This is a genomic window from Novilysobacter antarcticus (assembly GCF_019802285.1).
GTDB lineage: Bacteria > Pseudomonadota > Gammaproteobacteria > Xanthomonadales > Xanthomonadaceae > Novilysobacter > Novilysobacter antarcticus.
This window is the reverse complement of record NZ_JAIEUJ010000003.1, coordinates 283,232-395,205: the sequence shown is the minus strand read 5'-3', so window position 1 is coordinate 395,205 and position 111,974 is coordinate 283,232. Positions and strand designations below refer to the sequence as shown.

The window sequence follows — 111,974 nt, the reverse complement described above, 5'->3', positions numbered from 1 at the left end:
CCGAACGCCGGAGCAAGGTGGCGCCTGCCGGGTGTCCCGCTCACCAAGCGAATATCGTGGAGCGACTGAGCGGGACACCCGGCAGGCGCCGGCGCGTAGCGCACCCCGTTCGGTCAGCCTGAGCTCAACTCTTTTCCCTTCGCGTCCGCGTCCGCCGCCGTCTCAGCGATGAACGCACGCACCTGGGTTTCCAGCACCGGCAGCGGCACCGAACCCAGCGCCAGCACCATGTCGTGGAAGGCCTTGATGTCGAACCTGTCGCCCAGCTCCTTCTCGGCCTCCGCGCGCAGGCGCACGATCGCCAACTCGCCCAGCTTGTAGCTCAGCGCCTGGCCCGGCCAGGAAATGTAGCGGTCCACCTCGGTTGTGACCTCGTGCTCGCTCAACGCGGTGCGGTCGCGCAGGTAGGCCAGAGCCTGGTCGCGCGTCCAGCCCTGCGCATGCAGACCGGTATCGATCACCAGCCGCGCCGCCCGCCACATCTCGTAGGTCAGGCGCCCGAAGTGCTCGTAGGGCGTCTCGTAGATGCCCATCTCTTCGCCAAGCTTCTCCACGTACAGGCCCCAGCCCTCGCCGAAGGCCGAGATGTAGGTCTTGCGACGAAAATCCGGCAGCGCGTCCTGCTCGACCGCCAGCGCACCCTGCATCGCGTGTCCGGGCGCCGCCTCGTGCAGGGTCAGCGCCGGCAGGTTGTACAGCGCGCGCGAGGGCAGGTCGTAGGTGTTGACCCAGTAGGTACCGTTGCCGCCGCGGCCACTGGTCCAGTACGGCGCGATATCGTCGGGCACCGGCACGATGGTGAAGCGCCCGCGCGGCAGAGTGCCGATGAAGTTGCCCAGCTGCGCATCGATCCGTTTGGCGATCCATGCCGCACGCCACAGCAGTTCCTCGGGAGTCTTGGCGTAGAACTGCGGGTCGGTGCGCAGGAACTGCAGGAACTGGGCGAAACTGCCTTGGAACCCCACCTGCTTGATGATCGCGTCCATCTCGCCCTGGATGCGATCCACCTCATCCAGGCCGACCTGGTGGATCTGCGCGGGACTCAGGTCCAGGGTCGTGTACTCGCGGATCTGCTGGCGATAGAACGCCTCGCCGTCGGGCATTTCCGATGCGCCCAGGGTGCTGCGCGCGCCGGGTACGTACTCGTCGTGGAAGAAGGTAAGCAGGGTCTTGTAGGCGGGAATCACCTGCTGGCTGATCGCTTCCCGGGCTGCCGTGCGGAGCGCTGCCTGTTCGCTGGCAGGGATGGAAGCAGGGAGTTTGCGCAGCGGGTCATAGAACGTCGATTTCTCCGGGTCGGTGAGATCGGCGACCGCGGCGATCGATACGTCGCGTCCGTCCAGTACCGCCCGCGGCACGGTGAAGCCGCGCTCCAGGCCTGCGCGCATGTTGGTGATCTGCTGGTCGAAATGGCGCGGCACATCAGCCAGCCGTTCGATGTAACGGCGATAGTCGTCGGCCGTGTGCATCGGCCGGCGGGTCATGAAGCCCAGGTTGGACCAGAACGAGGAGTCCGAGTTGAACGGCATCTCGTAGTTGCGGAAGCGGACCTGTGCGGCGAGGTTCTCCACCTGCGGCCGGTAGATCGCCAGGTTGATCCGGTTCTCCGCCGACAGCGCGGCCGGGTCGATGCTGTCCAGCTCTGCCAGCACGGCTTCCCAGTACGCCAGACGCGTGGATTGGCTCGCCGCGTCAACGGACGGCAGCCGGCCCGGTGCGGACTGGCTGTCGCCGTCCTCGTCGGAGCCGCCGCCGGTCTGCTCCTGACGCCACTTCCACTCGCGCTCGTAGATGGCCTGGAAGCGCTTGTCGGTGGTCGATGCCGTGGCGACCGGCGCTTGCCTGGCCGCGGCGGTCGTGCTCGTGGCGGCGATGGACGGCACGCCGGCCAGTGCGAGATGCGCGGTGAACAGCGCGGGCAGCAGGATCAGGGAGAGAGGCTTCACGGCATCCACGGGTGGAAAGATCAAACCCGATCTTCGCACCGTGGATCCGGCGATCCTACCGGCCGAAAGTACCGGTGCCCGGTTGCCAGTGACTCAGCCAGCAAAGGCTGAGGTTACGACTGCGGTGAGCGCAGCTTCTCCAGCACGCCGTCCAGCGAGTCCAGGTCGCTGTAGTGGATCACCAGCTTGCCCTTGCCACCGCGCCCGTGGAGGACGTTGACGCGGGTATTGAGCGATTCCGACAGCTCGCGCTCCAGGCTCACAATGTCGGCCTGTGGACGCGGTTTCACCGGTCGCGCGCGTTTGCCGGCCGGAACCCGGCCCAGCGCGAACTGTTGCGCGCGGTGCTCGACCTCGCGCACCGACCAGCCGTGCTCGGCGGCATCGCTTGCCAGCTTGCTGGCCAGATCCGGTGCCAAGGTCAGCAACGCACGGGCATGACCCATCTCCAAGCGGCGCGCCTCGACCAGCGCGCGGATCGCCGGTGGCAGTTCGAGCAGACGCAGCAGGTTGGATACCGCCGCACGCGACCGCCCGACCGCGCCGGCCGCCTGGGCATGGGTGAGGTCGAACTCGTCGATCAGCCGTTGCAGCGCGGACGCCTCTTCCAGCGGATTGAGGTCTTCTCGCTGAATGTTCTCGATCAGCGCCATCGCGATGACGGTGCGGTCGTCGACGGATCGCACGACCACCGGAATCTCGGTCAGCCCCGCGCGCTGGGAGGCACGCCAGCGGCGCTCACCGGCGATGATCTCCCAGGTCTTGCCACCGTGTTCGCGCGATTCGCGCACCACGATCGGCTGGATCACCCCCTGCGCGCGGATCGACTCGGCCAGCTCGTCGAGCTTCTCGTCATCCCAGTGCTTGCGCGGCTGGTATTTGCCCGGGGCCAGGGAATCCACCGGCAGGTGGCGCAGGGTGTCGCTGCTGGTTGCCTCCAGCTCGGGGACATCCGCCTTGGGGCCCAGCAGCGCTTCCAGACCGCGGCCCAACCCGCGTTTCTTGGCGGCCGCCCTGGTGGCCGGCGGGCTGGCGGTGTCACCCTTTGCAGCACTCATGTGGTCGTCTCCGGATTGGGGGGCATGGCGGCGGTCTGCGCGCGGCTGGCGGCCTGGTCACGTTCGCGTTGGCGGCGCAGGATTTCGCCTGCCAGTCCCAGGTAGGCGATCCCGCCGCGGCTGTTGCGGTCGTAGCCGACGATACTCTGGCCGTGGCTGGGCGCCTCGGCCAAGCGTACGTTGCGCGGGACGATGGTGCGGAACACGCGGTCGCCGAAGTGCTCGATCAGTTCGGCCGATACCGCGTTGGCCAGGTTGTTGCGCACGTCGAACATGGTCCGCAGCACGCCTTCGATCTCCAGCCGCGGATTGAGGTTGGCGCGGATCGCCTCGATCGTGTCCATCAGCGCGCTGATGCCTTCCAGGGCGTAGTACTCGCACTGCATCGGCACGATCACCGAGTCGGCAGCGGTCAGCGCATTCAAGGTCAGCAGCGACAGCGCCGGCGGGCAGTCGATCAGGATGAAATCGTAGTTGGCCGCTATTGGCGCGAGCACCAGCTTGAGCTGCTGCTCGCGGGCCTCGGCCGACATCAGCCGCAGCTCCGCCGCGGTCAGGTCGATGTTGCCGGGAACCAGGTCGTAGTCCTCCTGGGTGCGCACGATCACGCTGGCGATGTCGTCCTCGTCCAGCAGGACCTCGCAGATCGAACTGTCCAGCTCGCGCTTGTTGATGCCGCTGCCGGTGGTCGCGTTGCCCTGAGGGTCCAGATCCACCAGCAGGATTTTCTTTGGCGTGCGGGCGAGTGCAGCGGCCAGATTGACGGCCGTGGTGGTCTTGCCAACCCCTCCTTTCTGGTTGGCGACGGCGATGATACGGGCGATGCGGCTCGTCCCCTGGGTCACGGTTGCGGAATTCCCGGTTGCGAAGGTTGCTGCGAAAGACGGCGCGGCGCGCTGTCCGACAGGAGATTATGCCCGCCATGGCGGGCGGCTGCCGAACCGCGCGACTGTGACCGACGTAACGGTTCTCGCGCTGGAAGCGGGCGCCGGCGGCCAGCGCCGGATCCGGTCTCGCTCACCGGCGAGCGTTATGGATCAATGCTTTGCACAGGCTCTGCGCGCTGGACGACCACCAGTTGCCGCTCCGCATCCAGTCCCGGTACACGCAAGGCGTGGGATTGCGCGAGCGTCCAGCCCGGCGGCAGTTCCGCGATTTCGGCATCCGGGTAGATGCCCTTCATCGCCAGCAGTTGGCCGCCGGGTTTCAACAGATGCCCGCCCAACTGGAGGATCAGAGGCAACGTCGCCAGCGCGCGGGCGGTGATCGCGTCATACGCGCCGGGGCGATCAAACGCCTCGATCCGTGACTCCACCACCTCCACGTCGGCCAGGGCCAGCTTGCGCACTACTTCTCGCATGAACCGGACCTTCTTGCCGTTGCTCTCGACCAGAGTCACCCGCAGGCCGGGCTTGGCGATGGCCAGTGGAATGCCCGGCAGTCCGGCACCGGTTCCCAGGTCGGCGAGAGTACCGCCAGCGCCGGCGATCGCATCGACGTGTGGATGCATGGTCAGCGAATCGAGCAGGTGTTTGTCGACCATGTCCAGCGGCTCACGCACCGCGGTCAGGTTGTAGGCGCGGTTCCAGCGCAGCAGCAGCTGCAGATACTCCAGCAGTGGCGCGGCGATCGCGGGGTCGAGACCAAGGCTGGCCAGTCCGGCATCGAGTCGTTCGCGGGCGGCGGTGGGGATGGGGGTCGTCATGGACGGGGATTATGGCCGCTGCGATGCGGCCGGACATCCACGCACCCGGATCGTGTCAGTTGCGCGTTCGCTCCGGGCGCCAGGCGATCGCGCCGACATAGCCCGGCTGCGGCTTCAGTTCGCGCACCGACCACTGCGCTCGATCCCCCAGCGCAGCGTCGCAGTTCACCAGGTGAATCCCCGAGTCACTGATCTCGAACTCGAATTTGTCCAGGCCGAACGCCAGTCCCCGGCCGTGCGCTTTGAGCACTGATTCCTTCGCACACCACAGGCGCAGGAAGCCCGATTCGCGGTGCGCGGGGGGCAGGCTCGCCAGCACATCCGCTTCGGCCGCGGTAAAGAAGCGCCGCGCCAGTTCCATCGCCCGCGGCCGTGGCCGGACCCATTCAAGGTCAATGCCCAGGCGGACGTCCTGGCCCAGAGCGACCAGGAGGCCGTCTCCGCTGTGGCTCCAGTTGCAGTCCCACCGCGCAAACGCGCCTCTCAGGTGCGGTCGGCCGTACTCGTCGCGTCGCAGTGACAGTTGCTCGGGTGGGCAGTTCAGCCGCTCGCCCAGCCAGCGTCGGGCGACGAGCTCGGCGGCCTCGCCGCGCGGCAATGGCAGCCAGCTCCAGCAGGGCGGATTGGACTCGGACTCGGGCATGGCGATATTGGTGGGAATGGCATCGCTCAGCGTAAGCTAAGCATTGGGGAGCGGCACTGCCGCACTATTGAGCTTATGTCCGCTGTCTTCGAAAACACTGCCAAGGATGTCGCTGCCGGCGACCGGTCGCCTCTGGCTCTGGGCCCGCCCGGACGGACGATTGTCTTCGATGCGCACGGTGCCGTGCCGCTGTCCCGGTTTCTCGACGAGGTTCGCGGTGTTGCCGCCGGGCTGCCTGCGGCCGCGCACGTGCTCAACCTGTGCGAAGACCGTTACCGCTTCCTGGTCGCGTTCTGTGCGGCCGCCGTGCGCGGGCAGACAACGCTGCTACCGGCCTCGCGGGCCGAGGCAACCGTGGCCCAGGTGAGCGTCCAATATCCCGACAGTTACTGCATCGTCGAGCTGGATGCCAAGAAAGGCCCTGGTGAGAGCTACTACGTGCTGCCCGAGGTGTTGCCCCGGCGCGAGGGCGACACCCCGCTGATCGATGCGGACGCACTGGTCGCCATCGGCTTCACCTCCGGCAGTACCGGCCAGCCATCGGCCACGCCCAAGCGGTGGCGTGCCTTTCGTGCGGGGACCGGCCAGAACCTGGCGGCCCTGGCCGGGTTGTTGGGCGCCGGCGACAGCAACTTCACCACCCCGGTACTGGCGACGGTGCCCTCGCAACACATGTACGGGATGGAGATGTCGGTTCTGCTGCCGTTGCTTGGCCCGGTGGCGATACACGGCAGCCGTCCGTTCTTTCCCGCCGACATTGCCCGCGCGGCAAACGATGCCGCCACGCCGCCGCTGCTGGTGACCAGCCCCGTGCACCTGCGCGCGCTGCTGCAGTCGGGCGTGGCCATGCCGCCGCTGGCAGGTATCGTCTGCTCAACGGCTCCGTTGCCATCCGAACTGGCGGCCGAAGCGGAGCAGCGCTACCACTGCCACGTTCGCGAGCTCTTCGGATCCACGGAAACCTGTGTGATCGCCCGGCGCCGCACCGCGGTGGAGTCGGCGTGGACCCCGTTGCCCGGCGTCGGCCTGACGCCGCAGCCCGACGGTACGCGGGTTACCGCCGCCCACCTGGATCATCCGGTGGTGCTGGCGGACGTGGTCGAACTCCAAGCCGACGGCCGCTTCATCCTGCGTGGCCGCCACGCCGATCTGCTGGAAATCGCCGGTAAGCGTGCATCGCTGGGCGACCTGACCCGGATACTCCTGGGGGTGCCTGGGGTGGAGGACGGGGTGGTCGTGCAACTGGACGCAGAGAAGGGAGGCGTCCGCCGGATTGCCGCGGTCGTGGTTGCGCCGGGCATGGACGAGGCGTCACTGATGCAGCTGCTACGCGGCCGCTGCGACCCGGTATTCCTGCCGCGCCGGGTGCGCTTTGTTGCCCAATTGCCGCGCAACGCGACCGGAAAGATTCCCCGACAGATCCTGTTGGATACTCTGTCGGCGTAGGAAAACCGCTACGTCGTCATCACGCTCGCCTGTACAGACTGCAAGCGCCCCCACTCAGGGGAGCACTTACAAACCTCTGATGGATCCAAGGAGAACTACGTATGGGCATTATTATCTGGTTGATTATGGGCGGCATCATTGGCTGGATCGCCAGCATGATCATGAAGACCGACGGGCAGCAGGGCATCATCCTGAATGTGGTGGTCGGCATCATTGGTGCGTTTATCGGTGGCTGGCTTGCCGGCATGCTCGGCATTGCAGGCGGCAGCATCAACGACGCCGGCATCAGTATCCCGAGCATCCTGGTTTCGCTGGTCGGCGCGATCGTGCTGCTGGCAATCGTCAACCTGTTCCGTCGCGGTCGTCCGCGCTGAGCCGTGTTGAAATGATTCTGGTGCAGTGATGCGCCGAAATCGAAATGGTCCGGCATTGCCGGACCATTTTTTTTGCCTGCGGGTTCGGTCTGCGCTTCGCTGCCGTCAGGCAAGCTGGACCCACGCGGGGGTGTGATCACTCGGCCGCTCCCAGGTCCTGGGCTCGCGATCGATCCCCGCATCCACGCACCGCGTCTTGAGCGCATCGGATATCAGGGTCAGATCGATGCGCAGGCCCATGTCACGCCGAAACGCCGCCTGACGGTAGTCCCACCAGCTGAAGATCCCGCCTTCCTCGTGGTGCAGGCGGAACGCATCGTGCAGGCCCAGGTCGAGCAGGCCTTGCAACGCAGCGCGCTCCGCGGTGGAGGTCAATATGTGCTGGTCGTTCCACACTTCGGGGTCGTGGACGTCGCGATCATCCGGGGCGATATTGAAATCGCCCAGGACCACCAGCTCGGGATGGGTTTGCAGTTCCGACGCGATCCAGGCGTGTGCCGCTTCCAGCCAGCGCAGTTTGTAGGCGTATTTGTCGGTGCCGATGTCCTGGCCGTTGACCACGTAGAGATTGATGATGCGCACACCGTCTACCGTCGCGGCGATCACGCGCTGCTGCTCGTCGACGAATCCGGGAATGCCGATCTGGACGTCGGTGGCGGGTGATCTGGAAACGATCGCCACCCCGTTGTAGGTTTTCTGGCCGCTGAAGACGCTGCGATAACCCAACTTGGCGAGCGCCGTATCGGGAAACCGGTCGTCTTCGAGTTTGGTTTCCTGCAGGCCCACCACGGCGGGGGCGAACGACTCCAACCATTGTTGAAGGTGCGGGAGACGGACGTTCAGGGAGTTGACGTTCCAGCTGGCAATTTTCATGCGCCCAGTCTAGCCGGGAGCCGGTGGGGTCTCATCAAAACCCGGCGCGTCCCGTATCGGACCGCTGGCGCCTGCTGCGGGTTTGCGACAACGGGTTCACTCAGTCCGAATCGGAATCGACCGGATCGGCGACATCGAGCATTTCTTCCATTCGGGCCAGCGTGTCATCGTCCTTGATCACCCGCTTCAGCCACACGTGCAGCGGCATCTCGCCCCAGCGCGCGGCCTTGTCGGCCAGGTAGGCGACCGGGCTGTGCGGCTCGGTGCGACGGAAGAACTCGGCGACGCGGCGCAACTGGGCGATGGCTTCCTTGCGCGAGGCCACGGCCTCGTTGCCGATCACCGCGGCGCGTGGCGCGGTCTTTCCGGTCGCAGGCAGCTCCGCATCGACGTCGTCCAGCTCGGGATCCTCGTCTTCCACCAGTACGCCGGCCTCGCGGGCGAAGCGCTGCGTGGTGGACTGCAGATGCTCGAGCTGGTCGCGCAGGGCGGTGAAACTGGGGCCGTCGTGGCCCAGGCATTCATCGATGGCGCGCTCCAGCTCGGCCAACGCGGTCAGACAGTCCGGTGCGAGTTCGGCCAGACGGACGTAGAACTCGTGCGGGGTGTTGCGACGCGCCGATTCCAGTGTCTCAGGCGATGGCCGGTCGTCGTCATCACTGCGCGGCAGGCGCGCGGATTCGAAGTCCGCCAGGCTGAACCGGCCTTGCGGCGCGTGGGTCAGCGGCAGGTCGCGCAGCCATTGGCCGGAGTGGGTGATCAGCCAGCCCAGGTTGCCGATGCGCTGTTCCAGATCGTCGTCTTCGATCTGCGGGTGGACGTCATCCCAGTAGCGGTCGCACAGTCCGGCGACCAGTCGGTAGCCGCGGGCGAGGCCGGCGAATCCGTGGTTGCGCGTCTGTGCCTCCGACCACCACACCGCCAGCCGCAGATCCTTGCTGCGCTCTCGCAGCAACTTGGCGCACATGCGTTCCACCGCGGCCCAGTCGGCGACCTTGAGGTCGGTGATCCACTCGCCCTGTTCCAGCGATGGATCATCGGCGCGGCGGGCTTCCTGGATGGCGTCGTATTCCAGCGAGAACGAGAGGTCCTCGCCAACGGGATCCGCGCCTGGGATCGGCGCGAGCAGTTCTTCCGGGTCGAACATGTGCAGTCCATTGCGTAGCGGTGACGCGGCGATGGTACCCCGATCGCCGGTGCGCGCGCCCCACCCGGGTCGGGGCGCGCGTTGCTCAGCGGGCGACGTGCGGGGCTTTCAGCGTGTCCTCGAACAGCTCCAGAATCCGCCGGTACTCGTCATACCAGCTGTCGGCATGGACAAAGCCGTGGCGCTCGAGCGGGTAGGACGCCAGCTCCCACTTGTCCTTGCGCAGCTCGATCAGGCGCTGGGTGAGCATCACCGAGTCCTTGTAGAAGACGTTGTTGTCGATCATCCCGTGGGCGATCAGCAAGTGGTCCTGCAGGCCGTCGGCAAACTCGATCGGGGACGACGCCAGGTAGGCCTCCGGATCGACCTCGGGGGTGTTGAGGATGTTGGAGGTGTATTCGTGGTTGTACTGCGACCAGTCGGTGACCGGCCGCAGGGCTGCGCCGGCCTTGAACGCTCCGGGCTTCTTGAACAGCGCCATGAAGGTCATGAAGCCGCCGTAGCTGCCGCCGTAGATACCGGCGCGGTCGACATCGGCCTGCTTGTTGGCGCCCAGCCAGGCCAGGCCATCCAGATAGTCCTGAAGCTCCGGGGTGCCCATCCGGCGGTAGATGGCGGTGCGCCAGTCGCGGCCGTAGCCCTCGGAGCCGCGATAGTCCAGATCCAGCACGACGTAGCCGCGCTGGACCAGCAGGTTGTGAAACATCTGCTCGCGGAAATACACCGGGTAGCGGTCATGCACGTTCTGCAGGTAGCCGGCGCCGTGGACGAACATCACCACAGGGTATTTGCGGCCGGGTTCCATGCTGGCGGGGCCGTAGTACTTGCCCCAGATCGGGCCGGCGCCGTCGCTGGACGGGATCTGCACCATCTCCGGCTGGATCCATTGACGCGCCTTGAACTCCGGCGTGCGGGTGTCGGTCAGCGCCGTTGCTTCTCCGCCGCTGGCATCCACCACCGCCAGCTGGGGTGGCAGGTAGCTGGCCGAATAGCGCACCAGCACCTTCCCGCCATCCGGCGAGAGGGCGAAGTTCTCGACACCGTCCAGGGCGGTGATCTCGCGCACGTTGCCGCTGCGATCAACCGCGCAGACCTCGTAGTCACCGGGACGCTGGCGGTTGCAGATGAAGTAGAAGGTCGTGCCGTCCGCGCCCAACACCGGCGCGGACACCTCCCATTGGCCTGAGGTCAGCGCGCGCGGCGCGGCGTTGCCGTCGGCCAGGTACAGGTGGGAATACCCTCTTTGCTCCGACAACAGCCACAGCGCTCCGTCAGGCGTCCAGCCAAAATCGTTGAAGCCCCAGTTGATCCAGGCGTCGTCGTGCAGGTGGTGGCGCACGCTCAGCGCCGCCGACTCGACCCGCCCGCGGGTCGGGGTGATCGTGGCGATCCAGCGGTCCTTGTTGTCCACCGCGCGCAGCAGCACCGCGGCGGTGCTGCCGTCATCGCGCCAGTGGATGGCCGGACGCCGCCCGCCCTCCGATTCCACCCGCACGTCGCGGTTGCCGTCCAGCGGTTTCAATTTCGCCTTCGCGCGCAGGTCCGCCAGCGGGTCCTTGGCAATGCCTGGCAGGGCACCCATGGAGAGCTCGGCAGAGGTCCCGCCGGCGACGTCCACCAGCCACAGCCGTTGGCCCTGCGGCGCCTTGCGGCCCACCCGGGTGCGAACCTCCTCGAATTCCTCGTAGCCCGACTCGGTCACGTACTTGGGCATCTTGCCGGCCTGGCCGTTCTCGCTGCTCTTGGGTTCGGTGACCGCCAGCAGCCAGCGCGCGTCGGGCGACAGTGCGGTGTCGACGATGCGCAGGTCATCGCCCAAGTAGGTTGCGATCGGGGCGCGGGTGGGATCGGCGGCCTGCCAGGCGAGGTTCTGCTCGCGGGCGGCCTCGCGCTTGGCGCGGTCGTCGGCCAGCGTCTCGATCAGGCGCAACTGGCGATCACGCAGGTCATCCGGGGTCGGTGCGGCGGCGGGGTCCTTCTCGGCCTTGAGTACGGCGGCTTGGCTGGTGCCTTGGCCGGCACGCCACTGGTACCAGTCATTGCCGGCGCGGAACACCAGATTGCCGTCGCGGCTCCACTGTGGCCGTGACTCGGCCTCCTCGCTGCGAGTCACCTGGGTCAGCGCGCCGCTGCGCAGGTCGCGCACGAAGATGTCGCCGTTGCGCACGAACGCCGCGCGGGTGCGGCGCGCGTCAAAGACCGGGTCGGCTGCGTCCAGCTGGGCGCGGCCGGTCGCGTCGACCATGGTCGGCGCTCCGCCGCTGGTGGCCACCTGCCAGGTGTCGCGGATGAGCTCGCCTTCGCGCTTGAGGTTGTACTGCACGCTGCGGCCATCCCAGGTCCACCACGCCTGCTCGACCTGCGGCCCGATCCAGTCGGGGTCGGCCATGGCCTGATCCAGTGAGATCGGCGTTCCGTTGCCCGCGGCTGGCTGGGCGGCTGCGGTGGAGGACAGGAAGCCCAGAGCAAGCGCGAGGGCAAAGGAGGAAAGTCGCATGAGCGGGACCGGCAGGTGGGAGTGTGGGAACAGCCGGGCCAGCGTACCGGCGGTGTTGGCCGCTCGCACGGGTCTTCGGTCATGCCCGCAGCGGGTATGCGGCTGCGCGCGCGTGACTGGTGTGTAGGTTGCAGGTCGGCTTGTCGGTATGCTTGAGCAATCGCCCGCCCTGGTGCGCTTTTTTGTCGCCGCCCATGCACGCCTATGTCTACAAGAGCCTCCGCAAGGAGGGCGCCTATGTATTTCTCGCCACCCGTGACGACTTCGAGCGCGTCTCCGAGTCCGTCCACCAGGCGTTGCAGCCGTTTGCCTTCGTCCTGGAAGTGACGCTTGACGGTACACGCCAGCTGGCCCGCGGGAACGCCGATGAAGTGCGGAACGATCTGGCCACGCGCGGCTTCCACGTGCAGATGCCGCCACCGGTCAGTCTGGATCCGCTGACCTCGGACTGGGGCACCGATGCCTGAGTCACGGTCTCCGCGTGCGTGGATCGTCCTGGCTGCGGCCGGACTTGTCCTGATTGGCATCGCCGGGCTGGGCGGCTGGCTGGCCGCCTTGGGCGGTCTGCTCGCCCAGCCCGTGTTGGCCTTGGCCGCGCGCCGGCAACGAAACCCGGCGCCTCTGGTGCCCGCCCAGATGCGGATTGAACTCGGGCCGCTGCTGGCCCTTTGGGCCTTGGCCATCGGCGGGGCCGCGCTGGTGGTGGCGTGGCCGCTGTCGGCACTGCTCGTAAGCGGTTCGCTGCCGGCTGCGTTGGCGCTGAGTGCCGTGGCAGGTGGCGCCCTGATTGTGCTGTGGCGCTTCTGGCCTGTGTGGCAAGGCCTGGAGCGCGACGGTGGCGCGCTGGGCGACCACCATCGCGCGCTGGAAGGCCTGGAGCCGGGGGCTTGGCGCGGTCTCGGAATCGCCTTCGGCGTCGGTGCCATTGCCGCGTTGATCGTGGCATTGGCGTGGCCGGGCTGGCTTGCGGCTGGCCAGCGCTGGATCGTGGCGGTCGTGCTGGCGCTGGCGTCGGGAGCGCTGCACGGCTGGCTGCAGCGGGTCGCGCCGGCCAAGGCGCTGCAGTACCTGGACGACATCGACGAGCCCGCGCTCGCCGATGGTGCGACCGCCCCAGCCACCCGTGAGGCCAGCCCGCCGGAAGACGCCCCAACTGCGCTTGATGACGCGGTTGCGAGCTCGCCTCCGGAAACCACTGCGGTGGACGGCGATCCGGAACCCGCCGAGGTCATTCTCGCCAACGTGCCGCCGGCCAAAGTCACCGATCCACAACTGGTGCCGCAGCTGTACGAGGCGGCGCGCAGTGGCCGGGTCGAGCGTGCGCTCGAGCTGATTTCCCAAGGCGCTGATCCGCACGCACTGCCTCCCGCAGAGGATCGTGACCAGCGCAGCCTGGCAGTGCTGGCGGCGGTGTTGCCGGACCTGCGACTGCTGCGCGCCCTGATCGCCGCCGGCGTCACGCTGAACCACATGCATGCCGGCCTGACGCCGCTGCTGGCCGCGACCCGCGACAGCTGGCACGGCCGACCCGACGCGGTCACCACCTTGCTGGCGAACGGGGCGGATCCGCGTGCCCGGGATGCTGAGGGCAACACCCCGTTGCACTTTGCCGCGCGCAGCTCCGACCCCGGCGTGGCGGCACTGCTGCGCGATGCGGCGGCCGAGCTGGATGCGCTCAATCACGACGGCTTCTCGCCGCTGGGCGTGGCCTGCATCGCCGGCAACTGGCGGCTGGCCCGCTTCCTGCTTGAGCGCGGCGCCAATCCGGATCCCGATGGCGGCCAGCCCGCGCTGCTCGCGGCCGCCGGGGGCGAGGAAGACGACGCCGCCGGTGTGGAGCTGTTGCTCAAGCTGAAGGCCAGGGTGCATGCGGTGAATGCGGCCGGTCGCACCGCCCTGCACGAGGGCGCGCGCGCCGGCCATGCCAGCATCGTCGCCGCGCTCATCAAGGCCGGCGCGGATCCTTCGGCGACCGATAGCCACGGCAGCAACGCCCTTCACGAAGCCGCGCGCGGTGGCCACACCGCGGTGCTGGAACAGTTGCTGGACGCCGCGGATCCGGCTGCCGCAGCCGCCGCGGACGGGCAGGGCTGCAACGTGTTGATGATCGCCTGCATGGCACCGCAGACCCCACCGGAACTGGTGCAGCGACTGTTGGAGCTGGGGATTGACCCGGACGCGTGCGATGAATCCGGGCGACGGGCGATCGATCGCGCAGCGGAAACCGGTCGCTGGTCACTGGTGGCGGTGTTTGATCCCGCCTACGCCGTGCCCTCGCAGGTGGGCGGCGCCGATGATGCGGGCCCTGCCGACCTCGCCCCCATCACCCTGGTGCGCGAAGGCCTGGAGGAAGGGCGCGAGCACGCCCTGGATACGGTGGCGGCGCTGCTCGGCCCGCGCCAACTGGGCGCGCTTTTCCATGACGGGGACGGCGCCTTGCCGCCGCGCCAGATTGAGTGGTTGCTGGCGCGCGGCGCGGATCCGGAAGTCCGTGATGGCACCGGCACGACACCCATGTTCAGCCTGCTGGGCAGCGGTCCCTCGGCGCACGCCTCACTGCAGGTGATGCTGCAGCGCGGCGTGTCGCCGGCCGGCGCCGGCGGGCTCGCCCGCTTCCTTGCCGCCTGCATGACGCGCGCTCAGCCCGATGCGTCGCTGGAGGACCTGGCGTTGGAGCTGCTGGACCGCGGCGCAGACCCGTTTGGTCCCGCTCCCGGCGGCGACCCTGCGCTGGCGCTGACGGTGCGGCTGGGCTGGTCTCAGCTATTTACCCGCCTGGTGCATGCAGGCGTGGGCCTGGATGACCGCGACAGTCGCGGCATGAGCGCCCTCCACCTTGCGGCCGCCCTGGGGCGCGAGGCGATGCTGAAGCAACTGGTCGCGCATGGCGCCGCGCCGGGCTTGCTTGCTGCTGACGGCCAGACGCCGCTGGGCGTTGCGCTGGCATCCGGCCGCCGCGACCTCGCTGACTGGCTGGACTGGCGCGGCTGGCCTTTGCCCCGCCGCCCGTTGCTGGCGGCCGATCTACCGTCCGCGGCAATGGTCGGCGACGCGGATGCGGTCCGGCGGCTGCTCGATCTTGGCTTGCCGGTGGATGCCGTCGACAGTCAGGGCTGCAGTGCGTTGCTGCGTGCGGCGGGCAGCGGCCATCGCGCCGTGGTTGACCTGTTGCTCGCGCGTGGTGCCAACGTCGGTCTCGCCGCGGGCTCGGGTGCCACCCCGTTGTCGGCCGCCGCGAGCATGCGCCATCTGGACATCGTCGATCGCCTGATCGAGGCCGGGGCTGATGTCGAGCAACGCCTGCCGGGCGGCCTGACGGTATTGATGATCGCCTGCGCGCTGGGCTTCCCGGAGCTGGCCGCGCGGCTGTTGTCGGCCGGCGCCGACCCGGACGCCGCCGATGAGTCCGGGCGCACCGGCCTCCATTGCGCGGCAATGTTCGGCTTTGGCACGCGCGACCGCACCCGTCTGGTCACCTTGCTGGACACCCTGCTGCTGGCGAGCGACGAGGGTGCGCTGGAAGCAAACTCCCAGGGCCCGTCACCGTTGCTCCTGCTGCTTGGCGCGGCCGCGGATCAGGGCGTACAGGCCGATGAGGAAGTGCTGATTGCCGGACTGGAACACCTGATCGACAACGGCGCCAGCCTGGAATCCCAGGACGCGCGCGGTTTTGGCCCCTTGCACCTCGCCGCATTGCACGGGCTGCTGGGCGTGGTGAAGTGGCTGCTGCGCGCAGGGGCGGATCCCGACCAGCGCGACTCCCTGAATCGCAGCCCGCGCGAGATTGCAGTCATGCGCGGGTTCGTGGATATCGCCGCGCAGTTCACTGCGGCTCATCCCGTCGGCGACGTATCCATGGCCCGGTTCCTGCGCGAGAAGCGGTAACCCGCCCCCACGCGCGTTTTGCCGCGCGGCTCAGCGAGCCTCCGGCGAGCGCGGGGAACCGGCGATCCCGCCCAGTACGCCTTCGCCCAGGTCGGCATCAAACAGCTGCTCCAGCTCCCGACGGGCGAGGGTGGACGCCTGGAGCACTGCGTCGGGATCGTCGTGGACGCGGTACTGGGCTTCCAGCAGGCGCTCGTCGTGGGCCAGGAAACGCAGGGCGTGATCATGGGCCACGTCAGGCGGGACCCCTAGGGCGATCAGCACCTCTTCGCCCAGCTTGAGGCTGGAATGCAGCATCTCGCGCAGGCTGTATGCGCCCAGATCGCGCAGCTGCCAGGCGTGGCGGCGGTCGCGGGCCCGCGCGCACACCTTCGCCTCCGGATACAGGCGACGGATCACCCGCACCGTCTTCAGACTGCCCTCCGGATCGTCGATGGCGATCACGAACACCTTCACGTGCTTGGCGCCGGCTGATCGCAACAACTCCGGCTTGGCCGGATCGCCGTAGAAGAGCGGATTGCCGAACCGCCGCATGAAGTCGACCTGGTCGGCACTGTGTTCGATGGCGATGAAAGGCACCTTCTGCGCGACCAGCATGCGGGCCACGATCTGGCCGAAGCGGCCGAACCCGGCGATCAGCACCTGCGGATGGCCGTCGGGCGGCGGCGTTTCTTTCGGAGCCTCAGGTCGTGCCACCGGTTGACCGCGAAGGATCCGCGCGACGGCGATCATCAGCACCGGCGTCAGTGCCATGGACACGCCAACCGCGGCCACCAGTCGATCGCGCATGACCGCATCCAGCAGGCCGGCCTTGACCGCCTCGGCAAACACCACGAAGGCGAATTCCCCGCCCACCGCCAGCACGCTGGCCAATTGCAGCGCATCCCGCCGCGACAGCTTGCCCGGCCTTATGCCGACCAACACCAGGATCGCGAACTTGACCACCATCAACGCGAGCACCATCAGCTCGATCAACACCGGCTCGGCGACAACGAGCTTGAGATCCACACTCATGCCCACGGCCATGAAGAACAGGCCGAGCAGCAGGCCCTTGAACGGCTCGATCTGCGCTTCCAGCTCGTGACGGAACTCCGAGTCGGCCAGCAGCACCCCGGCCAGGAAGGCGCCCAGACCCGCCGAGAGCCCTGCGCTCTGCATCAGCAGGGCCGATCCGAGCACCACCAGCAGCGCCGCACCGGTGAACACTTCCGGCATCAGCGAACGCGCCACGAAGCGGAACAGGTGGCGCAACAGGAACCGCCCGCCCAGCACCAGCGCTGCCATGGCAAACGCCGCCTTGGCAATTGCGTCCCAGCCCAGCCCGCCTTCGGCCACCAGGTTTGCCTTCCCCAGCAGCGGGATCGCCGCCAGCAGCGGGATTGCAGTGAGATCCTGGAACAGCAGGATCGCGAACGCCAGCCGACCATGCTCGCTGCCCAGCGCCTTGCGCTCCGAAAGCAACTGCAAGCCGACCGCCGTGGAGGAGAGCGCCAGACCCAGTCCAACCACCAGCGCCGTCTTCCAGCCAAACCCGGCGAAGGTGGCCAGCACACCCATCACCACCCCGGTGATCAGCATCTGCGCGCCACCAACCCCAAACACCGGCCGGCGCATCACCTTCAGCCGCGACGGCGAAAGCTCCAGTCCGATCACGAACAGCATCATGACCACACCGATCTCGGAGGCCGCGAGCACCGGCTCCGCATCGCGGATGACGCGCAGCCCGAACGGCCCCAGCACTACGCCGGCGGCCAAGTAGCCAAGCACCGCGCCCAACCCGAACCGGCGGAACACCGGCACCGCGATCACCGCGGCGAGCAGGAACACCACCGCAAGTTCTAGTCCGCCGCCGCTCATCTCATACCTCTTCAGTGAAGGGGTTGATTATGGAGCAGCTGTGGGAGGAGTGATCGAGTGGTTGGATGGTCACGGTCACGGTCACGGTGACGGCGAACGACGAGCGTCATACGTCGGAGCGTTCCTGGCGCGGGCGCCACAGAAAGCACGCAAGGCCTTCAGTCAATCAGAATATTCTGGCCCTCTTTAAAACGTCCGATTGTTACTAGTCAGCTTGGGGTTGTGACCATAGCCAGAACGTGGCCCCATACTGACTTCCCTCGTAACAAAAAAACAAGTCGCCTTATTTAAACCTTCGCCGCGAGCTGAATTGAGCAGGGCTGTACCACCAGCCGCTGCGTGGGCAAGGGTCTCCAGCGGCCACAGGATTGACGCGTGCGGTTTGACCGCTCAGGAGGTCAAGAGCAGGCCATTCGTCACCGTTTCACCAGGCACGCGCTCTACAAGTGCCCACTTGATTGGCTCTCGGCCAACGTTTTGCATGGAAGCTTTGTCGTAGTCTATATTCGCTTTGTCGGCAGCTTCGTTTGCAATGAAGAACTCAGCAACGCTGTCGCCCGAATTTTCTTGGCAGCCGGCGTCGCCCGAAATACGACATAATTTGGAGGCGTTGTCACATTTAGGCTGGATGTGTCACAAAAACCGCCCAGAGTCCGAAGTTCCCTCAGCTTCGTGGACTATTGGTCATGTGACCACAACCAGAATGTAGCGCCGTAATCGCTTCCCCCAGCCTCAGGAAAGATGTCGCCTTTATTGAAGGATTGTCGTGAATCCTTTCGGGCTGGTGTAAACCAATAACCTGATCTTGGGCACGGTTGACCAGCAGGCACACGCCTTTGTGTTGATATCACAGCGGTATCATCGACTTCCTGATCAGATTCGAACTCGCCGTTAACCATCTCGACGAAGTACCATTTGCAGGCCCTTCCGACGAAAGCTTCTCGCGCCACGGCACTGGGAGCGAGCTCGGCATCTGGAACACCTTCAATGATGAGATAGTCATCCGGAATGATCCCTCGGTTTTCGGGAAGCATCGCGAACTCCAGAAGAGCCTGTTGGTTGCCCCAAAGCCCATCGCGACCGACTGCGTCAAGCGCTCTGAGTCCAAACTCATTAAACGTATAAGTCTCACATAGTTCACCATATCCGCCTCCGGTCCACCGAAACTGCAGTGCTCCGTACGGATCATCTTGAGGGACGTACACTCCGGTACGCGGTGGAATTCTATTTGTTTCTCCCGCCACATCAGTCCTCACCCGAAATATTGGGAGCCTAGGGAAAAGTGCCTTATTTTCGTTCCACGTAACCCAGAAAGTGAAATCGTCGTTAGTAGGGGGGCGCCGCATTACATCGTCGATCTCCGCGGCATAGCGAATCACTTGCTCAAGTCGATCTTTAAACGCATCCTCTTCTTCGCGAGTGGCCCAAATCATAGACAGTTCGCCCAGCATTCTAGCGCAATTATTAGCGCCGGTTATAGAATAACTTTCGTAGGCTCGCTGCGCTATGTCGCGTATTGTGGACTCGCGAAAATCAATCAAAGCGGGAAATCCGTAACTATCCCAGTTTGCTGCTGTATCACGTGCGCCCCAGCGGCTGCTGACGAGGAGGGTATCTCGACCTTGCTCTTTAGCAGTGTCAAGTAGCAGGTCAGTTCCGTTGATCAAGGAGTCGATCAGCGGCTTTAGCCCTTTGAGGTAGTTGAGCGACGCGAAATGATAGAGTAGTGTTGCTTGGCGCTTCTGCCAAAGGGATAACTCAAATGACACAGGGATACTCATTGGTCAGTGCTTCGCATTGGTAGTTTGGCCGGGCAGGGATGGGAGTCCGAGTTTGGCATCATTTAACTGCGCATCAAAATCAGTGCTGCCCCATCCGGTGTCTAGCGGGCCGGTAATACGCGGATCATTTATTTTCTCACGGATTCCAGTATATTCCGCTTGCTGCGTATTGGATAGCTTATTGTACTGATCGCGATTGATAGGGTTTTGCAACTGTATCGGTCTGCTATCTTTGCCACCGCGCATTTTATAGTAGCGAGTGGAATCCCATTGACCGGACTTCGGGCTGAGGATAATTTGTTCCCATCCGCCCTCCAGGTAGCGGTCAGGCAGACCGCTTTTCATTTGTGCGGAAGTTGGGCCCCGCCAGACCTTTATGGTTTCACCCGCAGGAATATCTTTGACAACAAACTGGCCGTTGCCATTCCAGTCAGGCCACACGGCCAGGTGTTTGCGCCAAACAGCTTTCGGATCAGGGGACGCCATTATTGTCTTCCAGACACTCTCACTGATCCAGCAATCGCCCATCGCTCCGTTCGATGGCGAGACTACTCGGTACAGCCTGGCTGGTCCTCTGATCTCCGCTGAGATTAAACCTTTGGAAAAACTCTCGATATTTTTATCTGTAAGAGGGGGGTAGCCTTGCTTCACCTTTCGATCGATGATCGCGCGTTCCTTTTTTGCAGTGAGTGGTAGGTTTCTTGTCGGGCTTCCTTGGCTTAACCACTTCGGCGGCGGGTATGTATTGCGCATCAACGTTACCGCGCGTGCTTCTGGGAGATTTCCACGGAAGTGAATATTCCCGACATTTACAACACCTCGCCGTTGAACCAGATCCTCGATTTCCAGCCGGCGTATTACCTGATCCATTACGTCTTCAATGGGCTTGAGCGCCTTTGCAAGATATTCGTTTGCCATTTTCCGGATACTGTTAACCATCACGATGGTGTCGCGTGCACTCCTGCCCACTAAAGGAAACTTCGTCACCTTACCTAGAAGGCTATTCATGAGTGTGATGCCGCGGTCGAACGCTTTAAGCAACTGCCCGACGTTGAGCTGCCGGCGTATTATTCGTGCTTGCTTTGCGAGCTCATGAAAGACCCAGTCCCACTTCAGGCCTTTCCAGTACTTCTGCACCTGACGCTTGCGTAGGAGAGTGATGACCCAAGTCATCGCGTCATCCACAGCCTTGATCACGTGATTACCGCCCGCACGTCGCACGAACAGAAAGAAAATCTTGAACACACCTTTGAGAAGGGATCCCAGCGTGGGGAACAGACCGATTAACGTCAGTCCCAGCGCGACCCATGCCCAAGTGTTGGTTTTGTCCTCGTTTATTTGCCTGCAGTTGGCTACGATGTCGCGGACATCGCACACTTGATCCACGCCGGGAATCATCGAGATCGCGGTATCCAATGCGATCTGGCCGGCGCTTCGATCTTGATTGAAGTCGCCTTGAATTGTTTCCCATAGCCAAACAAAGACATTTTGTGTTCCATCCACGAGCTGGTCGTACTGCTCGGTAAGGAACGCCAGTGCTTCTCTTAATTGTTGGAGCGTCACTGGCCCGGATTGATTCGGAAATGTTGGATCAGGGGTGCTCATTTTGGCACCCCGGTAGCATCGTCTGCGGCAATGAGTTGTTCGAGGGGAGGAAACGGCTTGTCAGCTTCGCCAGGACGTGGCTTGAAGAGCACTTTAGCCACAGCTTTATTTTCAATCCCATCGTGGCGAGCCTTGCCACCCTCATCAAGCGTTCCATCCAGGATTTGGCCATCTTTGAAGTGGATCTCATATTCGGCGCCGACAATGCTCTCGCCAGTTTCGGGGTCGAGATAGTGGAGCCCGATCCATGAGAGGATTTCGTGGGATCCAGGAAGAACGATCCTTGTTGGCGGACTGTTTTTGCTTCCCGTCCACTCCTTCCTCGCCGCCTTGAACTCAATCGTCCCCGGCGCACCCAACTCGATATCCCCGCCTTCGAGCTTCAAGTACGCGCCGGCCGCAGTGGCCAGCACATGTTTGCTCGGCGAGGCGATCTCCACATCCGACTGGGTACTGGTGAGTGTCACGCTGGTCTTTGCTGCCGCGGTCGCGACGTTCTGGTGCGCCCGCGCGCTCACATCGCCCTGCGCGGCGTGAAGCGCAATGCCGATACTCGTCTGCGGCTTGCTGCCGGGGGCAGGGGTGCCATGGCTGTAGAGGCTGATTCCCTCAGCGACTGCCACGACGGTCTCGCCCTGGCTCAGCCAGTTCAGATCGTTCCCGGCGGTCATGGTGGTGTCGGTGCCGGACACCCAGACCTGGTCGGCCGGCGTGGTGGCGACGATCCCGTCGGGGCTGCTGGCGGCCAGTAACGGGGCGTTCCAGCCCGGGGCTTCGCCGTCGCCGCCGCTCACGCCGTCGCCGGCGGGGGCGCCGGTCAGGGTGCCGGTCAGGATCTCCTGCACCTGGTTCAGCGCCTCCTGTGCGGGCAGGGAGTCGGCTTCGTCTGGCAGGTCGGCGCTTTGTGCCTTGGCCGTGTCGGACAGACTCTGGATCAGCTCGGCGCCGCTGGTCAGCTGGCTGCGCAGGCCCTCGGCGGCCATTTGCTGGCGACCGGGTTCGGTGCTCAGTAGCAGCCCCGCGCCGGCGCGCAAAGCGCCGCTGGCCTGGGTCGACAGCTCCACGCCGAAGCCGCGCTGGTTGCCGCGAACGTTGTCCTGACCACCCTTGAGGTGGCCGAGCGTCAGCGTGGTGTCCTGCTGGGTGGTCGATACCTGTGCACGCCCCTCGCCGGGCGTGTCGTCCAGCCGCAGCTGTTGGTAGCCGCCGCTGCCGGTCTGGCTGTCAGCCAGTGCCTGACTCTTGAACCCGGTGAACACGGCTTGGTGTTCGTTGCCGTCGAACCACGCCGGCGCGTTGCCGGTGGCCCCCGCGTTGCCGCCGCTGACCTGGTTGTGCGGTGCGTCGGGCTGACCCTGGCCGTTGAACAGGCTGCCTACGACGACCGGGCGGTCGATGTCGCCTTCCATGAACGCGACGACGACTTCCTGGCCCTTGCGCGGCAGCAGAACGCCGCCCCAGTTGTCGCCGGCCCACGGCGTGGCGACGCGCACCCAAGTCCATGCGGCATCAGTGCCTGGCGCGTTGTCATCGCCACCCGGGTGGGCCTGGCGGGAGCTGGCGTTGCCGCCGCGTTGCCACGGGAACTGCACCTTGACCCGGTGATCTCGATCGGTCTGCAGCGGCGCGCCGTCGGTGACGACGATCGCGGTCTGGGTGCCGTGCACGGTCGGTTTGGGATGCAGGCGCAGGCCATGACCGTCCACGGTACGCGGCCGGTAGGGCAGGTCGCCGGGGATCGCGGTGAGGCTGTTGCGGTAGAAATCGGTGTGGGCGCTGGTCACGAGCGGGTCCCCGTGCTCCGGAGCGGCCAACGTGGGCGGCAACGGAAGCGCGCCGACATCAATCGCGCCGAGGGTCTGGTCCAGCACCTCAAATACGTCCGCGCCGAGATTGTTGCGGGCGGCGTGCTCGACGCGCAGGCAGGTGAATGACTGGCCGTCGGTTTCGGGATGCTGGCTCAGCGCGAACTGTGTGCCCGGTGCCTGACGGCGCCAGGTGCCAACGGCTTGGATGGCGCGGCCGGTGACGTCCCTCGCTTCCATCTGCCGTTTTGCCCGCAGCGCGGCGTGCGCCTCGTCGACGACGCCGTACGGACCGCTGGTGTCGCTGTCTTCTGCTCTGACGTCGCTGCCGGCCAGCACGGTCTCGGCCGAGGCCGGGCGCAGCGTGCGGCTGCGATAGTCCCAGCTGGCGCGGCTGATCGAAGCGGTCTGCCAGCGGCGGGTGCTGGCCCACTGCTGGATGCTGTCGGTGCGCTCGGTGGCATCGGCGCGATGGAAGCGCACCGTCCCGGCGTCGGCAAACGCCTCCACGCGGTCACCCAGCACCAGCGTGTGGCTGCCAAGCGTATCGCCGCCGGTGTCGCCCGCATGCTCGAACCAGTAGGCGATGCCTTCCTCGGCCAGCAGCCGCTGGAGGAACTGGAAATCGCTCTCGTGATACTGCGTGGTCAGGCTGCGGGTGCGATACACGGCCCGGTCCGCGAGCTCCCAACGCCAGGCGGGTACGAGGGCGCCAGCCTGGGCGTAATCGGCAAAGATGTCCTCGGCGATCTCGAGCACGCTCATGTCATGGAAGACATAGCTGTCGACCCGCTGGCGCAGGAAGGCCAGCCAGGGTTCGATCACGAGGCGATAGCGCGCGATGCCGCCGTTGCTGCCGATGCGCTCACAGGCGGTGAGGTGACCGTGGAAAGGACGGCGCTCGGAGGCGGACTCGGCGGTCAGAAGCTCAAGCAAGACCGGCTGGCCGAGCAGCTCATCCAGTGGCAGGTGGGCGTCGACCGACAGCGCATCGAGTTGCAGACGGAACCCGCCGTCATCGACCGATTCCACGCCATGCAGCGCTTCGGCGACCAGCGCGTCCGGACCCAGCCCGGTATGCAGGTGCAGCAGACGATCGAACTGTTTCGGCCCGGCAACAAGCGCGGTGAGCAAGGTGGCGCGAGCATCCATGGCGGTCGTGTCTCCCTGGCGGCCGTCCTGGCCTGCCCCGCGCCGATCATAACGCCTCAGTGCGGACAGGGGCAGGGGTCGCGGGAATCCGCCATCCACGCGGTGCATCCGCAGACGCTGCGACCTTCGTAGACTGCCGTCCGCCACGACAGAGCTTGTCGCGCGGGTTCAGACACAATCGACCGGGGCGTCGCATGCCTCCACAGGGAGCGTCATTGATGGGTACCGCACTCGTACTGTTCCGCCGCGACCTCCGACTGGAGGACAACCCGGCGTGGAGCACGGCCTGCGCTGAGAACGCTCGGGTGCTTGCGCTCTATGTCCACGCGCCTGAAGAAGAGGGGCAATGGGCACCGGGTGCAGCCAGTCGCTGGTGGCTGCATCGGTCGCTGTCCTGTCTGGATTCGCGCCTGCGGGCCGCCGGCGGCCGCCTGCACGTTGGGCGGGGCGACACCTTGGCTTTCGTGCGCGAGGTCATCGAGCAGGCCGGGGCGACCGCGGTCCACTGGAATCGGCTTTACGAGCCGGCCAGCATTGCCCGCGATACGCACCTCAAGGCCGCGCTGCGCGAGCAGGGCGTAGAGGTTTACAGCCACAGTGGTGCCCTGTGGTCCGAGCCTTGGCAGGTGGAGACAAAGCAGGGTGGCCCGTACAAGGTGTTCACGCCGTACTGGCGCAACCTGCGGCCGCGCTTGACCCCCGCGCCACCGTTGCCGGCGCCCGCCGTTGCTGGATTTGCCGAGGCCGGAAACAGTGTGCCGGTGGACGCGTTGGAGCTCATGCCGCGCATCGACTGGGCCGGCGGCTTGGCGGACGCCTGGCAGCCGGGAGAGGTCGGTGCCCACGAAATGCTGGAAATCTTCGCCGACGATGCGGTGAATGACTACGTCCGATTGCGGGATTTGCCCGCCCGCCACGGCACATCCCGGCTGTCGCCGCACCTGCATTTCGGCGAGATCTCGCCGCGCCAGATCCACCATGAGCTTGACCGCCGTGCCGGTGCCAGCAGCGCGCGCCGGCAGCCCGACATCGAGCCCTATCTACGACAGCTGGGTTGGCGTGAATTCGCCCACCACCTGCTTTTCCACTTTCCGCACACGCCAACCGAAAGCTTCAATCCGCGGTTTGCCCGCTTCCGCTGGGCCGATGCTGATCCGGTCGTGTTGGAGCGCTGGCAACGCGGTCGTACAGGCATTCCACTGGTGGACGCGGGGATGCGCGAGCTGTGGCACACCGGCTGGATGCACAACCGCGTGCGCATGATCGTTGCCAGTTTCCTGACCAAGAACCTGCGCCAGCACTGGCTGCACGGCGCGCGCTGGTTCTGGGACACGCTGGTGGATGCCGATCTGGCCAACAACACGCTGGGCTGGCAGTGGGTCGCCGGCACTGGCGCGGACGCGGCGCCGTATTTCCGGGTGTTCAACCCGGTCACCCAGTCGAAGAAGTTCGACCCGGACGGCACCTACCTGCGGCGGTGGCTGCCTGAGCTCGCCGGCGCGGAGGGCGGTTTGCTGCATGAGCCGTGGAAGGATTCGAGCCTGCTGCGTCGCAGCGGCTATCCGGCGCCGATGGTCGATCTTGCCACGTCGCGGCAGAAGGCCCTGGACGCTTACGCTCGGCGCGGCTGAATCCAAATCGCGGCCGGGCGCGTATGCACAGCATAAATGCCGACCGCAGTGTGCGGTCTGCGGCACGCTTGCTTACGGCGGGAACGTATGATAGCTCCAGACAACGCACTCGCACAGGTGGTGCCCCTCGGGGCAAGACGATCCGTGAGCCAGGCTCCCGTCGATGCTGCACCCGATCCCCGCTACTGGGCATTGCAGATGTCGGCGGTGGCGTCGCAGCGCGACCGCGTGAGCTTCATGCGCATCTACGATTTTTTCGCGCCGCGGCTGCGGCGCTACCTGCGAAACCTCGGTGTGGCCGACCACCTGGCCGAAGAGCTGGTGCAGGACGCGTTGCTTACGCTTTGGCGGAAGGCCGCGCAGTTTGATCCGGCGCGGGCGAGCCTGAGCACCTGGTTGTTCCGCATCTCGCGCAATCTCTACATCGACCATGTGCGGCGTGAACCGCACTGGACGCCGGTCCAGGAAGGTCTGGACCGCATGGACCTGCTCGAGTCGGACCGCCGTGACTCGCAACCCGAGTCCTACACCGACCACGACACGCTCAACCAGGCCATCGACCGGCTGCCGCCGGTGCAGGCCAAGCTGGTGCGCATGTCCTATTTGGAAGCCAAGAGCCATGGGGAAATATCACGTGAGTTGGACATGCCGCTGGGAACAGTGAAATCGTCGCTGCGACGCGCGTTCGCGAAACTCCAGGTCAGCATGGGGAGCCTGGCATGAGGCCGAATCACCATCTCGACGACGCGACTGTGCTCAGCTATTCCGCCGGCGCATTGCCGACCGCCATGAACGTGGTGGCATCAGCGCACCTGGAGCACTGCCCGCATTGTCGCGAGCGCTTGCATGTGGCCGAGCAGATTGGCGGGACTTTGATGCAGCAGCAACGCGGCGACGCGCCGGGCCAGGACGAGCGGAACGCCATGCTTGCGTTGCTGGACCAGGAGCCTGACGCCGCCCCGGCGCCGACAGCGTCGGCAATCATTGCCGATGCGGTTGAACCGCCGGATCGCGATCGCCTGCCGACGGCGCTGCACCCGTGGTTTGGACCCTCCATGCGTGCGCTGAAATGGCGGCGCGTGGCGCCAGGCGTGCAACGCATCCGCGCCGGCGGCGTGGCGGGCGGTGAGCTGATGTTGCTGCGCATTGCGCCGGGCAGCCGCTTGCCACTGCACAGCCATGGGGGAACGGAATTGACCATGATTCTGGATGGCGCCTATGACGACGTGCTGGGGCATTTCGGACCCGGTGATGTTGCCGACCTGGATGGTCAGACCCTGCATCAGCCGGTGACAGCGCCTGGGGTGCCCTGCGTGTGCGTTGCGGCCACCGACGCACCGCTGGTGTTCTCCGGCTGGTTCGCCCGCCGATTGCAGCCCCTGTTCGGCTTTTAAACGCCGGCGCGCGACGTCTGTCGCTGCATCCATAACGCCGGTCGGCCCGTATCGTCTACTGAACACCAACCGGCTGTACCCGATGATCACGCTCCCATCGCCGCCTTCAGCGGCGCCCGCCTCCGTTCGGGACACCGCTTCTGCGCAGCGGGACACCGGCAACCGACGTGCCGCGCGCAGCATCCTGCGCTGGTTCGACTCGGGTGTGGATGCGGCCGCGGATGGGGGCGTCGGACCCGGTAATGGCGCGTTGGACCGGATTGACTGGCTGCGCGCAGCGCCATTCATCGCCATGCATCTGGCCTGTGTCGCGATCCTCTGGGTCGGAGTGTCGCCGGTGGCTCTGGGAGTGGCCGCGGCGCTTTACGTACTGCGGATGTTTGCGATCACGGCGTTCTACCACCGCTACTTTTCCCATCGCACCTTCCGCGCGCCGCGTCCGGTCCAGTTTGTGTTTGCCCTGATCGGCGCCTCCTGCGTGCAGCGCGGGCCGTTGTGGTGGGCGGCCCACCACCGCACCCACCACCGGCACACCGATACCGGCCAGGACCCCCACTCGCCCAACGTGCACGGCTTCTGGTGGAGCCACGTCGGCTGGTTCCTGACCCCGCGCAACTTCCGCACCGACCTGGCGCGGGTGCCGGATCTGGCGAAATTTCCCGAGCTGCGCTGGCTGGACCGCTTCGATGTCGCGGTGCCGATCGCACTGGCGGCGTGCCTGTACGCGTTGGGGACCGGCTTGCAGGCCTTCGCTCCGCAATGGGGCACCAGCGGCGGGCAGATGCTGGTGTGGGGATTTTTCGTTTCCACAACCGTCCTGTTCCACGCCACGGTGACGATCAATTCACTGGCGCACCGCTTCGGCTCGCGCCGTTTCGACACCCGCGACGACAGCCGCAACAACCTGTGGCTGGCCTTGCTCACCTTCGGCGAGGGCTGGCACAACAACCACCATTTTTTTCCCGGATCCAGCCGACAGGGATTCCGTTGGTGGGAGGTCGACCTGACCTGGTACGGCCTCAAGATGATGGCCCTGTTCGGCCTGGTCAGCGGCTTGAAGCCGGTACCCGCATGGGTGTTGGAAAAGGCGAGGCACTGAGCCATGCGCATCGCGGTCGTGGGTTCGGGAATCGCAGGTATGGCCTCGGCGTGGATGCTCTCGCGTCACCATGAGGTGGTGTTGTTTGAAGCCGATGACCGGCTCGGTGGACACACCCATACCCACGATGTCGAGCAGGCCGGCCGGCGCTACCGCATCGACAGCGGTTTCATCGTGCACAACCCGGAGCACTACCCGCTGCTGACCCGGCTGTTCGAGCAGCTCGGCGTCGCCTCCCAGCCGACCACGATGAGCTTCGCCGTGCACAACGAGGCGACGGGGCTGGAGTACAACGCCACCACGCTGGACACGTTGTTCTGCCAGCGGCGCAACCTGCTTTCGCCGCGGTTCCTGGGGATGGTCCGCGACCTGGCCCGGTTCTATCGCGAGGCGCCGGCACTGCTGGAAACCGCGGAGCCGGGTCCAACACTGGGCGACTATCTGGCCGGACGGGGCTACGGTGTAGCATTCCGCGACGAGCATCTTGTCCCCATGGCATCGGCGCTCTGGTCATCCCCGGCCGCGCAGATCCTCGGATTCCCGGCGCGGTACCTGGTCCAGTTCATGGCCAACCACCAGATGCTGCAGGTCAGCGGCCGGCCACAATGGCGCGTGGTGCGCGGGGGCTCGGCGACCTACGTGGACGCATTGCGGGCCCAGTGGGATGTGCTCGAGCGCCTGAACTGCCCCGTGCTCTCGGTGCGTCGCCATCGGCACGGGGCGACCGTGGAAAGTCTGGTCGGCAGCGAGGAGTTCGATCAGGTCGTTCTGGCCTGCCACAGCGATCAGGCCCTGGCATTGCTGGCCGATGCCGACGAGCGTGAGCGCGACATCCTCGCCGCGATGCCTTACCAGGCCAATGAGGCTGTCCTGCACACCGACGCGCGCCTGCTTCCGCGCCGCCGCAAGGCCTGGGCCGCGTGGAATGCGTGGTTGCCGCGCGACCCCACCCAGGCTTGCACCGTCAGTTACTGCATGAACCTGCTCCAGCGCATCGAGTCGCCGAAACCGTTCGTGGTCACGCTCAACCGCAGCGACGCGATCGACCCGGACCAAGTGCTGGCACGGATGCGCTACCACCATCCGGTCTACAGTCACCGCTCGGTGGCGGCGCAGTCGCGCAAGCCCGAGATCCAGGGTCGGCGCAACACCTGGTTCGCCGGTGCGTACTGGGGCTGGGGCTTCCACGAAGACGGCATGCGCAGCGCGCTGGAGGTTGCCACGGGCATGGGCGTGCGTTGGCCGCTCAGTCCGCTGGCGCCGGCACGCTTGACCGCCCGCGACGTGGCGCTTGTGACATGAGTGCCATCGACGGCGCTTCTCCGGACGCCAACGTCGGGCTGCCGCTGGCGAGCGCGGTCTATGAAGGCGTGGTCCGCCATCGTCGCCATGCACCTCATCCGCATGCCTTCAATTACCGGATGGCCCAGTTGTATCTGGATCTGGACGAGATCGATCGGGTGTTCGCCCGGCGCTGGCTGTGGTCTGTTGCGGGTCGCAACCTGGCCGAATTCCGGCGCAGCGACTATCTGGGTCCTGCCGGCCTGTCGCTGGTCGAGGCGGTCCGCCAGCGCGTGGCCGCAGCCACCGGGCAGCGTCCCGAGGGACCGATCCGGCTGCTGACCCACCTTCGCTACGCCGGGCTGGTGTTCAACCCGGTCAGTTTTTATTACTGCTACGCCCCCGACGGGGCCACCCTGACAGCGGTACTGGCGGAGATCACCAACACACCATGGAAGGAACGCCATGCCTACGTGTTGCCGGTCCACACTGCGGATTCGCACGGTCGGGCGTTGCACTGGGAGTTCGCCAAGACCTTCCACGTCTCCCCGTTCATGCCCATGGACTGCCGCTACGACTGGCGCTTCACCCCGCCCGCCGAGGATCTGCGCGTGCACATGCAGGTCAGCCATGCGGGACGGCCGACCTTTGACGCGACCCTCGCTCTGGAGCGTCGGCCGCTCACCAGCGCGTCTCTGGCTAGGGTCCTGTGGCGGTTTCCGCTGATGACCGCGCAGGTGGTGGGCGCGATCCATTGGCAGGCGCTGCGCCTGTGGCTGAAGCGCAATCCGGTCCACGACCACCCTTCCATCCCATGAAGCACGCGAGTCGCCCATGAGCCAGATCGCCAACGCCATCTCCCCTCCGTCCCGTGTCGGCGCACTGGACAGGCTGCTGCGCGCGCAGTTGCTGCGCCGACTGGAAGGGCTGCAGCACGGCCGGCTGGTGCTGGTGGAAGGTGCCAGCGAGCTGATATTTGGCGCTTCCCCCGCCGGTGCGGGCGCCCTTCAGGCGCGTGTGGAGGTGCTGGATCCGGCGTTCTATCGCGCCGTCGCGGCCAACGGCAGTGTCGGTGCCGGCGAGGCCTGGATGGACGGGCTGTGGCGCAGTGATGACCTGGTTGCGCTGGTCCAGCTGCTGGTCCGCAACCGCGACATGGTCGATGGGATGGAGGGCGGACTGGCCCGGCTGGGCGGCATGGCCATGCGCGGCTGGCATGCGCTGCGCCGCAATACCCGCGGCGGCAGCCGGCGCAACATCGCCGCGCACTACGATCTGGGCAACGACTTCTTCGGACTGTTCCTTTCGTCGGACCTGATGTACTCCTCGGCCTTGTGGGCGGGCGCCGGCGACACGCTTGAGATCGCTTCGTACCGGAAACTGGAGCGCATCTGCCAGCAGCTCGAGCTCCGCGCCGGCGACCGTGTAGTTGAGATCGGCACGGGCTGGGGCGGCTTTGCGCTGCACGCCGCCCGGCATTACGGCTGCCACGTCACCACCACCACCATCTCGCGCGAGCAGCACGCGTTGGCCAGCCGGCGGGTCGCCGAGGCCGGACTGTCCGACCGGGTCACGCTGCTGCTGGAGGACTATCGCGACCTCAGCGGCCACTACGACAAGCTGGTGTCCATCGAGATGGTCGAGGCGATCGGCGCGCCATATCTGGATACCTACTTCGCCAAGCTCGGCAGCCTGCTCAAACCCGACGGTCTGGCGCTGGTCCAGGCGATCACCATTGAGGACCACCGCTACGAGCAGGCGCTCAAGTCGGTCGACTTCATCAAGCGCTTCGTGTTCCCCGGCAGCTTCATTCCCTCCATCAATGCGCTGCTGGGCGCCAAGACCCGGGCCACTGATATGGCTCTGGTCGAGCTGCACGACTTTGGCCATTCCTATGCGCTGACCCTGCAAGCCTGGCGTGAGCGCTTCATGGCGCAACTGCCGCAGGTCCGCGCCCAGGGGTTCGACGAGCGCTTCATCCGGCTGTGGGAGTTTTATCTGGCGTACTGCGAAGGCGGCTTCCGAGAGCGCTCCATCGGCGTCGCCCATCTCCTGCTCGCCCGCCCGGGCTATCGCCGGGCGACGCCGGGGCCGGACGAGGCCGCCGGCGTGGCACGCGGGCCAGCAACATGACTGCGTGGGCGCAGCTTGGGATGATCTGGCTGCTGGCCGCGCTGGTGATGACGCTGGGCTGGCGGTGGCAACGCGCGCGAAGCAATGCCGGCATCGTCGACGTGTTGTGGGCGGCGGGCGTGGGCGGCAGTGCGGTGGTGCTGGCGATCACCGGCGACGGCGCGGTCGCAACCCGGGTCGCGTTGGCGGTGCTGGGAGGTGTGTGGGGCGGTCGGCTCGCACTGCATCTGTGGGGCCGGGTTCGCAGCGAGCCCGAGGATGGCCGTTACCGGTACCTGCGCGAGCACTGGAACGGGAGCCAGCTCAAGTTCTTCGCCTTCTTTCAGGCCCAGGCGCTATTGATCGTCCTGTTTGCCTTGCCGTTTGTCGCCGTCGCCGGCAACCCGCGGATGTCGCTGCCCTGGCTCGTCGCAGGGGGCGTGATCTGGATGGTGAGTGTGCTGGGCGAATCCATCGCCGACCGCCAGCTGGACCGCTTCCGCAAGGATCCCGCCAACGCGGGCAAGACCTGTCGTGACGGTCTGTGGCGGTACTCGCGGCATCCCAACTACTTCTTCGAGTGGGTGCACTGGTTCGCCTATGTGTGTCTCGCGGTGGGCTCGCCGATCAGCTGGCTGGCGTGGGCCGGGCCGGCGGTGATGTATGTGTTCCTGCGCTGGATCAGCGGCGTGCCCTACACCGAGAAACAGGCCCTGCGCAGTCGTGGCGAGGACTACCGCAACTACCAGCGCACCACCTCGGTACTTATTCCCTGGTTTCCAAAAAAGGACACAGCATGAACGCCACGACCTCCGAGCTGCCCATGGACCGTCCGGCGCCCGGCCTGCTGGGGCAGGCCGAGCTGGGTCGCATTCCCGACAGCGTGTTGCGCCTGGGTATCCGCCGCCTGTGCGCGCAGCGGTTGCGGGAGGAGCGGGCTGGCGGTGTCGCGGACCAGGCCGCGCGCTACGCCAAACGCATTGCCATGCTTCGGCACAGTCCGGTCGCCATCCATACCGACGCCGCCAACGCCCAGCACTACGAGCTGCCGCCGGCATTCTTCGAGCGCTGTCTGGGCAAGCGGCTGAAGTACTCCAGCGGCTATTACCCGCGCGGCGTCGAATCCCTGGACCAGGCCGAGGAGGCGATGCTTGCGCTGACCTGCGAGCGCGCCGAGCTGGCCGACGGCCAGGACATCCTCGAGCTGGGCTGTGGTTGGGGATCGCTGACGCTGTGGATGGCCGAGCGCTACCCGGCCGCACGCATCGTCGCCGTCTCCAACTCGCACCAGCAGCGCGAGCACATCCTCGCGCGCTGCCGCGAGCGTGGCCTCGCCAACGTGCAGGTGCGCACCTGCGATGTGAACCTGCTCGAGCTGGATGGCGCGGCCTTCGACCGTTGCGTGACCATCGAGATGTTCGAGCACATGCGCAACTACGAGACCCTGCTGGGCCGCATCGGCGACTGGCTCCGACCGGGTGGAAAATTGTTTGTGCACATCTTCGCCCACCAGCATCTGATGTACCCCTTCGAGACGCAGGGCGATGACAACTGGATGGGCCGGCATTTCTTCACCGGCGGGCTGATGCCGGCCTCCGACACGCTGCTGTGGTTCCAGTCCGACTTGCGCATCGAGCAGCGTTGGCATCTGGACGGAACCCATTACCAGCGCACCGCCAATCATTGGCTGGCCAACCAGGATGCGCAGCGCGATGCCGTGATGCGCGTGCTCAGCCAGGCCTACGGCGAGCAGGGCGCCGCGCTGTGGTTCCAGCGCTGGCGGATGTTCTGGATGTCCTGCGCGGAGCTGTTTGGTTTCGATGATGGCCAGCAATGGCTGGTCGCCCATTACCGCTTTGTGCGTCCGTGAATGCGCTAAGCCTTTTCTGCTGGAGAACTCCATGGGCACGTCCCGCAACCTGTTGCTCGCCTGCGGCCTGATGCTGGCCGGACATCCCGCCCACGCCGGCGACCTGCCGGCAATCACGCCCGTGCCGCACGTCGACCTGCCCCGGTTCATGGGCGACTGGTACGTCATCGCCACCATTCCCAGCTGGTTCGAGAAGGACGCGTGGAACCCGGTGGAGACGTACCGGCTCGATCCGGAGGGCCGCATTGCGACCACATTCCGCTACCGTAAGGGCGGCTTCGACGGCCCGCGCAAGCAAATCGACTCGACCGGCTTCGTCACCCCGGGGACCGGCAATGCGGTGTGGGGCGTGCAGCTGGTATGGCCGATCAAGGCGCAATACCTGATCGCCTACCTCAACGAGGATTACAGCCAGACCATCATCGCCCGCGACAAGCGCGACTATGTCTGGGTCATGGCCAGAACCCCCACCATCGCGCCGGCCGACTACGACGCACTGCTGCAGCGGGTGCAGGACCTGCGCTACCCGATCGAGCGGGTGCAAAAGGTGCCGCAGGACGGAACTCCCTGAACCATGCACGCGGCGCGACGGCGCACCATTGTCGTCGCCTTGCGATGCACCGCCTTGACCCGCATTACTGCACTGTTGCCTCGTTTCCAGGAGACCCGCATGAGCCAGTACCGCAAAGATCCCGACGCCATCAAGCAGCTGACGCCCGAGCAGTTCCGCGTCACCCAGCAATCGGGCACCGAAGCGCCCGGCAGCGGCGAGTACCTCCACCTGAGCGAGCCCGGCATCTACGTCGACATCGTGTCCGGCGAGCCGCTGTTCGCCTCGGCGGACAAGTTTGATGCGGCCTGCGGCTGGCCGAGCTTCACCAAGCCGATCGAACCCGCCCACGTCAGCGAGTTTCGCGACACCAGCCACGGCATGGTGCGGGTCGAGGTGCGCTCCACCCACGGCGACAGCCATCTGGGTCACGTGTTCCCAGACGGGCCACCTGATCGGGGCGGGCTGCGGTATTGCATCAACTCGGCCTCGCTGCGCTTCATTCCGCGCGACCAGATGCAGGCGCAGGGCTATGGCGAGTACCTCGACCAGGTGGAGGACGGGCAATGACCACGGAGCGTGCGGTGCTCGCCGGCGGCTGCTTCTGGGGCATGCAGGACCTGATTCGCCGCCAGGAGGGAGTGGTGTCCACACGCGTCGGCTACACCGGCGGCGAGGTGCCCAACGCCACCTATCGCAACCACGGCAACCACGCCGAGGCGATCGAGATCGTGTTCGATCCGGCCCGGACCAGCTACCGCAAACTGCTGGAGTTCTTCTTCCAGATCCACGACCCCTCGACGGTGGACCGGCAGGGCAACGACCGCGGCGCGTCCTACCGCTCGGCGATCTTCACCACTTCCGAGGAGCAGCGCCGCGTCGCGCTGGACACCATCGCCGACGTCGACGCCTCGGGCCTGTGGCCGGGCAAGGTAGTGACTGAAGTCGTGCCGGCCGGTGATTTCTGGGAGGCCGAGCCCGAGCACCAGGACTACCTGCAGCGCTACCCGCAGGGGTACACCTGCCATTTCGTGCGGCCGGACTGGACGCTGCCCCGACGCGCGAACGCGGGAAGCGACGCCGGACCCGCGCGGCAGACTTGAAAGCTGGCGCGACGGACCTACGTTGGTAATGGGGGCCGGTTCCCGCCCCCACGCAGACCAAGGAGACAGTCATGAGCAAGATCGTGCGTAATCCGCAATGGTCCGGCGATGGCAGCAGCCAGGACCCGTTGCGCCAGCTGGTTGATCGAATCTTCGACGGAGCCTTTTCCTCGGCAACCTCCACCGACGAATCATCGGTGGTCACCAGCCGCTGGACCCCGCGGGTGGATATCAAGGAAGAGGCGGACCGCTTCGTCCTCTACGCCGATATTCCCGGGGTCGACCCGACTGAAATCGAAGTCCAGATGGACAAGGGAATGTTGACGATCAAGGGCGAGCGGCGCAGCGAGGAAGTCCGGGAAAGCGAGAACTTCTCACGGGTTGAGCGTCGCTACGGCGCATTCCACCGGCGCTTTGCATTGCCCGACAGTGCCGATCCCGATGCGATTTCCGCGCATGGAGAGAACGGCGTGCTGGAAATCAGCATTCCCAAGCGGCCTGAAACCACGCCGCGTCGAATCCAGGTGGGTGCGCGTAAAACCGGTGACGCCTGATCGGGTGACCGGCGGCGGTGGTCCTGTCCGATCGCCGCCGCTTTTTTCATTGAGTGGCACTCACTTCGGCGTTATTGCCGCGGTCGGTCGCAAACGCTGTCCACCGCATCGTCCTCGGCACTGACGCAGAGGTCGAACCCGGTCAGCCCGGCGATCTGCCGGCTCTCACCGCGGGCGACTGTAAACCGCTCGATCGGGTCGGATTCACACTTACCTGACCGTGCCTGGTCCGGACCGGAGGTCGGCGCGCAACCGTGCGCAAGCACTGTGTAGTGGCACGCTCCGCTGGCGCTGCGCAGGCATTCGAAACGGGCGACTCCGGCCCGGGTGGTGGTCTGGCTGTAGAGCGTATCGGTGCCGTCCACGGTGGTTCGGGTGACGTAACTGCTGCCGCCGATGTCGCAGCCGAACAGCGACAGAACGAAATAGATCAGGGCCAGGAACTTCATAAATCACCTCGTGCAAGCGTGAACGGGTCGGCCGGATGCCGGATTATCCGCAGCGGTCGGTAGGACTGTTCGGCGGTGATCACATGTGCCGGAACAGCGTCATGAACGGTGCGCTGACGGCCAGGGTTTCCGGCCGCGTCTTCAGGCGCACGGTGCCGCGGCCGCTGTCGTCGCGGACGACGCCGGCGATGGCGCGCAGGTTGACGATGGTGGAGCGGTGGATCTGTTTGAAGGTGGTCGGGTCGAGCACCGTGAGCAGCTCCTTGATCGGGGTGCGCAGCAGCGCCTCGCCCTCGGCGGTCATCACGGTGGTGTACTTGTTGTCGGCACGGAAGTAGGCGACATCGTCGACCAGGATCAGGCGTGTCTCGCGGCCGGCGCTGGCGGTGATCCAGGTCAGCGGTTCGGGGGCGTCGACGGCGCGACCGACCGGCGCCAGCCGTTCGAGCAGGGCGGACAGCGCGGCGGCGTCGTTGCTGCCGTTGCGTGCCTGCAGGCGCTGCACGGTCGCCGACAGCCGCTCGGCGGTGATCGGTTTGAGCAGGTAGCCGACCGCTCCGCGTTCGAAGGCATCGATGGCGTACTCGTCGTAGGCGGTGACGAACACGATCTGGCTTGCCGGACTGACTTGGGCGGCGGCAGCGGCGACTTCCAGTCCGGTCAGGCCGGGCATGCGGATGTCGAGGAAGGCGACGTCCGGCCGGTGTTCGGCCAGCGCCTCCAGCGCGCTCGCACCGTCCTCGCATTCGGCAAGGATGTGCAGTTCCGGCCAGGCCTGCGCCAGGCACTCGACCAGGGCCTGGCGCAACAGCGTTTCGTCCTCGGCGACGATGCAGGTGGTGATGGGCTCAGCCATGGTGCGCTACCTCTTCGAAGGTGGCCGGCACGGTGATCGTCGCCGCCACGCCAGCGGGGAAGTTGGCGACCACCGCCAGCGCCGCGTCGCTGCCATAGACCAGGCGCAGGCGCTCGCGCACGTTCTTCAGGCCGATCCCGGTGCCACTGGTTCTGGTATTGAAGCCGTCGCCGTCGTCGGCCACGGTGACGGCGACGACGCCATCGCTGCAGCGCGCGCGGATCCACACCGAGCCGCCGCCGGTGCGCGGCTCCAGTCCGTGCTTGATGGCGTTCTCGACCAGTGTCTGCAACATCATCGGCGGCAGTCTCGTGGCCCGCAGATTCTCTGGCAGGTCGACCTGCACCGACAGACGCGGTCCCATGCGGATCTTCAGGATCTCCAGGTAGGCCAGCGCGCGCTCCAGTTCCTCGCCCAGGGTGGACAGCTCGTTGTCGGTGCTGGGGAGCGAGTGGCGCAGGTACTGGATCAGGTGACCGAGCATTTCGTCGGCACGCGCCGGGTCGCTGCGGGTGAGCAACTGCGCGCTGGCCAGCGTGTTGTAGAGGAAGTGCGGCTCGACCTGGGCGTGAAGCAGGCTCAGCTTGGCGACGGTGAGCTCCTTCTCGGTGGCCGTCTGCGCTGCGTCGGCGCGTTCATTGCGTCGGCGCTCGGCGACCCGGCGGGTGATCGCCCGGGCAATCGCCTCCGCGTTCTCGAAGTTGGTCGCGTCGTCAAACAGGAACCAGTCGCTCCAGGCGAGGGTCTCGGGCTCGCAGATCAGGGTGACGCTGCCGGTGTCGCCGCCGGGGGTGACCGTGGCCAGGATCTGGTTGCGCGGTGCGCCGAACCACAGCATGGGGTTCCAGCGACCCAGCGGCCGGTCGAGATACGCCTCGGGTCGCGCGGCGGTCGCGCGGATCTGCAGGCTGTCGCGAGCGCTCTCGACGGCAACGATGCGCGGCAGTTCCCGGATGGCGGCATCGACCAGATCGAACGCCTCGCCGGCCTCGAACGGAATCTCGACCTGGCGACGGTGCCGGTTGCCCAGGGTCGTCCGGTCGATGCGGTCGGTGATCAGTCGCACCCGGCCGACGTGGGAGAGCGCCCCGATCACCACCAGCGCCATGACGATCATGCCGGCGACCGTGATCGGCCATTCCAGCCGTCCGATCAGCGGCAGTTCCGACCACAGCCCCGCGAACAGCAGGGTGGCCAGCAGCCACGCCAGAGCGATACGGATGACGAAGAACAGGCCCTTGATCACAGAGGTTCCGACGGCGTGGGGATTTCCGTGGAGCATAGTGACCCTGCCGGTGCAGGGGACACGCGCTGCGACCAAACCGCGATTGTCGTGACGGAACGACCGGATCGGTCGATGAAGCGAGGCGCCGCCGACGCGTTTCCGGCGCGGGCTTCCGCAGGAGCGCAGTACCCGGTCGGCCTATCCGGCCGGCGTTGGAGCGCTCCTGCCGGAGCGCATCTCAGCGCACCACCACCGTGGTCGCCTTGTTGGCCACGATGTAATGCTGCAGGTCCTCGACCTCGCGCAGCTTGCCGATCGCGCGCTGGGCGAACTTGCGGGTGGTGATCCGTACATGGCAATTCAGGAACGGTACGTCCGGATCCTTGCCCTTTGAGGAATACACCACGCGGCCATCGCGGTCCCAGCCCAGCACCAGGCGCTGCTGCTGGTTGCTGGTCTGGTAGATCCAGCCTTTCTGGATATCGCTTTCCGCCATTGCCATGTGTGGGTCTCGATCATCAAGGTCGCGTCGGCGAATGCCTCGCGTGCAGCAACCATGATGACAGCGCGCCTGTAACGGTTCCAACCTTGGGGGCGACAACGCAAACGATGGCATTCTCGACGCATCGCCGAGCTTTGCAGTCGGCCTGCGCTTTTCACAAGTCACAAGAGCCTCTCCATGACGACCCCGGCCGCCCAGCTGAACGAGCAACTGCTACGGATGCGTGCCGGCCACGCCGCCGATCCGATGCCGCCGTGGCCGGTACGCGCCGCTCGCCTGCGCACCTTGCAGTCGATGTTGACCGAACAGCGCGACGCATTTGCCAGCGCCATCTCTGCCGATTTCGGCCAGCGCCCGGCGCAGGAGACCGATCTGCTGGAGTTGTTCCCCAGCCTGTCGGGGATCCGCCACGCCCTGCGTCATGGGAGGCGCTGGATGCGGCCGCGCAAGCGCCTGGCCGGTCTGGCGTTCCTGCCCGCGCGTACTGAGTTGCGCCCGACGCCGCTGGGCGTGGTCGGCATCATCGTGCCGTGGAACTACCCGCTGTATCTCGCGATTGGTCCGCTGGTGGACGCGCTGGCCGCGGGCAACCGCGTGATGCTGAAAATGAGCGAGTTCACGCCGCGGTTTTCCGCTCTCCTGGCCGAGCAGGTGGGTCGCTACTTCCAGCCCGACGAGGTTGCAGTCGTCACCGGCGGCGTTGAGGTCGCCGAGGCGTTTTCCGCGCTGCCGTTCGACCACCTGCTGTTTACCGGATCGACCGCGGTCGGCCGCCACGTGATGCGCGCGGCCGCCGCCAACCTGACCCCGGTGACCCTGGAGCTGGGCGGCAAGTCGCCGGCGATCATCGGTCCGGGTGCCCGCTTCGAGGAAGCGGTCGAGCGCATCGTGTTCGGCAAGATGGTCAATGCAGGGCAGACCTGCATCGCGCCCGATTACGTCCTGTTGCCACGCGCCCGCGTCAACGAGTTCATCGGCGTGGCCTGCTCGGTGGTGGCGCGGATGTACCCCGATCTGGAGCGTGCTACCCAGTACGCCAGCATCATTTCCGACCGCCAGTACCAACGCCTGACCGGGTTGCGTGACGGGGCACTGGCGGCGGGCGCACGCGAACACCCCTTGGATGGCACGGCAGCCGATCCGGCGCGCCGGCTGTTGCCGCCGGTCTTGCTCAGCGGCGTCAGCGACGCGATGGAGGTGATGCGCGAGGAGATCTTCGGCCCGCTGCTGCCGCTGGTGCCCTACGACAGCTTCCAGGAGGCGATTGCCTACGTGGCCGCGCGGCCGCATCCGTTGGCGCTGTATGTGTTCGACGAGGATTCGAAGCGCATTGATGCGGTGCTGGCGGGGACCCAGGCCGGCGGTGTTACGGTCAACGACACCCTGTTCCACATCGCCCAGCACGGTCTGCCGTTCGGGGGCGTCGGACCGTCCGGCATGGGCAGCTACCACGGCGAGGCCGGGTTCCAGCGCTTCTCGCACATGAAATCGATCTTCCGCCAGGCCCGTTTCAACGGAGTTGGCTTGCTCAATCCGCCGTACGGCGGGCGTTTCCGCCGGATGCTCGAGCTGCTGCTCAAGCGCGGTTGAGACGGCATCAAGGTGCGTCCCGCGGTCTGCGTGCTGCCGCGCAGCGCTTGATTGTCGGCGCTGACGCCGCCATAGATTGGGCAACATCGTTACGGAGTCATCCATGAAAACCGTCCTCATCACCGGCGCCAATCGTGGCATCGGACTTGCTCTCGCCCGCCATTTCAGCGCCCGTGGCGACAAGGTGATCGCCGCCTGCCGCAAGTCCAGTGACGCCTTGGAAACGACCGGGGCCCAGGTGGAAGCGGGTGTGGACGTCACCGACGACGCGGCTCTGGCAGGTCTGGCACAGCGTCTCGGCGACACGCGTCTGGATGTGCTCGTGCTCAACGCCGGGATCATGACCCGCGAGGCGTTCGGCGAGATCCACGCCGACGGCTGGGAGGATATGCGCCGCCAGTTCGAGGTCAACGCGATGGGCCCGCTGCGGGTCGCGCAGGCGCTGTCGGGCCACCTGGCGGACGACGCGAAGATCGGCATCATCACCAGCCGGATGGGGTCGATGGGCGACAACGGGTCAGGCGGCCGCTACGGCTACCGCGCCTCCAAGGCGGCGGTCAACGCGATCGGCAAGTCGCTGGCCGTGGACATGGCGCCGCGCGGCGTGGCCGTGTTCCTGCTGCACCCGGGCTTTGTCGCCACCGACATGGTGGGTGGCAACGGCGAGGTCAGCCCGGAGCATGCCGCCGCTCAGCTGGTCGAGCGACTCGACAGCCTGAGCCTGGCCCAGACCGGCACGTTCTGGCACGCCAACGGGACCGAGCTGCCCTGGTAGCACTCCCGCATCGGCCCGGCGGCACGGTTACCTGGCTTTTGGTGCGAAGCGGAACGTGCCACTGATCGGCCGCGTGTCCCCCTGCTCATCGGCAAACACACCATCGAACTTGCCGTCCACTGCGACCACCTTGGCGCGGCTGAGACCCTCTTCCGTCTCCACCGACTTGATGGTCAACGTGCCGGACTGGGAGGTGAACTCGCCAGCGAGCCCGGTGTCCTTGTCGAGGGGGATGGTCACCGCCGCAGTGTCGGCGCCGGAGACCTCGTCGGCGAGCCGATACTTGCCCGGCTCCGCGGTGCCGGCGGCAATTGCCACGGTGAGCAGGCCAAAACTGGCGAGCGCCTGCTCGCGCTGGGCCGCGGGATCGGCCTCCTTGCCGGCCGCTTTCGCCGCCGCCGTATTCACCCAGCCGGTGGCCATCCGGAAACTCAGCGGCGCATCCGCGTGACCGGGCAGCAAGCCCGCGGATGCGGTGGCGTCCAGATTCCAGTTTTGGCTGGCCAGGGTGAGCCCGTTGCTGTTGGCGGCCTTGCTGCCTGAGCTCGTCTGGGACGTATCGGCATCTGCGCCGCAGCCGGCCAGGCCCACCACGATCGCGAGCGCGGCAGGCAGTATCAGCTGGGAGACCTTCCTGAAACGGGGGGGCGTGGATGCAGACATCACGTAACTCCTTCGGCAATTGGATCGGTGTGGTTGGGAAGGGCAGCGAACCGCCCGTTGCAGACCTGATGACACGAGCTTTGCCGCAGGTTCCGGACATCCGTCGACGTGCAACCCCGGAATGACGGATCGCGTCCGCGGCGTGGAATACTGGGGCCAGCGCGCTGGCGTGGCCTCGACCCTGCCCGCACCCGTTCCTGTGTACGGTGCGCGTTGTCAGGATGACCGCCAATGTCGGCGGCATCTCCACAGAGGGTCTTTCCAACGTGCCAGACGCCCCGCTGCTGCTTCTCCGCAACGCCGACGTGCATGCCCCCACCCATCTGGGCCGGCAGGACCTGCTGATCGGCGGTGGCAGGATCCTCGCCATGCAGCCTTCCGCTGACGCCGGCCCGTCGCCGTCCGCCCATGTCACCACGATAGACCTGCAGGGCCGCCGCGTGCTGCCCGGTCTCATCGATGGCCACGCCCATATCACCGGCGGAGGCGGAGAAGCAGGCGCCCACACCCGGGTCCCGCCGGTGCCGCTGTCGCGCTTTACCCGGGCCGGCATCACCACGGTGGTCGGTCTGCTGGGCACCGACGACACCACCCGCTCCACCCGCGAGCTGGTGGCCACCGCCAATGGCCTGCGCAACGAGGGCCTGAACGCCTACGCCTATACCGGCGGCTACCATCTGCCGTTGGCGACGGTGACAGGGAGCGTGCGCGATGATCTGGCGTTCATCGATTGCCTGATCGGCGTCGGCGAGCTGGCGATCTGCGACCACCGCTCCAGCCAGCCCACCCGTGACGAGTTGCTGCGGGTTGCTGCCGACGCGCATGTCGGCGGGCTGCTGACCGGCAAGGCCGGCATCCTCCACCTGCACCTGGGCGATGGATCGCGCGGACTGGCGCAGGTGCGCGAGGCGCTGGACGCCAGCGAGATTCCTGCGCGCGTGTTCAACCCGACCCACGTCAACCGTCGCCGCGCGCTCTTCGAAGAGGCCGTCGAGCTTGCGCGGCGGGGCTGCACGATCGACATCACCGCGTTCCCGGTCGCCGCCGACGAGGACGCGTGGGCGGCCGAAGAGGCGCTGCTGCGCTACCTGGCCAGCGGCGCACCTGCCGAGCGGGTCACCGTCAGTTCCGATGGCGGCGGTTGCCTGCCGGTGTTCGACACTCAGGGCCGCGTGCTGAGCATGGGTATCGGCGCGCCCGACTCGCTGCACAAAACGCTCAAGATGCTGCTGGCGCGCGGCGAGGCGCTGGAGCGCGTGCTGCCGGCGTTCACCAGCAACCCGGCGCGCCTGCTGCGTTTGGAGAACAAGGGGCGGGTCGCGCAGGGCGCGGACGCGGATCTGTTGATATTGAATGAGGACGACGATGTGAGTGACGTACTGATTTCCGGACGCTGGTTTGTCCGCGACGGCCAAGCGGTCATCCGCGGCACCTTCGAGGGTGCGCGCTGATGTGCCCCAGTCCCGTGCCCGATGGCGCCGACCGCGGCTGGATCATCCCGATTGGCGGCGGCGAGGAGAAGGAAAGCAATCCGCAGATACTGAAGCGATTCGTCGACCTGTGCGGTGGCGATGAGGCCGACATTGTCGTGCTGCCGACCGCCAGTCGCCTGGTGGAAACGGGCGAGCGCTACGAGGCGTTGTTCTCCGAGCTGGGCGCGGCGCGGGTGACCACGATCGACTTTGACACCCGCCGCGATTGCAACGAGCCGTCACGGCTGGAACGCATTGCCCAGGCCAGTGGCATCTTCATGACCGGCGGCAACCAGTTGCGCCTGTCGACGATCGTGGGCGGCACGCCGGTGGCCAAACTCATCCGCCTGCGCAATGCAGAGGGGGTGCATGTCGCCGGTACCAGCGCGGGTGCGAGCTTCATCAGCGAGCACATGATCGCCTTCGGCGAGGAGGGCCCCACTGCCATCGCGGGGGGTGTTCGCCTGGCGCCGGGGCTGGGCCTGACCAACCGGTTCGTTATTGACCAGCACTTTCGTGAGCGGGACCGGATGGGCCGCTTGATGACAGCGTTGGCCTACAACCCGTTTGCCGTCGGCCTGGGCCTGGACGAGGACACCGCGGCCTTCATCGGCCCCGACAACGTGCTCGAGGTGGAGGGCAGCGGCGGCATCACGGTGCTGGATGCCAGCGACATCAGCTTCACCTCGATGGATGTGGTGGACGAGGGGCAGCCGGTCTCCATGCTGGGCCTGGTCCTGCACCAGCTCGTCGCGGGTAACACCTTCCACCTCAGTACCCGCCAGGCCTCGGCCGGCCGGTTGGCTCGCCAGAAGAGGTAACACCATGCGGATCCGCAATCGTTCGGTTTTTCTCGGTCCGTCGCTGTACGCGCACTTCCCGGTCATTCGACTGGAGCTCGATCTGGGCGTGCTGGAGGCATGGCCGACGGTCCGGCTCGGCGCCGGCTTCATCGACGGTCTGGTGGCGGCGCTGCCGGGACTGGACGAGCACGGCTGCTCCTACCGGGAACCCGGGGGCTTTGTCCGCCGCCTGCGGGAGGGCGAGGGGACATGGCTGGGCCATGTGCTCGAGCATGTCGCGATCGAATTGCAGAACGTTGCTGGTGCCGATGTGACCTTCGGCAAGACCCGCGGAACCGGCGAGCCGGGCGTGTATTCGGTGGTGTACGAGTACTCGCAAAAGGATGAAGGTCTGGAAGCCGGCGAGCTGGCAATGCGCCTGCTGACCTCGCTGCTGCCGGCCCAGCTGCAGCCCGCGGGCATCCTGCCCGAGGGCTGGGAGTGGGCGTCGGCGCGCGACGAATTCATCCGCTTTGCCCAGCGCCGGGCGCTGGGCCCGTCCACCAGCGCACTCGCGGCCGCTGCCGAGGCGCGCGACATCCCATGGCTGCGCCTGAACGATCATTCGCTGGTCCAACTTGGCTACGGCAAGTACCAGCAGCGCATCCAGGCGACCGTGACCGGCAAGACCTCGCACATCGCAGTCGAGCTGGCCGGGGACAAGGACGAGACCAACCAGATCCTCGGCGCGCTTGGCCTGCCGGTGCCTCGCCAGGAGCTGGTCCAGACCGAGGAGATGGCGCTCCGTGCCGCCCGTCGCATCGGCTATCCGGTCGTGACCAAGCCCTACAACGGCAACCACGGCCGCGGCATCTCGATTCGCTTGATGAACGACGACGAGGTACTTGCAGGCTTCCATCTGGCCCAGGCCGTCTCGCGCTCGGTGATCGTGGAGACCTTTGTCCCCGGCGACGACCACCGCCTGCTCGTGATCAACGGCGAGCTGGTGGCCGCGACCCGGCGCACGCCCGGCCACGTGATCGGCGACGGGCACCATGACATCGCGCAACTGGTGGAAATCGTCAACGCGGACCCGCGTCGTGGCGTCGGTCACGAGAAGGTGCTCACCCGGCTTGAGCTGGACGCGCAGGCGCTGACGATGCTGGAGCGCGTGGGCTACACCTCCGCTTCGGTGCCGGCCGCCGGCGAAGTGGTGTACCTGCGCTCCACGGGCAACCTGTCCACCGGCGGCACCGCCACCGATGTCACCGACATCATCCATCCAGACAACCGCGACATGGCGGTGCGTGCCGTGCAGGCGATCGGACTGGACGTGGGCGGGGTGGACTTCCTCACCGAGAACATCGCCGAGAGCTACAAGAGCGATGGCGGCGGCATCTGCGAGGTCAACGCCGCGCCGGGATTCCGCATGCACGTCGCGCCCAGCGAAGGAATGGCCCGCGATGTCGCCGGCCCGGTGGTGGACATGCTGTTTCCACCCGGTTCGCCGTCGCGGGTGCCGATCGCGGCGGTCACGGGCACCAACGGCAAGACCACCACCGCGCGGATGCTCGCCCACATCACCAAGATGGCGGGTTATACCCCGGGGCTGACCACCACCGATGGCGTCTACATCGACGGCCAGCGCACCGTGGAAGGCGACATGACCGGCCCGGTGTCCACCCGCATGGTGCTGGCCGATCCGCACATTGACATGGCGGTGCTGGAGGTCGCCCGCGGCGGTTTGCTGCGGGCCGGAATGGGCGTGCCGTATGTGGACGTCGGCGCGGTGCTCAACGTCGCCGCCGACCATCTGGGCATGAAGGGCATCGACACCCTGGAACAGCTGGCCGAGGTCAAGCGCATAGTGGCCGAGGTCGCGCGCGATTGTGCTGTGCTCAACGCCGATGATCCGATGGTGCTGAAGATGGCCGCCTACACCGACGCCGCCACGATCTGCTACGTCACCACCAACCCGCAGCATCCGCTGGTGCGCGAACACATCCGCGCCGGTGGTCGGGCGTGCGCGCTGGAGGCCGGCATCAACGGCCAGATGATCACCCTGTACGACAAGGGCAGCCACATCCCACTGCTGTGGACGCACCTGGTGCCGGCGACGCTGGAAGGGCGGGCGATGCACAACGTGCAGAACGCGATGTTCGCCGCCGCGATGGCGTTCTCGATGGGTATCAAGCTGGATGCCATCCGTCAGGGCCTGCGCACCTTCGACACCACGTTCTACCAGGCGCCGGGGCGGATGAACGTGTTCGCCGAGCATCCCTTCAAGGTGATTTTCGACTACGCGCACAACGCGCACGCGGTCGGTGCCATGGCCGACCTGGCCCAGCGCATGGAAGTGGTCGGTCGGCGCATCGTGGTGATCGCCGGCCCGGGCGACCGCCGCGACGAGGACCTGCGCGCGATCGCCGACGCGGTTGCCGGCCGCTTCGACCACTACATCTGCCGCCGTGACGACAACCTGCGCGGCCGTGATGGCGACGAGGTCCCACGCATCCTCGCCAAGGCGCTGTTGGCCCAGGGCGTGGACGAGGCGCAGGTCAGCATCATCAACGAGGAGCAGGCCGCGATCGACGCCGCGCTGCGCATGGGCGAGCCCGGCGATCTGGTGCTGATCTTCGCCGATGCGCTGGTGCGCTCGTGGAAGCAGGTGATCAAGTTCCAGCCCGAAGGTGAGACGTCGGCGCCGCCCAGGTTCGAGGTGCCGATGACGGCTGAAACCGCCGATGAATCCACGCCCACCTCGCTGGCCGACTACGAGGATCTGGTGCGCGATGAGCGCGGCGTGCGCCTGCCACGCGAGGAGAACGACTGAACGCCGTCCTGGCGGTGCCGGTCGACGAGCTGTTCGACAGCTCGCGTCGCCTGACCGGGCCAAACCTGTACTTCGCCGGCTGCGGCGCGGTGCTGGAGGTGTTCGAAACCTCCTCCGCGGTGTGCGCGGCCTGGGCCGAAGATGTGCGCAGCATGCGCGCCCGCCTCGGCTGGCCCGATACGGAGGTGGTCATCCATATCCACCAGACCGGCGCCGTGCTGGCGTTGGCTGCCCCCCAGGACATGCTCTACACCGCCACCGAGCTCAACGAGTGGGCGTGGCAGCGGGTCGCCCCCAACGTCGCGCGCTGCGCGCTGCCCCATGCCCCCGGCCATCCCGCGAGTTGGGACGACGAGCTCGCCGGGCACACGCTGATGCGCCTCGCCGCAGACGAATCCAATCCGCGTGCGACGGCCCTGATGCAGGCGGCCAGCACTCGCGGACTGCCGGCGTTCCTCGATGACGACGGCCTGACGCTGGGCGCGGGCGAGGCTGGTCGGACCTGGGCATTGGATGCGCTGCCAGCCGATGTGGCCTGGGCTGATCTGCACGACATTCCCACCGTCCTGGTGACCGGCTCCAATGGCAAGACCACCAGCGTGCGCCTGCTCGCGGCGCTGTTCGCGCAGGCCGGGAGGGTAGCGGGCTTCAACTGCACCGACGGCGTGTTTGTCGGCGACCAGTGCGTCGCCCAGGGCGACTACTCCGGCCCGAACGGCGCCCGGCGCGTGCTGCGCGATACCCGCGTGCAGGCAGCGATTCTGGAGACCGCGCGCGGAGGCATCCTTCGCCGGGGTCTGGCCGTGCACCATGCCGACGCCGCGCTGGTCACCAATGTCAGCGCCGACCATTTCGGGGAATACGGCGTGCACGACCTGTCCGATCTGGCCGACGCGAAGCTGGTCGTCGCCCGGGCCGTGCACGCCGATGGCGTGTTGGTGCTCAATGCCGACGATCCATTGCTGGTGGAGAAGTCCGCATCGCTGGCGTGTCCGCTCGCGTGGTTCTCGCTGGACGATCGAAACCCGGTGCTGGTGGCGCATCGCCAGCGTGACGGCGCGACCTGTGGCGTGGATGCCGGTGTCCTCACACTCAGTGTCGACGGCCAGCGGCACCGCCTCGGTGAGGTCGCCGGGATGCCGCTGACCCTGGAAGGCAGCGCGCGTTACAACATTGCCAATCTGGCCGGGGCGGCGCTGCTGGCGGCCACCCAGGGGCTGCCAGCGCGGGCGATTGCATCCGTGTTGATGCAGTTCGGTGGCGCGCGCGAGGATAATCCCGGCCGTCTGGAGCGCTGGCGCATCCGCGGCGCCGAGATCCTGCTCGACTACGCCCACAACCCGGAGGGCCTGGCCGGACTGCTGGCGGTCGCCGCGCGGGTCCGCGAGCGTCGCGGCGCTCGCCTGGGCCTGCTGCTCGGGCAGGCGGGCAACCGCGACAACGAGGCCATCCGCGACCTGGCGCGCACTGCTGCGGTGGCGGTGCCCGATCTGGTCGTGCTGAAAGATCTGGACGGCTACATCCGTGGCCGCCGCGCCGGCGAGGTGCCGGAGATCCTTCGCGAGCAGTTGCTGCTGCAGGGCCTGCCCGAGGCGAGCCTGCAGACGATCCTGCCCGAGGTCGAGGCGGCGCAGGCCATCCTCGCATGGTCGCGGCCGGGCGACGTCCTGGTACTGCCGGTGCACAACCTCAGCGCCCGGGCGCAACTGATCGCGTGGTTGCAAAGCAACGGCGGCGTTTCCGGCTAACCGGATCGGCGGGCGGCTACCAGCTGTCTTCCAGCATGCGCGGCTTGCACGCCAGGTAGCCGCCGAACGCCAGCACCACCAGCGCCCCGGTCAGGAAGACGAACGGCCACAGCCAACCGCCGCTGATCTCGTTGAACACCCCGAACAGCAGCGGGCCGGCACAGCTCAATGCATAGCCAAGGCCCTGGGTGAAACCGGACAGGGCGGTCGAGCCGGCGGGCGTTCGCGTGCGCTGGTTGATCAGCGTGAGCGCCAGCGGGAAGGTGCTCGGTCCCAGCCCGAGCAGTGCGACCCACAACAGGGTGAATGTCATCGGCGCCAGCAGCAGGCCGGCGAACGCGGTCGCGTGGATCACGCAGCACGCGAGCACCACCGGGAAGGGGTTGCGCATGCGAACCGCCACCACCGGCATCACGAAACTGCTGAGCAGGCCAAGCGCCGAATACACCCCGACCATCGTTCCGCCCAGCAGGGCGCTGCCGCCCGCGTCGGTCAGGATTCTGGGCAGCCAGGTGAACATGGAGTAGGTCACCAGCGACGTCATGCCGAACATCAGCGCCATGCCCCAGGCGACTGGCGATCGCCGCGCCCGTCCCGACGGCGGTGGCGCCGCGAACTCCGGCGCCTCATCGCCCTTGGCCACCGATCGGGCGTGGATCGCGGCCAGCGCGCGGGCCTGGGCGGAGCGGCCGTAGCGTTCCTGGTACAACACGATCGCCCAGGGCAGCGCAGCGGCTACCGCGACCAGCGACCATGCTCCCAGCGATACCCGCCAGCCCACCGCGTTCGCCACCGGAACCGCGGCCAGCGCGGGCAGGATCGTGCCCAATTGCAGCAAGGTGATGTACATCGCGCTGATGCCGCCCACGCGGTCGCCGAAGTAGCGCTTGACCAGCGGCGGCAGCACCACGTTGCCGATGCCCATGCCCGACAACGCGATCGCCGAGGTCAGCAGCAGTTGCGCCGTGTTGTCGGCGAATCCGCGCCCGAGCAGACCGATGGCGGCCAGCAGCATCGCCAGCAGAGCAGTGCGCTCCAGCCCCAGTCGATGGGCGATGGCCGGGGTGGCGACGCCGAACACCGAAAACGCCGCGGTCGGCACGATGCCGAACACGCCGGTCATGGTCGGACCGAAGTCGAACGTGTCGCCCAACCGATCCAGCAGCGGCGTCAGCGAGGTGACCGCGGTGCGCAGGTTGAATGCGGACAAGGCGATGGCGACCAGCACCAGGCCGCGGCCACGCCATAGCGGCAGACGCGTGCCCTCGGCGCCGTGGGGTGGGCGCGATGCCGTATCTGGTGGGGAAGAAGGGGCCATCTGCGCCTGCATTGCTGGAGGCGGTCACGTCCTCGCGAGCCGCATTATAGGGGAGCCCGTTCGGCCTCAGCGTGGGTGTTGTCTAGCGTGCGCTTTCCCGAACCCGCCATGGCTTCTATGCTCGGCGCCCCGATGCCGCTTGCTGCAGGACGAGTCGCTGGATGAAAGACCAGGTTCAAGCACCCGCCTCGGAGAGCCTGTTCGCGCCGCCCTATCGCGCGCTCACCGTTGGGTCGGTGGCACTCATCGTGTTGTACGCGTTCGAGGCGCTGGCGGTGGCCACGGCAATGCCGGTGGTCGCCCAGGCGCTCGACGGGCTGTCGTTGTATGCCATGGCGTTTGGCAGCACCCTTGCCGCCGCGGTGGTGGGCATGGTGGCAAGTGGGCCGTGGGCCGATCGCCGCGGGCCCCGGGCGCCGCTGCAGCACGGCATCGCCTGGTTCGCGCTCGGTCTGGTCGTGGCGGGGCTGGCACCGACCATGGGGGTGCTCCTGGTCGGCCGCGTGGTGCAGGGCTTTGGCGGCGGGCTGATGTCGGTCGCGCTGTATGTGGTGGTCGGGCGAGCCTATCCGCCGGAATTGCGCGCCCGGATCTTTGCCGCGTTCGCAGCTGCCTGGGTGCTGCCGGCGATTGTCGGGCCTGCGCTCAGTGGCCTGATCGTGGAATTCCTTGGCTGGCGCTGGGTGTTCCTCCTGGTGCCCTTCGTGGCCGCATTGGCCGCGGCGATGGTGCTGCCGCCCCTGCGTCGCATCGGGCCGCTGCCTGATAACGCGGCCGCGCCGGGCCCCAACAACCGGCAGCGCATCGTCCTTGCCGGCGGCGCGGCAGGCAGTGCCCTGTTGCTCAGCTATGCCGGCCAGCAGCGCGGCTGGGTCGCCGCGGCCCTGATGGCGATATCGCTGGCCGGGCTGTTGGTCAGCATGTTGAAGCTGTTGCCGACCGGTACCCTGCGCGCGGCCCGCGGCCTGCCGACGGTGATCGCGCTGCGCGGCATCGCCTCGGCGGCGTTCTTCGGCACCGAGGTGTTCCTGCCGTTGCTGCTCACCCGAGAACGCGGCCTCTCGCCGACCTTTGCCGGGATGGCGCTGACGGTCGGTGCCCTCGGCTGGTCACTGGGTTCGTGGAATCGCGGCCGGATGCGCACGCCGACGCCTGAGCGGGTGCTGCAGGCAGGCATGGCCCTGATGCTGGCCGGGGTGCTCGGGGTTTCCGCGGCGGTGCTGCCCTGGGTGCCGCTCGCGGTGGGAGTCGTCGGTTGGATCGTCGCCGGGGTGGGGATGGGCACGGTGTTCCCGAGTCTGTCGATTCTCACCCTGGAGCTGTCACCGCCGGAGCGGCAGGGCGCCAACGCCTCGGCGCTGCAGCTGTGCGATGCCCTGTTCACCGCGACCATGCTCGCCGTGGGCGGCTCGCTTTTCGCGATGCTGCTGGAGCGCTCCACGCTGGCCGCCTATCTGGCGGGGTTCGCCATCACCGTCAGCTTGGCCGTTCTCGGACTGGCGCTGGCATCGCGGGTGCGACCGACGGCATGACGACCTCTGCACGGGCCAGCGTGGCACGATGCCCGGGACGCCCTTTGCCCGGAACACGACGATGACTGCCCACGACCCGGAATTCGATCCCGACGACAACTTCGCCAACAGCCTGGAGCCGGGCGCCGGCGTTGACCTGGAGTCGGCGGACACCCGCGAGGCACTGGTCTGGCAGTTGTTGCTGCTGATCAACCCCGGCGACGAGGAGTCGGCCTTGCAGCAGTTCTCCGGCTACCGCGAGGCGCTGGAAGCCGCCGGTCCCGATGAGGTCGAACCGCAGTGGCTGCTGAAGGACCTGATCGACTGGAAGTCGGGTTTCTTCGTGGATGACGATGACGCGGTGTCGTTCATCGACATCATCACCGAGCTGGCGGCGCGCTGGAACGTGGTGATCGACTGGGGCGTGGAGGATGCCAGCGACGAGGATTTCCTGGCCGAGGCCGAGGTGCCCTCGCTGATGGCGGTCGCCACCGACCGCCTGCGCGAATACGGCTACAGCCTGTGGACGTGGAACACCGCCACCGGGCCGAGTGGAGAGGAGGGTGTGCATGCGGGCTGGATGACCCTGTCCAGCGACGACGAGGCGTTGCAGGAAGTCGCCCAGGCGCTGGAGATCGAAGTCCGCCCGGCCAGCGATCCGTTCTGATTACGGCTCGTCGCGTCGGTCCCCGTACCACATCTCCAGTTCGTCCCTGGAGTGCAACATGCGCCGACCCCGCCACAGGAAGCGTCCCAACAGACGCAACTGGTAGCCCAACGAATGGGTGCGCAGCTTGCGCGCCGAGGTCATCACCACCTCGTGCAGGATCACCAGCCGGCCGTGGCGGGCAAGGGCACGGCCCATGGCCACGTCCTCGCCGGCGTAATAACGCTCATCAAAGCCGCCGATCGCCTGGAACGCGTCCCGCGTGCAGAACAGGCTGCATCCCGGCGTCACTCCCACCAGTCGGAAAACGTGGATCATCAGCCACTGGCCGAAACGCTCGTGCAGGCGGGTGGGTCCGATCAGCTTGACCCCGGCGCCACCACCGGACGCGCCCTCGCGCAGGGCGCGCAGCGCGGCCGCCAGATAGGCGGGGTTGATCAGCGTGTCGGCATCGATGAAAAACAGCCAGTTGCCCTGTGCTGCATGTCCGCCGCTGTTGCGGGACGCGGCGATCTGACGGTGCTGCATGTGCACGACGTGTGCGCCGTGTTGGCCGGCGATGCTCGCCGTGTCATCCGTGGAGGCGTCATCGACCACGATGATCTCGTAGTCGGCCTGCACCTCGCTGGCGCTGGCATGGATTGCTTCCAGGCAAGCCGCGATCAGGCGTTGTTCGTTGTGTGCCGGGACAATAAAGGACACCGTGGATTTGAGAGCCATCAAGCGATGGTGGCATGGCGGCGCTCACGTGCCTGCGAACATGACCCATCGTCCCAGCGGGGGGGGCGGACTGACCAGGATCCGGGCCTTCAAAACGGGTTTCTGTTAAGGTTGGCGATCGAATCTGGCGGTCCACGCTGCAACTTCGCCCATCGTGGCGCTATCGGGCCGTCTCTTGAGCGTTGACCGTTCAGGGTGTGATCCCTGTTCTGACGCCCGCGGCACCGGCATCGCCCGTGCGGATCGATGCCCCGTGACATCCCCGGGCCCGCGCTCCCGTCCCGCAACCCCGTTGCCACTACCGGAGAAGTCCTTGGCAGTTCCTGCGTTCGAGTTCCACCAACTGCAATCCTCCACTGTCTTGCTGCTGTTGCTGGCCTTCTACGGCGGAACCTTCCTGATCTCCACGCGCATCGGGCGGCGCAACGAAAACGTCGACGGCTACATGACGTCCAGCAGCCAGGTCGGCTTCGGCGTGTCCGCCGCCAGCATGACCGCGACCTGGATCTGGGCCGCGTCCTTCTACGCCGCGGCGACCTCGGGCTACAAGTACGGCATCTCCGGCCCGATCCATTACGGCCTGTGGGGCGCCCTGATGATCCTTTTCATTTACCCCTTCGGGCGCCGCTTCCGCGAACTGGCGCCCGACGCCCACACCCTGGCGGAGATCATGCACGCCCGCCACGGCCGTTCCAGCCAGCTGATCCTGGCCGGCTCGAACATCGTCGGTAGCGTGATCAGCCTGATGGCGAACTTCACCGCGGCAGGCGCGCTGGTGGCGATGCTCTCGCCACTGGATTTCGTCCACGGCGTGCTGATCGCCGGTATTGGCACCCTGTCCTATACGTTGTGGTCGGGCTTCCGCGCATCGCTGCTGACCGACGTGGTCCAGGTGGCGGCGATGATGGGCTCTGCGGCACTGATCATCCCGCTGGTGTTCTTCAGCGCGGGTGGGACCGAGATCTTCACCCAGGGTTGGGACCGGATCAGCGCCGAGCAGTCCACGTTCTTCTCACGCCAGGCCTTCCTGGAGCAGGGCGCGCCGTACTTCGTTGCGGTGCTGGCCTACGCCATCGGCAACCAGACCATCGCCCAGCGCCTGTTCGCGGTGCGCGAGGACCTGATCAAGCCGACCTTCCTGGCGGCCACGGTCAGCTACGGCGCCACGGTGATCGGGCTGGGGATGATCGGGGTGTTCGCGCTGATGATCGGCATGAGTCCGGCCGATGGCGACCACAACAACCTGATCCCGCAGATGGCCTCGACCTACCTGTCGCCGTTCGTGGTCGGCATCTTCTTCATCATGGTGATCGGCTCGCTGTCGTCGACGGCCGACTCGGACCTGTCCGCGTTGTCCTCGATCATGATGACCGACATCTACGGGAAGAACCTGGCGCGCGGCAAGGTCCGCCCCTCGACCATGCTCTGGGTCGGCCGCATCACGATGATCGTGGCGACCACCGCCGGGCTGATTTTCGCCAGCTTCCGCATCGACATCCTCGACCTGCTGGTGTTCGTCGGCGCGCTGTGGGGCTCGATCGTGTTCCCGGTGATTGCCAGCGTGTACTGGAACAAGGTCACCAATCGCGCCTTTACGGTCGCGGTCGCGGTGTCGCTGGTGTTCTTCATCGTTGCGCGCTTCCAGCTGGTCCCGATCGAAGGGGCGCTGGCAGTCCTGCTGGAGGTCTTTGCCGCGGTAGGCGCCGGCGTGGTGCTGGGGCTGATGGCGTTCGGCTTCTTCGGCAGGCGCACCGGACTGGCGGTGGGCGTGGTAGCCGCGCTGGTACTGGTGGTGCCGATGCTGGGCTTCCTGCGTGACTATCCGGTCCTGCTCGCCTCGCTCAACGCCTACGGTGTCAGCACGCTGGTCTGCTCGGCGCTGAGCGTCGGCAACCACAAACCCTTCGACTTCAACCTGATTGCCAAGCGGGTGACCAACTTCCAGGACGAGGAGCCCGATGCGGCGGCGATCGCGCCCGCGTCGGAGCGCTGAGGAGATAAGCAATGCGTGACTTGCTGATGACTGTGTATGTACTGATCTGGCCCGCCATCGTGCTGTTGATGATGGTGATCATGGGCGTCGGGCTGTACCGGGACACGCGCGCCGCCAAACGCAGCGGAGACGAGCTGGTCTAAACCCACGCCGCGGCGACCAGCGGTTGGTTACGATCAACCGGTCGCAACCCGCCACCGGAACGCCGCGTGTCCCCGATCATCGCCGTCCAGCAGCTCACCAAGACCTACGCCTCTGGATTTCAGGCGCTCAAGGGGATCAACCTGGAGATACGGCGAGGCGAGATCTTCGCCCTGCTGGGCCCCAACGGTGCCGGCAAGACCACTTTGATCAGCATCGTCTGCGGCATCGTCAATGCCAGCAGCGGCAGCGTGATCGCCGACGGCCACGATATCGTGCGCGACTACCGCGCCGCGCGCGGCAAGATCGGTCTGGTCCCGCAGGAGTTGTCGACGGACGCGTTTGAGACCGTCTGGGCGACGGTGCGCTTCAGCCGCGGGCTGTTCGGCAAGCCGCCCAACCCAGCGCACCTGGAGAAGGTACTGCGCCAGCTGTCGCTGTGGGACAAGCGCAACAGCAAGATCCTCGCCCTGTCGGGTGGCATGAAGCGACGCGTACTGATCGCCAAGGCCCTCGCGCACGAGCCCTCGATCCTGTTCCTGGACGAGCCCACGGCTGGGGTGGACGTCGAGTTGCGCCACGACATGTGGGAAATGGTCCGTGGTCTGCGCGAGCAGGGCGTGACCATCATCCTGACCACGCATTACATCGAGGAAGCCGAGCAGATGGCTGACCGCATCGGCGTCATCAACCGCGGCGAGCTGGTGCTGGTGGAGGACAAGCACGCGCTGATGCGCAAACTCGGCAAGAAGCAGCTGACGCTGGTCCTGCAGGAGCCGCTGGCGAGTCTGCCGGCGGCGCTGGCCGGACTGCCGCTGGAGTTGAGCGGCGATGGCAGCGCACTGGTGTACACCTTCGATGCGCAGGGCGAGGCGACCGGCATCGCGCCACTGCTGCGCCAACTCAACACCCTGGGCATCGACTTCAAGGATCTGCACTCCAGCCAGAGTTCGCTGGAAGACATCTTCGTCAGCCTCGTGCATTCCGACACGGCCCGTCAGCGGCAGTCCCGCGCATGAACATCCATGCGATTCGCGCGATCTACCGTTTCGAGATGGCGCGTACCTTCCGCACCCTCGCCGAAAGCATCATCTCACCGGTGCTGTCGACCTCGCTGTACTTCGCCGTGTTCGGCGCGGCGATTGGCTCGCGCATGGGCGACATAGACGGCGTGGGCTACGGCGCCTTCATCATTCCCGGGCTGATCATGCTGTCGCTGCTCAACGAGAGCATCTCCAACGCATCCTTCGGCATCTACATGCCCAAATGGTCGGGCACGATCTACGAGCTGCTGTCCGCGCCGGTGTCGGCGGTGGAGGTGGTGATCGGCTATGTCGGCGCGGCGACCACCAAGTCGGTACTGGTCGGCTTCCTGATCCTCGCCACCGCGCGCCTGTTCGTGCCTTATCAAATCGCCCACCCGGTCTGGATGCTGTGCTTCCTGCTGCTGACGGCGGTGAGCTTCAGCCTGTTCGGCTTCATCATCGGTCTGTGGGCGGACGACTTCCAGAAGCTGCAGGTGATCCCGATGATGGTGATCACCCCGCTGACCTTCCTGGGCGGTGCGTTCTACTCGATCAGCATGCTGCCGCCGGTGTGGCAGAAGATCACCCTGTTCAACCCGGTGGTGTACCTGATCAGCGGGTTCCGCTGGAGCTTCTACGGCGTGTCGGACGTCAACATCGGCGTCAGTGTGGCCGCGATCGGAACGTTCCTGGTGCTGTGCCTGCTGGCGGTGTGGTGGATATTCCGCACTGGTTGGAAGCTGAAGGCATGATACTGGCGACGATCGATGCCAGCCCGGTGCTGGGCGCCCTGTGTGGGGGCCTGATCGCTGCGGCGGCGACCGCGTTGGGCACGCTGCCTGCGTGGTTCTCGCGCGGCATCGGCGAGCGCTTCCAGGACGCGCTGCTGGGCTTCGGTGCCGGCGTGATGCTCGCCGCGAGCGCTTTCTCGCTGGTCCTGCCGGGCCTGCAGGCGGCTGCGGAGACCGGTCTGGGCCCATGGAGGTCCGGGTCCCTCGTGGGCGCCGCGATCCTGGCAGGCGCATTGGCGATCATGCTGATGGAGCGCCTGGTCCCGCACGAGCATTTCATCAAGGGACCGGAAGGTCCGTCACCGGCGCGCCTGAAACGCGCCTGGTTGTTCGTCTTCGCGATCTGCCTGCACAACCTGCCCGAGGGCCTCGCCATCGGCGCCGCGTTCGCCTCCGGCAACGCGCACGGCGTACTGCTGACCACCGGCATCGCGATCCAGGATCTGCCGGAGGGATTGGTGGTGGCCATCGCGCTGATGGCGGTCGGCTATGACCGCACCCGCGCCGTGCTGGTGGGCGCCGGCTCGGGCCTGATCGAACCGGTCGGCGCCGTGTTGGGCGCCAGCGTGCTGGTCGCGGCACCACTGCTGCTGCCGGTGGGTCTGGGTTTCGCCGCCGGGGCGATGCTGTTCGTGGTCAGTCACGAGATCATTCCCGAGTCACACCGCCAAGGGCACGAGCAGCACGCGACCTCCGGATTGATGGTCGGCTTCGTGCTGATGATGTTGCTGGACACGGCGTTGGGCTGAGCTGGCGCCAGGTCCGCCCGGTCAAGGCCGCGTGATGCATCCATGCCGGCCCCGCACCCGTAACAAGGGACATGGTGGCGATTGCCGTCGCCATTTCCCCCACCGGACCGGAGTTTCCCCATGAACACCAAGATGCTGCTCCCCCTCGCCCTGACCACCGCCATTGCGGCCACGGTGTCGATGTCGGCGTGCGCGCAGAAGACCGACGCCGATGCCAGCGTCCCAAGCGCAATGACCAGCGACACCGCAGCGTCGGATCGGATGTCCGCCGGCAGCATGTCCGCCGAATCCCTGCCCGCCGACACCATGGGCGATGCCGTGACCACCGGCGACATCGTCGCTACCGCCAGCCAGTCGCCCGACCACAGCACGCTGGTCGCCGCCGTCAAGGCCGCCGACCTGGTCGGCACGCTGCAAGGCGCCGGTCCCTTCACCGTGTTCGCGCCGACCAACGCCGCGTTCGACAAGCTGCCCGAAGGCACTGTGGACACGCTCCTGAAGCCCGAGAATAAGGCCGACCTCAGCGGCATCCTCACCTTCCACGTGGTGCCTGGATCCGTGGATGCGGCTGCGCTGACCGAACTGATCAGCGCCGGTGGTGGCAAGGCGGAACTGACCACCGTCAATGGCGAGACGCTGACCGCGCAGATCGACAACGGCGGCGTGAAACTCACTGACGCCAAGGGCAACAGCGCAATGGTCACCACGGCCGACCTGATGGCGAGCAATGGCGTGATCCACGTGATCGACGCTGTCCTGCTGCCGTAAACACAGCGATATCTGCTTTGCCGCGACCGTACTCGTCTTCGGTCGCGGCATTCAGGGGACGGTCCCGGCCGTCCCCTTTCTGTGTGTGGAGTCCGCGTACCCGCGGTGCGGGACTGTTATTCGCCGTCAGTGCCGGTCACAGTATCCAGAAAGTAGGGCTCCACGGTGCCGCTGAACTTCATGGTCATCGCGTTGCCGCGGCGATCCAGCGACTTGCCCACCGGCAGCCGCACCCAGCCTTCGCTGACGCAGTACTCCTCCACGTTGGTCTTCTCCTCGCCATTGAAGCGGATGCCGATGCCGCGCTCGAACATCGATTCGTCGAAGTACGGGCTGCGCGGATTGGTGGCGAGGCGGTCGGGCGGGGTGTTTGGGTCGGTCATGGCAAGCGCTCTTTGCGTCTGGAAGTGAAGTGGCGCGCGCGGGCGCCGGTGGACAGGATAATCGTCACGGCGCCTGTGCGGCAGCATGCGTCTTTCCGCCAGGCCTGCGGTTCTGGAAAGCGACTGCGCTCCTGAACGCCGGGTCGGTCCGGAGCACGAACTTGTTGCAATCGCGGCCGGCTGGCAGTACGGTGCGCTTTGCTGTTTGCCAGGGTCACCGTGAATCGTGGCCCGATGCTGTAGATCCCTGATCCGCTACATCGTTGCACCTCGCTTACTCCTTGCAACCAGCATCTCGCCGCATTCGTGCGGTATTTCAAAAACAATGTTCCAAGGAGCAAGAAAATGTCTGACCGCGAAACCGGTACCGTCAAGTGGTTCAACGATGCAAAGGGCTTCGGCTTCATCTCCCGTGAGAATGGCGAGGACGTGTTCGTTCACTTCCGCGCTATCCAGGGTCAGGGCTTCAAGTCCCTGCAGGAAGGCCAGAAGGTCAGCTTCACCGTCACCCAGGGCCAGAAGGGCCTGCAGGCTGACGCGGTAGAAGCCGTCTAAGCACCAATCAACTGCAGTCGCTTCGGCGATTGCACGAGATACAGAGGAACCCGGCTTCGGCCGGGTTTCTTTTTGCCTGCAATTTGACTCCCGGGCTCAGTGGCCGGGCGCGGGAAGCGGCTGCGGTTCGGGATCCAGTCGCCGGACCAGCACGATCCGGTCCAGCCAGACATCGGTATTGGCCACGCTTTCGGGCTGGTACATGGCCGGCTGCACCAGCCGCACCTTCGCATTGGTACCTTCGATGCCCTCGGGACTGAAGAACAGCTGCGCGGACGGACGCGCGACGACGATGCCCTCGATCTCCTCGCCATCCTCCATCAGCAGGCTGACGTGCGCGCCCCCCGGAAGCTGTTCGATATGTTCCTGTATCCGGGCAATTTCGGCCGGATCGGTGTGGACGCGCGCTGCTTGGCGTGACATGGCTGACTCCAGTGGGATCTGGCCTCGACGCTAAACGTGGCCACGGCAATGGGCGGTGAAACGCTGCCGGCTCAGCTGCGCAGGTGCTCGCAGCTGCCAGCAACGCCCCGCGCCAGTGCACGCGTGCGTCACCCTTGGCTGCGGATACTTGCCTCTCAATCGCCCGCCCGGCAGGAGTTGCCCATGGCCCGCCCGATCTGGACCGGCACGTTGTCCTTCGGACTGTTGAACATCCCCGTGTCGCTGATGGCCGGCGAGCGCCGGACCGACATCTCCCTGCGCATGCTCGATTCCCGCGACCAGACGCCGATCCGCTACGAGCGGGTCAACTCCTCCACCGGCGAGGAAGTCGCCTGGAAGGACATCGTCAAGGCCTTCGAGTACGACAAGGGCAGTTACGTCGTGCTCGAGCCCGAGGACATCCGCTCGGCGGCGCCGGAGAGCCATGACGCGATCGAGGTCGAGTCCTTTATCGACGCCAGCCAGATCGATCCGCGCTATTTCGAGAAGCCCTATGTGCTGGTGCCGGCAAAAAAAGCAGAAAAAGGCTACGTGCTCCTGCGTGAGGCGCTGAGCGCGACCGGGCGCATCGGCGTGGCGCGCGTGGTGATCCGCACCCGCGAGAGCCTGTGCGCGGTGATCCCGCACGGCCAGGCGCTGTTGCTGCTGATGATGCGCTTCCCCCAGGAGCTGGTGGATATCGACGAATACCGGATCCCCGAAGGCAAGCCGGAGGACTACCGCATCACCGCCAAGGAGCAGAAGATTTCCGAGCAGTTGATCGAGGCGATGTCGGGGGATTGGGATCCCGACGCGTACCACGACGAATTCCGCCAGCGCCTGCACGATGTGATCGCCAAGCGGGTCAAGGACCACAAGGTGGTCGAGCATGCAGAAGAAGAACCGGCAGTCCCCGATCACGCGGCGACCAACGTGGTGGACTTCATGTCGCTGCTGCAGCAGAGCATCAAGCGCAAGCAGCGCACGCCGGCAGCGGAACAGACCGGGGCCACCAAGCCGTCGAAGAAAAAGCCAGCGGCGAAGAAGAAGCCGACGAAAACGGCCGCGAAAAAGCCGGGCAGCGCGACCTCGAAAAAGCCGCCCGCCAGCACCGCCAAGAAGACCGCGACGAAGAAGGCCGCGCCCAGCAAATCGCCGCCCTCGGCCGGCAAGGGAACGGCCGGCGGGGACGCCGCGAAGAGCGCGGCCAAACGCCGCAAGGTCGCCTGAGGTTGCGGTGGCAAGCGCCGCGTTCACGCGCCCGCATGTCCGCATCGGAGAGGATCACGACGACTCCCAGCCGGCATCGCCAATGACTCCATCGCCCGTTCCCACGTCCCGACATCAACCTCGCAGCGCGCTTCAACACGCCGTTGTCGCATCGACATCCGGCACCCCGTCCACACGGGCGCCAACATGCTGAGGGGTGTGTTGCTGTTCCTCGCCGGCGTGCTGGTTGGAGCGAACCTCGTCTATTTCGTGATGAGCCGTCGTCCGCCAGCCCCGGCGGAGGCGCCGGTGCCTGCGATGTCGGAAATTCACCGCGAGCCAGTCGCGGTGGAACCACTTGCCGCGCCGGCGAGCCCGGACACCGGACTGACGCCCGAGCTGGTTCGTGTTGACCCGAAGCGCGTTGTGCCCGACGTCGTCTCGCCCGACGCCGACATCGGTCACGGCGGCACGGAAGTCCAGACGGCAGCACCCCGCGCCGCCGCCGATGTTGCCGCCGCCGGCAAGTTGAAGCTGATCGTGCCGGTACGAGGCGTCACCCCCAAGCAACTGGCCAACACCTACGAGGATGCGCGTGGCAGCGGACGGGTCCACGAGGCCATCGACATCATGGCCGAGCGCGGGACGCCGGTGCTGGCCGTCGCTGACGGTGAGGTGGAGAAGCTGTTCACCAGCGACCGCGGCGGGCTGACCATCTACCAATTCGAGCCCAGTGGCCGCTACGCCTACTACTACGCTCACCTGGACCGCTACGCCGACGACCTCGCCGAAGGCCAGGCGCTGAAGCAGGGCGACGTGGTCGGCTACGTGGGCAGCACCGGCAACGCCAGCGACGACGCGCCGCACCTGCATTTCGGCATCTTCGAACTGGGCGAGGAGCGGCAGTGGTGGAAGGGCACCGCTATCAATCCATATCCGGTGTTGACTGGCCAACGGCGGCAGTAGGGAAGGGCCGCACGCGCGGAGTGTGACGCGCCGAAACCCGGCGTTGGCCCGCCCGGTTCAGGGGCCTTCGAAACTGGCAATCTCACCCTGGCTAGTCCAGCAGCGGCGCCAGTGCCGTCCAGACGTGGTCGCGCAATTGCGGCTGCACGGCGGCGGTGGGGTGCAGGTTGTCGTCCTGGTAGGCATCGCGATCGGCGGCGATCGGCTGCAGCAGGAACGGCAGCAGCGCAACGTCGAAGCGTGCTGCCAACGTGCGGTAGTTCTGCTCGAAGGCCCGGGTATAGCTCGCGCCCAGGTTGGGTGGCATCTGCATGCCGATCAGCAGCACCTTGGCTCCCACGCCGTGCGCCGCGCCGATCATGTAGGCGAGGTTGTCCGCGCTGCGCGAGGTCGGCAGTCCGCGCAGGCCGTCGTTGGCACCCAGTGCGATCACCACGACGGCGGGGCGTTCGCGCACCACCGCGTCAACGATCCGGGAGCGACCGCCCGCGGTGGTCTCGCCGCTGATGCTGGCATTGACCACGCGCCACTGAGGCTTCTGCTTCGCGATCCGGTCCGCGGTCAGCGCGACCCAGCCCTGCTCGGCAGCCATGCCATAGCCGGCCGACAGGGAGTCGCCCATCACCAGCACGGTCCTGTCTGCAGCCGCTGCGCGTGCCGGTGCGAACGCCACCAGAACAACGGCGAACGCCAGCAGCAGCATCGCCCAGACAGCGCCGGATTGAATGCGTCGCCGTCCAGCCTCATATCGTGTCGTCATGGAACCGGATGCCCCGGTTCTGCGTACTGTCACCATCGCTCTCCCATCCGAACAAACGTCGCCCAACCGCACCGCGCGGCCGTGACCCAGGAGCCATCATGGCCGATCACCCCCTGCCCGCCGATGAAACAGCGACGAGAACCGCTCCCGCTGCCGATGCCAGTGTTGGACGTTCCGGTGCAGCAAGCAGACCAGCGGCGTTGGCGGTGCGTGGACTGGGCAAACGCGTCCCCCTGCCGAGCGGCGAGCTGACCATCCTTGACGCCATCACGTTCACCATCGATGCGGGCGACACGATCGCCATCGTCGGCGCGTCCGGCTCGGGCAAGAGCACCCTGCTGTCGCTGATGGCCGGCCTGGACACCCCCAGCAGCGGCGAAGTCGTCCTTGACGGCGAGGCGCTGTCCACCCTGGACGAGGACGGCCGGGCGCGGGTGCGCGGTGAGAAGGTTGGTTTCGTGTTCCAGAACTTCCAGCTGCTGCCCTCGCTGACCGCGCTGGAGAACGTGATGCTGCCTCTGGAACTGCGCGGCGACCGCGACGCGGAAGGGCCGGCACGCGCGATCCTGGAGCAGGTCGGCCTTGGCGCGCGTCTGGGCCACTATCCGCGCCAGCTGTCAGGCGGTGAGCAGCAGCGCGTCGCCCTTGCGCGTGCGTTCGTAACCCGGCCCTCGCTGCTGTTTGCCGACGAGCCGACCGGCAATCTGGACAGCCGCACCGGCCAGGCGATCATCGAGCTGCTGTTCCAACTCAACGCGCAAGCCGGAACCACGCTGGTGCTGGTGACCCATGACGACCATCTGGCCGACCGCTGCGGACGGCGCTTGCGCCTGGATGGCGGACGACTGGTTGCACCTGAGACGCAGGCAACATGAGCGCCACCCCGGCGGCGAGGCGTCTCAGCGGCGCAATGAAAGTGACCGCATTGGCGTGGCGGCAGCTGCGACGGGACCTCAGGGCCGGCGATATCCGCATCCTGTTGGCCGCGCTGGTGTTGGCGGTGCTCGCGGTGACCGCGGTCGGGTTTGTCACCGATCGGGCTGAGCGCGCGCTCGCCATAGAAGCCAACCGGCTGCTCGGCGGCGACGCGGTGGTTCGCGGTGATTCGCCGATCGCCGCCGGCATTGTCGACACCGCTGGATCGCTTGGCCTGCAACAGACCACGACCGTCGAACTCAACACCATGATCAGCATCGGCGGCGGCGCGGACGCCCGCCTGCAGCTGGGTGACCTGCGCGCGCTGGGAACCGGATTTCCGTTGCGCGGCGTTTTCCGCATTGTCGACGCGGACGGTGTGGAGCGGGATGCCGCGGCCATTCCCGCGCCCGGCACTGCCTGGCTGAGCCGCGCCGGGGCCACCACGCTGGATGCGCGGGTCGGCGACACGATTGTCGTCGGCGAATCCCGCTTCACACTGGCCGCGCTGGTCGCTGCCGAGCCGGACGCCGCGCTGGACTATTTCAACATCGCGCCGAAGGTGGTCATCAATCTGGCAGATCTGCCGGCGACGGGACTGGTGCAGGAGGGTAGCCGTATCGGTTACCGGCTGGTGGTGGCCGGCCAGGCCGGCGCGGTGGACCGGTTCGTCACTGCGGTCAAGCCGGTGCTCGCCCGTGGCCAGCGCCTTGAAACCGCAGGCGATGCGCGTCCGGAGATCCGCGCGGCGCTGGACCGTGCCGGGCGCTTCCTCGGTCTGGCCGCGCTGGTCTCGGTGGTGATGGCGGCGGTCGCTGTCGCCATGGCGGCGCGCCAGCACAGCCAACGTCATTTATCTGGCACCGCGGTGATGCGTTGTCTGGGCGCCAGCCAGGCCACCCTGGCGGGTATCCATATCGGCGAGCTGCTGATGCTGGGACTGATGGCCAGCATGGCAGGGGTCGTTCTGGCGTTCGCGTTGCAATGGGGGATCGGCCTGTGGCTGGCGCCTGTGCTGGGCATGACCATCCCGCCCGCGGGTTGGTTGCCCGCCCTGCATGGCTTCGCCGTCGGACTGGTCGTGCTGATGGCGTTTGGCGCACCACCGGTGTTGGCGTTGCGCCGCGTGCCCGCGCTGCGGGTGCTGCGCCGCGACCTGGATCCCACCGAGCCCAGCGCCTGGCTGGTGGCCGCCGCGGGACTGGCCGGCCTGGCCGCTCTGCTGTGGTGGAAGGCGGGCTCGGCCACGCTGGGCATCGCCATGCTGGGCGGACTGGTCGCCACGGCGGCGGTGCTCGGCGCGCTCGGCTGGGGGATGATCGCGCTGCTGCGCCGCCTGCGCCCGCGCATGCGCGGCAGCCTGCGTTACGGGCTGGCCAACGTCAGTCGTCGCCCGGCGACCAGCATCGCCCAGATCGCCTCGCTCGGCCTGGGCCTGATGGCCTTGCTGCTGCTGACCTTCGTGCGCACCGACCTGCTGGACCGCTGGCAGCTGCAGTTGGCCGCCGATGCGCCCAACCGTTTCATCATCAACGTGCAGGATGACCAGATCGATCCGGTGGCGGCCTTCATCGCTGACCAGGGCATTGGCGCTCCGACCCTGTATCCGATGATCCGCGCCCGGCTGGTGGCCCACAACGGCGAGCCGGTGGTCCGATCGCCCGACGCTGCTGCGGACGATTCAACCGACAGTCCCGACCGCCGCCGCACCGAGCGCGAATTCAACCTGTCCATGGCCGCGACGCTGGATGACGACAACCGCGTGGTTGCCGGCCGCTTCTGGGACGGCGTGCCGGCGACCCCGGAGATTTCGGTCGAGTCCGGCTATGCCAAATCACTGGGGTGGAAACTGGGCGATACGGCGTCGTTCGATATCGCCGGCCAGCCGTTCACGGCCACGATCACCAGCCTGCGTGAGGTCGATTGGACCAGCTTCCGGCCGAACTTCTTCGTGGTCGCATCCCCGGGCTCACTGGACGGGTTCCCGGCCAGCCACATCACCGCGGTCAGCGTTCCGCCCGATCAGCCCCGTTTCACCGCCGACCTGGTGGGACGGTTCCCCAACCTGACGGTGATCGACATCGACGCGGTGCTCTCGCAGGTCCGGGCGACGGCCGACCAGGTGTCGGTGGTGGTCGAGGTGGTGTTCTGGTTCTCGCTGGCCACCGGCGTGCTGGTGCTGCTGGCAGCTGTCAGCGCGAGTCAGGACGAGCGCTTGCTGGAGGGCGGGGTGATGCGGGTGCTGGGCGGCAGCCGGCGTCAATTGCGCCTGGCGCAGGCGTCGGAATTCGCGGTGGTCGGCCTGCTGTCAGGCGTGGTTGCCGCGGTCGCTGCATCGGTGCTGGCTGGCGTGGTGGCGGTGCGCGTGCTCGATCTGCCGTGGCAGCCGAACTGGCTGATGGCGCTCGCCGGCGCATTGCTTGGCATGCTGGCCGCGCTCGTTGCGGGCATGTTCGCCACCCGCAAGGTACTCGACGCGCCGCCGTCGCAGACGCTGCGCGAGCTGCAAAGCTGAAGCAGATGGCACCCGTTAGCGTCTGACGGTCTCGTCGGCCGAAAACCGTCGGGCGTATTCACGCTCGCCGATGACGCGTTCGATTTCCGGGTCCGCCATCTCCGTCGCCGCATACACGGCGTAGGCTGGCTCGCCATCGCGGCGACCCGTCTCGAACAGTCGGTAGCGCTGGATGTCGCCCTCGGCATGCTCCGGGTACTGGGGGGGTGGCTCGCCGTCGAGGTCGACCTCGCTGTTGTCGATGGTGCCGCCAATGAAGAGTGCGCGCATGGTGGGTCGTCTCCGGTCCGGGGTTGGAGCCAGACTGTCGCGCTCGCCGTTGGCTGGCGATGAAACCGGCGCGGGCATGGCACTTACGGCGGGGCGGCCCTGCCGCCACGTTAAACTGCGCGTATCTCCCTACCGATGCACACCGTGGCCATTGACGACCTCGCGCTGGAAACCCTGATGCTGCCGTTTGAACGCGGCCTTCTGCCGTGGCCCGGCGAAGGCGGTGTCCTGTTCCTGCGCGCGCGCGACGGCTGGCCATTGCATCAGCGCCCTGTACCCGGTCTGGTGTGCGAACAGAGCTTCAAGCCCGACGCGGACGCCCTGACCCGTGCGGGCCTGGCCCTGGTCGCCCCCGAGGACACCAGCCGCTACGCGCTGGTACTGGTCCTGCCGCCGCGACAGCGCGAGGAATCCCGCGCGCTGTATGCCCGCGCCGTCGAGCGGGTTGCACCGGGCGGCCGGGTGGTCGCCTGCGTGAGCAACAACGAGGGCGCCCGCTCCGCCCAGGACGACCTGCGCAAGCTCACCGGCGCAGTCGGCGATGTGACCAAGAACAAGTGCCGGGTGTTCTGGAGCGCGCCGTTGCATGTCGATGACAGCCCGGCCTCGCTGGACACCACGCTCCAGGCGCAGTGGCTGCAGCTGGATGCGCCGCGACCGATCGCCGGCGGGCGGTTCATCAGCCGTCCCGGCGTGTTCGCCTGGGACCGCATCGACCCGGCTTCGGCCCTGCTGGCGGCCCAGCTGCCCGCCGATCTTGCCGGCGTGGCGGCCGATCTGGGCGCGGGCTTCGGTTACCTGTCGGCCGAACTGCTGGGCCGCTGTCCGGCGATCACCGCGCTCGACCTCTACGAGGCCGAGGCGCGGGCGCTGGAGCTGGCGCGGACCAATCTGGGCGCGGTCGCCACCACGGCAACGCTCGGCTACCACTGGCACGACGTGACCACCGGCCTGCCGAAGCAGTACGACGTGATCATCAGCAATCCGCCATTCCACACCCAAGGCAGCAGCTATCGGCCCGACATCGGCCGTCGTTTCATCGCGGTGGCCGCCGAAGCGCTCAAGCCCGGTGGTCGTCTGTGGCTGGTGGCCAATCGCCACCTGCCCTACGAATCGGTGCTGACCGACAGTTTCGGCAGCGTGCGCACGGTGGCCCAGGACGACGGCTTCAAGATCATCGAGGCGACCAAGGCCGTGCCCGCCCGCGCCGCCCAGCCCGAGCGCCCGTTCGTTCGCACAAGGCCGGGAGGCCGTTCGCTTTGAAGCTGGTCAAGCTGATCGCCAACCTGGGCTACGGCAGCCGCAAACAGGTCGCGCTGATGTTCCGCGAGGGCCGGATCACCGACGCCGACGGCGAAGTGCTGTACGCGGACGACAAACGTCCCCACGCCGCGATCCGGATCGACGACGAGCCGCTCGATCCTCCCGCCGGCCTGGTCTTGATGCTGCACAAACCCATCGGCTACACCTGCTCGACCAAGGATCCGGGCCGGGTGATCTACGACCTGCTGCCGTCCCGTTTCCGGCTGCGCTCGCCACTGCTGTCACCCGTGGGGCGGCTGGATCGCGAAACCAGCGGTCTGCTGCTGATGACCGATGACGGCCAGCTGCTGCACCGGATCACCTCCCCGAAGACTGGACTGGCGAAAGTCTACGAGGCCACCTTGGCCGAGGACCTGCGCGGCGACGAGGCGGCTGTGTTCGCCAGCGGAAGCCTGATGCTGGAGTCGGAGAAGACCCCGCTCGCCCCCGCGCGCCTGATCGTCGACGGCCCTCGCCAAGCCCGGCTGATGCTGACGGAAGGCCGCTACCACCAGGTCCGGCGGATGTTCGCTGCGGTCGGCAACCATGTTGAGGCGCTGCACCGCAGCCAGGTTGGCGGCCTGGCGCTGGATGGTCTGGCCGAGGGTGAGTGGCGCCTGCTCGATCAGGGCGACATGGACCGCCTGTTCGGCCATGCCGGCAACTGACGCCGGCCAGCCCGGTCGCAGACTTCGGAACAGGTACCCATGAGCTTTCCCGGACACCGCCACCCCGCAGACAATCCGTCGGATACGTTTAAGGCATCGCGCTACGCTGACTCGATCCGCCTGTCCGTCGCCCCGATGATGGATTGGACCGATTCCCACTGCCGCGTGTTTCATCGTCTGCTGGCGCCCAATGCGCGCCTGTACTCGGAGATGGTCCACGCCAATGCGGTGATCCATGGCGATCGCGGGCGACTGCTGGCGATGGATCCGGTCGAGCACCCGGTCGCGCTTCAGCTCGGCGGCAGCGAGCCGGAGCTGTTGGCGCACGCCGCCCGCATCGGTGCCGATGCCGGCTTCGACGAGATCAACCTCAACTGCGGCTGCCCCTCCGACCGGGTCCAGGCCGGTCGATTTGGCGCCTGCCTGATGCGCGAGCCCGCGCTGGTCGCCTCCTCGGTCAAGGCGATGATCGGCGGCTGCGACATCCCGGTCACGGTCAAGTGCCGCCTCGGCGTCGATGATGACCACGACTACAACCGATTCCGCGCGTTCATCGACGAAGTCGCCGACGCGGGCTGCACAATGTTTGTCGTGCACGCACGCAACGCCTGGCTGAAGGGCCTGTCGCCGAAGGAGAACCGCGATGTGCCGCCGCTGCGCTACGACTGGGCGTACCGGCTCAAGGCCGAGCGCCCGGAGCTGCAGGTGATCGTCAACGGCGGCATCAACGACGCCGACGAAGCCACCGCGCATCTGGATCACGTGGATGGCGCGATGCTCGGTCGTGCCGCCTACCACGACCCCTATCTGCTGCACCGGCTCGACGTGGCCTGGTTCGGCGGTGAGCTGCGCTCCCGCGCTGCGCTGTTGCGCGCCTACCGACCGTATGTGGAGGCGCAACTGGCGCGCGGGGTGTACCTCAAGCACATCGTCCGCCACGTGCTCGGACTGTTCGCCGGCCAGCACGGCGGCCGCGCATTCCGGCAGGTACTCAGCGAAGGCGCGCACAAACCGGGTGCAGACTGGTCGCTGGTCGAGCGCGCGTTGGCCATCACCGAGTCCTTTGCCTACGATGCCGCCGCTTCTACTCCTTCTTCCACCGCGGACCGCCCATGATCACACGAGACATCGCCAGCTTCCTGCAAACCGCCACCGACGCCGCGCCGGACTTCGGTCCGCCGACCGCGCGTGCGGCCTTCATGGTCGCCCCCGACGGCTTCCAGCTGGCCGAGCAATCCGCCGCCGACAACCGCTACATGGCGCAGGCTGACGGTTTCGATGCCGCACGCGCGTCGGCCCAGCACCGCGATCTGCAGCGCGCGATCTCCCAGGTGGTGCCGACGGTGTGTTTTGCCGGCGATCCGGAAACCCCGGACGCGCTCTTTCCCAACAATGTCTTCGGCACGGCGCGGGTGGACGGGCAGGCACGCTACGTGATCGGTCGCATGCGCCATCCGGTGCGCCAGCGTGAAGCCGAACGTGCGGACATCCGCGGGTTCTTCGGTGACGTGCTTGGCTACGCGCCCGTCGACCTGTCGGGTCAGCCGCACCCATGCGAGCTGACCGGTGCATTGGTCATCGATCGCGTCCGCGGACTGGGGTTTGCCGGTCTGTCGGAACGCTGCGACGAGGAGGGCGCGCGCCTGATGCACGAGGCCTTCGGGCTGCGCGCCACCCTGATGTTCGACCTCGCACCGGGCGAATACCACACCAACGTCGTGCTGGCGGTGCTGGCCGGACGCGCGGCGGTGATCTGCCCGCGTGGGTTCGCCGATCCAGCGGTGATCGACGCGCTCGCTTCGCTGTATGGTCCGCACGCGATCAAGCTTGCGCCTGACGAGCACGCGGCTTTTGCCGGCAACTGCATCGCCCTGTCCGGCGACCGCGTGTGGATGAGCGCACAGGCCGGACGCACGCTTCAGCCGAGTACCCGTGAGGCGTTCGCGGCCGCCGGCTTCACGGTCGACACCGTCGAACTGGACGCGATCGAGGCCGGCGGCGGCTCGCTGCGCTGCTGCATCGGCGAGGTGTTCTGATTGACGGACTGCGCACGGGCGGGGCAGTCTGAATGGCCTGTCCATGTAAAAAAAAAGTTCAGACCGGATTCACCGCCTCGTCCCGAGAATGAATCGCTGAAATCCGAATCTCCCGACGTGCTCCGTCCGCTCAACATGCCCAGCTCTTCTGCCCGTGCTGCAATCTGCATGATGCTTCTCGCGGCCACCGCCTCGGTTGCCGGCGGTGCAGTGGCGCAGACCCGGGACAAGGCACGCGAGCCGGATCGGGAGCGCGTCGACCGCGATCAAGGGCGCGGCGGTCGCGGCAACGAGAGTCATCGCGCGCTGTCGGATGCGGTGCGCCGGGTGGAGCGTCGTACTGGCGGCCAGGTGCTCAGCGCCGAGCGGGTGCCATACGACGGGCGCGACGTCAGCCGGGTCAAGATCGTTGACTCCAGCGGTCGCGTTCGCGTCTATTTGGACGATCCAGCGCGTGGCGGCAATGGCCCAGCAACCCGCGGCGGACCGACGCGGGCATCGCAGCAGCCGCTCTCTACACGCCGCGCCGACAACTGAGGCATCATCTTGATTGCCTGCCCTGCCTGTTCAGGTGGGACGACACACAAGTTTGAAGGAGTATCCATGCGAATCCTGCTGGTGGAAGACGAAGCGCCGTTGCGTGAGACCCTCGCGGCCCGCCTGAAGCGCGAAGGGTATGCAGTGGATGCCGCCCAGGACGGCGAAGAGGGCCTGTACATGGGCCGGGAAGTTCCGTTCGACCTCGGCATCATCGATCTGGGCCTGCCCAAGATGTCGGGCATGGAGCTGATCCAGGCCCTGCGCGAGGAAGGCAAGAAATTTCCGATCCTGATCCTGACCGCGCGTTCCAGCTGGCAGGACAAGGTGGAGGGCCTGAAGCACGGCGCCGACGACTACCTGGTCAAGCCGTTCCACGTCGAGGAACTGCTGGCACGGATCAACGCGCTGGTCCGCCGCGCCGCTGGCTGGAGCAAGCCGACCCTCGAGTGCGGTCCGGTCACCCTGGACCTGGCCGCGCAGACCGTCAGCGTGGACGACGCCAACGTCGACCTGACCAGTTACGAGTACAAGGTGCTTGAATACCTGATGATGCATGCCGGTGAACTGGTCTCCAAGGCCGACCTTACCGAGCACATCTACCAGCAGGATTTCGACCGGGACTCCAACGTGCTGGAGGTTTTCATCGGTCGCCTGCGCAAGAAGCTGGATCCCGAAGGCACCCTCAAACCGATCGAGACGGTGCGTGGCCGTGGTTACCGCTTTGCCCTGCCGCGCAGCGGCGAGTAGCTCCGTCCCGGGCACGCAGCACGCATGAGCCGGGCCCAGCCCAGCTCCCTGCAGGCGCGCCAACTGCTCGCGGCCAGTCTTGGCCTGGTGGCCTTCTTGGCGCTGGCTGGCGTTGCGCTGGACCGTGCATTCCTGGATACCGCCGAGAGCAATCTCTACCAGCGCATGCGCAGCTACGCGCTGGCCTACGCGGACAGTGACTTCGCCCGCGATGGCACCTTCATCCCGCCCTACATGCCGCCTGATCCGCGTTTCGACCGGCCTGGTAGCGGCCTGTACGCCGAGGTGGTGCTGCCCAAGGGCCTGGAGTGGAACTCCTCCTCCTCGGTCGGCCCGCTTCTGCCGGAGGGTCGCCTGCTGGAGGCCCGTTCGGAGGTGTTCGAGGGCCCGCTGGAAATTACCGAGATCAGCGGCGAGCCGGGCCAGGCGTACCGCTACGGCCGGGGACTGATCTATGCCACGGGCGATGATCCCGAAGCCGAGTTTCCGTACACGATCTACATCCTGGAAGACACCGCCGCGCTGAGCCGCCAGGTGGAGGTCTTCCGCCGCGCGTTGTGGCGCTATCTCGGCGGTGCCGGCCTCGTGCTGCTGCTCCTGCAGGGCCTGATCCTGCGCTGGAGCCTGCATCCGCTGCGGCGCGTCATCGAGGAACTCAAGCAGGTCCAGCGCGGCGTGACCTCACGCATGAGTGAGCGCCATCCGCGCGAGCTGGAGCCGCTGGCCGAAAGCATCAACGCGTTCATCGAAAGCGAGCGCGAAAACCTGGATCAGCAGCGCAACACCCTGGCCGACCTGGCCCACAGTCTGAAGACCCCGTTGGCGGTGCTGCGCACCCGGTTGGACGGCGACGTACCTGACACCGAGCTGCGCGAGGATGTCGCCACCCAGTTGCAGCGCATGAGCGACCTCGTGTCCTACCAGCTGGCGCGCGCGGCGTCCGGTGGCCATGCGCTGTTCTCCGCGCCCGTCGATGTGGAGCCGCACGCCGAAGCCTTGGTGCAGAGTCTGGAGAAGGTCTACGCCGCGAAGGGCGCCCTGTGCGAGTTTGATCTCGCGCCGGGCGTGCAATTCCATGGCGAGGTCGGCGACCTGCAGGAGTTGCTGGGTAACCTGCTGGAAAACGCCTTCAAGTGGGCACGCTCGCGCGTATTGCTGACCGTCAAGCCAGGTGAGGAGGCTCCTAACCGCCGCCCGGGACTGTTGATCACCGTCGATGACGACGGGCCGGGAATCCCGCCCGAGAAGGTCGCGCTGGTGTTGCAACGCGGGGTGCGCGGCGACGAGCGGGTGCAGGGCCACGGTATCGGCCTGGCGATCGTGCAGGACATCATCCGCAGTTACCGCGGCACGCTCGACGTCGGAGCTTCAGAAGAGCTCGGGGGTGCCCGGTTCGAAGTGCGTTTGCCGCCCCGGATCTGAGCCGCATCAGTCGGTGGCGAACGGCGGACGTCCGTACAGGCGGGCCAGATGTGCGGCGACGTCCGGCAGGGCCTCCTGGAGGGTGCCGGGATCGCTGAAATGGTATTCGGTGGCGACCGCGAAGAATTCCTCCGGTGCCTCGGCAGCGTACGGATCGATCGGGCTGGTCCGGCCCGCCTCGACGTCCGCCACCAACGCGTCGTAGGCACGCTGGAAATCGCGCGCCCATTCCAGCTGCCAGTCGCGCGGCAGCGGCGGAGTGCCGTCGAGCACCCCGTCGAGTGCGTCCAGCTTGTGCGCGATTTCATGGGCGGCCACGCAGAACCCTCCTCGTGGGTCGGCGCAGTCGGCCAGGACATCCGCCCAGGACAGGATCACCGGGCCGGCATCCCACGCCTCGCCGATCAGCTCGTCGTTCCCTTGGTGCAGCACCCCGGCCGCGTCCATGTGGCTGCGCTCGACCCGGAAAGCCTCCGGGTAAACGATCAGCTGTGACCAGCCGTGCAGGCCCTCTTCGCCGAATTCGAGCAGCGGCAGGCAGCATAGCGCCGCCAGCATCGTGCGCTGAGCCGGATCCAGTACCAGCCCGGCGACGGGCGTGATGGTCTTGCTGTGCATGAATCGCGCGCTAAGCTCGCGCAGGCGCTGGTCGCGTTCACCTTCCAGCGCCGCAACCCAGGGGAGTGCGGCGCGGGTCTGCCTCCATAGGGAGGCTTCGATTGGTGCTGGCGGACGCCACCAGCGGCGCAACAGACTGATCAAATGATGTGCACGCGACGCAGGCCGAACACGCACCCGGTGAGGATCAACCGGATGCAGCGCGGCCCGGGATCAGCGGAACATGCCCGGCAGGAAGCTGTGCCAACGGGTCGACTGCGAGCGGCTGGTGGGCAGATCGCCGTGGATATCGGGGGTCAGCTTGCCGTCGCGCGACGGTGCGGTGGGGTCGGCCGAAGAGGCGGCGGGCGCTTCCCGCTGCGCGCTGCTGCCCGGAGGGCAATCGGCGCCATCGGGCGCACTCATGCTGCCCTCGCTGGCCATCGCCGCTGAGCTCATCAAGGCAATCAACACGAACAGGGAGATCCGGAGCATGGGCACCTCGGGAGGCTGGGCAGGTCCCGGCCAATGGTTGACTATAACGCGAATTGGCTTGACGTCGCTGACGCAACGTCCTATGGATGGGAGTGGCCGGAATTCAGACGCGACGCCATGTCGGCCCGCAGGCGACTCGCGCATAATCGGTGCCATGGTTGCTCCGTCTGCCCCTCTCGGCCCGTGCCACGCGCAAAACGTCCCGTCTGCCGCGCCGGACGAACGCGAGCTGCTTGCCCGACTCATCCAGGGTCCGCTGTCTGCGGATGCGCTGGCCGGCGGCGGCGCGCAGCCCGACGCCGCAATCTGGCAGCGTCTGCAGGCCCTGCAAGACGCCGGAGTGCCCATCGACCAACAGCCGGACGGTGGCTATGGGTTGACCCAGCCCTTCGACCTGCTCGACAACAACGCCATTCTCGCCGCGTTGCCGGCGCCGGTGCGCGCGCGGATGTCCTCCTTGGACGTCGCCTGGGTGCAGGACTCCACGAACAGCGAGCTGCAACGGCGTCCAGGCGCCGCCAATGGTGCGGCGAGCGTGCTGCTCGCTGAGCGCCAGACCGGTGGGCGTGGACGGCGCGGCAGGGAATGGAGCTCTCCACTTGGTGCGCATGTGTATATGTCCCTGGCGCGCACCTTCAGTGGTGGCTGGACGCGCTTGGGCGGGCTTAGCCTGGTGGCCGGTGTGGCGACGGTCGATGCGCTGCACGCGCTGGGTTACGGCATGGTGCGGCTGAAATGGCCCAACGATCTCGTGGTTCCGGCGTCGGACGGCTGCCTGCGCAAGCTCGGCGGGCTGCTGGTGGATGGCGGCGGCGAACACGCGGGGCAGGCGCGCGCGGTGATCGGCCTGGGGCTTAACGTGCGCATGCCGGAGCGTTTTGGCGTCCTGATCGACCAGCCCTGGTGCGAGCTCGCACAGCTGCCGGTACCGACGCCCTCGCGCAGTGCCATCGCGGCGGCGATCATCGCGCGCTGGGTACCGGCGCTGGACGAGTTCGACCGGGCCGGGCTGTCCGGGTTCCTGGACCGCTACGCTGGAATGGATGCGATTGCCGGGCAGCCCGTGCGCATCACAAGCGAGGCCGAATGCGTCGATGGCGTTGCCGTGGGGCTGGCCAGTGACGGCTCGCTGCGCGTACGGATGGGCGATGGCGCCGAGCGCTGCTTTCACGCTGGCGAGGTGAGTGTGCGCCGGGTAGAGGCCAACACATGAGTTTGCAGCGCTGGGTGCTGGATCTGGGCAACACGCGGCTGAAGGTGGCACCGCTGGATGTGCATGGCCAAGTCGGCGATTGTGTCGCCCTGGAGCACCGGGGTGCCGACATGGCCACGCTGGCCGCCCAACTGCCGTCGCAGATGGATGTCGCCTATCTCGCCAGCGTCGTCGATGAAGGTTTGCGGGTCGCATTGCTGGACGTACTGGCGCAGCGCTGCCAACGGATTTCCGTGGCCCGAACGCAGCGCCGTTGGGGCGATTTGCGCATCGCCTACGCCGATCCCGCGCGGCTGGGCGTCGACCGGTTTCTGGCGATGCTGGCAGCGAACGCTCACGCCAGACGCGCCGAGCAAGTTCCCCCAGTGCTGGTGTGCGGCGTGGGTACGGCTCTGACGCTGGACCTGATCGACGCGGCCGGCCTGCACCTGGGAGGCCGCATAGCGCCCTCGCCCACCACGATGCGCCACGTGCTCAATCAGCAGGTCGCCCAGCTCCCCGCGCGCGGCGGCAGTTACGTGGAATTCGCCGACGACACGCCAGATGCGCTGGCCTCCGGATGCGTCGGCGCGGCGCTGGGCTTGATCCAGCGCAGCCTGACCGAAGCCGAATCGCGTGTGGGAACCACTGTGACGCTGTACCTGCACGGGGGCGGCGGTGATGAGCTGCGGACGTTGATACCGCAGGCGCGCTGGGCGCCGGGTCTGGTCCTGGAAGGCCTCGCGCAATGGGCCGCAATTGACGACCCGTCGTGAGCCCGCCTGCCCGGGACGGGCGGCTACAATCGCCGCCATGTTGATACGCGCCCTGGTTCTCCTGCTGCTGGTACTCAACCTGGGCGTTGCGCTCTGGGGGGCGTTGGCGCCCGGACCGGCGCCGCCTGCGACACTGCTCGATATACCGCCAGGCGTGGAGCGCCTGCAACTGTTGCCGGACCTCGCCGAGCCGATCGCGCCGTCGCCTGCGAGGGGGCCAACGATCGCGGTCAAAATCGTCCACTGCGCGAGTTTCGGTCCCTACGACACCGCCGACGCCGCGTCCACTGCGGGCAAGGGGCTGCAGGTCGCGGATCCGGTCGACGGTGAAGCAGCCGTGGATGTGGTCAAGACCGCAATCCGCACCGAACCGGGCAGCGCACCTCGCAGTTGGCGGGTCCTGCTGCCGCCGTTGCCCAGCGCCGCCCAGGCCGACATCGTGGTCAAGCGCATCGTTGCGACCGGCTTCAAGGACTACTACGTCATCCGCGAGGGGAAAGACGCCAACGCCATTGCCCTGGGCCTGTTCCGCAACGAGCAGGCGGCCCAGTCACGCGCGGAAACACTGCAGAAGGCGGGCTTTGACGCTGCCGTCGAGCCGGTGGGCGCCGGCCCCGAGCAGCACTGGCTGGATCTGGGCGCCGATGCGCCTTTCAAGGCTGAAGCGGTTCGCAGGCAACTGGGTGCCGCGCGTACCAAGCCGCTCGATTGCGAAAGTCTGGCTGCGTCCGTCGAACCCGCACCTGCGGATCTGCGGAATAATCCAGCAGCACGTTAGAATGGGAGTTTCGCCGGCTTAGCTCAGTTGGTAGAGCAACCGCCTTGTAAGCGGTAGGTCGTCAGTTCGACTCTGACAGCCGGCACCAAGGCATGGAGGTCAGCATGAAGCGCAGCTATCCGCCCGTTTCGATCATTGGTGCCCCTACGGATGTGGGCGCCGGTCACCAGGGCGGACGCCTGGGGCCGGAGGCGCTTCGTATCGCCGGTCTTGGCGAGGCCCTGCAGACGCGTGGCGTGGATGTCGTCGATCGCGGCAACCTGGACGGACCGCGCAATCCCTGGACCGGACCGGTCGACGGCTACCGCCATATCGACGAGGTGACCGAGTGGAACCGTCTGGCGATGGACGCGGTGTACGCCGAGTTGTCCGCCGGTCGGATGCCGATCCTGCTCGGTGGCGACCACTGCCTGGGCATCGGCTCGGTCACCGCCGTCGCGCGCCACTGCCGTGAAACGGGCAAGAAGCTGCGCCTGCTGTGGCTGGATGCACACGCCGACTTCAACACCAGTGAAGTGACCCCGTCGGGGAATATCCACGGCATGCCGGTGGCCTGCCTGTGCGGCCTGGGTCCGCGCTCGCTCACCCATCTGGGCGGCGATGTGCCGGCGATGGACCCCTCCGACGTGCGCCAGGTGGGCATCCGCTCGGTGGATGAAGGCGAGAAGCGGCTGGTCAACGAATACGGCCTGGACGTGTATGACATGCGCTACATCGACGAGGTCGGGATGAAGCAGGTCATGGAGGAGGCCTTGGCTGGGATGGACGATGACACCCACCTGCACGTCAGCTTCGACGTCGACTTCCTCGACCCCAGCGTTGCCCCGGGCGTCGGCACCACGGTGCCGGGCGGACCGAACTACCGCGAGGCTCAGCTGGTGATGGAGATGATCGCCGACAGCGGCCGAATGGCGTCGCTGGACATCATGGAACTCAATCCGATCCTAGACCGGGACAACATGACGGCGTTGGTTGCAGTCGATCTGGTCGAGAGCCTGTTCGGCAAATCCACGCTGATGCGTGCCTGAACCGCGGTCGCGGTTTCGCTCGCTGCGCGCGGCGGTGCACGCCGACTTCACATCCATTCACGCGATGATGTCACCAAGGTCGCAGTCATAAGCGATCCGATCCATTCCACCGAAGTGATCCGGCCGCTGTGGTCGGTCCGGCTAAAAGGAGAAAGCGATGAAGCGTGTTATTGCCCTGATGATGGTGTCGATGTTTTCGCTGGGAATGCTGAGCGCGTGCAACACCATGGCCGGCGCTGGCCAGGACGTGCAGAAGGCAGGCGAGAAGGTTGAGAAGAAGGCCGAGGATTGCAAGGACGGCCGCTGCTGATTCGCAGTTGCCTGATCGAGCCGCCCGTGCGGTTCGAGTGACACAAAAAACCGGGGCAACCCGGTTTTTTGTCGCCCGAACACTGGGTTGTTCAGCGTTATGAAGGCGCTCGTGACGCAGTGTCCACTCTCCATGAACATGCTCTCTGCGAAGGTGGGCACGTGGTCAACGAACCGCATATTCCCCCAAAGACAAACGAGGTTGCACACCATGAACAAGGACATCATTGCCGGCAAGTGGGCCCAGGTAAAAGGCAAGGCGAAGGCCAAGTGGGGCGACCTGACCGACGACGTGTTCGATGTTGCCGAGGGCAACGCGGAATACCTGGCGGGCAAGCTGCAAGAGCAGTACGGCTACACCCGCGAGCGTGCCCAGGAAGAAGTGTCGAAATTCGGTCGTACGCTTGACTGATTGAACTGCCATGCCGTCACGTCACGATTGACGTCGCACGTCGCATTGCCAACGGGCCGGGAAACCGGCCCGTTTTTTATTGCCTGGACGGTGGGGACGCCGGTCATTCTGCTGCGCCGCTTCGGCCGGTTACACTGGCCCGCCGCCAATCCCGTGCATCAATGCAGCAGACACGAGTCCTCACCGGCATCACCACCTCCGGTACTCCGCATCTTGGCAACTACGTGGGCGCGATCCGGCCGGCGGTCGCCAGCAGCCTTCGCGCGGACGTGGAGGCGTTCTACTTCCTCGCCGACTACCACGCCCTGATCAAGGTCCAGGACCCGGCGCGGGTGCAGCGCTCCACCCTGGAAATCGCCGCGACATGGCTGGCATGCGGTCTGGCGCCGGAGAAGGTGTGGTTCTACCGCCAGTCGGATGTGCCCGAAATCACCGAGCTCAACTGGCTTCTGACCTGCGTGGCGGGCAAGGGCGTACTCAACCGCGCGCACGCCTACAAGGCGTCGGTGGACAAGAACCGCGAGGCCGGGGAGGACGATGACGCCGGGATTTCCGCCGGGTTGTTCATGTATCCGGTGCTGATGGCCGCCGACATCCTCCTGTTCAACGCGCAGAAGGTGCCGGTCGGGCGCGACCAGATCCAGCACATCGAGATGGCACGGGATTTCGCCCAGCGCTTCAATCATCTTTACGGCGCTGGCAGCACCGAGCATTTCGTGTTGCCTGAGGCAGTTATCGAGGAGCAGGTGGCGACCTTGCCCGGTCTGGACGGCCGCAAGATGAGCAAGAGCTATGACAACACTATTCCCCTGTTCTGCCCGCGCCCGGAGCTGAAGAAGCTGATCTATTCGATCGTGACCGACTCACTGGCGCCGGGCGAGGCCAAGGACGCCGACACCTCCAACGTCTTCCAGCTCTACCAGGCGTTTGCCGACGCCGGCGAGACCGCATCGATGCGGCAGGCGTTTGCCGACGGCATCGCCTGGGGTGAGGCCAAGGAGGCGCTTTTCGAGCGTATCGACGCGGAGATCTCGCCGCTGCGCGAGAAGTACGAGTCGCTGATGGCCCGTCCCGGGGAGATCGAAGCGATCCTGCGCGACGGTGCCGAGCGATTGCGCGCCCAGCTGGCCGCGCCGCGACTGGCGGCGCTGCGCGCGGCCGTGGGGCTGCGCCCGTTGTCGCAGGTCAGTGCGGCCGAGGCCGCCGTGGCGCACAGCACACCAGTATTGCCCGTGTTCAAGCAGTACCGGGAGCAAGACGGACGGTTCTACTTCAAGTTGATGGCCGGCGAACGCGTGCTGCTGCAGAGCGGCGGTTTTGACTCGCCGCGCGATGCCGGCCAGCACATCGCGACGCTGCGCCGTGACGGTTACGCGCCGGCAGACCCGGCGATCACGCTCGGCGAAGCGGTTCTCGCCGACGAGGTCCGAAGCGCATTGGCCGCCCTGGCGGAGGAGGATGCGCGCAAGGCGGCGCAGAAGGCGGCGGGCGCTCGATAGGGCTGGGCGCGCAACCTGCTGGTCCGGTGGGTCCGGTGCGGCCGGCCAGCACAACGTCGCCTCTGACGGTCGAAGCACACAGCATGAAGCCGGGTTGCCCCGGCTTCATGCTGTGCCTCGTTTGCGCCACGCCGGAGCCCTAGCTCAGTTGGGCAGTGCCAGATCGTCGAGCAACGCCTTGAGGAAGCGCGCCGCCTCGCCACCGGTTGCCGCGCGATGGTCGAAGGTCAGCGAGATCGGAAGGCGGCGATGCACCTCGATGCCGCCGATCACCGCGACGACATCGTGCGAGAGCTTGCCGGCGCCGACGATTGCCACGGTCGGCGGTACCACCACCGGGGTGGCGTAGCGGCCGGCGAACATGCCGAAATTGGACAGGCTGATGGTGTAGCCCGACAGCTCGCTGGCCGGAATCGAACGGTCCTCGACCTGCGCGCGCAGGCGCTTGATCGCCGCGCGGATGCCGTTGCCGTCGAGCACGTCCGCGTTGCGCAGGGCGGGCACGAACAGGCCATCGTCGGTGTCCACGGCGATGCCGATGTCGACATGCGGATGCATGGTGCGCACCAGCTTGTCGCCGTCGAACCAGGCGTTGAGCGCCGGAACGTCCTTGCAGGCCTTGCAGATGGCGCGGATCAGGCGCGCGGTGATGTCCTGCTTGCCGATCCAGCCGTGCAGGTCGGCGTCATCGACCAGCGTCGTTGGAACCACCTGGGCGTGGGCCGCCGCCATGACCCGGGCCATGTTGCGGCGCACACCCTTGAGCTGTTCAGGCTGGCCGCTGGCGGCGACACCCGGCGGCTGGGTGCGCATCGGCTTGCCCGCTTGCGACAGCGTGCTGCGGGCGGCGGCGGGTGCTGCGGCGACTTGGGCGGCCGGTGCAGGCGCGGCGGCTGGCGCCGGTCGGGCCGGCGCCGCAGCCACGGCCGCGGTGCCGTCGGCAGCGGCCTGCTTGACGTCGGCCATGGTGACCACGCCATCGGTGCCGGTCGCGGTGACCCGTGTCAGGTCGACCTTCAATTTGCGCGCCAGCGCGCGGACCGCGGGCATCGCCTTGACGCCGCCCACGGTGCTGGCCTGCTCAGTGCGGACCGCATCGGAGGACTGCATCGCGCCGACCACGGTGCCGCTGTCCTCACGAGGCTCGCCCTCCGGCGCCGCCTCGCCTTCGGCGCTGATCGCGCCCCCGTCATCGGAGGCGACCACCTTGTCGTCGCTGGCGGGATCCTCGCTGCCCACGCCCTTGGCCGGTGCGGGCGCAGGTGCGCCATGGCCATGGCCGGTGTCCTGGCCGGCGGAGCGCTGCGGAAGCGAGGCGTCCACCTCGAACTCGGCCAGCATCGCGCCGGTGGTGATGACATCGCCCGCTTCGCCGGCCAGCTTGGTCACCTTGCCCGAGACCGGGGAGGGAACCTCGACCACGGCCTTGGCGGTTTCCATCGAGACCAGCGCCTCGTCCAGGCGGATCGTGTCGCCCACCTTGACCGACCATTCCACGATGGTCGCATCCGGCAGGCCCTCGCCCAGGTCGGGCAGGTAGAACGTGTTCTTGTTGCTCATGGCAGTCCTTATATGTGCTTGGGCCGATCTGCGTGGGCGCCCGGGCGCCCGGCATGGCATCGGTGGAACTGGGACGCGGTGGCTCAGCTGGCGGCCATCGCGCGCCGCGCCGCCTCGACCACCCGCTCCACGCTCGGCAGGTACTTCATTTCCAGGCGGAACAGCGGGATGTGGGTGTCGTAGCCGGTGACGCGCTCGACCGGAGCGACCAGATCGAACATCGACTCCTCGGCCAGACGCGCGGCGATTTCGGCGCCGAAGCCCGCGGTCTTGGGGGCCTCGTGCACGATCACGCAGCGACCGGTCTTGGACACCGACTCGGCGATCGTGGCGAAGTCCAGCGGACGCAGGGTGGCGACATCGATGACCTCGGCGCTGATGCCCTCGGCTTCGAGCTTCTCGGCGGCCTCGAGCGCTTCCTTCACCTGCGCGCCCCAGGTCACCAGAGTCACGTCGGTGCCGTCGCGCAGCACGTAACAGACATCCAGCGGCAGCGCCTCACCGTCATCGGGTACCACTTCCTTGTACTGGCGGTAGATGCGTTTGGGCTCGAAGAAGATCACCGGGTCGGGCTCGCGGATCGCTGCCAGCAACATGCCGTAGGCGCGCTGCGGGGAGGACGGCATGACCACGCGAAGCCCCGGCACGTTGGTGAAGATCGCCTCGTTGGCCTCGCTGTGATGCTCCGGTGCGCGGATGCCGCCGCCCCAGGGCACGCGCAGCACCATCGGGCAGGTCAGCCGGCCACGGGTGCGGTAGCGCATGCGCGCCGCGTGGCAGACGATGAAATCGACCATCGGGTACATGAATCCGTCGAACTGCGCTTCCGCGATCGGGCGCATGCCCTGGCTGGCCATGCCGACCGTAAGTCCGGCAATCGTGGTCTCATCCAGCGGCGTGTCGATCACGCGCTCGGAACCAAATTTGGCGTGCAGGCCGGCGGTGGCGCGGAACACCCCGCCGTTGACGCCGACGTCTTCGCCCAGCACCACGACGCTGTCGTCGGCGCGCAGCTCGTATGCCATGGCCTGGGTGAGCGCCTCGATCAGGGTGATCGCGGCGGGTGCATTGGTGGTGGTGCTCATGCCCGGCCCTCCCGGTCGATGGCTTGTTGGCGCTGTTCCAGCAGGTCCGGCGGCGGATCCGCATAGAGGTAGTCGAACATCGCCTCCACCGGCTGCACCGGGGTTTCCAGATAGGCGTTGATCTCGATGTCGACCAGTCGGCCGCACTCCTCGATCCATTCGGCTTCCTGCTCTTCCGACCACAGGCCCTGGTCGGTCAGGTAGGTGCGCAGGCGCAGCATCGGTTCACGCGTCCAGCCGTCCTTGACCTCGGCGTCTTCACGGTAGCGACGGGCGTCGTCGGCGGTGGTGTGGTCGTGCAGGCGGTAGGTCAGGAACTCGAGCACGGTGCCGCCTTCGCCGTTGCGTGCGCGTTCGGTGGCGATGCGCATTGCTTCGAGCACGGCGATCAGGTCATTGCCGTCCACCTGCAGGCAATGCAGACCGCCGGCAATGCCCTTCTGGGCCAGCGTCTCGGCGCCGGTCTGGGCGTGGCGGGGCACGGAGATCGCCCAGCCGTTATTGATCACGCACAGCACCAGCGGCGAGGTGAACGCGCCGGCGGAGTTGAGGGCTGCATAGAAATCGGTCTTTGACGAGCCGCCATCGCCACAGCAGGCGACCGCAACGCGGGGTTGCTTGCGCAGCTTGAACGAAAGCGCCGCGCCGGCGGCCATCAGGCACTGGGTGGAGATCGGCACACACCAGGGATAGTCGTGGGGTGCGTCGGCGAAGTCGTTGCCGCGCTCATCGCCACCCCAGTACAGCAATACTTCACGCGGCTTCACGCCACGCATGAACTGCGCGCCGTACTCGCGGTAGCTGGGTGCAAACACGTCCTCGGGCCGCATCGAGGCGCCGATGCCGACGTGGGTGGCTTCGTGTCCCAGGCTGGCCGCGTAGGTGCCCAGCTTGCCGGTGCGCTGCAGCTTGATCGCCTTGCTGTCAAAGGTGCGAACGAACAGCATCTGCTTGAAGAGGGGCAGCAGCGACTTGGGATCACGGAACGCCTCGGGTAGCTCGCCGACCGGCTTTCCGTCCTCGCCAAGGTATTGCATGTACTTGATTTCAAATGTCGCAGCAACCTTCATTGCTTGATTCCCAGGAGCCCACGAAAGTCGCCCATGGTACCCGGCCCTCTCCAAAAGCCCGTTGCGCGCTGCGGCAAAAGCCGTTGCAACGGCGTTTTGATGGGTTAGGCTTGGGAGTTACCTGAAGGGAGCGGTCATGACTTCGGACACCAACGAGCGTGCACTGGAAACCGGCATCCACACCGACCTGGCCGGGCGGATGAGTTACGGCGGCTATCTGCACCTGGACCGCCTCCTCGACGCGCAGCAACCGGTGTCGAACCCGCCCGAGCACGACGAGATGCTGTTCATCGTCCAACACCAGGTGTCGGAGCTGTGGCTGAAGCTGATCATCCATGAGTTGAAGGCGGCGATCGTCCATCTGCGCGCGGACGACCTGGGCGCCTGCCAGAAGGGCTTCGCGCGCTGCAAGCAGGTGCTTCGCCAGCTGACCGAGATGTGGTCGGTGCTGGAAACGCTGACACCGGCGGACTACATGAAATTCCGCGACACCCTGGGTCCGTCGTCGGGCTTCCAGTCGCTGCAGTACCGCGAGATGGAGTTCCTGCTGGGCAACAAGAATGCCGGCATGCTGCAGGTCTTCGCCCATGATCCCGCCGCCGAGGCCACGCTGCGCGCTGCGCTGGAAGGCCCCAGCCTGTATGACGAGGCGCTGCGCTATCTGGCCCGCCACGGTCACGACGTACCGGCACACCTGCTGGAGCGGGACTGGACCCGCAGCCACGTATCGGACCCGGCGTTGTTGCCGGTGCTGGAGCGGATCTACGAGGAGTCGAGCGACAACTGGCAGGCCTACCATCTGTGCGAGGATCTGGTGGATCTGGAGAGCCAGTTCCAGCTGTGGCGCTTCCGCCACATGCGCACGGTGATGCGGATCATCGGCTTCAAGCGGGGTACGGGTGGCTCCTCGGGCGTGGATTTCCTGAAGAAGGCTTTGGACCTGACGTTCTTCCCTGAGCTGTTCGAGGTGCGGACCCGGATCGGCATGGGGTGACCCCCATTCAGCCATCCCCGCGGTTGACGCGCCTGCGGGCTGTAGTTAAACCTAGTCGCTTCGTCCGGCGCTCTGCCGGTCGGATCCGCCCGTACTGAATGCCGCACAGCGGTCAGGGCATTTCCAGACAGGCGGCCGTCACGGCGTCGACCACTTCCCCGGGGAGAAGCAAAAGCAGTGGCCAGCCATCCAAGTCCCAGCGCCGAAGAGAAGACCTTCCTGGGTCATCCCCGTGGCCTGTTCGTCCTGTTCTTCGCCGAGATGTGGGAGCGTTTCTCCTACTACGGCATGCGCGCGATCCTTATCTTCTACCTGCTGCAGCACTGGCTGTTCGCGGAAGAGAAGGCCTACGTCATCTATGGCGCGTACACCGCGCTGGTCTACATCACGCCGGTGGTGGGTGGCTACATCGCCGACCGCTGGCTGGGGCAACGCAAGGCGGTCCAGTTCGGCGCGATCCTGCTGGTGATCGGCCATGGGCTGATGGCGTTCGAGGGGCCCGGCCCGGCCTCGGGCATCAATGCCGAGCAGATCCAGTCGTCGTTGCACATTGATATTTTCTGGCTGGCACTGGCCTTCATCATCATGGGCGTGGGCTTCCTGAAGGCCAACATCTCGGTGCTGGTGGGGCAGCTTTACCGCCAGGGTGATGCGCGTCGCGACCCGGCGTTCACGATCTTCTACATGGGTATCAACGTCGGTGCCGCGCTCGGCTCGCTGCTGGTCAGCTACCTCGGCATGAGCCCGGATTGGGGCTGGAGCTGGGGCTTCGGTGCAGCCGGCGTCGGCATGTTGCTGGGACTGCTGGTCTTCGTACTGGGACGGCCGTATCTGAAGGGCAATGGTGAAGCGCCGGACGCCGCGTTGTTGAAGCGCCGCAGCGCGGTCGGCGTGTCCAACGAGTGGGCAATCTATCTGGCATCGCTGGGCGGCGTGGTGGTGGTGTGGTTCCTGGTGCAGTACCAGTCCGTGGTCGGTGGCCTGTTGGGCGCGACCGGCGCGCTGGTGGTCATCTGGCTGCTCTACAACGTAGTCGCCAAGCTGGACAAGATCGCGCGCGACCGGATTCTCGCGGCGATGTTCCTGATTGGCCTGCAGCCCCTGTTCTGGGCCCTGTTCGAGCAGGCGGGTTCGTCACTGAACGTGTTCACCGACCGCCACGTCGATCGCATGCTGTTCGGATGGACCGTGCCAGCGGGCATGTTCCAATCGATCAACTCGATCTACATCATCACCCTCGCTCCCGTGTTCGCCTGGTTGTGGACCTGGTTGGCGCGACGTGGCCTGGAGCCGTCCACGCCGGCCAAGTTCGGCCTCGGTCTGGTCCAGCTGGGCGCCGGCTTCCTGGTGCTGGTCGCCGGTGCCGCGGCCGTCGGGACGGGCAACATGACCCCGGTGATCTTCATCTTCCTGATCTATCTGCTGCACACCATGGGCGAGTTGTGCCTGTCGCCGGTGGGCCTGTCGGCGATGACCAAACTGGCGCCGGTCAACATGCTGAGCCTGATGATGGGCACGTGGTTCCTGTCCAGCGCGGCGGGTAACTTCATCGCCGGCTTGATTGCCAGCGCGACCGGAGGTGCGGGCGCAGAAGGCCTTGCCGACGCCGCGCCGGTGCTGTCGGTGTACAGCAAGATCGGCTGGGTCGCGATCGGCGTCGGCGTGGCGGTGATTGTGATATCGCCGCTCGTCCGTCGCCTGATGCACGAAGGCGTGGACAGCAACGGCGTGGACTACGCCCTGGCGGGTCAAAACGAGATCGGCGAGCCCGCAGCGGCCGGTACTCATCCGGAGCGCGAGCAGAAGTAACGCCGGAAGTGGAAGTGGTCCGGGCCGTCGCCATCAATGGCGGCCCGGGCAGACAGGACGGCGGCCTTCGGGTCGCCGTTCTGCGTTGCGGCCTACCGGCGTGATGCGGGATCCCACCCGGTCGCTGGCTCTGTGTCAGTTTCCGGTTCTGCACCGGCTTCGATGTCGAGGGCATCCAGGCGGTCCAGCAGCTCGAACAGTCGGGTCAACTGTGCCGGGTCGATGTCGCCGAACAGGCGCTGCTCGAAGGCCAGCGCCATCGGCGCGACTTCGTCATACACGGCATGGCCGGCAGTGCTCAGGCGCAGCACCGAGCGCCTGCGGTCGTCGGCATGCGGGCTGCGTTCCAGCCAGCCGGACTCGATCAGGCGGGCGACCGCCCGGCTGACGGCGACCTTGTCCATGGCGGTGCGGCCGGTGACCTCGCTGGCGGACAGGTCGGGGTAGCGGCCCAGCACCGCCATCACCCGCCACTCGGTCATCCCCAGCGAGAACCGCTCGGCGTAGAGCCGCGCGATTGCGGAGCTGAGACGGTTCGACAACACCGACAGGCGATAGGGGAGAAAGCGCTCCAGTTCGAGCTGCGCGGGGCCGGGAGGCTCGCTGTTCATGCTGCATCGCACCTTGCATATGGTTTCATATGAAACTATAACGCTGTTATCCGGCTCAGGTGCAATCCCGCCCAGCCGCACGTCCCCAGGAGTACCCATGAGCGCACAGCCCAACCTCGGCATGCAGGTCACCACGTTCGAGAACCCGCTGGGTATCGACGGCTTCGAGTTCGTCGAATTCGCTGCGCCGCAGGGGCAGGGCGAGATGCTGCACGACTACTTCCGCAAGCTCGGCTTTACCGCCGTGATGCAGCACAGGACCCGGCCGATCACCCTGTACCGCCAGGGCGGCGTGAACCTGCTGGTCAATGATGATCCCGACAGCTTTGCCGCCGACTTCGCCAAGGCCCATGGTCCCTGCGCGACCGGCTTCGCGATCCGTTTCAAGCAGCCCGCCGACCACGTGTATTCCACGGTGCTGGGCAATGGCGGTGAAGCGATTACCCACAAGGCCGACAGCAAGGCGATCGACGCGCCGGTGATCAAGGGCATCGGCGATTGCATGCTGTATCTGGTCGACCAGTACGGCAGCAAGGGCAGCGCGTACTCCGACTTCCTGCCGGTGCAGGGCGCGGACCAGAACCCGGTCGGGTACGGCCTGACCTTCATCGATCACCTGACCCACAACCTGTACTTCGGCAACATGGCCAAGTGGTCGGAGTATTACGAGAAGCTGTTCAACTTCCGCGAGATCCGCTACTTCGACATCAAGGGTGCCAAGACCGGCCTGGTGTCCAAGGCTATGACCGCGCCGGACGGCGTCGTGCGCATTCCGTTGAACGAGTCGGACGACCCCAAGAGCCAGATCAACGAATACCTGGACGCGTACAAGGGCGAGGGCATCCAGCATATCGCGTGCTTCACCGATGATATCTACGAGACGGTGGAGAAGATGCGCGAGGCGGGCGTCGAGTTCCTCGACACGCCGGACGCCTACTTCGAGGTGATCGACCAGCGCATCCCCAATCACGGTGAGGACGTGGCGCGGTTGGCCCGCAACAAGATCCTGATCGACGCCGATCCCGAGACCAAGCAGCGCAAGCTGCTGCAGATCTTCACCACCAACGCGATCGGGCCGATCTTTTTCGAGATCATCCAGCGCAAGGGCAATGAAGGCTTCGGCGAAGGCAACTTCCAGGCGTTGTTCGAGAGCATCGAACGCGACCAGATGAAGCGCGGCGTGCTGTAAGGCACAAAGGAGCGGATCGTGCAGCGCAACCTCGTGCAGGGCAACGGATACATGAGCGGTTTCGGCAACGAGTTCGCGACCGAGGCGTTGCCCGGCACGCTGCCGGAAGGGCGCAACTCGCCGCAGAAGGTCGCCCACGGGCTGTACGCCGAGCAGCTGACCGGCACGGCATTCACCGCGCCGCGGCATGCCAACCGGCGCAGCTGGCTGTACCGCATCCGTCCGGCGGCAATGCACGGTGAGTTCTCGCCGTTCCAGCAATCGCAGTTCCACAACGATTTCCAGTCCGGTCCGGTCACTCCGGACCAGTTGCGTTGGGACCCCTTGCCCCTGCCCGACTCGCCCACCGACTTTGTCGAGGGTCTGTTCACGATGGCGGGCAATGGCTCGGCGGCGAGCCAGAACGGCATCGGCATCCACCTCTACGCGGCCAACCGCTCGATGCAGGGCCGCTATTTCTACAACGCCGATGGCGAGCTGCTGCTGGTCCCCCAGCTTGGCCGTTTGCGCATCGCCACCGAGCTGGGCGTGCTGGAGCTCGAGCCGCAGGAGATCGCGCTGATTCCGCGCGGGCTGCGCTTCCGGGTCGAGCTGCTGGACGACACCGCACGCGGCTACGTCTGCGAGAACTTCGGCGCGATGTTCCGGCTGCCCGACCTGGGGCCGATCGGCAGCAACGGTCTGGCCAACGCGCGCGATTTTCTGACTCCCGAGGCCGCGTTCGAGGACATCGACGCGCCTGAGGGCAAGCCGTTCGAGCTGGTCGGCAAGTTCCAGGGCCACCTCTGGCGCGCTGACATCAGCCATTCGCCGCTGGACGTGGTCGCCTGGCACGGTAATTACGCACCGTGCAAATACGACCTGCGCCGGTTCAACACGATCGGCTCGATCAGCTACGACCACCCCGACCCGAGCATTTTCCTGGTGCTGCATTCGCCCAGCGACACGCCGGGCACCAGCAACATCGATTTCGCGATCTTCCCGCCGCGCTGGCTGGTGGCCCAGGACACGTTCCGGCCGCCGTGGTTCCACCGCAATATCGCCAGCGAGTTCATGGGCCTGATCCACGGTGCCTACGACGCCAAGGCCGAGGGCTTCGTGCCCGGCGGCAGCTCGCTGCACAACTCGATGACCGGTCATGGCCCGGACGCGGCGACCTTCGACAAGGCCTCGCAGGCCGACCTGTCCAAGCCTGATGTCATCAGCGACACGATGGCTTTCATGTTCGAGACACGGGCGGTGATCCGGCCGACGACGCAGGCACTGGCCGCCAACCACCGCCAGCGCGACTACCAGGCGTGCTGGGCGGGGCTGGAAAAGCACTTCACCGGCTAACACCGCTGCCCGGGAACGCCGCACCTGGCCGGGCCTCTCGCCGCGTTCACGTCGACGCGCTAGCCTCCCCGGCATTGCTGACGGGAGAATGGAATGCGCCCTTACCGATTGTTTCCGAGCGCCGTGTCACTGGCGATCGTTCTGGCCCTGACGGCGTGCAACGCTCCCTCGCCGGATGGGTCCGGGGCCAATGTCGCCAACACAGGGTCCCCGGCCGACGGTCCGATGGACCAGCCCTATGAGGACGTGCCTCCCGCCACCGCACCGCCGGGCAGCGTCATGCCCGGCCAGAGCGCTGGCACAGACAGTCGTGCGAATTGGGATGGGTTCGGCGAAGCCCAGTTCGGCATGGACGACGAGCAGGTCAAACTGGTCTGGCCGGGCGAGCTCGATGGCGCCGCGGCCGAAGGCTCCAGCTGCTACCACCTCAGCCCGGCGGGGCAGGCGGATATCTCGCGCTTCGCGATGATGTTCGAGGACGGTCTGTTCGTGCGCTACTCGGTCTCCGCCGACGACATCGTCGCCCCGGGCGGTGGCAAGCGCGGGATGGACACCGCGCAGATCGAGGCGCTATATCCGGGCCGGGTCACCGCGTCCGCACACAACTACGTGCCCGGCGGTCAGTACCTGCGCATCAAGGAGGAAGGGGCCCCTCACGTTCTGGTGTTCGAGACCGATGCCAGCGGCACCGTGACCGAATGGAGGGTCGGACTGCCGCCGCAGGTGGACTACGTCGAAGGCTGCAGCTGACAGGAAGTCGAAGTCGCGCTGCGCTGCGCTCAGTGGGTCTCGTCGGGTGCGCCATCGGGGCGCGGCGGCACGTGGGTGTCTTCGGGACCACCCGGCAGTCGCGGGCGTTCATCCAGGCGCAGCGAAAGCCCGGCCTTCGCCAACAGATGGGCGCTGATGGGCGCGGTGAGCAGCAGGAAGGCGGTGATAAGCAATTCGCGCGGCTGCGGGTCGGTGCCAGTGAACGCGTGGTAGCCGACCGACGCCACCAGCATGCAGCCCACGCCCAGCGTGCTGGCCTTGGTCGGCCCGTGCAGGCGCTTGAAGAACTCCGACAGCCGGATCAGGCTGAACGCGCCGATCAGGGTAAAGAAGCTGCCGATCACCAGCAGGGCAATGAGCAACACTTCGAAGACGATGTCGATCGTCGTGCTCATTCCACGATGTCCCGGCGCAGCACGTACTTGCACAGGACCACGGTGCTGACAAACCCGAGCATGGCGATGATCAGCGCCGCCTCGAAGTAGACCGGGGTCTGCAGGTGCATGCCAAACAGCACCAGTTGCGCGATGGCGGTGACGCTCAGGGTGTCCAGGGCGAGGATGCGGTCGGGCACGGTGGGCCCGCGCAGCAGGCGCCACAGCGCCATCAGCATCGCGATGCCGACGACCGCCATGGATCCGAGCACGGCGGCATCCAGCACGCTGGTGCCCAGGATGTGGATGTGGCTCATGGAAAAATCTCCATCAACGGGACCTCGTAGCGGCGCTTGATACCGGCGATCACCGCATCCGCGTCCTTGAGGTTCAGCACGTGGATGAGCAGGTACTTGCGGTCCTCCGACAGCGCCGCCGACACGGTGCCGGGCGTCAGGGTGATGAAACTGGTCAGGGCCGCGATGCCATGGATGTTGGCGATGTCCAGCGGCAGCCAGATGAAGCCCGGGGTGATGTTCGATTCGCGCCCAAGCACCAGCCGGGCCACCTCGACGTTGCTCACGATCACGTCCCAGATCAGCACGCCGATCATCTTGGGTACCAGCCTAATGTTGCCGATGCGGGCGAACTCGCGGTCCAGCCGCGCCGCAAACAGTGGGATCACCACTCCCAGCACGATCGCGAACAGCCACTGCACCAGGCTCAGGTCGGCGACCATGATCATCCAGAAGACGATGACGGTGACGGTCAGAGGCAGCGAGGGCAGGATGCGTCGGAAGTTCATGGCGCCCTCCGTTGCGGCGGGGTCGCTTTCAGCGTGCCGACGTAGTCGCCCGGCACCATCAGCTGGGCACCGGCATCCTGCGCATAGGCGATCAGCGGTGCGGCGTAGATGCTCATCGCAATACCGTAGCCGAGCAGCAGGACGATCGCAGCGGTCTCAAGCGGTCGCGAGGCATGCCGCGAAGGCCCGTGAATGGCCTTGCTGGCGGGGTCGGTCACGTGCCCGGCGGCCAGTTCCTTCGCCGGGGTGCGCCAGAATACGCGGCTACCGGCGCGGGTCAGGCCGACGATGACCATCAGGCTGCTGACCAGGATCACCGACCAGACCCAGCCCACATCCGCGTCGGGAACCGCCTGCAGGAGCGCGAGCTTGCCGATGAAGCCAGACAGCGGCGGGATGCCGGCCACCGACATCGCGGCGATCAGGAACAGGCCTGCGACCAATCCCCGCGCTGGCAGCGGCGCCAGCAGCTCGGTGAAATCGCCGGCGTCGCCACGGGTGCGGCGGACGAAGTCGGCGATCATGAACAATGCTGCAGCCACGAAGGTGCTGTGGGCGAGGTAGTACAGCCCGGCGCCAATGATGTCGGGCTGGCGCAGGCCGAAGGCGATCAGCAAGGTCGCCGCCGACACCAGCACCAGGTAGGCCGCCAGCATCCGCAGGCGTGACGCGGCCAGCACGCCCAGGGCCGCCATGGCCAGCGTTGCAACCGCTGCCGGCATCAGCCAGTCCCAGCCGTAGCCGGCCAGCTCGCCGGCCGGCTCGCCCAGCAGCAGGGAGCCGACCCGCAGCACGGCGTAGATGCCGACTTTGGTCATCACCACGAACAGCGCGGCGACCGCCGCCGGCGCCCGGGTGTAGGTCTCCGGCAACCACAGGTACAGCGGCAAAACCGCGGCCTTGCCGCAGAACACCGCCAGCAGGATGCCCACGGCGGCCTTGGCCAGCGACTGGTCGTGCGCCGGCAATGCGGCGATGCGTACCGCCAGCTCGGCCATGTTGAGCGTGCCCAGCAGGCCGTAGAGCAGTCCCAGGCCGACCAGGAACAGGGTCGATGCGGCGACGTTGAAGGCAACGTAATGCATGCCCGCCGCCATCCGCACGCCGCGTCCACCGCTCAGCATCAAGCCGTATGAGGCGATCAGCAGCACTTCGAAAAATACGAACAGGTTGAACACGTCGCCGGTCAGGAACGCACCGTTCAGGCCGACCAGCTGGAACTGGAACAGCGCATGGAAATGCGGCGCGCGCCGGTCCCAGCCCGAGCACGCGTGCAGCAGGCAGGCGACGGCCAGCAGCGCGGTCACCAGCACCATGAGCGCGGACAGGCGGTCGACCATCAGTGCGATGCCGAGCCGCGCCGGCCAGTCGCCGAGCAGGTAGACCAGGATCTCGCCGTCGCCGGCGCGCGTCACCAACGCAAGCGACGCGGCGAGGGTGGCCAGCATCGAGACCCACGCCACCGACCGCTGCACGGTCGCGCCGATGCGCCGGTGCTCGACGAACAGCGACGCCGCTGCGCCCAGCAGCGGCAGCAGGATGGGAAGGATCGCCAGGTGGCTCATGCGCGGTCCTTCTTGGCCAGGGGCGGCTTGGGCACGCGCTCTTCGCGGCCGTCGACGTGGTCGGTGTCGTTGTCGGCGCGGCTGCGCATGGCCAGCACGATGGTCACGGCTGTCATCGCAAACGCGATCACGATGGCAGTCAGCACCAACGCCTGCGGCAGCGGGTCGGTGTAGTTGGCCAGCGTCGCCGGTAGCCCGTCGCGCAGCACCGGCGGCTTGCCCACGACCGGGCGGCCGCCGGAGAAGATCAGCAGGTTGGTCGCGTAGGTGAGCAGGGTCAGGCCGAGGATAAGGTCGAAGCTGCGCGAGCGCAGCATCAGATAGACGGCCGCGGCGACCAGGATGCCGATGGCGCTGGCAATGGCGATTTCCATCACGCGACCTCCCCGGTGACGGCCGAACGGGTGGACGGATCGATGGTGCCGCGGCGGGCAACCATTTTCTTGGACGGCTTGATGGTGCCCATCATCGAGAGCATCAGCATCGTGCCGCCGAACACGACGAGGTACACGCCCACGTCGAACGCCGCCGCACTGGCAAGACCGATCGTGCCCAGCCATGGCAGGACCAGCTCGTGGTGGCCACTGGTGAGGAACGGTACGCCAAACAGCATTGAGGCCGCGCCGCTGACCACCGCCACCGTGAGGCCGGCGCCGATCAGGCGGATGTAGTCGAAGCCGAAGCGCGACTCCACCGACTTGGCGCCCTGGATCACGTACTGCACCAGCAGCGGCACCGCCAGCGTCAGGCCGGCGATGAAGCCGCCGCCGGGTGCGTTGTGGCCGCGCAGGAACAGGAAGATCGAGACCACCAGGGTCAGCGGGAAGATGATCTGCGCCAGGTCGGCCGGCACCGGAAGCTGGACCGGTGGTCCGGGCATTTTCTTCTCCGGTGCCGTGCGCGCGCGGCGCAGCATGGCGTGGACCACCAGCGCGGCGATCGCGTAGACGGTGATCTCGCCGAAGGTATCGAAGCCGCGGAAGTCCACCAGGATCACGTTGACCACATTGGCCCCGAACGCTTCGGGCAATGAGCGCGCGAGCAGTTCGCTGGCGACCGTGTCCGCCGGCCGGGTCATCATCGTCCACGCCAGGGCGGCCACGCCGCCGCCGGCGGTGATCGCGATTGCCGCGTCACGCCCGCGCCGCCAGTGCGAACGCCCCTTCGGCGAGTCCTTGGGCAGGTAGTTCAGGCCCAGGAGCATCAGCGCCAGGGTGACGATTTCCACCAGTAGCTGGGTCAATGCCAGGTCCGGTGCGGACAGGGCGACGAAGGTCATGCTGATGGAAAGCCCGACGCCGCCCATGGCGATCAACGCCAGCAGGCGCGTGCGGTGCAGCGCGACTGCGCCCAGCGTGGAGCCGACCATCACGATCCACAGCACCCAGGCCATCAAAGGCATCGGTTGCGAGATCCGCTCAACCGTTGGTGACGGTTCGCCCCATCCAGCCACAAAAGGAGCCGCGCCCACCGCGATCGCGACAAGTACCAGCGCCAGCATGCTGCGCTGCACACTGTCGTTCGCGATCAGGTGCGTGAGGCGCCGGGCAAGGCGGAACAGGGCCTCGACATTGATCCGGAACAGCCGCCGACCCAGCGACCTTTTGACGTTGGCGTGCAGATCCAGCAGCCGGCGCAGGCCGAAATACAGGATCACGCCGCCGACCACGCCGCCCAGACTCATCGCCAGCGGCAGGTTGAAGCCGTGCCAGACGGCCAGGCTGTAATCGGGCACGTTGGCGCCCAGCACCCCGTGGGCGGCCGCCGCCAGCATCGGCGCCACCGTCCACTGCGGCGCGATGCCGACCGCGATGCAGGTGATCGCCAGGATCGCGACCGGCACCTGCATGAAGCGCGGCGGCTCATGGATCGGGTGGTCGACCCCGCGCGGGCCTTCGCCGAAAAACGTCTCGTGCACGAAGCGCAGGCTGTAGGCGACGCCAAACACGGCGAACAGGAATGCCGATACGCCAATGCCGATCCGCGCCACGTCATGGCCCTTGATCTCCAGCGCCTGGGCGAAAAACATCTCCTTGGACAGGAAGCCATTGAGCAGCGGGATGCCGGCCATGGCCAGCGAGGCGATGATCGCCAGCGCACTCGTCCACGGCAGGTAGCGGCGCAGGTTGCCCAACAGGCGCATGTCGCGAGTGCCGGTTTCGTGGTCGATGATGCCGGCGGCCATGAACAGCGACGCCTTGAAGGTCGCGTGGTTGAGGATGTGGAACAGTCCGGCGACCACCGCAAAGGGCGTCGACAACCCGAACAGCAGGGTGATCAGACCCAGGTGGGAGATCGTCGAGTAGGCCAGCAGCCCCTTGAGGTCGTGCTGGAAGATCGCGTTCCAGGCGCCCAGCAGGAGCGTGATCGCACCGATGCCGCTGACCACGTAGAAGAAGATGTCGGTCCCGGCCAGCACCGGATGCAGCCGCACCAGCAGGAATACGCCGGCCTTCACCATCGTCGCCGAGTGCAGGTAGGCAGACACTGGGGTAGGTGCCGCCATCGCATGCGGAAGCCAGAACTGGAACGGGAACTGCGCGCTCTTGGTGAACACGCCCAGCAGGATCAGCCCGAGCATCCACGGATACAGCGCGTGGGCGCGGATCAGGTCGCCCGCCGCCAACACGACGTCCAGCTCGTAGCTGCCCACCATGTGGCCGATCAAGATCACGCCGGCCAGCAGCGCCAGTCCGCCGCCGGCGGTGATGGTCAGCGCCATCCGGGCGCCTTCGCGCGCATCCTGGCGTTGCGACCAGAACCCGATCAGCAGGAAGGAGCTGATCGAGGTCAGCTCCCAGAACACCGCCAGCAGCAGCAGGTTGCCGGCCAGGACCATGCCCAGCATCGAGCCCATGAACAGCAGCAGGAACGCGAAGAAGCGCTGGGCTTTTTCCTGCGGACCGAGGTAGTAGTGCGAATACATCACCACCAGCCCGCCGATGCCCAGGACCATCGAGGCGAACATCCAGGCCAGCCCGTCCAGGCGCAACGAGAACGCCAGCCCCAGCTGCGGGATCCACGGCACGCTCCAGCCGATGACCTCGCCGGCGACCAGCTGCGGCGCCACGGCCAGCATCGCGGCCATGCCGGCCAGTGGAGCGATCCCCGCCATCCAGGCCAGCAAGCGGCGATTTCCTTCAGCGGGAATCATCACCAGAGCGGCGAAAACGAACGGCAGGGCTAGCACTAATGGCAGCAATGGAAGTCCTGTGGCATCGGGGGATGGCGCGCCAGCCGCGGTGCGGGCTTTTGGCGGCAGTGCCCGATTCTAACCGAGGCATCGAGGTCATATCCTTGCCAATTCACGGCGAACCCGGCCCTTTACTGTCGGATTCGCATCCATCCCCTCGCTATGCTGTGCGGTCATTTGACGTGGACGACACCCATGCGCGATGCCCTGGTATTCGGCGGCAGCGGCCAGATCGGCAGTGCGCTGATCGCGCGCCTGGCGCCGGCCGATTGGCGCGTGACCGCAGTCTCGCGCCAGGTCCGTGCTGCTGGCCCCGGCGTGCCGGCGAACGGTGTGCACTGGCTGCCGGGCGAGCTGGATGCGCCACCCGTGCTGCCGTCGCGGGTGGATGTGATCTTCAGTTGCGGTCCGTTGGACGGTTTCGCGCGCTGGTACGCCGACGCCGGAATCGACGCGGGGCGGGTTGTGGCGTTCGGCTCCACCAGCGTGGAGACCAAGCAGCGTTCGGATGACCCGTTCGAGCGCGACCTGGCGGAGCGCTTGGCCAGCGCCGAGCGTGCGCTTTTTGCCCGGGCACAGGATCGCGGCGCGGCATTGACCGTCCTGCGCCCGACCCTGGTGTACGGCGTGGGCCGCGACGCCAACCTGACCCGGATCGCGGGGTTGGCGCGACGCTGGGGCCGATTCCCGCTGCCACGCGGCGCCACCGGATTGCGCCAGCCCGTGCACGTGGCCGACCTGGCCGAAGCCGCGCTGGGGTGTTTCGACCGCCCGGCCAGCCACGGCCGCGCCTACGCGGTGCCGGGCGGGGAGTCACTGAGCTACCGCGACATGGTCGCCCGCGTGCTGGCCTGTTTGCAGCCGCCGGCACGCCTGCTCGAGCTGCCGCGCCCCCTGTTTGCCTTGGCCCTGCACGCGGCCCGGATCAGCGGTCGTGCCAGCGGGCTCGGTGATGCCGCCATCGCGCGGATGCAGCAGGATCTTGTTTTCGACTCCGGTCCCGCGCAGCGCGACTTCGGCTACTGTCCGCGGCCGTTCGAACCGGTCGATGCGATGTTCCGACGTCCCTAGATATCGCGCGCCAAGGGCATTGTGCGCGCCTTGCGCAGCGCCCGCAGCGCCACGCCCAGCACGCCGCCGAGCACCATCGCGCCACCGATGAACAGTCGCGGCCCCGGACGGTCACCCCAGAACGCGATGCCCAGACCCACCGCGATCACCGGCGTCAGCAGCAGCCACGGCGTGACCTGCGCGACCGGGTAGCGCTGCATCAACACGTAGTAGAGGCCGTGACCCAGCAGCGAGGACACCAGCGCTGCGTAGACCACGCACGCCCAGGCCACCCAGCTCGCCGACGGCAGCGTCGCGAAGCCGCCCGGTTCGATCGCCGCACTGATCGCCAGCAACGGGAAGATCGCGATGATCGAGGTCCAGCCCTGCATGCTGAAGGTGTCCAGTCCCTGCAGACCCTTCATCAGCACTGTACCCGTCGCCAGGAACAGCGCGGCGGCCAGCATCAGCAGCACCGCCATCCAGTTGCCCAGCACGGACGGATCAAGTCCCAGCACCAGCACGCCGGCGAAACTCACCGCGATCGCCAGACCGGTGCGCCAGGCGAAGCGCTCCCCCAGCACCAGCCACGCCAGGATCGCGGTCATCGGGATATAGCTTTGCACCACGATCGCCGGCGAGGACAGGTCGCTGGACATCTTCAGGGCGACAAAGCTCAGGCCGAAGTGGGCCACGCCGATGCACAGGCACACACTGATCAGCCGCGGCCACTGCCCCGGCGGCGGTCGTTTGGTCCAGAACACGAGAACGGCACCGAGTGCGGCAAAGCGCAGGGCGGTGAACAGGAACGGCGGGATTTCCTGCAGCGCGATGGCCGAGGTGAGGAAGTTGCCGGCCCATGCGAAACAGATCAGCAGGACCAGGGAAATATCGCGCGGGGACATGCGGACTCAGCAAATTGCACCCGCGAGGCGGGCAGGGAATGGTTTCTGCGGGAAACGTGCGGATCGCGCCGGCAGGGCTCAGTAGCACAGGCCCATCTTGCGGTAGAGCTTGGACAGCACCCAAGCCGGGCCGATCAGCAGGTAGGTCAGGTCGGTGAGGAAGCTGGGCTTGCGGCCCTCGATCTTGTGGCCGACGAACTGGCCGATCCAGGCGATCACAAACACGCTGATGGCGCTCCACAGCAGTGCGCGCATGCCATGCGTCTCGAAAATGTAGCCCGAGAGCAACGCCATCAGCAGGAACATTCCCAGCATGCCCAGGCCCAGCCTGCGTGACTGGCGGTAATAGAACAGTGTTGCGGCAACGATCGCCAGCCCGGCCCAGAACCCGGGCCGGAACAAGGTGCCGGGGGCCGGGATGCACCACAGCAGTGCCACCACGCTCCACGCAATCGCCGGTACGCAGACCACGTGGATCCACTGATTGGTGTCGTTGCGATGGTCATCGGAGTAGCTGGCAAACCAGCGGTCGATCTTTCGCGTGCCTGCGTCCATGTTGCCTGCCCCCTGCGATGGTTCCCCGCCGGTCATCAGTCGATGCTTATGCCGGCCAGCTTCTGCAGCGCATCCGCGTAGCGCGCGCGGGTGCGTTCGATAACTTCCGCCGGCAATTCCGGTCCTGGCGTCATCTTGTTCCAGTCCAGCGTTTCCAGATAGTCGCGCACGATCTGCTTGTCGTAGCTCGGCGGGCTGCTGCCGACCTGGTACTCGTCGGCCGGCCAGTAACGCGAGGAGTCCGGCGTCAGCATCTCGTCCATCACATACAGATGGCCGTCGGCGTCGGTGCCGAACTCGAACTTGGTGTCGGCCAGCAGGATCCCGCGCTCGGCGGCGAAGTCCGCCGCGAAGCGGTACAGGCGCAGGGTCGCGTCGCGCACCGCTTCGGCCAATTCCGCGCCGCACAGGCGCACAGCGGTGTCGAAGTCGATGTTCTCGTCGTGCTCGCCGGCGGCGGCCTTGGTGGAGGGAGTGAAGATCGGCTTGGCCAGTTTTTCCGCCTGGCGCAGGCCGTCGGGCAGCTCGATGCCGCTGATGCGACCGGTGCGCTGGTAATCCTTCCAGCCACTGCCGATCACGTAGCCGCGGGCGATGCATTCGATCGGCACCGGCTTCAGGCGCTTGGCGACCACAGAGCGGCGCACGTACAGCGACGGGTCCACGCCGTCGGGCAGCACCGACGCGACATCGATGCCGGTCAGGTGGTTGCGGGCGATGTGCTCGGTTTTCTCGAACCAGAAATTACTGATCTGGCAGAGCATCTCGCCCTTGCCCGGGATCGGGTCGGGCAGGACCACGTCGAACGCGCTCAGCCGGTCGGTGGCGACGATCAGCAGGTAGTCACCTGGCGGAGTGTCGGCGGGCAGGGACGCGGATGGCAGGTCGAACACATCGCGGACCTTGCCGCGGTGGCGCAACGGCAGGCCCGGCAGATCGGATTCGGATAGTGAACGTCGCAGCATTGTCGTGGACAAATGGAGCCCCTCGGTAGCACGCACAGCATTGCAGAACCTGCCGCGGAGCGCCGCTGATATCGCGCGCCGGCGCGACAGGGCCGGCCAGTGTACGCCGGGTCGGGGCAGCGTGCAGGTACACTGGCGACCGATCCACGACTGTCCCCCGGGGCGCGATGAAACGCTGGTACGGAAAACTGCTGGGCCTGTTTGCCGGAGCCGCCTTGTTGCGGTTCAACCCCTTGCTGGGCGGCCTGGTAGGGCTGCTGATCGGCCACGCGTTCGACACCGACTGGTTCCAGCTGCGCCGGGACAATCCCTATGCCGTGCTCGGGCTGACCCCGGACGCCACGCAGGCCGAGGTCGAGCAGGCCTATCGCCGGTTGATTTCGCAGTACCACCCTGATCGCATGCCCGGTGTGGCCGATGAACTGCGCAAGCAGGCAGAGGCCAGGGCCGGCGAGATCAACCGCGCCTACAAGCAGATCAAATCCAAGCGTCCGCGCGCCTGAACCTTCCCCGAGTCCGCCATGCAGCCTACCGTCATCGCCCCGTCCATCCTCTCGGCCGACTTCGCCCGCTTGGGCGAGGAAGTCGACAACGTCCTCAAGGCCGGCGCGGGCTGGGTCCATTTCGATGTGATGGACAACCATTACGTGCCCAACCTGACCATCGGCCCGATGGTGTGCGAGGCACTGCGCAAGCACGGCGTCACCGCGCCGATCGACGTGCACCTGATGGTTGAGCCGGTGGATCGCCTCGTGCCCGACTTCGCCAAGGCTGGCGCCAGCATGATCAGCTTCCATCCCGAAGCGAGCCGGCACGTCCATCGCACCATCCAGATCATCAAGTCGCACGGCTGCCAGGCCGGCGTCGTGCTGAACCCGGCAACCCCGCTGGATGTGCTCGACTGGGTGCTGGAGGACCTCGATATGGTGTTGCTGATGTCGGTCAACCCCGGCTTTGGCGGCCAATCGTTCATACCCTCGACGCTGGATAAGCTGCGCGAGGCCCGACAGCGCATCGATGCGATCGGCAAGCCGATCCGCCTGGAAATCGACGGCGGAGTGAAACCGGACAACATCGCCGAGATCGCGCGCGCCGGCGCGGACACCTTCGTTGCGGGCTCGGCCATCTTCAATGCGCCCGATTACGCCGAGGTGATCGGGCGGATGAAGGCGGCAGTGGATGATGTGAGGGGCTGAGACGCCACCGAGCCCACGCTCGACTTGAATTGCGGGGATATATCCCCGATTATTGGTGACGCATACACAGGAGAAACCCGTGAGCGTCCCCGCCGATCAAGTGTTGAATCTTCAGTCCGACCAGACCCGCAAGGATCTGGCGCGCACGGTGGCGGCGCTGTTCGAGAAGTGGGGCCTTTCCGCCGAGGAGCAGTTGATCCTGCTCGGTATGAGTCCGGAAAGCCGGAAGGTCCTGCCGCAATACCGTCGCGGTGAAAGGGCGCTGCCCAATGCGCCCGACACACTCGCCCGCGTCGGTTACCTGCTGGGCATCCACAAGGGCCTGCGCCTGCTCTTCCCGGAAAGCGAGGCATTGCGCTTTGGCTGGGTGAAGCTACGCAACCGGGTGCTGGAAGGCCACACGCCGCTGGAAGTCATGTTGACCGACGGCCTGCTGGGCGTCGCCCGGATCGCGCGGTTCATTGATTTCCAGCGGGGCCAGTAGTGGAGGTTCTGGACACGCTGTCCCGCGTGGACACGCAGCTGTTCCGGAACATCACCTCGCTGCGACTCAGCGAAAACCTGTTTGACGACCTGGTGCCCGATCGGGCCGGGCAGGATTCGGCGATCGCGGCTGAGATGGCGGTGCGCAAGTCACCGCCGGGGATTATCGACCGCGGCCTGTCCTACTCGCAGGCCATCGACTACCCCTTCGCCAGCGACTCCGTGGTGGGCTCGCGCTTCGGCGACGGCACCATCCGCGTCTGGTACGGCGCCTTGGACGATGCGACCGCCCGCGCCGAGACGTGCTGGCATGCCCTGCGGCAGGGCAACGACCTGATCGACCCGCCGGAAACCGCGTTCGTGCGTTACCGCGCGGTTTACACGGTGCGGGCGCGGGGACTGTTTGCCGACCTTCGCGGCAAGGAGGACGCATTTCCCGCGCTGGTCGGTGACGACTACGCGCCGACCCAGCCGATCGGCCGGTATGCCGCCCATCAGGGCCTGGCCGGCCTCGTCTACCCTTCGGCGCGATGGCCGGATGGCGAGTGCCTGGCAGCGTTCCGGGCCGCGCCGCTGTCCGACGCCGCGCTGGCGTATTACCTGACCTACCGGATCGACCTGGGCCAGCAGATGGTTGCGATCGAGCGCACTCCCGGCGTCGTGGACCAGCGATTGTTCATGCGGGAGTTGCGCAGATCCCGTTGAGCTTTGTTCCGTGGCCATGCCGGCCGACACGTTTGGCAAGGGGCGATGCCAAGCGGGGACACTCGCGCGAATCCGCTACGCAGGCCGATGTGGGTCACGAGGCGACCTCACGTCATGCAGGTGAGCCTTGGTGGTGGCAGCGGCAACCGCCTGTTTGCGCTTCTCACGTTCCTTCAGCGCCTCGAAACCGATGATCACATCCAGCAGTTCGGTGGTGATCTCGTCCTGTCGCACGGCGCGGGTTTCCGCCGTCAGTTCCTCCAGCCGGTCCGTCACCGACTGCTCGGCCTGCTGCATGCGCGCCAGACGGGCGGCATTCTCGGTAACCAGCGCCTCGGCGGCGGCGCGGAACAGGCTGGCAAACAGGTAACCGCGGATCAGCGCCGCCAGCAGGGTGGGCGCGGGCAGGGTGGATCGCGGCAGGCTGCGCGATCGCCATGGCCGGGTCGCCAGGCCGCGCGCCAGTTCCGGATCGAGTGGCAGCAGGGGCTGGGTCACCGGCACCTGCAGTCCGTGGTCGCCACGACGGGAAAACGCCAGCGTTACTGCGAGCGCATCGGAATCGCCGCCGCGCCGGATTCCGTCCAGCCGCGTTACCAGTGCCCCGGCCAATCGGCCCAGGCCGTCGGTGCTGCCGGGGCAAAGCAGGGTCACCTCGGGCACCATCCCCAGCCCGCGCAGTGCGTCTTCCATCTGTGCACCCACGCAGATCATCCGCACCCCGTCCGGATCGCCCGTCTCGGCCGCGTGGCGTCCGACCTCGGCGGCGATCACCTCGTTGTAGTTTCCACACAGCCCATGATCGGAGCCGAACACCACGATCACATGACCGGCGGCAACGCGGGGCGCGGACGCCAGCGGTCCATGCTGGTGTACGAAGGCGTGCAGGCCCTCCAGCACCGTGGCGCGGTAGGCGTCTATCGCATGTGCCGCCTGTTCGTACGGATTGGCATTGATCACCGACATGGTCTTCATCGTGCGCACGATGCCACCGATGCTGCGCAGCGTTTCGCTTCGGCGGTTGAGGATCTCAAGCGTCTCAGCCACGGGCGCCCCCGCTTCCATTAGCAGCAGCCAGCGCCATGCGCCCCGTTTCAATGATCTGTGCCTGGCTGTCCTCATCCAGCCCCTGGTTGGAGGCGATACGTTCGGCCAGACCACCATCGTCAGCCCGTACCGCCGCGCGGATCGCATCCATGGCCGCAGTGCTCGCGCGCTCGTCCATGCCGTCCAGAAGTCCCTGCATGGCGCACACCAGTACTGCAAGCTGTTCGGGCGCCGGCATTGGATCCCGCTCGCGCTGGCGCAGCGCCGCGCGTATCGCCGTGCCGCGGGCCAGGCGCATCCTGGTGGCTGCATCGAGCCGTGTGCCAAAGCGGGCGAACTCTTCCAGCTCCTCGAATTGCGACAGGGTTACCCGCAGGTTGCCGGCCACTTCGCGGAATGCACGCTTCTGTGCCTTGCCGCCGACGCGCGATACCGAGATGCCCAGATCCACTGCGGGAAACTGGTTGCGGCGCACCAGGCGTGGCGACAGATAGATCTGCCCGTCGGTGATCGAGATCAGGTTCGTGGGGATATAGGCCGACAGGTTCTCCGCCTGCGTCTCGACCACCGGCAGAACCGTGATCGAACCGCCACCGATGGCCTGGGTGAACTGCCCTGCGCGCTCCAGCAGCCGGGCGTGGACATAGAAGATGTCGCCGGGAAACGCCTCACGTCCCGGTGGCCGGCGCAGCAACAGCGACAACTCGCGGTAGGCGTGCGCGTGACGGGTCAGGTCGTCGATGACGACCAGCACGTCGCGCCCGTTTGCGGAGAGGCTTTCGGCAATCGACATGGCCGCGTAGGGCGTGATGTGGGCCAGTCCCGGTGCCTCCTCGTCGCCGGCGAACAACACCACCGAGCGGTCCATCATGCCGCCCTCGCGCAGCGCACCGATGACCTTGGCGACCGCGTCGCCGCGCTGGCCGACGGCACAATAGACACACAGCACGCCGCTGTCTTTCTGGTTCAGGATCGTGTCGACCGCGATCGAGGTCTTGCCGGTCTGGCGGTCGCCGATGATCAACTGGCGTTGGCCACGTCCCACCGGCACCGCGGCGTCCACGGCTTTCAGTCCCGTCGCCAGCGGGCGCGATACCGGCGCGCGCTCGAGGATCCCGGGAGCTTCTGCCTCGACCGGGCGCAGCGGCGCGGCATCCAACGGTTCCATGCCGTCGCGCGGACGGCCCAGGGCATCGACAACCCGGCCCAGCAGTGTCGGCCCCGTGGGTACGCTGACCACGCGACCGGTGCGGCGCACTTCTTCGCCCAGTGTGATGTTTTCCGAAGGCCCCAGCAGCACCACACCCAGGTTTCCCGGCTCCATGTCGAAGACGATGCCGCGTTCTCCGCCGGCGAACTCCAGGACCTCGTCCGAGAGCGCGCGTGCCAGTCCGGTGACGATCGCCACGCCGTCACCCACCTGGGTTACCTTGCCGATCTCGCTCAGCTGGGGGACGGGTGCAGGACCATCCAGCAGGGCCTGCACCATGTCCAGCGTACTGGGTGCGTGCCGATCAGGCTGCATCGTTTCAGCCCTGGGGCCTGAGCTGCCCGTGGCCGGCATCGGCCAGCAGCGCATCGAGTCCGTCGATATAGCTGTCCACGGTCCACTCCACCTGTGCGCCGCCCATCCGCAGGGTCAGTCCCGGAGTCTGCGCGGGCTCGTTGCGGAACGTCACCGTGATGCCGGGAATCAGCTGGGCAAGCTCTTTGCGCAGGTTCTCGCGCGCCGCCTCCGGCAGCGGTTCGCGGGTCAGGGCGAGCGCCTGCAGCGATTCACCGCCGGCCTTGCGCAGATCGTCCGCCATCGCGACCAGGCGTGTGCCCGCATGCGCGACGATGCGCGCCTCCAGGGTCTCGTCGGCCAGATCCATCAGCGCCTTGCGGGTCAATGACAGCAGCGCTTTTGCACCGTCGCGGTGGAGGTCGTCACGGTAGCGCCGTATCTCTTGCACGCGCTGTTCTGCCAATTCGGCCTGTTCGTGCGCCATGCGCTGGCGACTCTCGGCCAGGAGCGCGTCACGCTCGGCCTTGGCAACCGCACGGGCCTCCTCCAGCATGCCCTCACGTCCGGCGCGCAGCCTGTCCACCTGCGCCCTGTAGTCCGCCTCGGCAGTTTCCGCGGCCGCCCGGATCTGCGCGGCCTCACCCATGCGCTGCGCGATTTCCTTTTCGCGCGCGTCGATTCCGTCGAGGATGGGGCGATACAGAAACCGCTTCAGCAGCCAGACCAGAACAAGAAAGTTGACGATCTGCGCCGCGACGGTGATCCAGTCGATCGACATCGTCTAGCCGCCGCTGGCCTGTGCCGCCGCTTCCAGCGCCGCGTTCCAGAACGGATTGGCAAACAGCAGGATCATGGCGACCACGAAGCAGTAGATCGCGGTGGATTCGATCATGGCCAGACTGACGAACAGGGTGCGCGACAGGGTCGGCGCAGCGTCGGGCTGTTGCGCGATGGCATTGAGCGCGGTTGCCGCCGCGTAGCCCTCACCCAGCGCGGGACCCAGCGCGCCGAAGGACACGGTCAGGCCAGCGGTGAAGATCGATACGATGGCGATGATGGACAGATCGGTCATGGCGGGTCCTTGTCGGTTTGTGGGGTGTCGGACGGCGGGGCGGTGGCCGAGGAGATATACACCGTGGCGAGGATGGCGAAGATATAGGCCTGGATCACTCCGGTGAGCAGGCCGAGCATGTCCATCACCACGGGGAAGAAGAACGGTGCGACGCCCAGCAGGATGCCGGCAATCACCGCGCCGCTCATGATGTTGCCGTAAAGACGGATCGCCAGCGAGACGCCACGCGAGAACTCGCCGACGATGTTGAATGGCAGCATGATGACCGATGGCTGGACCCAGGTTTTCAGGTATCCGCCGATTCCCTGGTTGCCGATCCCGAAGATGGGTACCGCCACCAGCACCGATAGTGCCAATGCCGTGGTGGTCGACAGCGATGCCGTCGGCGGATGGAAACCCGGTATCACCATCAGCAGGTTCGAGGTGACGATGAACAGGAACAGCGTGCCGCTGAAATACAGCAGGCGGCGGTCATGGCGCACCGATATTTCGTCGATCTGTCCCTGGATGCCCTGCACGATCACCTCCAGCGTCGTCCGCCAGCGGTTGGGCGGCACGTCGGGCCGCAACTTGCGGGTCACCAGTATCGAGGTGCCGGTCAGCAACGCCATGACGATCCAGGTGTAGAAGATCGTGGCGTTCACGGGGATGCCACCCAGCATGAAAATGATGGTCTGGTCGGGGCTCAGTTGCACTTCCGGTCCCTCTGCGGCGCTGTCGGCCGTGCCAGGGCGACAGCGGCAAATCGGGTCGCCAGAAACGCCAGTGCATAGCCCGCCACGGCCGCCGCTCCACCCGCCCGTGCCACCAGCCAGCCCGCCGCCAGCAGCGCGGCGATTCGCACCATCGCACTCAGCGCCAGCACCGGCATCGGCCTGGAACCGCGCAGCGCCAGCCGCAGACCAAACGCCAGTCCGGCAAAGAAAAGCGTCCCTGCGATGGCGCCCGCCACAGTCCCCAGCCCGAATGCACCCCAGTTGATACCGTTCATGGTTCGCCGCCCTCCCGGCCGACCCAGGCCCAGGCAAGCATTCCGCCCAGCGCCACACCGCCAAGGATCAGCGCAATCGTCCATGAGAAAGCCTGGGGTGCCACGCGATCCAGCCACAGGCCCAGAAACGCGCCGCCTACTGTCGGCACAGCGATCGACCAGCCGATCATGCCGAAGGTGCCGATACCGCGCAGCGGACTCGGTCCCGGGTTGTCGCGCGTGGCCTGCATGCGCCGCGCACGCTCGCCGATTTCGTCGACGGGCCCACCACGCTTGCCGGTCATCGGCGGGGGTTTCTCAGGTTGGCAAAGCCGCGCACCATTTCCGCTTCCAGACGCGCCAGTGCCGCACGCGCGACGCGCTCCTCATCCTCCATCTGGTGAAACGTATCCTGCACAGTGTCGCGCAGGCTGGCCAGATCGGCGCTTTCCACTCCGCGGCGGACCGCGATATCGACCTGGTGGCCTTTTTTTACCAGCAGGCCCTCGTCGATGCCGAAGATCCGCTCGCCGCCGTCGGGCGTGGTCACCAGCAGGATCGAAGGTACCAGCGCGGTCACAAAATCCACATGGTTGGGCAGGATGCCGAACCCGCCATCGGCCGCGACCGCGTTCAACTTGATGGCCGCGCCTTCAAACAACACCTGTGACGGCAGGCGAAGGTGGACCTGCATCTGGGCGTTCATGCTCATGCGTTGCCCTCGGCTTCGTCCAGCGCGCCGATCATGTAGTAGGCGCTTTCCGGCAGGTCGAATGTGGTCTGCTCCAGGATCCGCTCGCAGCCTTCCAGAGTCTTGTTGATCGGCACCAGTTTGCCGGCGGTTCCGGTCGCACCCGTCACGGTCGCGAAAGGCTGGGTCAGGAAACGTTCCAGCCGTCGGGCCTGTGCCACGGTAGCGCGGTCGTGGGCCGAGAGCTCCTCGATCCCCAGCATCGCGATGATGTCGCGCAGTTCCTCGTATTCGGCAAGTGTCCGGCGCACCGCGCGTGCTACGTCGTAGTGGCGTTGTCCCACTACGGTGGGCGTCAGCATGACCGAAGCGGAGGCCAGCGGGTCCACCGCCGGGTACAGTCCTTCGCTGGCGCGTTTGCGTGAGAGCACCACCGAGGCGGACAGGTGCGCGAAGATCTGCGCCGCCGCCGGGTCGGTGAAATCATCGGCAGGCACGTACACCGCCTGGATCGATGTGATCGCGCCCCTGTGGGTCGAGGCAATGCGCTCCTGCAGGGCCGCCAATTCGGTGGCAAGCGTGGGCTGATAGCCGACGCGCGAGGGCATCCGCCCCAGCAGCCCCGACACCTCGGAACCCGCCTGCACATAGCGGAAGATGTTGTCGATCAGCAGCAGCACGTCCTGCCCGCGATCGTCGCGGAAATACTCCGCCATCGTCAGTGCCGAGGCGCCCACCAGAAGCCGCACCCCGGGCGACTCGTTCATCTGGCCAAACAACATCACCATCCGGTCGCGCACGCCCGCCTCACCCATCTCGCGCCAGAGCTCCTCTGCCTCGCGTGAGCGCTCTCCGATCCCGCAGAACAGGCTTACGCCGTCATGGTGCTCCACGGTGTTGTGGATCAGCTCGCTCAACAACACCGTCTTGCCGACACCGGCGCCGCCAAACAGTCCGGTCTTGCCGCCGCGCTCGATCGGCGACAGCAGGTCGATGGCCTTGATGCCGGTCTCCAGCACCTCGGCGCGCAGCACCCGCTCTTCCAGTGCTGGAGGGGCGCGGTGAATCGGGCGGCGCGCGGTGGCGGTGACCGCAGGCAGTCCGTCCAGTGGCGCACCAAATACGTTCAGCATCCGGTCCAGTACTGCGTCGCCAACAGGTACCGTGATGGGCGCACCGGTCGCATGCACCGGTGCGCCCAGTCCAAGACCGCGCACCGTGCCCAGCGCGATGCAGCGCACCACGCCGGCCTCGACCAGGGATGCCACTTCCAGCGCGACATCGCCCGCGCGCAACAGCTCTTGAATGCGTGGGGTCACCCCGGCAAAGGCAACGTCCACGACACTGCCGCGGATGGCGACGATTCTTCCGTCGTCCGGGCCCGGCGCCGAGCTGTGTTTCCCTTCACGGGCCATCATGCTTCCGTCGCGTCGGGGACACCAGCCGCCGGTCGCTTCGCGCATTACCCAGCGCACGCGATGCATTCACGATCGTCGCAAGGTCGACCACTTCCTGCAGCGCCGCGCCCAGGATCGCCGGCAGGAAGCCGAACGCAGCCAGCAACATCAATCCAACGCTCAGGGCAATGCCGAGCCAGATGCTCTGCAGGGCCACCTGCATGGTGCGCTGGGCGATCGCCATCGCGGTCGCGGTTTTCGACACGTCATCGACGGTGATGATCACATCGGCCGACTCGCTGGCTGCCGTTGCGCCCCTGGCGCCCATCGCGACACCGACATCGGCCACGGCGAGTACGGGCGCATCATTCACGCCGTCGCCGACCATGACCACCGGCCGCTCCTTGATCGCTTGGACGATCCGGACCTTGTCTTCCGGCAACAGCTCGGCCTGGATGTCGCCGATCGCCAGACCGCCGCCTACGTGACGGGCGGTGGCGTCGGCATCGCCGGTGAGCATCAGGATGCGCTCGACGCCCAGCGCCAGGAGCCGGTCGATGGTCAGGCGGGCGTTCCCCCGGACCCGGTCACTGAGCAGCAGGGTGCCGGCGAAGCGGCCGTCGACGGCGACGTAGACCGCCAACTCACCGCTGGCGATCGATGCTGCGCGCGCCTCGGCAGCGAAGGATGTGACAAACGCGAGCTTGCCGACCACGACTTCGCGGTTGTCGATCGTTGCAACCACGCCGTTGGTTGCCTCCTCGCGCGCGGCCGTGGCTTCGCGCGGGCTCAGGCCGCGCTCGTGCGCTGCTTCCACGATCGCGGTGGCCAGCACGTGCGAGGAGTACTGTTCGGCCGAGGCGACGAGGGTGAACAGCTCGTCCTCATCGAAGTCCGCCGCGGGCTGCACGGCGACCACCGTCGGGTCGCCGTAGGTGAGGGTGCCGGTCTTGTCAAAGGCGACCGTGCGCGCGCGCGACAGTTGCTCGAGCGTGCCGCCGCCCTTGACGATGATGCCGTGGCGTGACGCCCGGCTCATGCCGCCCATGAAGGCGACCGGCGCCGCGATCAGCAGCGGGCAGGGCGTGGCAACGACCAGCACCTCGGCAAAACGTACCGGGTCCCCGGACACCCACCAGGCGATCCCGGCAAGCAGCAGCGAGCCGAAGGTGAAGGGCACGGCGAACCTGTCCGCCAGGCGCACCAGCGGAGCGCGGCTTCCGGCGGCTTCCTCAACCAAGGCAACGATGCGCTGGTACTGGCTGTCCGTCGCTGCCGCCGTCGCCTCAATGATGACCGCGACCTCGCTGTTGAGCGAGCCGCTGAGCACGGCATCCCCCCGGCCGCGCTCGACCGGGAGACTCTCGCCGGTCAACGATGACTCGTCGAAGCTGCCGCTTGCGGAAACCAGCACCCCATCCACCGGGACGACCTCCGACGGCCGCACCAGCAGGCGGTCGCCAATGGCCACCTCAGAGACCGGGATGTCCTCGACCTGGCCGTCCTCGCCCAGCATGCGGTGCGCATCGCGCGGGGCACGATCCAGCAGCGCGCCCAGCTCCCTGCGCGCACGACCGGCCGCGTACTCCTCCAGCGCCTCGCCGCCGGACAGCATCAGCACGATGAGCAGACTCGCCCAGTACTCGCCGACCGACACGGTCGCGATGATCGCCATGACTGCCAAGACGTCGATGCCCATCCGCCCGGCCAGCAGGTTGCGCAGCATCCCTATCGCCTGGCTTGCCGCGATGGCAAGCGCGAACGCGCTGATCAACCAGCGGGCCACGTTCCGTTCGGCCAGGGCACCCTGCCCGAACAGCTCGATGGCGCCAGCCACGAGTCCGACCAGGAGGGTCAGGGCGACGATCCGATAGCGTCCGGTGAAGCTGACGATTTTGTTCATCCTGCCGGTCGTTCTCCGGAGTCGCTCATCACGGCATGGTCGGTAATCAGCCTTCGTATTGCTGCCCCAATGCCAGCAACTCCGGCGTGCCGATCAGCTCATTGAGCTGGTCGAAGTCCAGCATGGCGTCCTTGAATGGCGCCGTGCTGTGGTGGGTGTGCAAGCTGGAATAGTAGCCGCGAAGAGTGTGGGCGACCGCGCGCGCAGTGCCGCCGGGAAAGATCACGATCCGGTAACCAATCTCACCGAGCACGTCCGAGCTCTGCACCGGGGTCTTGCCGCCTTCGACCATGTTGGCCAGCAGCGGAATGCGATCGGCGAAGCGGGCGCAGACGATGTCCATCTGTTCGCGGCTGCGGACCGCTTCGATAAACAACGCGTCCACGCCGCATTCCAGATACGCCTCGGCACGGTCCAGCGCCGCCTCGAAGCCTTCCACCGCCACCGCATCGGTGCGGGCGAGGATCAAGGTCTGGTCGCTGCTGCGCGCGTCCAGTGCCGCGCGCAACTTGCCGCACATCTCGCCAACTGGAACGACGCCCTTGCCGTCCAGGTGCCCGCAGCGCTTGGGAAAGGTCTGGTCTTCCAGCTGGATCATCGCGGCGCCGGCGCGTTCAAATGCGCGGACGGTGCGCTGGGTGTTGAGCGCGTTGCCGAAGCCGGTGTCGGCATCGACGATGACCGGAGTGCTTACGCGCTCGGTGATGCGCGCCAGGGTGTCGGCCACTTCGGTCGCGGTGGTCAGACCGATGTCGGAGCGACCCAGCCGCGTGTAGGCGATGGAGGCGCCGGAAAGGTACAGCGCCTCGAACCCGGTCTGCTCGGCGATCAGGGCGGTGAAGGCATCGTAGATGCCGGGCGTCAGGATGGCGCTCGGCTGTTGCAGGCGTTGTTTGAAGGTTGTTTTCATGCGCACGGATCAAAGGCGGGGGAGTTGAAGAGGTATCGCGCAAAGTGCCGGTGCCCGCGCACGGGGCGCGGGATGTCCGGACATTTGGGCTGGCTGAGTGAGAGGATACCGAGTCTCAACGAGCGACGCTCACCGTCCCCTGAAGGTAAATCAAGCGGGCCGTGCACAACGGTCTGCGTCTGGCGGCCGCTCGCTCGGAGTGCGACCCGTCCGGGCAGACCTCATCAAGGATTTCGTCTTCTGATCTAGCCGGATTCCCGGACCAGCGGATAAGCAACACCTTCGAACTCGGTCGCAGGGTCATCAATCAGCAGATCGATGATGATGGGCATCATGGTCATGAGGATCGATGCACCATCACGGACCTGGGCGCGGTTGGCGCCACTGTTCCAGGTTGCACCGCCATGGACGAGTTGGTTGCGCAGGACGTAGAGCCGATCGAGGACTATGGAGAGCACCACATCCGTCTGCCGTTCCATCAGTGCCTTCATGGCGACTCGCTTGCTGGCGGCGA

110 protein-coding genes and 1 tRNA gene (1 of these 111 cut by a window edge) are annotated in these 111,974 nt (G+C 66.7%); 61 read left to right on the top strand and 50 right to left on the bottom strand.

Annotated features, from left to right (window positions below; all coding sequences use genetic code 11):
* Positions 1 to 113 precede the first annotated feature (113 nt).
* The 5 genes from KZ491_RS10910 to KZ491_RS10890 form a co-directional block, all read right to left on the bottom strand.
* Positions 114 to 1,946 carry a DUF885 domain-containing protein gene (locus tag KZ491_RS10910; protein ID WP_425493146.1) on the bottom strand — a complete coding sequence of 611 codons (1,833 nt, stop codon included), beginning with the start codon at positions 1,944 to 1,946 and terminating at the stop codon, positions 114 to 116.
* Between the two features lie 113 nt (positions 1,947 to 2,059).
* Complete coding sequence (locus tag KZ491_RS10905) at positions 2,060 to 3,004, bottom strand: ParB/RepB/Spo0J family partition protein (protein WP_222565867.1); 945 nt, start codon at positions 3,002 to 3,004, stop codon at positions 2,060 to 2,062.
* Positions 3,001 to 3,828, bottom strand: a complete 828-nt coding sequence (locus KZ491_RS10900) for a ParA family protein (protein WP_222565957.1) — start codon at positions 3,826 to 3,828, stop codon at positions 3,001 to 3,003. The genes KZ491_RS10905 and KZ491_RS10900 overlap by 4 nt, the downstream gene beginning before the upstream one ends.
* 206 nt (positions 3,829 to 4,034) lie before the next feature.
* Positions 4,035 to 4,709, bottom strand: a complete 675-nt coding sequence (rsmG, locus tag KZ491_RS10895) for a 16S rRNA (guanine(527)-N(7))-methyltransferase RsmG (protein ID WP_222565866.1) — start codon at positions 4,707 to 4,709, stop codon at positions 4,035 to 4,037.
* A gap of 55 nt (positions 4,710 to 4,764) precedes the next feature.
* Positions 4,765 to 5,352 (bottom strand): 4'-phosphopantetheinyl transferase family protein, encoded by a 588-nt coding sequence (locus tag KZ491_RS10890; protein ID WP_222565865.1) that lies wholly within the window; start codon positions 5,350 to 5,352, stop codon positions 4,765 to 4,767.
* A gap of 75 nt (positions 5,353 to 5,427) precedes the next feature.
* On the opposite strand from KZ491_RS10890, the gene KZ491_RS10885 reads away from it, so the two are divergent.
* A complete protein-coding gene (locus KZ491_RS10885; RefSeq protein WP_222565864.1) occupies positions 5,428 to 6,798 on the top strand; it encodes an AMP-binding protein in 1,371 nt (456 codons plus the stop codon).
* A 101-nt stretch (positions 6,799 to 6,899) separates the two neighbouring features.
* On the top strand, positions 6,900 to 7,172 hold the full coding sequence (locus KZ491_RS10880; RefSeq protein ID WP_194034815.1) for a GlsB/YeaQ/YmgE family stress response membrane protein: 273 nt from the start codon (positions 6,900 to 6,902) through the stop codon (positions 7,170 to 7,172).
* A 105-nt stretch (positions 7,173 to 7,277) separates the two neighbouring features.
* Here the strand turns inward: KZ491_RS10880 and xth are convergent, their stop codons facing one another.
* The 3 genes from xth to KZ491_RS10865 form a co-directional block, all read right to left on the bottom strand.
* A complete protein-coding gene (xth, locus tag KZ491_RS10875; RefSeq protein WP_222565863.1) occupies positions 7,278 to 8,045 on the bottom strand; it encodes an exodeoxyribonuclease III in 768 nt (255 codons plus the stop codon).
* A gap of 100 nt (positions 8,046 to 8,145) precedes the next feature.
* A complete protein-coding gene (tssA, locus tag KZ491_RS10870) occupies positions 8,146 to 9,192 on the bottom strand; it encodes a type VI secretion system protein TssA (protein ID WP_222565862.1) in 1,047 nt (348 codons plus the stop codon).
* Positions 9,193 to 9,277: 85 nt separating this feature from the next.
* The gene (locus KZ491_RS10865; RefSeq protein ID WP_222565861.1) at positions 9,278 to 11,689 is read right to left on the bottom strand and encodes a S9 family peptidase; all 2,412 of its coding nucleotides are present in this window, start codon (positions 11,687 to 11,689) and stop codon (positions 9,278 to 9,280) included.
* 182 nt (positions 11,690 to 11,871) lie between these two features.
* Between KZ491_RS10865 and KZ491_RS10860 the strand changes: the two genes are divergently transcribed.
* Both KZ491_RS10860 and KZ491_RS10855 read left to right on the top strand, forming a co-directional pair.
* Positions 11,872 to 12,156 (top strand): YcgL domain-containing protein, encoded by a 285-nt coding sequence (locus KZ491_RS10860; protein WP_425493145.1) that lies wholly within the window; start codon positions 11,872 to 11,874, stop codon positions 12,154 to 12,156.
* On the top strand, positions 12,149 to 15,574 hold the full coding sequence (locus tag KZ491_RS10855; RefSeq protein WP_222565860.1) for an ankyrin repeat domain-containing protein: 3,426 nt from the start codon (positions 12,149 to 12,151) through the stop codon (positions 15,572 to 15,574). The genes KZ491_RS10860 and KZ491_RS10855 overlap by 8 nt, the downstream gene beginning before the upstream one ends.
* Before the next feature lie 30 nt (positions 15,575 to 15,604).
* On the opposite strand, the gene KZ491_RS10850 is transcribed toward KZ491_RS10855, so the two are convergent.
* The 4 genes from KZ491_RS10850 to KZ491_RS10835 all read right to left on the bottom strand — a co-directional run bounded on the left by KZ491_RS10850 (position 15,605) and on the right by KZ491_RS10835 (position 23,774).
* Entirely contained in the window at positions 15,605 to 17,431 is a 1,827-nt protein-coding gene (locus KZ491_RS10850; RefSeq protein ID WP_222565859.1) for a monovalent cation:proton antiporter-2 (CPA2) family protein, read from the bottom strand.
* Positions 17,432 to 18,108: 677 nt separating this feature from the next.
* The gene (locus KZ491_RS10845; RefSeq protein WP_222565858.1) at positions 18,109 to 19,212 is read right to left on the bottom strand and encodes a hypothetical protein; all 1,104 of its coding nucleotides are present in this window, start codon (positions 19,210 to 19,212) and stop codon (positions 18,109 to 18,111) included.
* A gap of 3 nt (positions 19,213 to 19,215) precedes the next feature.
* Positions 19,216 to 20,817, bottom strand: coding sequence for a hypothetical protein (locus tag KZ491_RS10840; RefSeq protein WP_222565857.1), 1,602 nt, complete (start codon positions 20,815 to 20,817; stop codon positions 19,216 to 19,218).
* The gene (locus KZ491_RS10835) at positions 20,814 to 23,774 is read right to left on the bottom strand and encodes a type VI secretion system Vgr family protein (protein ID WP_222565856.1); all 2,961 of its coding nucleotides are present in this window, start codon (positions 23,772 to 23,774) and stop codon (positions 20,814 to 20,816) included. Before KZ491_RS10835 ends, KZ491_RS10840 begins: the two co-directional genes overlap by 4 nt.
* Before the next feature lie 218 nt (positions 23,775 to 23,992).
* On the opposite strand from KZ491_RS10835, the gene KZ491_RS10830 reads away from it, so the two are divergent.
* The 13 genes from KZ491_RS10830 to KZ491_RS10770 all read left to right on the top strand — a co-directional run bounded on the left by KZ491_RS10830 (position 23,993) and on the right by KZ491_RS10770 (position 35,368).
* On the top strand, positions 23,993 to 25,405 hold the full coding sequence (locus KZ491_RS10830; RefSeq protein WP_222565855.1) for a cryptochrome/photolyase family protein: 1,413 nt from the start codon (positions 23,993 to 23,995) through the stop codon (positions 25,403 to 25,405).
* Between the two features lie 87 nt (positions 25,406 to 25,492).
* Positions 25,493 to 26,128, top strand: coding sequence for a sigma-70 family RNA polymerase sigma factor (locus KZ491_RS10825; protein ID WP_222565854.1), 636 nt, complete (start codon positions 25,493 to 25,495; stop codon positions 26,126 to 26,128).
* Positions 26,125 to 26,799: a ChrR family anti-sigma-E factor gene (locus KZ491_RS10820; protein ID WP_222565853.1), complete on the top strand. Its 675-nt coding sequence runs from the start codon at positions 26,125 to 26,127 to the stop codon at positions 26,797 to 26,799. Before KZ491_RS10825 ends, KZ491_RS10820 begins: the two co-directional genes overlap by 4 nt.
* A gap of 82 nt (positions 26,800 to 26,881) precedes the next feature.
* Entirely contained in the window at positions 26,882 to 27,898 is a 1,017-nt protein-coding gene (locus KZ491_RS10815) for an acyl-CoA desaturase (protein WP_222565852.1), read from the top strand.
* Positions 27,899 to 27,901: 3 nt separating this feature from the next.
* Positions 27,902 to 29,200 carry an NAD(P)/FAD-dependent oxidoreductase gene (locus KZ491_RS10810; protein WP_222565851.1) on the top strand — a complete coding sequence of 433 codons (1,299 nt, stop codon included), beginning with the start codon at positions 27,902 to 27,904 and terminating at the stop codon, positions 29,198 to 29,200.
* On the top strand, positions 29,197 to 29,997 hold the full coding sequence (locus KZ491_RS10805; RefSeq protein ID WP_222565850.1) for a DUF1365 domain-containing protein: 801 nt from the start codon (positions 29,197 to 29,199) through the stop codon (positions 29,995 to 29,997). The genes KZ491_RS10810 and KZ491_RS10805 overlap by 4 nt, the downstream gene beginning before the upstream one ends.
* A gap of 16 nt (positions 29,998 to 30,013) precedes the next feature.
* Complete coding sequence (locus tag KZ491_RS10800; protein WP_222565849.1) at positions 30,014 to 31,312, top strand: SAM-dependent methyltransferase; 1,299 nt, start codon at positions 30,014 to 30,016, stop codon at positions 31,310 to 31,312.
* A complete protein-coding gene (locus KZ491_RS10795) occupies positions 31,309 to 32,091 on the top strand; it encodes a DUF1295 domain-containing protein (protein WP_222565848.1) in 783 nt (260 codons plus the stop codon). Before KZ491_RS10800 ends, KZ491_RS10795 begins: the two co-directional genes overlap by 4 nt.
* Positions 32,088 to 33,161, top strand: coding sequence for an SAM-dependent methyltransferase (locus KZ491_RS10790; protein ID WP_222565847.1), 1,074 nt, complete (start codon positions 32,088 to 32,090; stop codon positions 33,159 to 33,161). Before KZ491_RS10795 ends, KZ491_RS10790 begins: the two co-directional genes overlap by 4 nt.
* 31 nt (positions 33,162 to 33,192) lie before the next feature.
* On the top strand, positions 33,193 to 33,732 hold the full coding sequence (locus tag KZ491_RS10785; RefSeq protein ID WP_222565846.1) for a lipocalin family protein: 540 nt from the start codon (positions 33,193 to 33,195) through the stop codon (positions 33,730 to 33,732).
* A gap of 99 nt (positions 33,733 to 33,831) precedes the next feature.
* Positions 33,832 to 34,281, top strand: coding sequence for a peptide-methionine (R)-S-oxide reductase MsrB (gene msrB, locus KZ491_RS10780; RefSeq protein WP_222565845.1), 450 nt, complete (start codon positions 33,832 to 33,834; stop codon positions 34,279 to 34,281).
* On the top strand, positions 34,278 to 34,814 hold the full coding sequence (gene msrA / locus KZ491_RS10775) for a peptide-methionine (S)-S-oxide reductase MsrA (RefSeq protein WP_222565844.1): 537 nt from the start codon (positions 34,278 to 34,280) through the stop codon (positions 34,812 to 34,814). Before msrB ends, msrA begins: the two co-directional genes overlap by 4 nt.
* A gap of 71 nt (positions 34,815 to 34,885) precedes the next feature.
* Entirely contained in the window at positions 34,886 to 35,368 is a 483-nt protein-coding gene (locus KZ491_RS10770; protein WP_222565843.1) for an Hsp20/alpha crystallin family protein, read from the top strand.
* A 71-nt stretch (positions 35,369 to 35,439) separates the two neighbouring features.
* On the opposite strand, the gene KZ491_RS10765 is transcribed toward KZ491_RS10770, so the two are convergent.
* The 4 genes from KZ491_RS10765 to KZ491_RS10750 form a co-directional block, all read right to left on the bottom strand.
* A complete protein-coding gene (locus tag KZ491_RS10765; RefSeq protein ID WP_222565842.1) occupies positions 35,440 to 35,817 on the bottom strand; it encodes a hypothetical protein in 378 nt (125 codons plus the stop codon).
* A 79-nt stretch (positions 35,818 to 35,896) separates the two neighbouring features.
* A complete protein-coding gene (locus tag KZ491_RS10760; RefSeq protein ID WP_222565841.1) occupies positions 35,897 to 36,673 on the bottom strand; it encodes a LytR/AlgR family response regulator transcription factor in 777 nt (258 codons plus the stop codon).
* Complete coding sequence (locus KZ491_RS10755) at positions 36,666 to 37,919, bottom strand: sensor histidine kinase (protein ID WP_425493144.1); 1,254 nt, start codon at positions 37,917 to 37,919, stop codon at positions 36,666 to 36,668. The genes KZ491_RS10760 and KZ491_RS10755 overlap by 8 nt, the downstream gene beginning before the upstream one ends.
* A 217-nt stretch (positions 37,920 to 38,136) precedes the next feature.
* Entirely contained in the window at positions 38,137 to 38,400 is a 264-nt protein-coding gene (locus tag KZ491_RS10750; RefSeq protein WP_222565839.1) for a hypothetical protein, read from the bottom strand.
* 177 nt (positions 38,401 to 38,577) lie between these two features.
* On the opposite strand from KZ491_RS10750, the gene KZ491_RS10745 reads away from it, so the two are divergent.
* Together KZ491_RS10745 and KZ491_RS10740 are read left to right on the top strand one after the other, a co-directional pair.
* Positions 38,578 to 39,990, top strand: a complete 1,413-nt coding sequence (locus tag KZ491_RS10745; RefSeq protein ID WP_222565838.1) for a coniferyl aldehyde dehydrogenase — start codon at positions 38,578 to 38,580, stop codon at positions 39,988 to 39,990.
* Between the two features lie 103 nt (positions 39,991 to 40,093).
* Positions 40,094 to 40,765, top strand: coding sequence for an SDR family oxidoreductase (locus KZ491_RS10740; RefSeq protein ID WP_222565837.1), 672 nt, complete (start codon positions 40,094 to 40,096; stop codon positions 40,763 to 40,765).
* 27 nt (positions 40,766 to 40,792) lie between these two features.
* On the opposite strand, the gene KZ491_RS10735 is transcribed toward KZ491_RS10740, so the two are convergent.
* Complete coding sequence (locus KZ491_RS10735) at positions 40,793 to 41,428, bottom strand: hypothetical protein (RefSeq protein WP_222565836.1); 636 nt, start codon at positions 41,426 to 41,428, stop codon at positions 40,793 to 40,795.
* Positions 41,429 to 41,649: 221 nt separating this feature from the next.
* On the opposite strand from KZ491_RS10735, the gene iadA reads away from it, so the two are divergent.
* Genes iadA through KZ491_RS10715 form a run of 4 tightly spaced genes read left to right on the top strand, consistent with a single transcriptional unit; the run spans position 41,650 to position 48,263 of the window.
* On the top strand, positions 41,650 to 42,879 hold the full coding sequence (gene iadA / locus KZ491_RS10730) for a beta-aspartyl-peptidase (RefSeq protein ID WP_222565835.1): 1,230 nt from the start codon (positions 41,650 to 41,652) through the stop codon (positions 42,877 to 42,879).
* On the top strand, positions 42,879 to 43,721 hold the full coding sequence (locus KZ491_RS10725) for a cyanophycinase (RefSeq protein WP_043958785.1): 843 nt from the start codon (positions 42,879 to 42,881) through the stop codon (positions 43,719 to 43,721). The genes iadA and KZ491_RS10725 overlap by 1 nt, the downstream gene beginning before the upstream one ends.
* A gap of 4 nt (positions 43,722 to 43,725) precedes the next feature.
* Positions 43,726 to 46,515 (top strand): cyanophycin synthetase, encoded by a 2,790-nt coding sequence (cphA, locus tag KZ491_RS10720; RefSeq protein ID WP_222565834.1) that lies wholly within the window; start codon positions 43,726 to 43,728, stop codon positions 46,513 to 46,515.
* Positions 46,516 to 46,529: 14 nt separating this feature from the next.
* The gene (locus KZ491_RS10715) at positions 46,530 to 48,263 is read left to right on the top strand and encodes a Mur ligase family protein (RefSeq protein ID WP_222565833.1); all 1,734 of its coding nucleotides are present in this window, start codon (positions 46,530 to 46,532) and stop codon (positions 48,261 to 48,263) included.
* 16 nt (positions 48,264 to 48,279) lie between these two features.
* On the opposite strand, the gene KZ491_RS10710 is transcribed toward KZ491_RS10715, so the two are convergent.
* Positions 48,280 to 49,581, bottom strand: a complete 1,302-nt coding sequence (locus KZ491_RS10710; protein WP_222565832.1) for an MFS transporter — start codon at positions 49,579 to 49,581, stop codon at positions 48,280 to 48,282.
* Between the two features lie 161 nt (positions 49,582 to 49,742).
* Between KZ491_RS10710 and KZ491_RS10705 the strand changes: the two genes are divergently transcribed.
* Both KZ491_RS10705 and KZ491_RS10700 read left to right on the top strand, forming a co-directional pair.
* Positions 49,743 to 51,113: an MFS transporter gene (locus KZ491_RS10705; protein WP_222565831.1), complete on the top strand. Its 1,371-nt coding sequence runs from the start codon at positions 49,743 to 49,745 to the stop codon at positions 51,111 to 51,113.
* Positions 51,114 to 51,174: 61 nt separating this feature from the next.
* Positions 51,175 to 51,759, top strand: a complete 585-nt coding sequence (locus tag KZ491_RS10700) for a DUF6630 family protein (protein ID WP_222565830.1) — start codon at positions 51,175 to 51,177, stop codon at positions 51,757 to 51,759.
* Here KZ491_RS10700 and KZ491_RS10695 read toward each other — a convergent pair whose 3' ends face one another.
* Positions 51,760 to 52,479, bottom strand: a complete 720-nt coding sequence (locus KZ491_RS10695; RefSeq protein ID WP_222565829.1) for a glycosyltransferase — start codon at positions 52,477 to 52,479, stop codon at positions 51,760 to 51,762.
* Positions 52,480 to 52,792: 313 nt separating this feature from the next.
* On the opposite strand from KZ491_RS10695, the gene KZ491_RS10690 reads away from it, so the two are divergent.
* From KZ491_RS10690 to KZ491_RS10665, 6 genes are all read left to right on the top strand, one after another.
* Positions 52,793 to 54,472 carry a sodium:solute symporter family protein gene (locus tag KZ491_RS10690; RefSeq protein ID WP_222565828.1) on the top strand — a complete coding sequence of 560 codons (1,680 nt, stop codon included), beginning with the start codon at positions 52,793 to 52,795 and terminating at the stop codon, positions 54,470 to 54,472.
* Between the two features lie 11 nt (positions 54,473 to 54,483).
* On the top strand, positions 54,484 to 54,615 hold the full coding sequence (locus KZ491_RS10685) for a putative transporter small subunit (RefSeq protein WP_222565827.1): 132 nt from the start codon (positions 54,484 to 54,486) through the stop codon (positions 54,613 to 54,615).
* Positions 54,616 to 54,681: 66 nt separating this feature from the next.
* Positions 54,682 to 55,632 carry an ABC transporter ATP-binding protein gene (locus KZ491_RS10680; protein WP_222565826.1) on the top strand — a complete coding sequence of 317 codons (951 nt, stop codon included), beginning with the start codon at positions 54,682 to 54,684 and terminating at the stop codon, positions 55,630 to 55,632.
* On the top strand, positions 55,629 to 56,390 hold the full coding sequence (locus KZ491_RS10675; protein WP_222565825.1) for an ABC transporter permease: 762 nt from the start codon (positions 55,629 to 55,631) through the stop codon (positions 56,388 to 56,390). Before KZ491_RS10680 ends, KZ491_RS10675 begins: the two co-directional genes overlap by 4 nt.
* Positions 56,387 to 57,178: a ZIP family metal transporter gene (locus tag KZ491_RS10670; protein ID WP_222565824.1), complete on the top strand. Its 792-nt coding sequence runs from the start codon at positions 56,387 to 56,389 to the stop codon at positions 57,176 to 57,178. The genes KZ491_RS10675 and KZ491_RS10670 overlap by 4 nt, the downstream gene beginning before the upstream one ends.
* Positions 57,179 to 57,439: 261 nt before the next feature.
* The gene (locus KZ491_RS10665; RefSeq protein WP_246606795.1) at positions 57,440 to 57,946 is read left to right on the top strand and encodes a fasciclin domain-containing protein; all 507 of its coding nucleotides are present in this window, start codon (positions 57,440 to 57,442) and stop codon (positions 57,944 to 57,946) included.
* Between the two features lie 116 nt (positions 57,947 to 58,062).
* Here the strand turns inward: KZ491_RS10665 and KZ491_RS10660 are convergent, their stop codons facing one another.
* Entirely contained in the window at positions 58,063 to 58,329 is a 267-nt protein-coding gene (locus KZ491_RS10660) for a DUF3297 family protein (RefSeq protein WP_222565823.1), read from the bottom strand.
* A gap of 345 nt (positions 58,330 to 58,674) precedes the next feature.
* On the opposite strand from KZ491_RS10660, the gene KZ491_RS10655 reads away from it, so the two are divergent.
* Entirely contained in the window at positions 58,675 to 58,884 is a 210-nt protein-coding gene (locus KZ491_RS10655) for a cold-shock protein (protein ID WP_043958777.1), read from the top strand.
* Positions 58,885 to 58,980: 96 nt separating this feature from the next.
* Here KZ491_RS10655 and KZ491_RS10650 read toward each other — a convergent pair whose 3' ends face one another.
* A complete protein-coding gene (locus KZ491_RS10650) occupies positions 58,981 to 59,307 on the bottom strand; it encodes a DUF3247 family protein (RefSeq protein ID WP_222565822.1) in 327 nt (108 codons plus the stop codon).
* A gap of 183 nt (positions 59,308 to 59,490) precedes the next feature.
* Between KZ491_RS10650 and ku the strand changes: the two genes are divergently transcribed.
* Both ku and KZ491_RS12895 read left to right on the top strand, forming a co-directional pair.
* Positions 59,491 to 60,537, top strand: a complete 1,047-nt coding sequence (gene ku / locus KZ491_RS10645) for a non-homologous end joining protein Ku (protein WP_222565821.1) — start codon at positions 59,491 to 59,493, stop codon at positions 60,535 to 60,537.
* Between the two features lie 189 nt (positions 60,538 to 60,726).
* Positions 60,727 to 61,482, top strand: coding sequence for a M23 family metallopeptidase (locus tag KZ491_RS12895; RefSeq protein WP_343225614.1), 756 nt, complete (start codon positions 60,727 to 60,729; stop codon positions 61,480 to 61,482).
* A 91-nt stretch (positions 61,483 to 61,573) separates the two neighbouring features.
* Here KZ491_RS12895 and KZ491_RS10635 read toward each other — a convergent pair whose 3' ends face one another.
* On the bottom strand, positions 61,574 to 62,242 hold the full coding sequence (locus tag KZ491_RS10635) for an arylesterase (RefSeq protein WP_222565820.1): 669 nt from the start codon (positions 62,240 to 62,242) through the stop codon (positions 61,574 to 61,576).
* 98 nt (positions 62,243 to 62,340) lie between these two features.
* Between KZ491_RS10635 and KZ491_RS10630 the strand changes: the two genes are divergently transcribed.
* Together KZ491_RS10630 and KZ491_RS10625 are read left to right on the top strand one after the other, a co-directional pair.
* Positions 62,341 to 63,117 carry an ABC transporter ATP-binding protein gene (locus KZ491_RS10630; protein WP_222565819.1) on the top strand — a complete coding sequence of 259 codons (777 nt, stop codon included), beginning with the start codon at positions 62,341 to 62,343 and terminating at the stop codon, positions 63,115 to 63,117.
* Positions 63,114 to 65,672 (top strand): ABC transporter permease, encoded by a 2,559-nt coding sequence (locus tag KZ491_RS10625; RefSeq protein ID WP_246606757.1) that lies wholly within the window; start codon positions 63,114 to 63,116, stop codon positions 65,670 to 65,672. The genes KZ491_RS10630 and KZ491_RS10625 overlap by 4 nt, the downstream gene beginning before the upstream one ends.
* A 15-nt stretch (positions 65,673 to 65,687) precedes the next feature.
* Here KZ491_RS10625 and KZ491_RS10620 read toward each other — a convergent pair whose 3' ends face one another.
* Positions 65,688 to 65,942, bottom strand: coding sequence for a hypothetical protein (locus KZ491_RS10620; RefSeq protein ID WP_222565818.1), 255 nt, complete (start codon positions 65,940 to 65,942; stop codon positions 65,688 to 65,690).
* Positions 65,943 to 66,077: 135 nt separating this feature from the next.
* Between KZ491_RS10620 and KZ491_RS10615 the strand changes: the two genes are divergently transcribed.
* From KZ491_RS10615 to KZ491_RS10585, 7 genes are all read left to right on the top strand, one after another.
* Positions 66,078 to 67,205, top strand: coding sequence for a class I SAM-dependent methyltransferase (locus KZ491_RS10615; protein WP_222565817.1), 1,128 nt, complete (start codon positions 66,078 to 66,080; stop codon positions 67,203 to 67,205).
* Positions 67,202 to 67,912 (top strand): pseudouridine synthase, encoded by a 711-nt coding sequence (locus KZ491_RS10610; protein WP_222565816.1) that lies wholly within the window; start codon positions 67,202 to 67,204, stop codon positions 67,910 to 67,912. Before KZ491_RS10615 ends, KZ491_RS10610 begins: the two co-directional genes overlap by 4 nt.
* A 39-nt stretch (positions 67,913 to 67,951) precedes the next feature.
* Positions 67,952 to 69,028, top strand: coding sequence for a tRNA dihydrouridine(20/20a) synthase DusA (gene dusA / locus KZ491_RS10605; protein ID WP_222565815.1), 1,077 nt, complete (start codon positions 67,952 to 67,954; stop codon positions 69,026 to 69,028).
* A complete protein-coding gene (locus KZ491_RS10600; RefSeq protein WP_222565814.1) occupies positions 69,025 to 69,948 on the top strand; it encodes an arginine deiminase-related protein in 924 nt (307 codons plus the stop codon). Before dusA ends, KZ491_RS10600 begins: the two co-directional genes overlap by 4 nt.
* A gap of 168 nt (positions 69,949 to 70,116) precedes the next feature.
* Positions 70,117 to 70,485, top strand: coding sequence for a PepSY domain-containing protein (locus tag KZ491_RS10595; RefSeq protein WP_222565967.1), 369 nt, complete (start codon positions 70,117 to 70,119; stop codon positions 70,483 to 70,485).
* Positions 70,486 to 70,551: 66 nt separating this feature from the next.
* Positions 70,552 to 71,235 carry a response regulator transcription factor gene (locus KZ491_RS10590; protein ID WP_222565813.1) on the top strand — a complete coding sequence of 228 codons (684 nt, stop codon included), beginning with the start codon at positions 70,552 to 70,554 and terminating at the stop codon, positions 71,233 to 71,235.
* A gap of 24 nt (positions 71,236 to 71,259) precedes the next feature.
* Positions 71,260 to 72,657 (top strand): ATP-binding protein, encoded by a 1,398-nt coding sequence (locus KZ491_RS10585; protein WP_222565812.1) that lies wholly within the window; start codon positions 71,260 to 71,262, stop codon positions 72,655 to 72,657.
* A 6-nt stretch (positions 72,658 to 72,663) separates the two neighbouring features.
* On the opposite strand, the gene KZ491_RS10580 is transcribed toward KZ491_RS10585, so the two are convergent.
* Positions 72,664 to 73,407 (bottom strand): M90 family metallopeptidase, encoded by a 744-nt coding sequence (locus tag KZ491_RS10580; protein WP_222565952.1) that lies wholly within the window; start codon positions 73,405 to 73,407, stop codon positions 72,664 to 72,666.
* Between the two features lie 81 nt (positions 73,408 to 73,488).
* The gene (locus tag KZ491_RS10575) at positions 73,489 to 73,749 is read right to left on the bottom strand and encodes a hypothetical protein (protein ID WP_222565811.1); all 261 of its coding nucleotides are present in this window, start codon (positions 73,747 to 73,749) and stop codon (positions 73,489 to 73,491) included.
* Between the two features lie 154 nt (positions 73,750 to 73,903).
* On the opposite strand from KZ491_RS10575, the gene KZ491_RS10570 reads away from it, so the two are divergent.
* The 8 genes from KZ491_RS10570 (at position 73,904) to KZ491_RS10535 (ending at position 79,743) form a co-directional block, all read left to right on the top strand.
* Complete coding sequence (locus KZ491_RS10570; protein ID WP_222565810.1) at positions 73,904 to 74,962, top strand: biotin--[acetyl-CoA-carboxylase] ligase; 1,059 nt, start codon at positions 73,904 to 73,906, stop codon at positions 74,960 to 74,962.
* Between the two features lie 2 nt (positions 74,963 to 74,964).
* Entirely contained in the window at positions 74,965 to 75,717 is a 753-nt protein-coding gene (locus KZ491_RS10565; protein WP_222565951.1) for a type III pantothenate kinase, read from the top strand.
* Positions 75,718 to 75,754: 37 nt separating this feature from the next.
* A complete protein-coding gene (locus KZ491_RS10560; RefSeq protein ID WP_222565809.1) occupies positions 75,755 to 76,495 on the top strand; it encodes an SPOR domain-containing protein in 741 nt (246 codons plus the stop codon).
* A gap of 12 nt (positions 76,496 to 76,507) precedes the next feature.
* A tRNA-Thr gene (locus KZ491_RS10555) sits at positions 76,508 to 76,583 on the top strand.
* A gap of 16 nt (positions 76,584 to 76,599) precedes the next feature.
* The gene (gene rocF, locus KZ491_RS10550) at positions 76,600 to 77,523 is read left to right on the top strand and encodes an arginase (protein WP_222565808.1); all 924 of its coding nucleotides are present in this window, start codon (positions 76,600 to 76,602) and stop codon (positions 77,521 to 77,523) included.
* A gap of 157 nt (positions 77,524 to 77,680) precedes the next feature.
* Complete coding sequence (locus tag KZ491_RS10545) at positions 77,681 to 77,833, top strand: entericidin A/B family lipoprotein (RefSeq protein WP_222565807.1); 153 nt, start codon at positions 77,681 to 77,683, stop codon at positions 77,831 to 77,833.
* A gap of 210 nt (positions 77,834 to 78,043) precedes the next feature.
* Positions 78,044 to 78,244, top strand: a complete 201-nt coding sequence (locus tag KZ491_RS10540; protein ID WP_222565806.1) for a CsbD family protein — start codon at positions 78,044 to 78,046, stop codon at positions 78,242 to 78,244.
* A gap of 161 nt (positions 78,245 to 78,405) precedes the next feature.
* Positions 78,406 to 79,743 carry a tryptophan--tRNA ligase gene (locus KZ491_RS10535; RefSeq protein ID WP_222565805.1) on the top strand — a complete coding sequence of 446 codons (1,338 nt, stop codon included), beginning with the start codon at positions 78,406 to 78,408 and terminating at the stop codon, positions 79,741 to 79,743.
* Between the two features lie 144 nt (positions 79,744 to 79,887).
* On the opposite strand, the gene KZ491_RS10530 is transcribed toward KZ491_RS10535, so the two are convergent.
* The 3 genes from KZ491_RS10530 to pdhA all read right to left on the bottom strand — a co-directional run bounded on the left by KZ491_RS10530 (position 79,888) and on the right by pdhA (position 83,458).
* Positions 79,888 to 81,303 (bottom strand): dihydrolipoamide acetyltransferase family protein, encoded by a 1,416-nt coding sequence (locus tag KZ491_RS10530; protein ID WP_222565804.1) that lies wholly within the window; start codon positions 81,301 to 81,303, stop codon positions 79,888 to 79,890.
* Positions 81,304 to 81,386: 83 nt separating this feature from the next.
* On the bottom strand, positions 81,387 to 82,388 hold the full coding sequence (locus KZ491_RS10525) for an alpha-ketoacid dehydrogenase subunit beta (protein ID WP_222565803.1): 1,002 nt from the start codon (positions 82,386 to 82,388) through the stop codon (positions 81,387 to 81,389).
* Entirely contained in the window at positions 82,385 to 83,458 is a 1,074-nt protein-coding gene (pdhA, locus tag KZ491_RS10520) for a pyruvate dehydrogenase (acetyl-transferring) E1 component subunit alpha (RefSeq protein ID WP_222565802.1), read from the bottom strand. The genes KZ491_RS10525 and pdhA overlap by 4 nt, the downstream gene beginning before the upstream one ends.
* A 136-nt stretch (positions 83,459 to 83,594) precedes the next feature.
* Between pdhA and KZ491_RS10515 the strand changes: the two genes are divergently transcribed.
* Positions 83,595 to 84,452, top strand: coding sequence for a tryptophan 2,3-dioxygenase (locus tag KZ491_RS10515; protein ID WP_222565801.1), 858 nt, complete (start codon positions 83,595 to 83,597; stop codon positions 84,450 to 84,452).
* A gap of 177 nt (positions 84,453 to 84,629) precedes the next feature.
* On the top strand, positions 84,630 to 86,261 hold the full coding sequence (locus KZ491_RS10510) for a peptide MFS transporter (protein WP_222565800.1): 1,632 nt from the start codon (positions 84,630 to 84,632) through the stop codon (positions 86,259 to 86,261).
* 92 nt (positions 86,262 to 86,353) lie between these two features.
* On the opposite strand, the gene KZ491_RS10505 is transcribed toward KZ491_RS10510, so the two are convergent.
* The gene (locus KZ491_RS10505; RefSeq protein ID WP_222565799.1) at positions 86,354 to 86,872 is read right to left on the bottom strand and encodes a MarR family winged helix-turn-helix transcriptional regulator; all 519 of its coding nucleotides are present in this window, start codon (positions 86,870 to 86,872) and stop codon (positions 86,354 to 86,356) included.
* A gap of 97 nt (positions 86,873 to 86,969) precedes the next feature.
* Between KZ491_RS10505 and hppD the strand changes: the two genes are divergently transcribed.
* The 3 genes from hppD to KZ491_RS10490 all read left to right on the top strand — a co-directional run bounded on the left by hppD (position 86,970) and on the right by KZ491_RS10490 (position 90,146).
* Entirely contained in the window at positions 86,970 to 88,061 is a 1,092-nt protein-coding gene (gene hppD / locus KZ491_RS10500) for a 4-hydroxyphenylpyruvate dioxygenase (RefSeq protein ID WP_222565798.1), read from the top strand.
* 51 nt (positions 88,062 to 88,112) lie between these two features.
* The gene (hmgA, locus tag KZ491_RS10495; RefSeq protein WP_222565950.1) at positions 88,113 to 89,396 is read left to right on the top strand and encodes a homogentisate 1,2-dioxygenase; all 1,284 of its coding nucleotides are present in this window, start codon (positions 88,113 to 88,115) and stop codon (positions 89,394 to 89,396) included.
* Positions 89,397 to 89,489: 93 nt separating this feature from the next.
* Entirely contained in the window at positions 89,490 to 90,146 is a 657-nt protein-coding gene (locus tag KZ491_RS10490) for a lectin (protein ID WP_246606755.1), read from the top strand.
* A gap of 29 nt (positions 90,147 to 90,175) precedes the next feature.
* Here KZ491_RS10490 and KZ491_RS10485 read toward each other — a convergent pair whose 3' ends face one another.
* The 6 genes from KZ491_RS10485 to KZ491_RS10460 are packed head-to-tail and all read right to left on the bottom strand — an operon-like array spanning position 90,176 to position 96,110.
* Positions 90,176 to 90,562, bottom strand: a complete 387-nt coding sequence (locus KZ491_RS10485; protein WP_222565797.1) for a Na+/H+ antiporter subunit G — start codon at positions 90,560 to 90,562, stop codon at positions 90,176 to 90,178.
* Positions 90,559 to 90,801: a K+/H+ antiporter subunit F gene (locus KZ491_RS10480; protein WP_246606792.1), complete on the bottom strand. Its 243-nt coding sequence runs from the start codon at positions 90,799 to 90,801 to the stop codon at positions 90,559 to 90,561. The genes KZ491_RS10485 and KZ491_RS10480 overlap by 4 nt, the downstream gene beginning before the upstream one ends.
* Positions 90,802 to 90,854: 53 nt before the next feature.
* Positions 90,855 to 91,346, bottom strand: a complete 492-nt coding sequence (locus KZ491_RS10475) for a Na+/H+ antiporter subunit E (RefSeq protein WP_222565795.1) — start codon at positions 91,344 to 91,346, stop codon at positions 90,855 to 90,857.
* Entirely contained in the window at positions 91,343 to 92,911 is a 1,569-nt protein-coding gene (locus KZ491_RS10470) for a monovalent cation/H+ antiporter subunit D (protein WP_222565794.1), read from the bottom strand. Before KZ491_RS10470 ends, KZ491_RS10475 begins: the two co-directional genes overlap by 4 nt.
* Positions 92,908 to 93,285 carry a Na+/H+ antiporter subunit C gene (locus KZ491_RS10465; protein WP_043958210.1) on the bottom strand — a complete coding sequence of 126 codons (378 nt, stop codon included), beginning with the start codon at positions 93,283 to 93,285 and terminating at the stop codon, positions 92,908 to 92,910. Before KZ491_RS10465 ends, KZ491_RS10470 begins: the two co-directional genes overlap by 4 nt.
* Positions 93,285 to 96,110 carry a monovalent cation/H+ antiporter subunit A gene (locus tag KZ491_RS10460; RefSeq protein ID WP_222565948.1) on the bottom strand — a complete coding sequence of 942 codons (2,826 nt, stop codon included), beginning with the start codon at positions 96,108 to 96,110 and terminating at the stop codon, positions 93,285 to 93,287. Before KZ491_RS10460 ends, KZ491_RS10465 begins: the two co-directional genes overlap by 1 nt.
* Before the next feature lie 189 nt (positions 96,111 to 96,299).
* On the opposite strand from KZ491_RS10460, the gene KZ491_RS10455 reads away from it, so the two are divergent.
* Positions 96,300 to 97,175 (top strand): NAD-dependent epimerase/dehydratase family protein, encoded by an 876-nt coding sequence (locus KZ491_RS10455; protein WP_343225606.1) that lies wholly within the window; start codon positions 96,300 to 96,302, stop codon positions 97,173 to 97,175.
* On the opposite strand, the gene KZ491_RS10450 is transcribed toward KZ491_RS10455, so the two are convergent.
* The 3 genes from KZ491_RS10450 to KZ491_RS10440 form a co-directional block, all read right to left on the bottom strand.
* On the bottom strand, positions 97,172 to 98,059 hold the full coding sequence (locus KZ491_RS10450; RefSeq protein ID WP_222565792.1) for a DMT family transporter: 888 nt from the start codon (positions 98,057 to 98,059) through the stop codon (positions 97,172 to 97,174). The genes KZ491_RS10455 and KZ491_RS10450 overlap by 4 nt on opposite strands.
* Before the next feature lie 78 nt (positions 98,060 to 98,137).
* A complete protein-coding gene (locus tag KZ491_RS10445; RefSeq protein WP_222565947.1) occupies positions 98,138 to 98,614 on the bottom strand; it encodes an Mpo1 family 2-hydroxy fatty acid dioxygenase in 477 nt (158 codons plus the stop codon).
* A gap of 35 nt (positions 98,615 to 98,649) precedes the next feature.
* On the bottom strand, positions 98,650 to 99,591 hold the full coding sequence (locus tag KZ491_RS10440; protein ID WP_222565791.1) for a phosphoribosylaminoimidazolesuccinocarboxamide synthase: 942 nt from the start codon (positions 99,589 to 99,591) through the stop codon (positions 98,650 to 98,652).
* A 155-nt stretch (positions 99,592 to 99,746) separates the two neighbouring features.
* Between KZ491_RS10440 and KZ491_RS10435 the strand changes: the two genes are divergently transcribed.
* From KZ491_RS10435 to KZ491_RS10420, 4 genes are all read left to right on the top strand, one after another.
* Positions 99,747 to 100,082 (top strand): J domain-containing protein, encoded by a 336-nt coding sequence (locus tag KZ491_RS10435; protein ID WP_222565790.1) that lies wholly within the window; start codon positions 99,747 to 99,749, stop codon positions 100,080 to 100,082.
* Positions 100,083 to 100,100: 18 nt separating this feature from the next.
* Complete coding sequence (gene rpe / locus KZ491_RS10430; RefSeq protein WP_222565789.1) at positions 100,101 to 100,775, top strand: ribulose-phosphate 3-epimerase; 675 nt, start codon at positions 100,101 to 100,103, stop codon at positions 100,773 to 100,775.
* Positions 100,776 to 100,854: 79 nt separating this feature from the next.
* Positions 100,855 to 101,259: an antitoxin Xre/MbcA/ParS toxin-binding domain-containing protein gene (locus tag KZ491_RS10425; protein ID WP_222565788.1), complete on the top strand. Its 405-nt coding sequence runs from the start codon at positions 100,855 to 100,857 to the stop codon at positions 101,257 to 101,259.
* Positions 101,259 to 101,963 carry an RES family NAD+ phosphorylase gene (locus KZ491_RS10420; protein ID WP_222565787.1) on the top strand — a complete coding sequence of 235 codons (705 nt, stop codon included), beginning with the start codon at positions 101,259 to 101,261 and terminating at the stop codon, positions 101,961 to 101,963. The genes KZ491_RS10425 and KZ491_RS10420 overlap by 1 nt, the downstream gene beginning before the upstream one ends.
* A 75-nt stretch (positions 101,964 to 102,038) precedes the next feature.
* Here KZ491_RS10420 and KZ491_RS10415 read toward each other — a convergent pair whose 3' ends face one another.
* The 12 genes from KZ491_RS10415 to KZ491_RS10360 form a co-directional block, all read right to left on the bottom strand.
* Positions 102,039 to 103,010, bottom strand: coding sequence for a F0F1 ATP synthase subunit gamma (locus KZ491_RS10415; RefSeq protein WP_222565786.1), 972 nt, complete (start codon positions 103,008 to 103,010; stop codon positions 102,039 to 102,041).
* Positions 103,003 to 104,535, bottom strand: a complete 1,533-nt coding sequence (locus tag KZ491_RS10410) for a F0F1 ATP synthase subunit alpha (protein ID WP_222565785.1) — start codon at positions 104,533 to 104,535, stop codon at positions 103,003 to 103,005. Before KZ491_RS10410 ends, KZ491_RS10415 begins: the two co-directional genes overlap by 8 nt.
* A 4-nt stretch (positions 104,536 to 104,539) precedes the next feature.
* Positions 104,540 to 105,295, bottom strand: coding sequence for a F0F1 ATP synthase subunit B family protein (locus KZ491_RS10405; protein WP_222565784.1), 756 nt, complete (start codon positions 105,293 to 105,295; stop codon positions 104,540 to 104,542).
* A gap of 3 nt (positions 105,296 to 105,298) precedes the next feature.
* Positions 105,299 to 105,589 (bottom strand): F0F1 ATP synthase subunit C, encoded by a 291-nt coding sequence (locus KZ491_RS10400; protein ID WP_043959324.1) that lies wholly within the window; start codon positions 105,587 to 105,589, stop codon positions 105,299 to 105,301.
* A complete protein-coding gene (locus tag KZ491_RS10395) occupies positions 105,586 to 106,284 on the bottom strand; it encodes a F0F1 ATP synthase subunit A (protein WP_343225605.1) in 699 nt (232 codons plus the stop codon). Before KZ491_RS10395 ends, KZ491_RS10400 begins: the two co-directional genes overlap by 4 nt.
* Positions 106,275 to 106,580, bottom strand: coding sequence for an N-ATPase subunit AtpR (locus KZ491_RS10390; RefSeq protein WP_222565783.1), 306 nt, complete (start codon positions 106,578 to 106,580; stop codon positions 106,275 to 106,277). The genes KZ491_RS10395 and KZ491_RS10390 overlap by 10 nt, the downstream gene beginning before the upstream one ends.
* The gene (locus KZ491_RS10385) at positions 106,577 to 106,864 is read right to left on the bottom strand and encodes an AtpZ/AtpI family protein (RefSeq protein ID WP_043959321.1); all 288 of its coding nucleotides are present in this window, start codon (positions 106,862 to 106,864) and stop codon (positions 106,577 to 106,579) included. The genes KZ491_RS10390 and KZ491_RS10385 overlap by 4 nt, the downstream gene beginning before the upstream one ends.
* Positions 106,861 to 107,271, bottom strand: coding sequence for a hypothetical protein (locus KZ491_RS10380; RefSeq protein WP_222565782.1), 411 nt, complete (start codon positions 107,269 to 107,271; stop codon positions 106,861 to 106,863). The genes KZ491_RS10385 and KZ491_RS10380 overlap by 4 nt, the downstream gene beginning before the upstream one ends.
* Positions 107,268 to 108,665 (bottom strand): F0F1 ATP synthase subunit beta, encoded by a 1,398-nt coding sequence (gene atpD, locus KZ491_RS10375; protein WP_222565945.1) that lies wholly within the window; start codon positions 108,663 to 108,665, stop codon positions 107,268 to 107,270. The genes KZ491_RS10380 and atpD overlap by 4 nt, the downstream gene beginning before the upstream one ends.
* On the bottom strand, positions 108,655 to 110,550 hold the full coding sequence (locus KZ491_RS10370; protein WP_222565781.1) for a heavy metal translocating P-type ATPase: 1,896 nt from the start codon (positions 110,548 to 110,550) through the stop codon (positions 108,655 to 108,657). Before KZ491_RS10370 ends, atpD begins: the two co-directional genes overlap by 11 nt.
* A 46-nt stretch (positions 110,551 to 110,596) precedes the next feature.
* The gene (locus KZ491_RS10365; RefSeq protein ID WP_222565780.1) at positions 110,597 to 111,460 is read right to left on the bottom strand and encodes an isocitrate lyase/PEP mutase family protein; all 864 of its coding nucleotides are present in this window, start codon (positions 111,458 to 111,460) and stop codon (positions 110,597 to 110,599) included.
* A gap of 245 nt (positions 111,461 to 111,705) precedes the next feature.
* On the bottom strand, positions 111,706 to 111,974 hold the final stretch of the coding sequence (locus KZ491_RS10360; protein ID WP_222565779.1) for a HEPN domain-containing protein. It continues 391 nt past the right edge of the window; the window shows 269 of its 660 coding nt (coding positions 392-660); its start codon lies off the right edge, out of view; the stop codon is at positions 111,706 to 111,708.

Coding starts and splice junctions, on each gene's coding strand:
- KZ491_RS10760 (WP_222565841.1), bottom strand. CDS start 36,673: ATGGCTGAGCCCATCACCACCTGCATCGTCGCCGAGGACGAAACGCTG.
- KZ491_RS10825 (WP_222565854.1), top strand. CDS start 25,493: ATGATAGCTCCAGACAACGCACTCGCACAGGTGGTGCCCCTCGGGGCA.
- KZ491_RS10735 (WP_222565836.1), bottom strand. CDS start 41,428: ATGTCTGCATCCACGCCCCCCCGTTTCAGGAAGGTCTCCCAGCTGATA.
- KZ491_RS10570 (WP_222565810.1), top strand. CDS start 73,904: ATGGTTGCTCCGTCTGCCCCTCTCGGCCCGTGCCACGCGCAAAACGTC.
- msrB (WP_222565845.1), top strand. CDS start 33,832: ATGAGCCAGTACCGCAAAGATCCCGACGCCATCAAGCAGCTGACGCCC.
- pdhA (WP_222565802.1), bottom strand. CDS start 83,458: ATGAAGGTTGCTGCGACATTTGAAATCAAGTACATGCAATACCTTGGC.
- rpe (WP_222565789.1), top strand. CDS start 100,101: ATGCAGCCTACCGTCATCGCCCCGTCCATCCTCTCGGCCGACTTCGCC.
- KZ491_RS10815 (WP_222565852.1), top strand. CDS start 26,882: ATGATCACGCTCCCATCGCCGCCTTCAGCGGCGCCCGCCTCCGTTCGG.
- KZ491_RS10800 (WP_222565849.1), top strand. CDS start 30,014: ATGAGCCAGATCGCCAACGCCATCTCCCCTCCGTCCCGTGTCGGCGCA.
- KZ491_RS10665 (WP_246606795.1), top strand. CDS start 57,440: ATGTCCGCCGGCAGCATGTCCGCCGAATCCCTGCCCGCCGACACCATG.
- KZ491_RS10450 (WP_222565792.1), bottom strand. CDS start 98,059: ATGTCCCCGCGCGATATTTCCCTGGTCCTGCTGATCTGTTTCGCATGG.
- KZ491_RS10445 (WP_222565947.1), bottom strand. CDS start 98,614: ATGGACGCAGGCACGCGAAAGATCGACCGCTGGTTTGCCAGCTACTCC.
- KZ491_RS10810 (WP_222565851.1), top strand. CDS start 27,902: ATGCGCATCGCGGTCGTGGGTTCGGGAATCGCAGGTATGGCCTCGGCG.
- KZ491_RS10530 (WP_222565804.1), bottom strand. CDS start 81,303: ATGAGCAACAAGAACACGTTCTACCTGCCCGACCTGGGCGAGGGCCTG.
- KZ491_RS10595 (WP_222565967.1), top strand. CDS start 70,117: ATGATGCTTCTCGCGGCCACCGCCTCGGTTGCCGGCGGTGCAGTGGCG.
- rocF (WP_222565808.1), top strand. CDS start 76,600: ATGAAGCGCAGCTATCCGCCCGTTTCGATCATTGGTGCCCCTACGGAT.
- KZ491_RS10465 (WP_043958210.1), bottom strand. CDS start 93,285: ATGGAAATCGCCATTGCCAGCGCCATCGGCATCCTGGTCGCCGCGGCC.
- KZ491_RS10650 (WP_222565822.1), bottom strand. CDS start 59,307: ATGTCACGCCAAGCAGCGCGCGTCCACACCGATCCGGCCGAAATTGCC.
- rsmG (WP_222565866.1), bottom strand. CDS start 4,709: ATGACGACCCCCATCCCCACCGCCGCCCGCGAACGACTCGATGCCGGA.
- hppD (WP_222565798.1), top strand. CDS start 86,970: ATGAGCGCACAGCCCAACCTCGGCATGCAGGTCACCACGTTCGAGAAC.
- KZ491_RS10685 (WP_222565827.1), top strand. CDS start 54,484: ATGCGTGACTTGCTGATGACTGTGTATGTACTGATCTGGCCCGCCATC.
- KZ491_RS10865 (WP_222565861.1), bottom strand. CDS start 11,689: ATGCGACTTTCCTCCTTTGCCCTCGCGCTTGCTCTGGGCTTCCTGTCC.
- KZ491_RS10660 (WP_222565823.1), bottom strand. CDS start 58,329: ATGACCGACCCAAACACCCCGCCCGACCGCCTCGCCACCAATCCGCGC.
- KZ491_RS10750 (WP_222565839.1), bottom strand. CDS start 38,400: ATGGCAATGGCGGAAAGCGATATCCAGAAAGGCTGGATCTACCAGACC.
- KZ491_RS10830 (WP_222565855.1), top strand. CDS start 23,993: ATGGGTACCGCACTCGTACTGTTCCGCCGCGACCTCCGACTGGAGGAC.
- KZ491_RS10485 (WP_222565797.1), bottom strand. CDS start 90,562: ATGAGCACGACGATCGACATCGTCTTCGAAGTGTTGCTCATTGCCCTG.
- KZ491_RS10480 (WP_246606792.1), bottom strand. CDS start 90,801: ATGGCGGTCGTCGGCATCGCGATGCTGATGGCGCTGTGGCGCCTGCTG.
- KZ491_RS10545 (WP_222565807.1), top strand. CDS start 77,681: ATGAAGCGTGTTATTGCCCTGATGATGGTGTCGATGTTTTCGCTGGGA.
- iadA (WP_222565835.1), top strand. CDS start 41,650: ATGACCGCCAATGTCGGCGGCATCTCCACAGAGGGTCTTTCCAACGTG.
- KZ491_RS10370 (WP_222565781.1), bottom strand. CDS start 110,550: ATGAACAAAATCGTCAGCTTCACCGGACGCTATCGGATCGTCGCCCTG.
- KZ491_RS10655 (WP_043958777.1), top strand. CDS start 58,675: ATGTCTGACCGCGAAACCGGTACCGTCAAGTGGTTCAACGATGCAAAG.
- KZ491_RS10515 (WP_222565801.1), top strand. CDS start 83,595: ATGACTTCGGACACCAACGAGCGTGCACTGGAAACCGGCATCCACACC.
- msrA (WP_222565844.1), top strand. CDS start 34,278: ATGACCACGGAGCGTGCGGTGCTCGCCGGCGGCTGCTTCTGGGGCATG.
- KZ491_RS10455 (WP_343225606.1), top strand. CDS start 96,300: ATGCGCGATGCCCTGGTATTCGGCGGCAGCGGCCAGATCGGCAGTGCG.
- KZ491_RS10540 (WP_222565806.1), top strand. CDS start 78,044: ATGAACAAGGACATCATTGCCGGCAAGTGGGCCCAGGTAAAAGGCAAG.
- xth (WP_222565863.1), bottom strand. CDS start 8,045: ATGAAAATTGCCAGCTGGAACGTCAACTCCCTGAACGTCCGTCTCCCG.
- KZ491_RS10880 (WP_194034815.1), top strand. CDS start 6,900: ATGGGCATTATTATCTGGTTGATTATGGGCGGCATCATTGGCTGGATC.
- KZ491_RS10835 (WP_222565856.1), bottom strand. CDS start 23,774: ATGGATGCTCGCGCCACCTTGCTCACCGCGCTTGTTGCCGGGCCGAAA.
- KZ491_RS10600 (WP_222565814.1), top strand. CDS start 69,025: ATGATCACACGAGACATCGCCAGCTTCCTGCAAACCGCCACCGACGCC.
- KZ491_RS10725 (WP_043958785.1), top strand. CDS start 42,879: ATGTGCCCCAGTCCCGTGCCCGATGGCGCCGACCGCGGCTGGATCATC.
- KZ491_RS10635 (WP_222565820.1), bottom strand. CDS start 62,242: ATGACGACACGATATGAGGCTGGACGGCGACGCATTCAATCCGGCGCT.
- KZ491_RS10785 (WP_222565846.1), top strand. CDS start 33,193: ATGGGCACGTCCCGCAACCTGTTGCTCGCCTGCGGCCTGATGCTGGCC.
- KZ491_RS10585 (WP_222565812.1), top strand. CDS start 71,260: ATGAGCCGGGCCCAGCCCAGCTCCCTGCAGGCGCGCCAACTGCTCGCG.
- KZ491_RS10765 (WP_222565842.1), bottom strand. CDS start 35,817: ATGAAGTTCCTGGCCCTGATCTATTTCGTTCTGTCGCTGTTCGGCTGC.
- KZ491_RS10790 (WP_222565847.1), top strand. CDS start 32,088: ATGAACGCCACGACCTCCGAGCTGCCCATGGACCGTCCGGCGCCCGGC.
- KZ491_RS10850 (WP_222565859.1), bottom strand. CDS start 17,431: ATGAGCGGCGGCGGACTAGAACTTGCGGTGGTGTTCCTGCTCGCCGCG.
- KZ491_RS10365 (WP_222565780.1), bottom strand. CDS start 111,460: ATGAAAACAACCTTCAAACAACGCCTGCAACAGCCGAGCGCCATCCTG.
- KZ491_RS10855 (WP_222565860.1), top strand. CDS start 12,149: ATGCCTGAGTCACGGTCTCCGCGTGCGTGGATCGTCCTGGCTGCGGCC.
- KZ491_RS10795 (WP_222565848.1), top strand. CDS start 31,309: ATGACTGCGTGGGCGCAGCTTGGGATGATCTGGCTGCTGGCCGCGCTG.
- KZ491_RS10770 (WP_222565843.1), top strand. CDS start 34,886: ATGAGCAAGATCGTGCGTAATCCGCAATGGTCCGGCGATGGCAGCAGC.
- KZ491_RS10475 (WP_222565795.1), bottom strand. CDS start 91,346: ATGAACTTCCGACGCATCCTGCCCTCGCTGCCTCTGACCGTCACCGTC.
- KZ491_RS10890 (WP_222565865.1), bottom strand. CDS start 5,352: ATGCCCGAGTCCGAGTCCAATCCGCCCTGCTGGAGCTGGCTGCCATTG.
- KZ491_RS10845 (WP_222565858.1), bottom strand. CDS start 19,212: ATGAGTATCCCTGTGTCATTTGAGTTATCCCTTTGGCAGAAGCGCCAA.
- KZ491_RS10620 (WP_222565818.1), bottom strand. CDS start 65,942: ATGCGCGCACTCTTCATTGGCGGCACCATCGACAACAGCGAGGTCGAC.
- KZ491_RS10410 (WP_222565785.1), bottom strand. CDS start 104,535: ATGCAGCCTGATCGGCACGCACCCAGTACGCTGGACATGGTGCAGGCC.
- KZ491_RS10805 (WP_222565850.1), top strand. CDS start 29,197: ATGAGTGCCATCGACGGCGCTTCTCCGGACGCCAACGTCGGGCTGCCG.
- KZ491_RS10435 (WP_222565790.1), top strand. CDS start 99,747: ATGAAACGCTGGTACGGAAAACTGCTGGGCCTGTTTGCCGGAGCCGCC.
- dusA (WP_222565815.1), top strand. CDS start 67,952: ATGAGCTTTCCCGGACACCGCCACCCCGCAGACAATCCGTCGGATACG.
- ku (WP_222565821.1), top strand. CDS start 59,491: ATGGCCCGCCCGATCTGGACCGGCACGTTGTCCTTCGGACTGTTGAAC.
- KZ491_RS10745 (WP_222565838.1), top strand. CDS start 38,578: ATGACGACCCCGGCCGCCCAGCTGAACGAGCAACTGCTACGGATGCGT.
- KZ491_RS10385 (WP_043959321.1), bottom strand. CDS start 106,864: ATGACCGGCAAGCGTGGTGGGCCCGTCGACGAAATCGGCGAGCGTGCG.
- KZ491_RS10390 (WP_222565783.1), bottom strand. CDS start 106,580: ATGAACGGTATCAACTGGGGTGCATTCGGGCTGGGGACTGTGGCGGGC.
- KZ491_RS10670 (WP_222565824.1), top strand. CDS start 56,387: ATGATACTGGCGACGATCGATGCCAGCCCGGTGCTGGGCGCCCTGTGT.
- KZ491_RS10590 (WP_222565813.1), top strand. CDS start 70,552: ATGCGAATCCTGCTGGTGGAAGACGAAGCGCCGTTGCGTGAGACCCTC.
- KZ491_RS10380 (WP_222565782.1), bottom strand. CDS start 107,271: ATGAGCATGAACGCCCAGATGCAGGTCCACCTTCGCCTGCCGTCACAG.
- KZ491_RS10525 (WP_222565803.1), bottom strand. CDS start 82,388: ATGAGCACCACCACCAATGCACCCGCCGCGATCACCCTGATCGAGGCG.
- KZ491_RS10405 (WP_222565784.1), bottom strand. CDS start 105,295: ATGTCGATCGACTGGATCACCGTCGCGGCGCAGATCGTCAACTTTCTT.
- KZ491_RS10700 (WP_222565830.1), top strand. CDS start 51,175: ATGACTGCCCACGACCCGGAATTCGATCCCGACGACAACTTCGCCAAC.
- KZ491_RS10740 (WP_222565837.1), top strand. CDS start 40,094: ATGAAAACCGTCCTCATCACCGGCGCCAATCGTGGCATCGGACTTGCT.
- KZ491_RS10575 (WP_222565811.1), bottom strand. CDS start 73,749: ATGCTCCGGATCTCCCTGTTCGTGTTGATTGCCTTGATGAGCTCAGCG.
- KZ491_RS10695 (WP_222565829.1), bottom strand. CDS start 52,479: ATGGCTCTCAAATCCACGGTGTCCTTTATTGTCCCGGCACACAACGAA.
- KZ491_RS10705 (WP_222565831.1), top strand. CDS start 49,743: ATGAAAGACCAGGTTCAAGCACCCGCCTCGGAGAGCCTGTTCGCGCCG.
- KZ491_RS10490 (WP_246606755.1), top strand. CDS start 89,490: ATGCGCCCTTACCGATTGTTTCCGAGCGCCGTGTCACTGGCGATCGTT.
- KZ491_RS10840 (WP_222565857.1), bottom strand. CDS start 20,817: ATGAGCACCCCTGATCCAACATTTCCGAATCAATCCGGGCCAGTGACG.
- KZ491_RS10820 (WP_222565853.1), top strand. CDS start 26,125: ATGAGGCCGAATCACCATCTCGACGACGCGACTGTGCTCAGCTATTCC.
- KZ491_RS10470 (WP_222565794.1), bottom strand. CDS start 92,911: ATGAGCCACCTGGCGATCCTTCCCATCCTGCTGCCGCTGCTGGGCGCA.
- KZ491_RS10675 (WP_222565825.1), top strand. CDS start 55,629: ATGAACATCCATGCGATTCGCGCGATCTACCGTTTCGAGATGGCGCGT.
- hmgA (WP_222565950.1), top strand. CDS start 88,113: ATGAGCGGTTTCGGCAACGAGTTCGCGACCGAGGCGTTGCCCGGCACG.
- KZ491_RS10630 (WP_222565819.1), top strand. CDS start 62,341: ATGGCCGATCACCCCCTGCCCGCCGATGAAACAGCGACGAGAACCGCT.
- KZ491_RS10905 (WP_222565867.1), bottom strand. CDS start 3,004: ATGAGTGCTGCAAAGGGTGACACCGCCAGCCCGCCGGCCACCAGGGCG.
- KZ491_RS10710 (WP_222565832.1), bottom strand. CDS start 49,581: ATGGCCCCTTCTTCCCCACCAGATACGGCATCGCGCCCACCCCACGGC.
- cphA (WP_222565834.1), top strand. CDS start 43,726: ATGCGGATCCGCAATCGTTCGGTTTTTCTCGGTCCGTCGCTGTACGCG.
- tssA (WP_222565862.1), bottom strand. CDS start 9,192: ATGTTCGACCCGGAAGAACTGCTCGCGCCGATCCCAGGCGCGGATCCC.
- KZ491_RS10615 (WP_222565817.1), top strand. CDS start 66,078: ATGCACACCGTGGCCATTGACGACCTCGCGCTGGAAACCCTGATGCTG.
- KZ491_RS10535 (WP_222565805.1), top strand. CDS start 78,406: ATGCAGCAGACACGAGTCCTCACCGGCATCACCACCTCCGGTACTCCG.
- KZ491_RS10505 (WP_222565799.1), bottom strand. CDS start 86,872: ATGAACAGCGAGCCTCCCGGCCCCGCGCAGCTCGAACTGGAGCGCTTT.
- KZ491_RS10885 (WP_222565864.1), top strand. CDS start 5,428: ATGTCCGCTGTCTTCGAAAACACTGCCAAGGATGTCGCTGCCGGCGAC.
- KZ491_RS10560 (WP_222565809.1), top strand. CDS start 75,755: ATGTTGATACGCGCCCTGGTTCTCCTGCTGCTGGTACTCAACCTGGGC.
- atpD (WP_222565945.1), bottom strand. CDS start 108,665: ATGGCCCGTGAAGGGAAACACAGCTCGGCGCCGGGCCCGGACGACGGA.
- KZ491_RS10400 (WP_043959324.1), bottom strand. CDS start 105,589: ATGACCGATCTGTCCATCATCGCCATCGTATCGATCTTCACCGCTGGC.
- KZ491_RS10625 (WP_246606757.1), top strand. CDS start 63,114: ATGAGCGCCACCCCGGCGGCGAGGCGTCTCAGCGGCGCAATGAAAGTG.